We start from the raw sequence: 113,440 nt of genomic DNA, 5'->3' as shown, positions 1-113,440 counted from the left end.
GGGGTTGGCAGGCGGTGATCGTCGGCGCGCTGATCACCCTGCCGATGGGCTACACCACCACCAAGGAATACGCCGAGCTCGAGTGGCCGCTGGCGATCCTGCTGGCCATCGTCTGGGTGACCTACGGGTTGGTGTTCTTTGGCACCATCGTCAAGCGCAAGACCAAGCACATCTATGTCGGCAACTGGTTCTACGGCGCCTTCATCGTGGTGACCGCGATGCTGCACATCGTCAACCACATCTCGCTGCCGGTGAGCCTGTTCAAGTCGTACTCGGCCTACTCCGGTGCCACCGACGCGATGATCCAGTGGTGGTACGGCCACAACGCCGTGGGCTTCTTCCTCACCACCGGCTTCCTGGGGATGATGTACTACTTCGTGCCCAAGCAGGCCGAGCGACCGATCTACTCGTATCGCCTGTCGATCGTGCACTTCTGGGCGCTGATCACCCTGTACATCTGGGCCGGCCCTCACCACCTGCACTACACCGCCCTGCCTGACTGGGCACAGTCGCTGGGCATGGTGATGTCGATCATCCTGCTGGCGCCAAGCTGGGGCGGCATGATCAACGGCATGATGACCCTGTCGGGCGCCTGGCACAAACTGCGTACCGACCCGATTCTGCGCTTTTTGGTCGTTTCGCTGGCGTTCTACGGCATGTCCACCTTCGAAGGCCCGATGATGGCCATCAAGACCGTGAACTCGCTGTCGCACTACACCGACTGGACCATCGGCCACGTCCACGCCGGCGCCCTCGGCTGGGTAGCCATGATCTCGATCGGTGCCGTGTACCACATGATCCCGAAACTCTACGGCCGCGAGCAGATGCACAGCATCGGCCTGATCAACGCGCACTTCTGGCTCGCCACCATCGGTACCGTGCTGTATATCGCCTCGATGTGGGTCAACGGCATCACCCAAGGCCTGATGTGGCGCGCCATCAACGATGACGGCACCCTCACCTACTCCTTCGTCGAAGCCCTGCAGGCCAGCCACCCTGGCTATATCGTCCGTGCCCTGGGCGGTGCGTTCTTCGCCAGCGGCATGCTGCTGATGGCCTACAACGTGTTCCGTACCGTACGTGCCGCCAACCCGGCACAGGCTGAGGAAGCCGCCAAGATCGTCGTTGTGGGAGCGCACTGATGAAGCATGAAGCCGTCGAGAAGAACATAGGCCTGCTGGCCTTCTTCATGGTCATCGCCGTGAGCGTCGGTGGCCTGACCCAGATCGTCCCGCTGTTTTTCCAGGACGTCACCAACAAACCCGTTGAAGGCATGAAGCCGCGCACCGCGCTGGAAGTTGAAGGCCGCGATATCTACATCCGCGAAGGCTGCGTGGGCTGCCACTCGCAGATGATCCGCCCGTTCCGCGCCGAAACCGAGCGCTACGGCCACTACTCGGTAGCCGGCGAAAGCGTGTGGGACCACCCGTTCCTGTGGGGCTCCAAGCGCACCGGGCCGGACCTGGCCCGCGTGGGTGGCCGCTACTCCGATGACTGGCACCGTGCGCACCTGTACAACCCGCGCAACGTGGTACCGGAATCGAAGATGCCGTCCTACCCGTGGCTGGTCGAGAACAAGCTCGACGGCAAGGACACCGCGAAAAAACTGGAAGTGCTGCGCACACTCGGCACCCCGTACACCGACGCCGACATTGCCGGCGCGCGTGACGCGGTCAAGGGCAAGACCGAAATGGACGCCATCGTCGCGTACCTGCAAGGTCTTGGCACCATCATCAAAAGCAAACGGTGACGCTGATGGATATCGGGATGATTCGCGGCCTGGGCACCGTCGTGGTGATGGTGGCGTTCGTGGGCCTGGCGCTGTGGGTGTTCAACCCACGGCGTAAAAAGGACTTCGACGAAGCGACCCAACTGCCCTTCGCGGATGACCCCGAGGCCACCCGGCACGTCGAGCAAGCAAAAGCTTCTGGGAGCAAACAACAATGACAACCTTCTGGAGTCTGTACGTTACCGTCCTGACCCTGGGCACCATCTTCTCGTTGACCTGGCTGCTGCTGTCCACCCGCAAGGGCCAGCGCGAAGAGGTGACCGACGAAACCGTCGGGCATGCCTTCGATGGCATCGAGGAATATGACAACCCGCTGCCGAAATGGTGGTTCTGGCTGTTCGTCGGCACCATCATCTTCGCCCTTGGCTACCTGGTGCTGTACCCGGGCCTGGGCAACTGGAAAGGCGTGCTGCCGGGCTACTCGTACCTGGACAACGACAAGCAGACCGAGTTTTCCAACGGCCAGCCGGGCTGGACCGGCGTGCATGAGTGGGAAAAGGAAATGGCCAAGGCCGACGCCCGCTTCGGGCCGATCTTCGCCAAGTTCGCCGCCATGCCCATCGAGGACGTGGCCAAGGACCCGCAGGCGCTGAAAATGGGCGCGCGGCTGTTCGCCTCCAACTGCTCGGTGTGCCACGGCTCCGACGCCAAGGGTGCCTTCGGCTTCCCTAACCTCACCGACAACGACTGGCGCTGGGGCGGCGAGCCCGACACCATCAAGACCACCATCATGGGCGGCCGCCACGGCGTGATGCCGGCCTGGGCCGAGGTGATCGGTGATCAGGGCGTGGCCGACGTGGCAGCGTTCGTGGTCAGCAAGCTGGATGGCCGCACCCTGCCGGAAGGCGTCAAGGCCGATGCCGAGAACGGTCAGAAGATCTTCGCCGCCAACTGCGTGGCCTGCCACGGGCCGGAAGGCAAAGGCACACCGGCCATGGGTGCGCCGAACCTGACCCACCCGCAGGCGTTCATCTACGGGTCCAGCTTTGCCCAGCTGCAACAGACCATCCGTTATGGTCGCCAAGGGCAGATGCCTGCGCAGGAACAGTTGCAGGGTAATGACAAGGTGCACTTGCTGGCGGCTTATGTGTATAGCCTGTCGCACCAGGCTGAACCGGCCAAGGCCGAGTAAGGCAGGCCTGGCCTCTTCGCGGGCAAGCCCGCGAAGAGGCCGGTACAGCCAAGCATTTCTTGCAGGCTGATGACCTGGATCAATTGACACCCGCCATAACACGATTCACACCACAAACCCAACGCGACTAAAGGTCGCAGTGCGACCCCATACCGCCATCAGCGGCGTATCATGGGCCGTAGAGCGCTAGCAGATTGCGCGAGACTGCGGCCGGCACGCACTGGCCGCGGCTTTTCTCCACTGCCGTGGGACTTGATGATGAGCAAGCAAATTCCGGTACATGACGTCACCCCGCCTGCCAGCAAAGGGAAGGATTCCGTCGACCTCTACGCCTCCCGGGAAAAGATCTACACCCGCGCCTTCACCGGCCTGTTCCGCCGCCTGCGCATGGTCGGCGGTGCCGTGTTGTTCCTGCTGTACTTCGGCACCGTATGGCTGAACTGGGGTGGTCACCAGGCCGTGTGGTGGAACCTGCCCGAGCGCAAGTTCTACATTTTCGGCGCCACCATCTGGCCACAGGACTTCATCCTGCTGTCGGGCATCCTGATCGTCGCCGCCTTCGGCCTGTTCTTCATCACAGTGTTCGCCGGCCGGGTGTGGTGCGGCTACACCTGCCCGCAAAGCGTGTGGACATGGATTTTCATGTGGTGCGAAAAGGTCACCGAAGGCGACCGCAACCAGCGCATGAAGCTCGACAAAGCCCCCATGAGCGGCAACAAGTTCCTGCGCAAATTCGCCAAGCACAGCCTGTGGCTGCTGATCGGCTTCGTCACTGGCATGACCTTTGTGGGCTACTTCTCGCCCATCCGCGAACTGGTCATCGAGTTCTTCACCGGCCAGGCCGATGGCTGGGCCTACTTCTGGGTCGGGTTCTTCACCCTCGCCACCTACGGCAACGCCGGCTGGCTGCGCGAACAGGTGTGCGTTTACATGTGCCCCTACGCCCGCTTCCAGAGCGTGATGTTCGACAAGGACACGCTGATTGTTTCCTACGACCCGCGCCGCGGCGAAACCCGCGGCCCGCGTAAAAAGGATGCCGACTACAAGGCACAGGGGCTGGGTGACTGCATTGACTGCACCCTGTGCGTCCAGGTCTGCCCTACCGGCATCGACATCCGTGACGGCCTGCAGATCGAGTGCATCGGCTGCGCCGCGTGCATCGACGCCTGTGACAACATCATGGACAAGATGAACTACCCCAAAGGGCTCATCAGCTACACCACCGAACACAACCTGTCCGGGCAGAAGACCCACATGCTGCGCCCGCGCCTGATCGGCTATGCCGTGGTGCTGCTGGTGATGATCATCGGCCTGGCCACCGCCTTCGCCACCCGCTCGCTGGTCGGCTTCGACGTCAGCAAGGACCGCGTGCTGTACCGCGAGAACGCCCAGGGCAGGATCGAGAACGTGTACAGCCTGAAGGTGATGAACAAGGACCAGCGCGACCACGTCTACGTACTGGACGCCGCCGGCCTGCCAGACCTCAAGCTTGAGGGCCAGCGCGAGATCCGCGTGGCTGCCGGTGATATCGTCAGCCTGCCGGTGCAGCTGTCGGTCGCCCCCGAGAAGCTGCCCTCGACCACCAACGAAATCACCTTCATCCTCAAAAGCGCCGACGACAGTGACGCTCAGGTTGAAGCCAAGAGCCGTTTCATCGGCCCACAGATCCGCTAAGAGAGATAACGCACAATGCCTGTCGCCACCGCCGCCAGCCCCTGGTACAAGCACCTCTGGCCCTGGATCATCATCGGCATCCTCACCACCTCCGTGTGCCTGAGCCTGACCATGGTCAGTATCGCCGTGAACAACCCGGACAACCTGGTGAACGACAACTACTACGAGGCCGGCAAGGGCATCAACCGCTCGCTGGACCGCGAACTGCTGGCGCAGCAGCTGGGGCTGAAGGCCAGCGTGCACCTGGACGAGCTCACAGGCGAAGTGGACCTGCGCCTGACCGGCAACAGCGGCCCGCAGAGCCTGGAGCTGAACCTGATTTCGCCTACCCAGCCGGAGAAAGACCGCAGGGTGCTGCTGAGCCGGGTTGAAGCAGGGCGTTATATGGGGCAACTGGAGGACAAGGTGGACGGGCGGCGCTTTGTTGAGCTGCTGGGTAGCGAAGGTGGCCAGGTGTGGCGCTTGTTCGAAGAGGAAAAAGTAGAGCATGGTGTGACCTTGCAGCTGGGTGACGAAGCGCTGCAAGGTGCCGAACACCAATAGCCGCATCACCTTCATACCTGTGGGAGCGGGCTTGTCCCGCGAAGGGGCCAGACCTGCATATGATGTTGCCTGTACCGGCCCATTCGCGGGGCAAGCCCGCTCCCACAGGGTCCGCTCCTGTCAGCCAATGCGTGTTCGCCTTATGACCCAACCCACCCCCTGCTACCACTGCGCCCTGCCCGTCCCCGCTGGCAGCCGCTTCACCGCCGTGGTCCTTGGCCAGCCTCGGCAGTTCTGCTGCCCCGGTTGCCAGGCGGTGGCCGAGTCGATCGTCGCCGGTGGCCTGGAGCACTACTACCAGCACCGCAGCGACAACAGCGCCAACCCCGAAGCCTTGCCCAAACAGCTGCAAGACGAGCTGGCCCTGTACGACCGTAGCGACGTGCAGCAAAGCTTCGTGCGCCACCAGGGCGAGCTGGCCGAAACCACCCTGCTGGTCGAAGGCATCAGCTGCGCCGCCTGCGGCTGGCTGATCGAAAAGCACCTGCGCAACCTGCCCGGCGTCGCCGAAGCCCGCCTGAACCTGTCCAACCACCGCCTGCTGCTGAACTGGGACGACAAGCAACAGCCGCTCTCCCGCCTGCTGGCCGAGCTGCGCCAGATCGGCTACGCCGCCCACCCCTACCAACCCGACCAGGCGGCCGAACAGCTGGCCCGCGAGAACCGTAGCGCCCTGCGCCGCCTGGGCGTGGCCGGGTTGCTGTGGTTCCAGGCGATGATGGCAACCATGGCCACCTGGCCGGAATTCAACATCGACCTGTCGCCTGAACTGCACACCATCCTGCGCTGGGTGGCGCTGTTTCTCACCATCCCCATCGTGTTCTACAGCTGCGCGCCGTTCTTCAAAGGCGCAGCACGCGACCTGCGCACCCGCCACCTGACCATGGACGTTTCGGTGTCGCTGGCCATTGGCCTGGCCTTCGGCGCCGGCATCTGGACCGCCATCACCGGCAGTGGCGAGCTGTATTTCGACACCGTGGGTATGTTCGCCTTGTTCCTGCTCACCGGCCGCTACCTGGAGCGCCGCGCCCGCGAACGCACTGCCGCCGCCACCGCGCAACTGGTCAACCTGCTGCCAGCCTCATGCCTGCGCCTCGACGCCATCGGCCGCAGCGAACGCATCCTGCTCAGCGAACTGCAGTGTGGTGACACGGTGCAAGTACTGCCGGGCGCCGTGATCCCCGCCGACGGGCGCATTGTCGAAGGCCGCTCCAGTGTGGATGAATCGCTGCTGACCGGCGAATACCTGCCACAACCGCGCCGGGTGGGCGAACGGGTCACCGGCGGTACGCTGAACGTCGAAAGCACGCTGAACGTGGAGATTGAAGCATTGGGCCACGATTCGCGGCTGTCGGCCATCGTGCGCCTGCTGGAACGTGCGCAAACCGAAAAACCACGCCTGGCCGAAATCGCCGACCGGGCCTCGCAGTGGTTCCTGCTGTTCTCGTTGCTGGCCGCCGTGGCCATCGGCCTATGGTGGTGGTACCTGGACCCTGCGCGGGCGTTCTGGATCGTGCTGGCGATGCTGGTAGCCACCTGCCCTTGCGCGCTGTCCCTGGCCACGCCAACGGCGCTGACCGCCGCCACCGGCACCCTGCACAAGCTCGGCCTGCTGGTCACCCGTGGCCATGTGCTGGAAGGCCTGAACCAGATCGACACGGTGATTTTCGACAAGACCGGCACACTGACCGAAGGCCGCCTAACCCTGCGCAGCATCCGCCCACTCGGCAGCCTGCCCGCCGACCGCTGCCTGGCCTTGGCAGCCGCGCTGGAAAACCGCTCCGAACACCCCATCGCCCGCGCCTTTGGCCGTACCGCCACACCCGCGGATGATGTGCAGACCGTTCCCGGCCTGGGCCTGGAAGGCCTGGTGGACGGCCAGCGCCTGCGCATTGGCCAGGCCACCTTCGTCTGTGCCCTGAGCGGCGCGCAGATCCCCGGCGTGCCGGAACCGCGTGGCCAGTGGTTGCTGCTGGGTGACCGCCAGGGGCCGCTGGCCTGGTTCGGCCTGGACGACCGCCTGCGCGACGATGCCCCAGCCCTGCTCGCCGCCTGCAAGGCCCGTGGCTGGCGTACGCTGCTGCTGTCGGGCGACAGCTCGCCGATGGTCGCCGAAGTGGCCGCGCAGCTGGGTATCGACCAGGCCATTGGCGGCCTGCGCCCGGACGACAAGCTGGACCGGCTGAAAGCGTTGCAGGCAGCCGGAAGCAAGGTGCTGATGCTGGGTGACGGGGTCAACGACGTGCCAGTGCTGGCCGCCGCCGATATCAGCATCGCCATGGGCAGTGCCACGGATCTTGCCAAGACCAGCGCCGATGCCGTGCTGCTGTCCAACCGCCTTCAGGCACTGGTGCAGGCCTTCGACCTGGCCCGCCGCACCCGCCGCAATATCCTCGAAAACCTGCTGTGGGCGTCGCTGTATAATGGCCTGATGTTGCCGTTTGCCGCGCTCGGCTGGATTACCCCGGTGTGGGCCGCCATCGGCATGTCGGTCAGCTCGCTGATCGTGGTGCTCAATGCCCTGCGCCTGACCCGCATGCCCCCGGCAGCAGCCTTGCCGAAAACCGAAGCACCCCTGCCCGGGAGGAAGTCGCCATGCCCGCCCTCTATGTCATGATCCCCGCCGCTTTGCTGCTGGTCGGCGTGGCCGTGTACATCTTCTTCTGGGCGGTGGACAGCGGCCAGTACGACGACCTAGAAGGCCCCGCCCATAGCATCCTCTTCGACGACCAGGACCCGCGCCACCAGGCGGCGGTAAAGCCTGAAGACGCGCAGGCCGACACCGACAAGGAACCACCACCCCGTGCCTGACCTGCTTCCCCTGCTGGGCTCGGCACTGGTTCTTGGCCTGCTTGGCGGCGGCCATTGCCTGGGTATGTGCGGCGGCCTGATGGGCGCGCTGACCCTGGCCATCCCGCCCGAACAGCGTGGCCGGCGCTTGCGCCTGCTGCTGGCGTACAACCTCGGGCGCATTACCAGCTATGCCTGTGCCGGCCTGTTGCTGGGCCTGGCCGGCTGGGCCGTGGCCAGCAGCCCGGCAGCACTGGCACTGCGGGTGCTGGCGGCACTGCTGCTGATTGCCATGGGCCTGTACCTGGCCGGCTGGTGGAGCGGGCTGACCCGCATCGAAGCGCTGGGCCGGGGCCTGTGGCGGCACATCCAGCCGGTCGCTTCGCGCTTGCTGCCGGTATCCAGCCTGCCCCGGGCATTATTGCTGGGCGCGCTGTGGGGGTGGCTGCCGTGCGGGTTGGTGTACAGCACCCTGTTGTGGGCGGCAAGCCAAGGCAACGCCGGGTATAGCGCGGCGTTGATGCTGGCGTTCGGGGTGGGGACCTGGCCAGTGCTGCTGGCTACCGGGTTGGCGGCGGAGCGGGTAAACGCTTTGTTGAGACGGCGCAGTGTGCGGATGGCTGGCGGGGTGTTGGTGATGCTGTTTGGGGTGTGGACCCTGCCCGGGCCGCACCAGCATTGGCTGATGGGGCATTGATGGAGCTGCTTTGACGCCCCAATGCCCTTGATACAAATCAACACAGTTTCCTACAGACGGCCATAGACTCCGGTGCACTGCTGCTCTTTCCGGGGACCGCCCTCATGCTCGACGACCTACGTTGGGATACCGACCTGATCCGCCGCTACGATCTGGCCGGACCACGCTACACCTCTTACCCGACCGCCGTGCAACTGCACAGCGAGGTGGGCTCGTTCGACCTGCTCCATGCCCTGCGCGAGAGCCGTCGAGCCGTGCGCCCGCTGTCGCTGTACGTGCATGTGCCGTTCTGCGCCAACATCTGCTACTACTGCGCTTGCAACAAGGTCATCACCAAGGACCGCGCCCGCGCTGCGCCCTATTTGCAGCGCCTGGAGCAGGAAATCCAGCTGATCGCCTGCCACCTGGCCCCTAAACAACGTGTTGAACAGCTGCATTTTGGCGGCGGCACGCCGACCTTTCTCAGCCATGTGGAACTGCGCCAGCTGATGGCCACCCTGCGCCAGCACTTCCACCTGCTGGACGACGATTCTGGCGACTATGGCATCGAAATCGACCCCCGCGAAGCCGACTGGTCGACCATGGGCCTGCTGCGCGAGCTGGGTTTCAACCGCGTCAGCCTGGGCGTGCAGGACCTTGATCCGGCCGTGCAGCGTGCGGTCAACCGCCTGCAAAGCCTTGAGCAAACCCGTACCTTGATCGAAGCTGCACGCACGTTGCAGTTCCGCTCGATCAACCTCGACCTGATCTACGGCCTGCCCAAGCAAACCCCGGAAGGCTTTGCCCGCACCGTCGAAGAGGTGATCCGCTTGCAGCCCGACCGGCTGTCGGTGTTCAACTACGCCCACCTGCCCGAGCGCTTCATGCCGCAGCGGCGTATCGACAACAACGACCTGCCCAGCGCGGCGGCCAAGCTGGAGATGCTGCACGCCACCATCGACCAACTGACCGCCGCCGGTTACCGCTACATCGGCATGGACCACTTCGCCCTGCCCGACGACGAGCTGGCCATTGCCCAGGAAGAAGGCACCCTGCAGCGCAACTTCCAGGGCTACACCACCCACGGGCATTGCGACCTGATTGGCCTGGGCGTGTCGGCCATCAGCCAGATCGGCGACCTGTACTGCCAGAACAGCAGCGACCTCAACACCTACCAGGACAGCCTGTCCAACGCACAGCTGGCCACCCAGCGCGGCCTGCTGTGCAACCACGACGACCGAGTGCGGCGTGCGGTGATCCAGCAACTGATTTGCCATTTCGAGCTGGATTTCGAGCCGATCGAGCAGGCCTTCACCCTTGATTTTCGCGGTTACTTCAATGACCTCTGGCCCGAGCTGCTGACCTTGCAGCGCGACGGCCTGATCAGCCTGGACGACAAAGGCATCCGCATCTTGCCGGCGGGCCGCTTGCTGGCACGCTCGGTGTGCATGGTGTTCGACGCCTACCTGGCCATGCAAAACCGCCAGCGCTTCTCGCGGGTGATCTGAAAACCGAGGCGTTCAACCGCATGGACAAGTTTCCTTGCCGGGCACACTATGGGCGCACAAAGACTCCCGGCAGGGCACCTGCCGGGGTTTCGCCAGTGCGCACCAAAAACGCGCACACTGGCCTACACCCTGCGTCGTAGGTTACCCTTACGACTTATGTGTGCTTTCCCACAAGGATCGATTCAAATGTCCGAGCCAGTCAAACTGCGCCCACACAACCAGGCCCACTGCAAGGACTGCAGCCTGGCCCCCCTGTGCCTGCCTCTTTCGCTGAACCTGGAAGACATGGATGCACTGGATGAAATCGTCAAACGCGGCCGTCCGCTGAAAAAAGGCGAGTTTCTGTTCCGCCAGGGTGACAATTTCGGCTCGGTCTACGCGGTACGTTCCGGCGCCCTGAAAACTTTCAGCCTCAGCGACAGCGGCGAAGAGCAGATTACCGGCTTCCACCTGCCCAGCGAGCTGGTCGGGCTGTCGGGCATGGACACCGAGGCCTACCCGGTATCGGCGCAGGCTCAGGAAACCACTTCCGTGTGCGAGATTCCCTTCGAGCGCCTCGACGAGCTGTCGGTACAGCTGCCGCAGCTACGCCGCCAGCTGATGCGGGTCATGAGCCGTGAAATCCGCGACGACCAGCAAATGATGCTGCTGCTGTCGAAAAAAACCGCTGACGAGCGCATTGCCACCTTCCTGGTCAACCTGTCGGCGCGCTTCCGCGCCCGCGGCTATTCGGCCAACCAGTTCCGCCTGAGCATGTCGCGCAACGAAATCGGTAATTATCTGGGACTGGCGGTGGAAACCGTTTCGCGGGTGTTCACCCGGTTCCAGCAGAATGGCCTGATCCGCGCCGAAGGCAAGGAAGTGCACATTCTCGACCCAATCCAGCTGTGTGCGCTGGCCGGCGGTGCAATCGAGGCCTGAGGTCAGCGTTTAGCGGGTATACTTGGGCATTCGTTTTCCCAGGATACCCGCAACAATGCACAGCGACACCTTCGACCTCAAAGCCCTCATCCGCCCGGTAGTGGACTTCCCCAAGCCAGGCGTGATCTTCCGCGACATTACCCCGCTGTTCCAGTCGCCGCGCGGGCTGCGCTATGTGGCCGACCAGTTCATCGAGCGCTATGTCGAGGCCGAGTTCAGCCACATTGGTGCCATGGATGCGCGGGGCTTTCTGATTGGTTCGATCATCGCCCACCAGCTGAACAAGCCGCTGATCCTGTTCCGCAAGCAAGGCAAACTGCCGGCTGACGTGCTGAGCGAGGGCTACCAGACCGAGTACGGCGAGGCCTTCCTGGAAGTGCACGCCGACAGCCTGTGCGAAGGTGATTCGGTGCTGATCTTCGATGACTTGATCGCCACGGGCGGTACCTTGCTGGCGGCGGCCAACCTGGTACGTCGTACCGGGGCGCAGGTGTTCGAGGCGGCGGCAATCATTGACCTGCCAGAGCTGGACGGGTCACGCCGGCTGCAGGCGGCGGGTGTGCCTACCTTCTGCCTGACCGAGTTTTCCCTCAGCGAATACTGAGTCGGTTTTTGGGGCTGCTTCGCAGCCCCCTGCATTTCCAAATCAGAGCGAAATCGGCCGCCGCCCTGCGAATGCATGGGCCAAGGTCCCGCCATCCACCAGCTCCAGCTCTCCGCCCAGCGGCACCCCATGGGCAATCCGCGAAGCCACCAACCCCTTCTCGCTCAACAACTGCGCAATGTAATGCGCTGTCGCCTCCCCCTCCACCGTCGGGTTGGTCGCCAGGATCACCTCGGTAAAGGTGCCCTGCTCCTCGATACGCGCCATCAGTTGCGGAATGCCAATCGCCTCCGGCCCCAGGCCATCCAGCGGCGACAGGTGGCCCTTGAGCACGAAGTAACGACCACGGTAGCCGGTCTGCTCCACTGCATACACATCGGTCGGCCCCTCGACCACGCACAGCTGGGTGTCATCACGGCGTATGTCGGCGCATTGCGGGCACAGCTCCTGCTCGGTCAGGGTACGGCACTGACGGCAATGGCCTACACCTTCCATGGCCTGGGTCAACGCTTGAGCCAGGCGCAGCCCGCCACTGCGGTCGCGCTCGAGCAGTTGCAGGGCCATGCGCTGGGCGGTTTTCTGGCCGACACCGGGCAGAATACGCAGGCCGTCGATCAGTTGGCGGATGAGGGGGCTGAAGCTCATGAGAAAGGCCTGACAATTCAATAAGAGGCGGTTTATACCCAGCGAGGGCAGTGGCGTCAAATCAGTAGACCGCGCCGTGGGTGAAATCTTTGCAAAAAAAACCGCCGCTGGATTCAGCGGCGGTTTTCGGTATGGCAATGCCCTTAGAACGGCATCTTGAAGCCCGGCGGCAGTTGCATGCCAGCCGTCATGCCGCCCATCTTTTCCTGGCTGCTCTGCTCAACCTTGCGCACCGCATCGTTCAGCGCGGCGGCGATCAGGTCTTCCAGCACTTCCTTGTCGTCCTCGTCGGTCGACATCAGGCTCTGGTCGATGCTGACACGCTTGACGTCGTGACGACCGGTCATCACCACGCTCACCAGACCACCGCCGGACTGGCCGGTGACTTCAGCGTTGGCCAGCTCTTCCTGCATCTTCTGCATCTTTTCCTGCATCTGCTGGGCCTGCTTCATCAGGCCGGCCATGCCACCTTTCATCATGGGGGTATACCTCGATTGGGTCATGTGATGCGGCCCGGCGCAGGGCCGGCCGCATGGTTATCCGTTACTGGCCCTGATTGGCCAGGGCCTCTACAGGCTCAATAGTATCCTGCCGCACCTTGGCACCGAACAACTTGATCATCTGCTGGATCAACGGATCCTGCTCGATCGAGGTGACCGCGTCCTGCTGGCGCTCGGCGCGCTTGCGCGCGGCGGCCTGAGCCGGGGTTTCCTGCTCGGGCAGGATCAACTCGATGCGCAGGTTCAGCGTGCGCCCCAGGTGCTGGTTGAGCGCTTCGTTCAGGCGCCGCTGCTGGGTGGCGTTGAACAACGCACCTTGGCCAGGGTCCAGGTGCAACAGCCAATCGTCGCCATCGGCAGCAATCAGCGTACAGTTTGCCGCGATGTTGCCTGTCATCCCGGACACAGGCAACTGCGGGAATAATTCCAGCCATTGCAGGGCAAGGCCAGTGGCCGGTTTGGCCGCAGGCAGCGGTTCGGCCAATGGCTTGGGTGTCTCTTCCTGGATGTGCTCAGCCAGCTCGTCCAGGTAGCTGAAGCCGACCGGGTCGCTTTCGCCACCGTAATAATCTTCGTCCAGCGGCGGCTCATCGTCGCGGTCCATGCCTACTGAAGCGTAGGCGGACGGATCGAAAGGCGGCTCAAGGTCATGGGCCGGCGCGGCCTGTTGGGGCGCCACCAGGGTAACAGGTGCTGCAGCAGGCTCAGCCACGACCGGCGCGACGGCCGTTGCTGGCGCCTCCCACGGTAGGTCGAGCACCTCCTCTGCCTCAGCTTCGGTTTGAGGCTCAGGTTCGGGCTCGGGCTCTGCGACCGGAACAGGTTCGGCTACCACAACGGGCTCGACCACAGGCTGGGGTGCAGCCTCGACCGTCGCAGGTTCCTGGGCCTGCGGCGCCACAGCCGGCACAACAGGGTCTGCCGCAACCGTGACAGGCGGCGCCACGGCTACCGCTGGCGCTGCCACCGGCGTTGCAGGATCAGCTGTGGCCTGGCTGATCCCCGCTGGCTTTAGCACCGGTTTCGGCGCTTCATCGGTATCGGCCGGGCGGAACGCCAGCATGCGTAGCAGCACCATTTCGAAGCCGCCACGCGGGTCCGGGGCCAACGGCAGGTCTCGGCGGCCAATCAGGCCCATCTGGTAATAGAACTGCACGTCTTCGGCCGGCAGCGCCGAGGCCAGCGCCAGTACCCGCTCGCGATCGCCCTGGCCGTTGTCCACGGCTTCGGGCAGCGCCTGGGCAATGGCCACGCGGTGCAGCACATTGAGCATCTCGGCCAACACGCCAGCCCAGTCCGGCCCTTGCTCGGCCAGGTTGCGCACGGCCTCCAGCAACGCCCGGGCATCGCCTTCCAGCAAGGCCTGCAGCACGCCATAGACCTGACCATGATCCAGGCTGCCAAGCATCGCCCGCACATCAGCGGCCAGCACTTTGCCTTCGCCAAAGGCGATGGCCTGGTCGGTCAGGCTCATGGCGTCACGCATCGAACCATCGGCCGCGCGGCCAAGCAGCCACAGGGCATCCGGTTCGAACGGCACGTTTTCGGCAGCCAGTACGTGGCTGAGGTGCTCCACTACCCGCTCCGGGCTCATGTTTTTCAGCGAGAACTGCAGGCAGCGCGACAGGATGGTGGCCGGCAGTTTCTGCGGGTCGGTGGTGGCGAGGATGAACTTGACGTAGGGCGGCGGCTCTTCCAGCGTCTTGAGCAAGGCGTTGAACGAGTGCGTCGAGAGCATGTGCACTTCGTCGATCAGGTAGACCTTGAAGCGCCCACGGCTCGGGGCGTACTGCACGTTGTCGAGCAGTTCGCGGGTGTCCTCGACCTTGGTACGGCTGGCGGCGTCGATTTCGATCAGGTCGACGAAACGGCCTTCGTCGATCTCCCGGCACACCGAACAGGTGCCGCACGGCGTGGAGGTGATGCCGGTTTCGCAGTTAAGGCACTTGGCGATGATACGGGCGATGGTCGTCTTGCCCACGCCGCGGGTACCGGTGAACAGGTAGGCGTGGTGCAGGCGCTGGTTGTCCAAGGCATTGATCAAGGCCTTGAGCACATGGGCCTGGCCGACCATTTCGCGGAACGAGCGCGGACGCCATTTACGTGCAAGAACCTGATAACTCATCGAAAAACCATCGTAGCCTGATAGAGCGGAAGAGCGCTAATGCTAGCGGAGCGGGGGCAAAATTGCACCCTGCGCGAGTCGTCTAAGCTTTGAGGCAGGCGCGTTGTTCAGGGAGGATACGCCTTTGCGAAGTTTGCTGGCCCTGCTACTGCTCTGGCCCATGCACAGCCTGGCTGAACAGCCCGTGCTGCGCTTCTCCGTTGCAGAGAGCTGGAGCATGCCGCTAGTACGCATAGAAGGCGACCAGCCGGTGGAAGGCCTGGTGTATGACCTGATACAAGCGCTGGCCAAGGAAGTGGGCGTACGCCCCCAGTATCACGTTATGGCCCGCCTTCGCCTGCAGGAGGCCATGAACAACGGCGATATCGATGTGCGCTGCTATGTCAGCACCCAGTGGTTCAATGACCGCCCCGGGGATTTTGTCTGGAGTATCCCGCTGATACGCCAGCGTGACGTGTTGGTGGGTCGTGTCGGCGACAGCACCCCAATGCCCCCGGAGCAACTGCCACCCCAGGCTATCGGCACGGTACTGGGTTACACCTACTCGACCCTGCAGCCGCTGCTGGATCAGGGCCAGTTGCGCCGTGAAGACAGCCGCAGCCAGTTGCTGGTGCTGCAGAAACTGCATGCGGGTCGGTACCGGCATGCAGTGAGCAATCAACTGTCTTTGCAGTGGTTCAACCAGGGCTTGCCGGCAGAACAGCAACTGCAGGGCTTGGCAGTGCTGGAGGAACAGGACCTGGGGTGCATGGTGCGCAATGACCCGGCGATACCGACCCAGGGAGTGCTGCGGGCGCTGGTGCGACTGAAGCAATCGGGGGAGGTCGAGCGAATAATGCAGCGGTATGGGGGGATAGACAATCCGGCCCCCATGACTGTAGCTCACCCCTGATCTGCGTCAGCAAGCAAGCAGGCAATCTGACTACAACCGCTATTGGAAGACAGCGATACCGCTCTTGCCACGGGTGGAACATAGTCAGCGACTAACCCAAGCGCATTCGCCGTCACTTGATAAGCCAGCCCGATGCCAGCAATCCCGCACTCAAGAACATCCCCACGCCAAACACAAGATGCGTGGCCAGGCTCTTAAGACAGTTTCGCACAGGCTTCGGCGTCCTGGACGCAAAGAACCCCGCCCCCATCGCCGGCTGCATTAAACACAACGGTGCCACGACCGTACCCACGCCAACAACTGCTGCAGGTAACAAAGTAGGCGACAGCAACCAGCCCTCCCCTACGATCACAACCAGCAGCATTGCGAACAGCACACCGATGGCGTAATGAATCACCCACCCCCACGCCAACTCATATCGCACGGGTTCGGCTTTGGCAATCGCCTGATGCAGTACACGACCGTTAAGCAAATGCCCCGCCCAACGCCCAATCATGGCGAAATCAAGCGTGGCAACACCCAAGCGCCGCAGCAGCAGCCCCCACACGTCCATCACCACCGTGGCACCCATGCCAATCGGCAATGCAGCTGAAAACATCGCAGTAATCGTCATAGAACAAGCCCTCGAAGATTGACGGTCATCACCATGACGCGCAGCATAGAAGTTGAAGTCAACTTCAAGTCAAGGGCCCTAAATGGACATTGCCGACGTCGCCAAACGCACAGGCGTACCCGCCTCGACACTGCGTTACTACGAGAAGAAAGGTTTGCTCAAGTCACTCGCCGGGCACGGCCAACGGCGGCAGTTTGCAGCCGATGTGGCGGACCGGCTGGCGCTGATCGCCCTGGGGCAGGCTGCGGGGTTTTCGCTGGATGAAGTGGGGGCGATGCTGGTGGACTTGCAGGTGAACCGGCAGATGCTGATGGCCAAGGCGGACGAGCTGGATGCGCGGATCAAGCGGTTACAGGCGATGAGCAAGGGCTTGCGGCACGCAGCGCAATGTCCGGAAGAAGATCATTTGGCATGCCCGAAATTCCAAAGGCTGATGAAGCTCTCTGCGGCAGGGGCACTGAACGACAAGCAGGAAAGTAAGAAGGCGTTCGCCGCAGTTTGAGGTTTTCCGACCCCGGAAATGGAGGCGGCCCCACCAGCCACACCCCGGCACTCGATGTTCCCGCTATGGCTGCTCCCTTCCGGGCCTGACCAGGTTAACGGGTAATCAATGCGGGGGGACCGATGGGGCCACCACTACATGCCTCGCTGAGCAGCGAGTGGCGCCATTGTACCGGTCTTGGGGGCAGATACAACCTCTAGCGGGAGAAAAAGTCATCATTTCTCAATGACTTGTCAGGGCTGACGTGGCAGCCCCCTCCTTTTCGCGGGTAAACCCGCCCCCACAAGAAACGCACGCCGGCCTTTAAACCGTGCCCCCCTGCCCGGCCAGGAAGGTGACAAAGGCATCTTCGTCCAGCACCTTCACCCCCAGCTCGGCAGCCTTGGCCAGCTTGGACCCCGCCCCTGGCCCGGCCACCACGCAGTGGGTCTTGCCAGACACCGAACCCGCCACCTTGGCCCCCAGGCTTTCCAGCTTGTCCTTGGCGATGTCGCGGCTCATGCGCTCCAGGGTACCGGTGAGCACCCAGGTCTGACCTACCAGCGGCAAACCTTCGGCCACCTTCTTCTCGCTGGTCCAGTGCATGCCGAACGCCAGCAACTGCGCTTCGATGTCCCGCGCCAGCTTCTGGTTCGCTTCATCCTTGAAGAACTCACGCACGGCATCCGCCTGCTTGGCCGCAAGGGCCTGGCGCAGGTCGATGCCGTCGGCGGCGATGATCTTTTCCAGGGTGTCGAGCTTGGCCACCAGCTTCTCGGCCCCGGTCGGGCCGACCGAGGCAATATCGAGCTTGGCAATCATGCCGGCGAGGGTGGTGCTGGCGGCGAATTCGGCAGCCAGTTCGCCCTCGTCCTGCAGTTGCATGCCGCTATCGAGCAGTTGCTTGATGACCTTGCGGTTGTGCTCGTCTTCAAAGAAGTTGTGGATCTCGTGGGCAACCTCCAGGCCGATGTCCGGCAGGTAGGTGAGCACCTGCGGCAATGCCTGCTGCACGCGCGCCAGGCTGCCCAGCGAGCGGGCCAGCACCTTGGCAGTCTCTTCGCCTACATCCGGAATGCCCAAAGCGTAGATGAAGCGCGCCAAGGCCGGGCGTTTACTGGCCTCGATGGCATCCAGCAGCTTCTTGCTGGACACTTCGGCGAAACCTTCCAGGCCAACGATCTGGTCAAATTCCAGCTTGTACAAGTCTGCCGGCGAGCCGATCAGGCCTTCGTCCACCAGTTGCTCGACACTCTTCTCACCAAGCCCATCGATGTCCATGGCACGGCGCGACACGTAGTGAATGATCGCCTGCTTGAGCTGGGCGCCACAGGCCAGGCGGCCAACGCAGCGGTACACCGCGCCTTCGCTGGTGGTTTCCTTGCCCTTGCTGCGTTTGACCAATTGAGTACGCTCGACCTGCGAGCCACACACCGGGCACGCGCTCGGCACCTCGACCGGGCGGGCATCTTCCGGGCGACGCTCCAGCACCACCTGCATCACCTGCGGGATAACGTCACCGGCACGGCGGATGATTACCGTGTCACCGATGCGCAGGCCCAGGCGGGCGATTTCGTCCATGTTGTGCAAGGTGGCATTGGACACGGTCACACCCGCAACCTTGACCGGCTTCAGGCGCGCTACAGGCGTTACCGCCCCCGTGCGGCCAACCTGGAATTCGACGTCCAGCACCTCGGTCAGCTCTTCCATGGCCGGGAACTTGTGGGCAATCGCCCAGCGTGGCTCACGCGCACGGAAGCCCAACTCGCGCTGGGCGGCCAGGCTGTTGACCTTGAACACGACACCATCGATTTCATACGGCAGGCTGTTACGTCGCTCGCCGATGTCGCGGTAGTAGGCCAGGCATTCTTCGATGCCTGCCGCATGCTTGAGCTCGCGACTGATCGGCATCCCCCAGGCTTTGAGCTGTTCAAGGATGCCTATATGGCTGTCGCCGATGCTTTCAGACACCTGACCAACGCCATAGCAGCAGAACTCCAGCGGGCGGCTGGCGGTGATTTTCGAATCCAGCTGGCGCAGGCTACCGGCGGCGGCGTTGCGTGGGTTGGCGAACGTCTTGCCACCGGCTTCGGCCTGGGCTGCATTGAGCCGGTCGAAACCGGCCTTGCTCATGTACACCTCGCCGCGCACCTCCAGCACCGCCGGCCAGCCCTCACCCTGTAGCTTGAGCGGGATGTTGCGCACCGTGCGCACGTTGGCGCTGATGTCTTCGCCGGTGGTGCCATCGCCACGGGTAGCGCCCTGCACCAGCTGGCCATCGCGGTACAGCAGGCTCACGGCCAGGCCGTCGAGCTTGGGTTCACAGCTGTAGTCGACCGCGCCGGGCTGATCGAGGCCTTCTACAACGCGGCGACCGAACTCACGCAGGTCGGTTTCCTCGAAAGCGTTACCCAGGCTGAGCATCGGGACTTCATGGCGCACCTGGCTAAAGGCGGCCAGGGCAGCGCCGCCGACACGCTGGGTGGGCGAGTCGGGTGTGACAAGGTGCGGGTGCTCGGCTTCAAGCGCCTTCAGCTCGTTGAACAGGCGGTCGTATTCGGCATCCGGCACGCTGGGCTCATCGAGCACGTAGTAGCGGTAGTTGTGCTGGTCGAGCTCGGCACGCAGTTCGTGGATACGGGTTTCGGCGGTCATTTTCAGGTTCTCTTGCATAGCAAAAGAGCAGCCCTTGGCTGCTCTTGCGCTTGAAACAGGGTGGACAGAGGTCTGCCCACTTGGGCACATCAGCGCTTCTGGGTCAGCGCGCGGCGCTCGAACTCGACGATACGCTGGCGGTAGTGCTCGATCGTCTGGGCGGTCAGCACGCTGCGCTGGTCGTCCTTGAGCTCACCGTTCAGTTCGTGGGCCAGCTTGCGTGCCGCAGCCACCATCACGTCGAAGGCTTGCTTCGGATGGCGCGGGCCCGGCAAGCCGAGGAAGAAGCTGACGGCACGGGTGCTGAAGTGGTCGATGTCGTCCAGGTCGAACACGCCAGGCTTGACCGCGTTGGCCATGGAGAACAGCACTTCGCCGTGGCCGGCCATGCTCTCGTGGCGGTGGAAGATGTCCATTTCGCCGAAGCGCAAGCCGCTTTCCAGAATGTTCTGCAGCAGTGCCGGGCCCTTGAAGCCGCCCTCGTCGCGGGAGATCACGCTGATAACCAGCACTTCCTCGGCCGGCGGCAGCTCCTTCACGCTGCTGCTGGCAGGGGCCGCACCGCTATTGCGGGTGTTGTCGGCGGCGAAGTCGTCGTCGCTTTCGGCAAACAGGTCCGGCTCACGCGGCTCGGCGCTGAGGTTCAGGTCGCCCTGCTGGACGTCGGCGGCCGCACGCTTGCCGCGCTTGCCGGCCCTGACCGGCTTGGGCTCGCGCTCACGATCACGCGCAGAAGCGCTGAGCGACGGCAGGTCGCTTTCGTCCAGCTCAGGCTCCTTGTGGGTATCCAGCACCCGCGACGGGCCGAGCACTTCGGCACTGCCGCCGTCTTCGTCCGGCAAGTTGGAATAACTGCGATCCAGACGGAATTTCAATTTGCCTTTGCCGCCGCGCATGCGGCGCCAGCCGTCGAAAAGAATCCCGGCAATGACAATGATGCCGATGACGATCAGCCACTCGCGCAGACCGATTTCCATGTAATCCCGTGCCTCTATAAAAATATGCTTGAAAACAAAGGGTTCAAAGCCCTTTAACACGTGGCGCCAACTCTATGTTCTGACAGGCGTTTTACCCACGCAAAAAACGAGTGACATTAAGCTAGCACGACCAAAGACAACTTTACACCGTCTGTCGCACATGGCGGGGGCATTTCGCTACAGAATGTGCCCCCATCGTCGCGCATCACGCATCGACCATGGCCATGGCTGCCTCCACATCAACTGCAACAAGGCGTGAACACCCGGGTTCATGCATGGTTACCCCCATCAATTGATCCGCCATCTCCATGGCAATCTTGTTATGGGTGATGTAGATGAACTGCACGCTTTCACTCATTTCCTTGACCAGACGGGCGTAGCGCCCGACGTTGGCATCGTCCAGCGGCGCGTCGACTTCGTCGAGCATGCAGAACGGTGCGGGGTTCAACTTGAAAATGGCAAACACCAGCGCCAAAGCGGTCAGTGCCTTCTCGCCGCCGGACAGCAGATGGATGGTGCTGTTCTTCTTACCCGGTGGCCGTGCCATGATCGTCACCCCTGTATCGAGTAGATCTTCGCCCGTCAGTTCCAGATAAGCGCTGCCGCCCCCAAAAACTTTTGGGAAAAGTGCCTGTAATCCGGCATTTATCTGATCAAAGGTATCCTTGAAGCGGTTGCGGGTTTCCTTGTCGATCTTGCGGATGACGTTTTCCAGGGTCTCCAGGGCTTCGACCAGGTCGGCGTCTTGCGCGTCCAGGTAGCGCTTGCGCTCGGACTGCTGCTCGTATTCTTCGATGGCCGCCAGGTTGATCGCACCCAAGCGCTGGATGCGTGCTTCAAGCTGCTCCAGCTCCTGCTCGGTACCCTGCTCGCTGGCGTCGGCCTCAAGGGTGGCGAGCACACCTTGCAGGTCATAGCCATCGGCCAGCAGCTGCTCCTGCAAGGTTTTGCGCCGCACATCCAAACCTTGGCATTCTAGGCGCAACTGTTCCAGTTGGCCGCGCAACACCAGCGCTTGCTGCTCGGCCTGGGTGCGGCGTTTTTCGGCATCGCGCAGTTCGCGGTCGGCTTCGTCCATGTGCAGGCGGGCCTTGCGCATTTCCTCGTCGACGCTCATGCGCCGCTCCAGCAGCTCCTCCAGCTTCAGGCGCAGCTCTTCCTGCGGGGCCTCACCCTCCTCCAGGTTCAGGCTCAGTTGTTCCTGGCGCTCGGTCAGGCGCGCGGCCTGCTGCTCCAGGCGTTCCAGAGCCTGACGAGTGGAATCGTGCTGGGCGCGCAGCGACCCCAGGCGCACGGCCAGCTGGTGGGCGTGGTCCTTGTGCTGACGGGCTTCCTGGCGCACCCGATCGAGGCCTTCACGCAGCGTGTCGCGGCGCGCCATCAACTGTTCACGTTGCTCGGTGTCCTGGGCCATCAGCTCCAGGGCTTCTTGCAGCAGCAGGCGTGATTCGCCCAGCTGCTCATGCTCCAGGGCACGCTGCTCTTCCAGCTCAGCCAATTCTTCCTGCAGGCGCCGGCGGCGCAATTCGACCTGCTCGGCGCGGGCACGGCTGGCCGACAGGCTGGCATTGAGTTCGCCATGCAGGCGGTTTTCTTCCTGGCTGCGGCGGCGCAGCTGTTCGCGCTGCTCTTCCAGGCCCAGCTGCTGCTCGCGCAGGGTTTGCAGTTGCTGTTCCAGGTGCTCCAGCGCCGCCTCCTGCTCCAGCTGCTCCTGACCTAACCGTTCGATTTCCTGACCGCGTGCCAAAACCCCGCCTTCGGCCTCACCACCACGACGAACCCGCAGGAAATGCCGGCCAACCCAATAGCCATCACGACTGACCAGGCTTTGCCCTTCAGCAAGGGCTGCGCGCCGGGCCAGCGCCTCGGCCAGGTTTTCTACCGGTTTGACCTGGCCAAGCCACGGCGCCAGGTCGATAGGGCCTTCAACTTTTTCCAGCAGGCTGCCGGGCAAGGATGCGTTGTCGGCGCTGGCCAGAAGCAAGCGCAACTCGCCCTGCTCCAGGCCAGCAAAATCGAGCTTGCCGAAGTCGTCCACCAGTACGGCTTGCAGATCGGCGCCAAGCACCGTTTCCACAGCCAGCTCCCAACCAGGCTCCACCCGCAGGCCTTCTGCAAGGCGCGGCTGCTGCGCCAGGCTTTGGCTTTGCAGCCAGTCAGCAGCACCTGCACCCGGCTCCAGCGCGGCCTGCTGCAAAGCCTCCAGCGAAGCCAACCGGCCGCCCAGGCGCTGCAGGTCACCCTGCGCCTGTTGTTGTGCCTGGGTGGCCTGTTGCAACTGCTCGCGCCCGCCTTCCAGTCGCTCGACCACCTGCTCTTCCGACAGTTGCAGTTCTTCCAGCAGTATTTCGCTGCTGGCCAACTGCTCAGCCAGTTCAAGCATGGCGGCATCCTGCGGGTCGCTACCCAGTTGCTCACGCTCCTCGCCCAGCTTGCGCTGGCGTTCGGCCAGACGCTCCAGGCTGGCTTCCAGCTGCTGCAGGCGCGCCTGCTGCACCTCGGCCTGGCGGCGCGGCTCGGCGGAGCGGCTGTTGAAGCTGTCCCACTGCTCCTGCCAACCGTGCATGCCCAGCTCGGCCTCTTCAAGAGCGGCAGCAGCCTCTTCGGCAGAGGCAAGGGTCATTTCCTGCTCGGGCTCCAGCATGGCCAGCTCTTCGCTCAAGGTGGCCAGCAAAGTGCGGTCATGGCCCAGGTGCGACTCAGTCTCCAGGCGCGTGCGCTCGGCTTCCTTGAAGTCGTCCTGCAACTGGCGCAGGCGCTGCTGGCCGTGCTGGATACTCTGCTCGACCCGGGCGATATCACCGGCCACCGAATAGAAGCGGCCCTGCACCAGGTTGAAGCACTCGGACAATTCGTGATGACCGTCGCGCAGGCGCTCGATGCTGGCATCGGCGTTGCGCTGCTCGGCCACCAGCGCCTCATGGGACACGTCCTGGTCGCCGATCACCGACTCACGCTGACGCACTCGCTCATCCAGGTCGCGCCAGCGCAAGGCCGACAGACGCGCCTTCATCTGGCGCTCCTGGGCCTTGTACTCACGGTACTTCTCAGCTGCCTGGGCCTGGCGGTGCAGGCGTTCCAGCTGGCGTTCCAGCTCTTCGCGCAGGTCGGTCAGCCGGGCCAGGTTTTCCTGGGTGCGGCGGATGCGGTTTTCGGTTTCGCGGCGGCGTTCCTTGTACTTGGAAATGCCGGCGGCTTCCTCGATGAAGTTGCGCAGCTCCTCGGGCTTGGCCTCGATCAGCTTGGAGATCATGCCCTGCTCGATGATCGAGTAGCTGCGCGGCCCCAGGCCAGTACCCAGGAAGATATCGGTAATGTCGCGCCGGCGGCACTTGGTGCCGTTGAGGTAATAGCTGTTCTGCCCGTCGCGGGTGACCTTGCGGCGGATCGAAATCTCGGCGTAGGCGGCGTACTCGCCGACCAGGGTGGTTTCGCTGTTGTCGAACACCAGTTCGATGCTGGCCTGGCTGACCGGTTTGCGGCCACTGGAGCCGTTGAAGATGACGTCGGTCATCGACTCGCCACGCAGGTTCTTCGCCGAACTCTCGCCCATCACCCAGCGCACTGCGTCGATGATGTTGGACTTGCCGCAGCCGTTGGGGCCGACGACAGCCGCCATGTTGCTGGGGAAGTTGACCGTGGTCGGGTCGACGAACGACTTGAACCCGGCCAGGCGAATGCACTTCAGGCGCATCGGTCAGCCTCGGGCCAGCGCCGCCAGCACCAGTTCGCAGCTGCGCTGGCCGTAGGCGGTGAGCACCTCGCGAATGCGCGGCAGGTCGCGGGCGACCACGGCTTCGAGCAGGCGGGCGAACAAGTCGAGGTAGTCGATCATGTTGGCCTGGCGCTGGTCCAGCGACAGGTAGTAGGCACGGCTCATGGCTGGCTGGAGGTTTTCCACGGTTTCCTGCAGGAACGGGTTGTCGGCGAATGGATAAGCCGCACGCATGACCGCAAAGCTGTCGGCGACGAAGGCCTTGATGTCGAGCTGGTCATGGGCACGCTGCAGGCGCTGCTGGATCTCCAGAAACGGGCGCAGGTCGGCTTCGGTGCGCCATTTTTGCGCAACCGCGTTGCCCAGCAGTATGTAGAACTCGCCCATCAACGAACACAGGCTGCGCACGCTGCGCTCGTCCAGCTTGGTTACATGGGCACCTCGGCGCGGCAAAATCGCCACCAGGTGGCGGCGCTCGAGGATCAGCAGTGCTTCACGCACCGAGCCACGGCTGACGTTGAGCGCCTGGGTAACCTTCTGCTCCTGGATACGCTCGCCTGGCGCCAGCTCGCCGCGGATGATGCGTTCGGCCAAGTAATCGGCAATCTGCTCGGAGAGGCTGTCCGGGGCCTTGAACGTCATGGTTTTCCTTCAAAATCATTGAACTGGGCACAAGAGGCGGATTGTAGCGTACTTGGGCGGTAATCGCGCAGAGGGGGCAGGCGGTTTATTTGACCTGCCAGACAGCCGCGCGCCCGGCGCGATCTATGCTTGTTTCATAGGCAATGTGTTCGGCCGGGCGTAGACATACGCAATTTCTTGACCTTTGAGTCAGAAAAATATTGACCTGCTAGACAGGTCTTGCTTAGAGTCCGCCCAACAACAATAAAACCATTGCGAGGCCATCCCCGTGATCCAGTTTCTCGTCAACCAGGAGTTGCGCAGCGAGCACGCCCTGGACCCGAACATGACGGTGCTGCAGTACCTGCGCGAGCACTTGGGCAAACCCGGCACCAAGGAGGGCTGCGCCAGTGGTGACTGCGGCGCCTGCACCGTGGTGGTCGGCGAACTGACCCAGGACGACCAGGGCAACGACAGCCTTCGGTATCGCAGCCTCAACTCGTGCCTGACGTTTGTCTCGTCGCTGCACGGCAAGCAATTGATCAGCGTTGAAGGCCTCAAGCATCAGGGCCAACTGCACAGCGTGCAGCAAGCCATGGCCGATTGCCATGGTTCGCAATGCGGCTTCTGCACCCCCGGTTTCGTGATGTCGCTGTTCGCCCTGCAAAAGAACAGCAGCGGCCCCGACCTGCATCAGGCCCAGGAAGCCCTGGCTGGCAACCTGTGCCGCTGCACCGGCTATCGGCCGATTCTCGACGCTGCCGAGCAGAGCTGCCGCCAGCCCTGCCGCGACCAGTTCGATGCCCAGCAGGCGCAAACCATCAGCCGCCTCAAGGCCATTGCACCCACCCAGACCGGCGAACTGAACAGCGGCGACAAACGCTGCCTGGTGCCGCTGACGGTGGCCGACCTGGCCGACCTTTACAGCTCGCACCCCGAAGCCCGCCTGCTGGCCGGCGGTACCGACCTGGCGCTTGAAGTGACCCAGTTCCACAAGACACTGCCGGTGATGATCTACGTCGGCCACGTGGCCGAGCTCAAGCGCATCGAGAAAACCGCCAGCCACCTGGAAATCGGCGCCGCCACACCCCTCACCGACTGCTACGGCGCGCTGAACGAGGAGTACCCAGACTTCGGTGCCTTGCTGCACCGGTTTGCCTCGCTGCAGATCCGCAATCAGGGCACCCTCGGAGGCAATATCGGCAACGCCTCGCCGATCGGCGACTCGCCACCCCTGCTGATCGCCCTGGATGCGCAGGTCGTCCTGCGCCAAGGCGAGCGTCAGCGGGTAATGCCACTGGAAGACTACTTCATCGACTACCGCATTACCGCCCGCCAGGACAGCGAGTTCATCGAGAAGATCATCGTGCCGCGTGCCACCTGCGACTGGGCGTTCCGCGCCTACAAGGTGTCCAAACGCCTGGACGATGACATCTCCGCCGTGTGCGGCGCGTTCAACCTGAGCATCGAAGACGGCGTGGTCAGTGGTGTGCGCATCGCCTTCGGCGGCATGGCGGCCATCCCCAAACGCGCCCGCGCCTGCGAAGCGGCGCTGCGTGGCAAACCGTGGGACCAGGCTGCCATCGAGCGCGCCTGCCAGGCCCTGGCCGAGGACTTCACCCCGCTCAGCGACTTCCGCGCCAGCAAGGAATACCGCCTGCTGACCGCGCAGAACCTGCTGCGCAAGTACTTCATCGAACAACAAACGCCGCACATCGAAACCCGGGTGACCGCTTATGTCTAACCATCACGTAGCCAAAAGCCAGGCCGAGATGGCCGAGCTGTTCAGCCAGGACCTGACCACCGGGGTCGGCCGCAGCGTCAAGCACGACAGCGCCGACAAGCATGTGTCCGGGGAGGCGCTGTACATCGACGACCGCCTGGAATTCCCCAACCAGTTGCACGTCTATGCGCGTACCGCCGACCGTGCCCATGCGCGTATCCTGCGCATCGACACAACGCCGTGCTATGCCTTCGAAGGCGTGCGTATCGCCATCACCCACGAAGACATCCCCGGCCTGAAAGACATCGGCCCTGTGGTGGCCGGCGACCCGCTGCTGGCCATCGACAAGGTCGAGTTCTTCGGCCAGCCGGTACTCGCCGTCGCAGCCCGCGACCTGGAAACCGCGCGCCGCGCAGCCATGGCCGCCATTGTAGAATATGAAGACCTGGAGCCGGTGCTGGACGTGGTCGATGCACTGCGCAAGAAGCACTTCGTGCTCGACAGCCACACCCACCAACGCGGCGATTCCGCCGCCGCGCTGGCCAGCGCCCCACACCGCATTCAGGGCACCCTGCACATCGGTGGCCAGGAACACTTCTACCTGGAAACGCAGATTTCCTCGGTGATGCCCACCGAGGATGGCGGCATGATCGTCTACTGCTCCACGCAGAACCCCACCGAAGTGCAGAAGCTGGTGGCCGAAGTGCTCGACGTGCCGATGAACAAGGTGGTGCTGGACATGCGCCGCATGGGTGGCGGTTTTGGCGGCAAGGAAACCCAGGCTGCCAGCCCGGCGTGCCTGTGCGCGGTAGTGGCCCGCCTGACCGGCCAGCCCACCAAGATGCGCCTGCCGCGTGTCGAAGACATGACCATGACCGGCAAGCGCCACCCGTTCTATGTCGAATATGACGTGGGCTTTGACGACAACGGTCGCCTGCACGGCATCAACTTCGACCTGGCCGGCAACTGCGGTTACTCGCCCGACCTGTCCGGTTCGATCGTCGACCGCGCCATGTTCCACTCCGACAACGCCTACTACCTGGGCGATGCCACCGTGCATGGTCACCGCTGCAAGACCAACACGGCCTCCAACACCGCCTACCGTGGCTTTGGCGGCCCACAGGGCATGGTTGCCATCGAACAGGTGATGGACCACATCGCCCGCCACCTGGGCCGCGACCCGCTGGCGGTGCGCAAGGCCAACTACTACGGCAAAACCGAGCGCAACGTTACCCACTACTACCAGACCGTCGAGCACAACATGCTCGATGATATGACTGCCGACCTGGAAGCCAGCAGCGACTACGCCGAGCGCCGCGAGTCGATCCGTCGCTTCAACGCCAACAGCCCGGTACTGAAGAAGGGCCTGGCGCTGACGCCGGTCAAGTTCGGCATCTCGTTCACTGCCACCTTCCTCAACCAGGCCGGGGCGCTGATCCACATCTATACCGACGGCAGCATTCACCTGAACCACGGTGGCACCGAGATGGGCCAGGGCTTGAACACCAAGGTCGCGCAGGTGGTGGCGCAGATCTTCCAGGTAGATTTCAGCCGCATCCAGATCACCGCCACCAACACCGACAAGGTGCCCAACACCTCGCCGACCGCAGCCTCCAGTGGCGCCGACCTGAACGGCAAGGCGGCGCAGAACGCTGCCGAAATACTGAAGAAGCGCCTGACAGAGTTCGCGGCGCGGCATTACAACGTGACCGAGGAGGACGTCGAGTTCCGCAATGGCCATGTGCGTGTACGCGACCAGATCGTCAGCTTCGAGCAACTGGTGCAGCAGGCGTACTTCGCCCAGGTGTCGCTGTCCAGCACCGGTTTCTACCGCACGCCGAAGATCTTCTACGACCGCAGCCAGGCGCGCGGCCGGCCGTTCTACTACTTCGCTTTCGGCGCCGCCTGCGTGGAAGTGATCGTCGATACCCTGACCGGCGAATACAAGATGCTGCGCGCCGACATCCTGCACGACGTAGGCGACTCGCTGAACCCGGCCATCGACATCGGCCAGGTGGAAGGCGGCTTCATCCAGGGCATGGGCTGGCTGACCACCGAAGAACTGGTGTGGAACGCCAAGGGCAAGCTGATGACCAATGGCCCGGCCAGCTACAAGATCCCGGCGGTGGCCGACATGCCGCTGGACTTGCGGGTGAAGCTGGTGGAGAACCGCAAGAACCCGGAAGACACCGTGTTCCATTCAAAGGCCGTGGGCGAGCCGCCGTTCATGCTTGGTATTGCTGCCTGGTGCGCCATCAAGGATGCCGTGGCCAGCCTGGCCGATTACCGCGTGCAGCCGAACATCGACGCGCCAGCCACACCGGAGCGGGTGTTGTGGGGGTGTGAGCAGATGCGCAAGGCGGTGGCGGCGGCGAAACCTGCCAAACCGGAACTGGAAACCGTCACCCACTGACAGCGAGGAACCCTGTGGGAGCGGGCACGCCCGCTCCCACAGAGCCTGCGGCGCAACATAGAGAGGTTGCATCATGCACCAATGGATCAACGCCCTCGCCGACCACCAGTCCCGTGGCGAAGCCTGCGTACTGGTGACCATCATCGAAGAACGCGGCTCCACCCCGCGTAACGCCGGCTCGAAAATGGTCGTCAGCGCCAATGGCCTGTTCGACACCATCGGTGGTGGCCACCTGGAATACAAGGCCCTGCACATCGCCCGGCAAATGCTCGAAGAACAGCGCACCGCCCCACACCTGGAGCGCTTCAGCCTCGGGGCCAGCCTGGGCCAGTGCTGCGGCGGCGCTACCGTGCTGTTGTTCGAGCCCATGGCTGCGGTGCAAGCGCACATCGCCGTGTTCGGCGCGGGCCATGTCGGCCGTGCTCTGGTACCCTTGCTCGCCGCGCTGCCCTGCCGGGTGCGCTGGATCGACTCGCGCGAACAGGAATTCCCCGAACTCATCCCCAACGGGGTGACCAAGGTCGTCAGTGAAGAACCGGTCGACGAAGTCGCAGACCTGCCACCAGGCTGCTACTGCATCGTCATGACCCACAACCATCAGCTCGACCTGGAACTGACCGCCGCCATTCTCAAGCGTAATGACTTCACCTGGTTCGGCCTGATCGGCTCGAAGACCAAACGGGTCAAGTTTGAGCATCGCCTGCGCGAGCGCGGTTACGACGATGCCGTGCTGGCGCGCATGCGCTGCCCGATGGGCCTGCCCGAGGTAAAGGGCAAGCTGCCTATCGAGATCGCTGTGTCCATCGCCGGTGAAATCATCGCCACCTACAACGCCTGCTTCGGCCAGCACGACGCTGCCGCCAATGCCGGCCCCATTGCCCAGTTGCTGCCGCCTTCCCGGCGCAGCCAAGCCATTTGACGAGTGTGTTATGACCGTTACCCGCAAAGCCTATCGCGCCGCCATCCTGCACAGCATCGCCGACCCGGCCGAGGTGGGCCTGGAGGCTTCCCATGAGTACTTCGAGGACGGCCTGCTGGTGGTCGACGATGGCCGCATCAGCGCCCTTGGCCACGCCAGCGAGCTGCTGCCGACCCTGGATGCCGGCATCCCGGTTGAACACTACCAGGACGCACTGATTACCCCAGGCTTTATCGATACCCATATCCACTTCCCGCAAACCGGCATGATCGGCTCTTACGGCGAGCAGCTGCTGGACTGGCTGAACACCTACACCTTCCCTTGCGAAAAGCAGTTCGCCAACAAGGACCACGCCGATCAGGTGGCGAAGATTTTCCTTAAGGAACTGCTGCGAAACGGCACCACCACCGCGCTGGTGTTCGGCAGCGTGCACCCGGAATCGGTCAATGCCTTGTTCGAAGAAGCCGAGCGCCTGGACCTGCGCCTGATCGCCGGCAAGGTGATGATGGACCGCAACGCCCCGGACTACCTGACCGACACGGCAGAGTCCGGCTACACCGAAAGCAAAGCACTCATCGAGCGTTGGCACGGCAAGGGCCGCCTGCACTATGCGGTCACCCCACGCTTTGCCCCGACCAGTACGCCCGAGCAATTGACCCTGGCTGGGCAACTGCTGAAGGAGCACCCAGGCGTGTATATGCACACGCACCTGTCGGAGAACCTCAAGGAAATCGATTGGGTGAAGGCGCTGTTCCCCGAGCAGAAGGGTTACCTGGACGTCTACGACCACTTCGAGCTGTTGGGCGAGCGCTCGGTGTTCGCCCACGGCGTACACCTGTGCGATGAGGAATGCCAGCGCCTGGCCGAAACCGGCTCGGCGGTGGCCTTCTGCCCCACCTCCAACCTGTTCCTGGGCAGCGGTCTGTTCAACTTGCCCCAGGCTGAGCGCTTCAAGGTCAACGTGGGCCTGGGTACCGACGTGGGCGCTGGCACCAGCTTCTCGCTGCTCAATACCCTGAACGAAGCGTACAAGGTGATGCAGCTGCAAGGCGCGCGCCTGCACCCTTACAAGTCACTGTACCTGGCCACCCTTGGCGGCGCCCGTGCGCTGCGCCTGGACGACCGCATCGGCAGCCTGCGACCGGGCAACGATGCCGACTTCGTGGTGCTGGACTACAAGGCAACGCCGCTGCTGGACTACCGCATTCAACAGTCCAACAGCATTGAAGAGACCTTGTTCGTGCTCACCACCCTGGGCGACGACCGCACTGTGCGCGAAACCTACGCAGCAGGCCGTTGCGTGCACCAGCGCTAAGGTTCTTTCGCCAGGCCCCGGTACAGCGCGCCGCCGATTGCAGCCCCGATCAGCGGCGCAACCCAGAACAGCCACAGCTGCTGCAGGGCCCAGCCACCGACGAATAAGGCCGGCCCTGTACTGCGCGCGGGGTTGACCGAGGTGTTCGTCACGGGAATGGAAATCAGGTGGATCAGGGTGAGGGCCAGGCCGATGGCAATCGGTGCGAACCCTGCCGGTGCCCGGGAGTCGGTCGCCCCCATGATCACCACCAGGAACATCGCGGTCATCACCACTTCACTGATAAAGCCCGCCCCCAGCGTGTAGCCGCCAGGCGAGTGGTCGGCGTAGCCATTGGACGCCAGCCCCGAGGACAGCTCGAAACCGGCCTTGCCGCTGGCAATGAGATAGATCACACCTGCAGCCAGGATGGCGCCGATCACTTGTGCGATGACGTAGGGCAGCAGCTCTTTGGCCGGGAAACGCCCACCCACAACCAGCCCGAACGAGACGGCAGGGTTGAGGTGACAGCCGGAGATATGACCGATGGCGAAGGCCATGGTCAGCACAGTGAGGCCGAAGGCGAAAGCAACACCGAGAACGCCGATACCGACAGGGGAACTGGCTGCGAGTACCGCACTGCCACAGCCGCCGAGGACCAGCCAGAAGGTGCCGACCAGTTCGGCCCCCATCCGTTTACCGAGGGACATGCTCATGAATCCATTCCTCAAGAAGTTGAACGCAACGAATGCGCAAGCCCAACTGCTTGATGAAGGTTTGCTCACAAGAATTTAGCAGACCTTTGGTCAATGGCCAGAAATGACTGGGGCCGCTTCGCGCCCCTCGATCAATCAGGCAAACGATCAACCCTTGGCCGAAACCTTTGGCTTTTTCAGCAGGTGCGAGAACACTGCATGCAGATCGTCCGAGGCACTCTCCTCGTCCAGGTTCAGCTTGCTGTCGATGTGGTCCATGTGGTGCATCATCAGGCTCACAGCCTGTTCGGCATCACGCGCCTCGATGGCATCGATCAGCTGCATGTGCTCGTCATACGAGCAATGCGAGCGGTTGCCGCTTTCGTACTGGGCGATGATCAGCGAAGTCTGCGACACCAGGCTGCGCTGGAAGCTTACCAGCGGTGCATTGCCCGCTGCCTCGGCCAGCTTGAGGTGGAACTCGCCGGACAGGCGAATGCCGGCCCCCCGGTCGCCACGCGAGAAGCTGTCGCGCTCTTCACGCACCATCTGCCGCAGCTCGTTGAGCTGGTCCAGGGTGGCGTGCTGCACGGCCAGTTCGGTAATGGCCCGCTCCACCATGCGCCGCGAGAAGAACACCTGGCGCGCTTCTTCCACCGTCGGGCTGGCCACCACCGCACCGCGGTTCGGCCGCAGCAGCACCACGCTTTCGTGGGCCAGGCGCGACAGGGCGCGGCGGATGATGGTGCGGCTGACGCCAAAGATTTCGCCCAGCGCTTCCTCGCTCAACTTGGTGCCCGGCGCTAGGCGCTGCTCGAGGATCGCCTCGAAAATGTGCGCGTAGACGATGTCGTCCTGGGTACCGCTGCGGCCGGCCTTGCCGACACGTGCAGGTTTTTTCAGAGGTTGCAGCTGTTCGTTCATGGGCTCTCGAGGCACGAAGAGAAAGTATGGCGCCATTGTACACAGGCTGAGGCGATTCCGCAGGTGGCGTTTTAGCTATATAGCCGTTGTACGACGCATTGCGCACACAAAACATAAAACATTATTTGCATTCTTTGTACACAAAAGCATAATCCACCGAGCAACTTCTTGACCCATGAGTCAACAAAATGGTCAGACGTCTGCCTTCCCTCGCGGAGCCTCCAAGTGCATTGCTCAGGAAAATGGCTCCATAACAACAAGAAAGACTTGAGGAGTACTCGCTGTGGAAAGCCGCAAATCCGAAGCCCCTACGCTGGATCTCGCCCCACCGCTCGAAACGAGCTGGCTGGAGCGGATTTTCAAACTCAAGCAACACGGCACCACCGTCAAAACCGAAATGATCGCCGGGGTGACCACCTTCATCACCATGGCCTACATCATCTTCGTCAACCCCAACATCATGGCCGACGCCGGCATCGACCATGGTGCCGCCTTCGTCGCCACCTGCATCGCCGCCGCGCTGGGCTGCCTGCTGATGGGCCTGTACGCCAACTGGCCGGTGGGCCTGGCCCCGGGCATGGGGCTTAACGCCTTCTTTACCTACACCGTGGTCGGCACCATGGGCTACAACTGGGAAACGGCGCTGGGGGCGGTGTTCGTCTCGGGGGTGCTCTTCATGTTCCTGACCTTGTCGAAAGTGCGCGAATGGTTGCTGAACAGCATTCCGGTCAGCCTGCGCCATGCCATGGGGGCCGGCGTCGGATTGTTTCTCGGGCTGATCGGCCTGAAGACAGCAGGCATCATCGTCGACAGCCCCGCTACCCTGATCAAGCTGGGCTCGCTGCATGAGCCAGGGCCACTGCTGGCAGCCGTGTGCTTCCTGCTGATTGCCATCCTCAGCTACAAGCGGGTGTTTGGCGCGATCCTGATCAGCATCATTGGCGTGACCCTGGCGGGCTGGGGCCTGGGGCTGGTCAAGTTTGGCGGGGTGATGTCGATGCCGCCAAGCCTGGCACCGACCTGGATGGCGATGGATGTGGCTGGCGTGTTCAACGTCAGCATGATCAGCGTGGTGCTGGCGTTTCTGTTCGTGCACATGTTCGACACCGCCGGCACGCTGATGGGCGTGGCGCAGCGCGCCAACCTGGTGGCGCCGGACGGGCGGATCGAGAACCTTTCGAAGGCGTTGAAGGCTGACAGTGCATCAAGTGTGTTCGGTGCAGTGGTGGGTGTGCCACCGGTCACCAGTTATGTGGAAAGTGCTGCGGGGGTCGCGGCGGGTGGCCGTACTGGCCTGACTGCGGTAGTCGTCGGCCTGCTGTTCATCGCCGCGATGTTCTTCGCCCCGCTGGCCGGGATGATCCCAGCCTACGCAACTGCCGGTGCGCTGATCTACGTGGCGATGCTGATGATGGGCAGCATGGCGCACATACACTGGGACGAGGCTACCGACAGCATTCCAGCGATTGTCACGGTCATCATGATGCCGCTGACTTTCTCCGTTGCCGACGGCATTGCCTTGGGCTTCATCAGCTATGTGGCATTGAAGGCGGGGACTGGCAAATACAAGGAAATCTCGGCCAGCCTGTGGGTCTTATGCGCAATCTTCATTGCGAAGTTCGTCTTCCTCTGACGCCTAGCCTGCGCAATGGGTGCTTAGGCGCCCATTGCCAAAACTCAGTTTGCACCGATTATTGCGCGGACAAGGCACTCGAAGCGCAGCCGGCTGCCTAATGAGATGTCAAGAGCCAAAGGCTCGGATGAAATTCGCATCAACACCGAGCTTTTCCAAGACATCATTCAATTCATACAGGTTCTCGAAGCGGGGCTGAAAGTGGCCAGAATGATTATTGAAAGAAATTTGACCACCGTCACCCAGGATGATGTATCCAGCGCTCTTTACGCTCTCGCCAAGACCCTTCGTGCCAAAACCCAGCCCAGAAAATTCAGCGAGGCTGCCGTGACTTGGCATTGTGAGGTCATCCTTGCTGCTGAACACGACCAACCGGCTCTCTTTGGTGAGTACAAATTTGTGGTTCCACCCCGGCTCGAGCTGCGCGAATGCGTTTTTGGTGGTTATCTCCCTGAATAAGGTCGTGCTCTGTTTTACTTGCTTAATCGCATAGTTCATCTCTTCACCCATATTCCGGTATTGATTGTTCGTGAGCCTCTCTTCCCAGGCAAGCGCTTTATAATGACTGGCTGCCTGCTCAACAAAACCGAAAATTTTTCTGGTTATATTCCTGAAAATGCCATTTTTGCCACTGGGATCCCGTCCGTTGACAGGATCATTCAGGCAGTAGGCATAGCCGTTGATTCCGCCTTTGTTAAAAGGGCTCAAGCCATCCGGGCTGATAAATCGCATCAAGCAAGGGTTGTAGACTCGGTGGCCATTTCCGAGTGCATAGCCTTCCAGCTCAGCCTGAAACAACTGACCATTGAAGCCTAATGCGCCGATCGGCGCCGATTTGGTGCTTCGGTAACCATACGGCGAATACACATTATCTATGCTCATCGGACAAACCCTCAGGTGCCACACGAGGTCCGATCATTTCAAATGAGTCCATGAGTGGCTACTGACAAAAATGTCAGCCGCACCCTTGATTCCACCTAGAAATACAAAAGCACCAGACGAAAAAAAGCCCGCCAGTGTGAGAGCGGGCCAAAGGACCTACGAAGATTCTTCTAGCGACCAACTAGCTTCCACGATAGGTCGAATAGCTGTATGGCGAGATCAGCAGCGGCACGTGGTAGTGCTCCTGTTGCTCGTCGATGCCAAAGCGCAGCACAACAACATCCAGAAACGCCTGGGCCGGCAGTTGCACACCACGGGCGCGGTAGTAATCGCCAGCGCTGAACTGCAGTTGGTAAACGCCAGAGCGGTAATCGTCACCTTGCAGCAACGGCGCGTCGACGCGGCCATCGCTGTTGGTCAGGGCGGTGTTCACCAGCTCCAGCTGCTGGCCTTCGACACGGTACAGCTCGACCTTGATCGAGCTGCCCGGGCAGCCATGCGCGGCATCCAGTACGTGTGTGGTCAAACGTCCCATTGCGTGTCGCCTCTTGTTCAATCTGTGGGCAAGAAATACTCAGCCTATGCACCCAAACAGGGCCTGCGGTAGGCGGGAATGACGCCATTAAGACATTCCACCGAAAAATTGTACACAATTTTTTGTGCCCATCCGTCGTACCCCGCGTTTCCTGCCTATAAACGACCCATCGGTCGCAAATACAGGCACTGTAACGACCCCAATGTCATTAGCTGACCGATCAGGCAGGTTTCTTGCACTGTATTTCCAGGTCGCTGCGAAGCGACAAAAGGGAAGAAATGCGGAAAAACAGGCTTACAAAAGATTTCAGAAGTTGTATACAATCAGCCCATCCGGTGGTGCGACATCCCGACGCGGCCCGCCCACCCCCCGCACAAACGCACAAGAAGGAAGACTGCAGTGAGCGCTGACTACCCTCGCGACCTGATCGGTTACGGCAACAACCCTCCTCACCCGCAATGGCCGGGCAACGCTCGCATCGCGCTGTCTTTCGTCCTCAACTACGAAGAAGGCGGCGAACGCAACATCCTGCACGGTGACAAGGAGTCCGAGGCCTTCCTGTCCGAAATGGTAGCCGCCCAGCCACTGCAGGGCGCGCGTAACATGAGCATGGAATCGCTGTACGAATACGGCAGCCGTGCCGGGGTGTGGCGCCTGCTGAAGCTGTTCAAGGACAGCGGCGTCCCGCTCACCATCTTCGCCGTGGCCATGGCCGCCCAGCGCCACCCCGACGTGATCCGCGCCATGGTCGAGGCTGGCCACGAAATCTGCAGCCACGGCTACCGCTGGATCGACTACCAGAACATGGACGAGGCCCAGGAGCGCGAGCACATGCTCGAAGCCATCCGCATCCTCACCGAACTCACCGGCGAACGCCCGCTGGGCTGGTACACCGGCCGCACCGGCCCGAACACCCGTCGCCTGGTGATGGAGGAAGGTGGCTTCCTGTATGACAGCGACACCTACGACGACGACCTGCCCTACTGGGAGCCGAACACCCCTACCGGCAAGCCGCACCTGGTGATCCCCTACACCCTGGACACCAACGACATGCGCTTCACCCAGGTACAGGGCTTCAACTGTGGCGAGCAGTTCTTCCAGTACCTGAAGGACGCCTTCGATGTGCTGTACGCCGAAGGCGCCGAAGCACCGAAGATGCTGTCCATCGGCCTTCACTGCCGCCTGGTCGGCCGCCCGGCGCGCCTGGCCGCCCTGAAGCGCTTCGTCGATTACGCCAAAAGCCATGACCAGGTCTGGTTCGCCCGTCGCGTGGACATCGCCCGCCACTGGCACACCACCCACCCGTACAAGAAAGAGAACGCCTGATGACTGCCTTCAACACCCTCAAGCCATCCGCCCTGGGCCGTGACGCCTTCGTCAACGCCTTCGCCGACATCTACGAGCATTCGCCGTGGGTGGCCGAAAAGGCCTATGACCTGGGCCAACTGGGCGAGCTGGACGAAATCGAAGCCCTGCACCAACGCATGAGCGACATCCTGCTCAGCGCCAACCACGCCGACCAGTTGGCACTGATCAACGCTCACCCGGACCTGGCCGGCAAGGCCGCCATCCAGGGCGAGCTGACCGAATCGAGCACCAACGAACAGGCCGGTGCCGGCATTCACCAATGCACCGCCGAAGAGTTCGCCCGCTTCACCGAGCTGAACGATGCCTACAAGGCCAAGTTCCAGTTCCCGTTCATCATGGCGGTGAAGGGCAGCAACCGGCACCAGATCCTCGCCGCCTTCGAGAAGCGCATCCACAACGACGCCGATGCCGAGTTCAAGGAAGCCCTGGCGCAGATCAACCTGATCGCCCTGTTCCGCCTGCTGCAGCTGTAAGCAACAGCCGAACCTTTTTCAGTACAACGAATAGATAAGAGAGACCCGCATGCGCACCCTGATGATCGAGCCCCTGACCAAAGAAGCCTTCGCCCCCTTCGGTGACGTGATCGAAACCGACGGCAGCGACCACTTCATGATCAACAACGGCTCGACCATGCGCTTTCACAAGCTCGCCACGGTCGAAACCGCCGAGCCTGAAGACAAGGCGATCATCAGCATCTTCCGCGCCGACGCGCTGGACATGCCGCTGACCGTACGCATGCTGGAACGCCATCCGCTGGGCAGCCAGGCTTTCATTCCGCTGCTCGGCAACCCCTTTCTGATCGTGGTCGCGCCCGTTGGCGATGCACCTGTATCAGGCTTGGTCCGGGCCTTCCGCAGTAATGGCAGGCAGGGCGTTAATTACCATCGCGGCGTCTGGCACCACCCGGTGCTGACGATCGAAAAGCGGGATGATTTCCTGGTGGTTGATCGCAGCGGTTCTGGCAACAACTGCGATGAGCATTACTTCACCGAGGAACAGATGCTGATCCTCAATCCCCACCAATAAGAAAAGGTCGGTCATCGTTCACGGTGATCGGCAGAGGTACATACTGTGGAAGCACACCTTCACGAATGGCTGAACCTGAGCATTCGCTGGGTTCACATGATCACCGGTGTCGCCTGGATCGGTGCATCGTTCTACTTCGTCTGGCTGGAGAACCACCTGAATCGAAGCAACCCGCGCGATGGGTTGTCGGGTGATCTCTGGGCGATTCACGGCGGTGGTATCTACCACCTGGAGAAATACAAGCTCGCACCCCCGAAAATGCCCGAGAACCTGCACTGGTTCAAATGGGAAGCCTACTTCACCTGGATGTCCGGTATCGCCCTGCTGTGCGTGGTGTTCTACTGGAACCCGACCCTGTACCTGCTGGCCCCTGGCAGCACCCTGAGCGGTGCCGAAGGCGTGGCCATCGGGATCGGCTCACTGATCGCCGGCTGGTTCATCTACGACTTCCTGTGCGACTCGCCCCTGGGCAAGAAGCCAGCGCTGCTCGGTGCTGTACTGTTCGTGCTGATCATCGCCGCGTGCTGGGGCTTCAGCCTGGTGTTCAGCGGCCGTGGTGCGTACCTGCACACCGGCGCGATCATCGGCACCATCATGGTGGGTAACGTGTTCCGCATCATCATGCCGGCCCAGCGCCAGCTGGTGGCGGCGATCGAGAACAACCAGACGCCCGACCCGGTACTGCCGGCCAAGGGCCTGCTGCGTTCGCGTCACAACAACTACTTCACCCTACCGGTGCTGTTCATCATGATCAGCAACCACTTCCCGAGCACCTACGGTAGCCAGTACAACTGGCTGATCCTGGCCGGCATTGCAGTAGCCGCGGTTCTGATCCGCCACTACTTCAACACCCGTCACGACAGCAACAAGTACGCCTGGACCCTGCCGGTCGGCGCCCTGGCAATGATCTGCCTGGCCTACGTCACCGGCCCTAAGCCGATGGCTGTTTCGCCTGAGCAAGCCGCAGCGAAAGTCGAGTACCAGCCACTGCCTGCTACTGCCGTAGGTGGCAAGACCGCCGCCGAACTGCGTGCCGAAGAAGCAGCCAAGCCTGCCGAAGCACCGGCTCAAGCACCTGCCCAGGCGACTGCCCAGGCTGGCGGCGACAGCTTCGACAAGATCCACAACGTCATCCAGGAACGCTGCACCGTGTGCCACTCGTCCAAGCCGACCAGCCCACTGTTCAGCGCCGCCCCTGCCGGTGTGATGTTCGACACCCCGCAGCAGATCCAGGCACAGGCCGCGCGCATCCAGGCGCAAGCGGTCGCCAGCCAGATCATGCCGCTGGGCAACATCACCCAGATGACCACCGAAGAGCGCAAGCTCGTCGGTGACTGGATCGCCAAAGGTGCCCCGGTCAACTGATCGAAGCCGCAAGCTTCAAGCCTCAAGCTGTAAGTCGTAGGTAACAAGCAAGCATCGAGCGTCAGGCTCCAACGCGGATCAACAAGCTTCTACGTGAAGCTTGCCGCCTGGAGCCTGCCGCTTGGATCCGAGAATAAAAACAAAACTCGAGGTGCTGCATGTCCGAGTCACGCAAGGCGTACATCCCCATTGCGCCGCCGCGCGAGCCCTTGCCCCTGTTCCAACTGATCCTGGTTGGCCTGCAACACGTTCTGCTGATGTACGGTGGCGCCATCGCCGTGCCGCTGATCATCGGCCAGGCCGCCGGGTTGTCCCGTGAAGAAGTCGCTTTCCTGATCAACGCCGACCTGCTGGTCGCTGGTGTCGCCACCATCATCCAGTCGTTCGGTATCGGCCCGGTGGGCATCCGCATGCCGGTGATGATGGGGGCCAGCTTCGCTGCCGTCGGCAGCATGGTGGCCATGGCCGGCATGCCCGGCGTGGGCCTGCAGGGGATCTTCGGCGCGACCATCGCCGCCGGGTTCTTCGGCATGCTGATCGCGCCGTTCATGTCCAAGGTGGTGCGCTTCTTCCCGCCGCTGGTCACCGGTACGGTGATTACCTCGATTGGCCTGTCGCTGTTCCCGGTGGCGGTCAACTGGGCCGGTGGCGGCCATGAAGCAGAAACCTTCGGCTCGCCGATCTACCTGCTGGTAGCCGGCCTGGTGCTGGCGGTGATCCTGCTGATCAACCGCTTCATGCGTGGGTTCTGGGTCAACGTGTCGGTACTGGTGGGCATGGGCCTTGGCTACATCCTGGCCGGTTCCATCGGCATGGTCGACCTGTCGGGCCTGAAAGACGCACCGTGGTTGCAAGTGGTCACCCCACTGCACTTCGGCATGCCGACCTTCAGCCTGGCGCCGATCCTGTCCATGTGCCTGGTGGTGGTGATCATCTTCGTCGAGTCCACGGGCATGTTCCTGGCCCTGGGCAAGGTGACCGATCGCGAAGTCACCCCAGGGATGCTGCGGCGCGGCCTGCTGTGCGATGCCGGTGCATCGTTCATCGCCGGCTTCTTCAACACCTTCACCCACTCATCGTTCGCCCAGAACATCGGCCTGGTGCAAATGACCGGGGTGCGCTGCCGCTTTGTCACCATCGTGGCCGGTGCACTGCTGATTGTGCTCAGCCTGCTGCCGAAGGCGGCCTTCCTGATTGCCTCGATCCCGCCTGCGGTGCTGGGCGGCGCCTCCATTGCCATGTTCGGCATGGTGACCGCCACCGGGATCAAGATTCTTCAGGAAGCGGACATCGGCGACCGCCGCAACCAGCTGCTGGTGGCGGTGAGCGTCGGCTTCGGGCTGATCCCCGTGGTGCGTCCGGAGTTCTTCGCCCAGATGCCACAGTGGATGGAACCCATCACCCACAGTGGTATCGCCATGGCCACGGTCAGTGCCCTGGTGTTGAACGTACTGTTCAACATCCTCGGTGGCGCCGAACGCGCGGTGCACAACGACGCTTGTCACCAGCATTGAGCCAGACGGGGCGGCGCATGGCCGCCCCGCATTCATATAAGCAGTAAACGCAACACCGTCGGCCCGCCGGAATGGGCCGCCCGGGGCGCCTGCGCGCCAAAAAAACCGCCAACAAAAACAATAAGTCCGGGAATCACAACATGAAGCGCATCACCACGTCCCTGCTGCTGGGCAGCAGCCTGCTGGCCACCGTCCCCTCGCATGCAGGCGAATGGCTGCAATGGCACGGCGAAAGCCTGACCTACCTGTACGGCAAGGACTTCAAGGTCAACCCTGATATCCAGCAGACCATCACCTTCGAGCACGCCAACAAATGGAAGTACGGCGACACCTTCATGTTCGTCGACAAAATCTTCTACAACGGCAAAGCCGACGCCAGTAAAGGCGTGACCACCTACTACGGCGAGTTCAGCCCACGCCTGTCATTCGGCAAGATCTTTGACAAGAAGCTGGCTTTCGGCCCGATCAAGGACGTTCTGCTGGCCATGACCTACGAGCGCGGCGAAGGCGACAACGAGGCCTACCTGATCGGCCCTGGTTTCGACCTGAACATCCCCGGCTTCAACTATTTCACCCTGAATTTCTACGTGCGCAACACCGAGGGCAGCCGCCCGGGTGACAACGTCTGGCAGATCACCCCCGGCTGGTCGTACACCCTCCCCGTGGGCAGGTCCGACATTCTGATCGACGGCTACATGGACTGGGTCACCGACAACGACCAGACCCGCCGTGGCACCTACCACGCCAACCTGCACTTCAACCCGCAGGTGAAGTACGACCTGGGCAAAGCGCTGAACCTGGGCGCCAAGCAGCTGTACGTGGGCTTTGAGTACAGCTACTGGAAGGACAAGTACGGCATCGACAGCCGCGGCAACCTGGACAGCAACCAGAGTGTCGCCAGTGCGCTGATCAAAGTGCACTTCTAGAAAACTGACCAAACGCACAAGTTTGTACCACCCCGCTCCAGGACGGAGCACTTGAGACGCGGCGCGCAAGCCAGTAATCTGCGCGCCCCCTCGATCAGGGCAGAACGGATTCTGCCTGCGTTTACTGACCGCTCAGTCAATGAATACGGGCGGTTGGCCAACGTGTTGCCAGCCTGAAAGACCCTTTTCATCCGTTCAGAACGAAGTCGAGCAGGAAGGTTTTGCCAACCCAGGAAAGTTGGCCCAACCCTTGCCAAACAGCTGTGGCCTATCGAAAAAAGCTGACTCAAAAGACAAAAAGCGCCAATAACGAGCGCTGACAACAGATCAATCAAGGGAGCGACACTTTCAATGCGTACCATCAACAGCCTGATCCTCGCCGGCGGCCTGCTGGCCTGTGGCACCACCTTCGGCGGCGACCTGCTGCAATGGCAGAACAACAGCCTGACCTACCTGTGGGGCAAGAACTTCAAGGTCAACCCGGCGATCCAGCAAACCGTCACCTTCGAGCATGCCGATGGTTGGAAGTACGGCGACAACTTCATCTTCGTTGACAAGATTTTCTACCAGGGCCAGAAGGACGCCGGCAACGGCCCGAATACCTATTACGGTGAGATCAGCCCACGCCTGTCGTTCAACAAGATTTTTGACCAGAAGCTGGAGTTCGGCCCGGTCAAGGACGTGCTGCTGGCCATGACCTATGAGTTTGGCGAGGGTGACACCGAGTCGTACCTGATCGGCCCGGGCTTCGACCTGGCCATCCCGGGCTTCGACTACTTCCAGCTGAACTTCTACAACCGCACCACCGACGGCAGCCGCGCCGGCGACAACGTGTGGCAGATCACCCCGGTGTGGTCGTACACCATCCCGGTCGGCGATTCCGACGTGCTGATCGACGGCTTCATGGACTGGGTGGTGGACAACGACGAGAACCGTCGCGGCACCTACCAGGCCAACCTGCACTTCAACCCGCAGATCAAGTACGACCTGGGCAAGGCCCTGCACCTGGGCGAGAAGCAGTTGTACGTGGGTGTGGAGTACGACTACTGGAAGAACAAGTACGGCATCAAGGACAGCGATGCGTTTACCACGGACCAGAACACTATGAGTTTCCTGGTCAAGGTTCACTTCTGATTTGAGTCAGGGGCCGCTCTGCGGCCCAATGCAATGTTATGTGGCAGGCCGAACCGCCCGCCACAATTTGCCGACAACCGCTACCACCGCCAGCGCCACGGCACCGGCCACCACCCCGGCTACGCCGTTGAGCAACGCCCCGGTCAGCGCCCCACCGCGCCCCTCGCTGAACGCCTCGATGGCGTGATGCAGGGGCGCAATGCCATGCACCAGAATCCCGCCGCCCACCAGAAACATCGCCGCCGTGCCAATCACCGACAGGCTCTTCATCATGTACGGCGCCGCCCGCAGAATGCCGTTACCCACCACCTGCGCAAGCCGCGAGGTCTTCCGGGTCATCCACAGCCCCAGGTCATCCAGCTTGACGATGCCGCCTACCAGCCCGTAAACGCCGATGGTCATGACAATGGCAATGCCCGACAGCACGATGATCTGCTGGGTCAGCGGCGCATCGGCCACGGTGCCCAGGGTGATGGCGATGATCTCCGCCGAGAGAATGAAGTCGGTGCGCACCGCGCCCTTGATCTTGGTTTTCTCGAACGCCACCAGGTCGACGTTGGCATCGGCCACCGCCTCCTTACGGGCTTCGTGCTCAGCCTCATCCTCCTCTTTACTGTGCAAGAACTTGTGTGCCAGCTTCTCGAAACCCTCGAAGCACAGGTAGGCACCGCCCACCATCAGCAGCGGCGTCACCGCCCAAGGGATGAACGCGCTGATCAACAGCGCCGCCGGCACCAGGATGGCCTTGTTCACCATCGACCCCTTGGCCACCGCCCACACCACCGGGATTTCGCGTTCGGCGCGCACACCGGTGACCTGCTGGGCATTCAGCGCCAGGTCGTCGCCCAGCACGCCTGCGGTTTTTTTCGCTGCCACTTTGGTCATCACCGAGACGTCATCGAGCACCGTGGCGATGTCGTCGATCAGTACCAGTAGACTGCTTCCTGCCATGTTTGCCTGTATCCAGATGTGTATGTGCCATCGATTCTAGCCCAAAGCCGCTGCCTTGAGCCCCCGTCGAGCCCGGTGCTACCATGCCCGATCCCTCTTAGAGGTGGCCAGACACGAGGAAGATCCCTGACCATGAGCACCATTCGCGAGCGCAACAAGGAACTGATCCTGCGCGCGGCCAGCGAGGAATTCGCCGACAAGGGCTTCGCCGCCACCAAGACCAGCGATATCGCGGCCAAGGCCGGCCTGCCCAAGCCGAACGTGTATTACTACTTCAAATCCAAGGACAACCTCTACCGCGAGGTCCTGGAAAGCATCATCGCGCCAATCATGCAGGCGTCGACGCCGTTCAATGCCGACGGCGATCCGAAGGAAGTGCTGAGTTCATACATTCGTTCGAAGATCCGCATTTCGCGTGACCTGCCGCACGCCTCCAAGGTGTTCGCCAGCGAGATCATGCACGGCGCCCCGCACCTGTCGCCGAACCAGGTGGAGCAGCTGAACGAACAGGCCCGGCACAACATCGAGTGCATCCAGCGCTGGATCGACCGCGGGCAGATCGCCCATGTGGATGCGCACCACCTGATGTTCAGCATCTGGGCGGCGACACAGACTTATGCGGATTTCGATTGGCAGATTTCTGCGGTGACCGGCAAGGCCAAGCTGGCCGAAAGCGATTACGACGCGGCGGCCGAGACCATTATTCGCATGGTGCTCAAGGGCTGTGAGCCCGAGGTGGCCTGAACCTCGGCGTTGGCTTGTTCGCGGGTAAACCCGCTCCCACAGGGACTCCACAAGCTGCAGGTCAGTGGTCATCCTTGTGGGAGCGGGTTTACCCGCAATAGGCCGGAATAGGCAATAGAGCTTTAGGCAGCTACCCCTGCATCTGCCCGCAACCCCACCTCCTCGATCGCACTGATCGCGCACTGCTCGTCAATGTCCGACGTATCCCCGCTGATCCCGACAGCACCCAGCACCTTGCCAGCCTGATCACGAATCAGCACCCCACCCGGCGCCGGCACTACCGGCCGTTCACCCATCCCGTTCAGCGCCGCAAAAAACGCCGGCCGCTGCTGTGCATCCAGTGCCAGCAAACGCGACCCCTTGCCCAGCGCAATCGCACCCCAGGCTTTACCCGTGGCCACCTCAGGCCGGATCAGGCTGGCGCCATCCTCGCGCTGCAGCGCCAGCAAGTGCCCGCCGGCATCCAGCACCGCCACGGTCAGTGGCGCGGAGTTGATCTTGCGGCCCGCCGCCAGTGCGGCATTCACCAGGCTGACAGCAACGTTCAGGTTCAAAGCGTTCATGGAAAGGTCCTCTTCTTGTTGTGAGAAGCCCTGAGGGCAGTTGAAAACCGATAGGACAAATAGAACACAACGGGATGTATTTTTGTATACAATATTTTGAAACGATCGTATGCGATGGTGCAAATCGCCGTTTTCACGGGCGCTCTGGCGAAAGCCAGCTTAGCCGATGAAAACCCATTGACCTGAGGCGCCAGCCGTGAATACACTCTGTCGCAACGCAAGTTGTATACAATTACAAAATCGATGAGGCACAAACCATGAGCAAAATGAGAGCAATCGATGCAGCCGTTCTGGTCATGCGCCGTGAAGGTGTAGATACCGCGTTCGGCATCCCGGGGGCTGCCATCAACCCGTTGTACTCGGCCCTGAAGAAAGTCGGTGGCATCGATCACGTCCTCGCTCGTCACGTCGAAGGTGCCTCGCACATGGCCGAGGGCTACACCCGTGCCAACCCGGGCAACATCGGCGTGTGCATCGGCACTTCCGGCCCGGCCGGCACCGACATGGTCACCGGCCTGTACAGTGCCTCGGCCGACTCCATCCCGATTCTCTGCATCACCGGCCAGGCCCCGCGTGCCCGCCTGCACAAGGAAGACTTCCAGGCGGTAGACATCACCAACATCGTCAAGCCGGTGACCAAGTGGGCGACCACTGTTCTGGAACCAGGCCAGGTGCCTTACGCCTTCCAGAAGGCCTTCTATGAAATGCGCACCGGCCGCCCAGGCCCGGTACTGATCGACCTGCCGTTCGACGTGCAGATGGCCGAAATCGAATTCGACATCGACGCCTACGAGCCGCTGGCCATCAACAAGCCGTCCGCCACCCGCGTTCAGGCCGAAAAAGCCCTGGCCCTGCTCAATGACGCCGAGCGCCCACTGCTGGTGGCCGGTGGCGGCATCATCAACGCCGACGCCAGCGACAAGCTGGTCGAGTTCGCCGAACTGACCGGCGTGCCGGTCATCCCGACCCTGATGGGCTGGGGCACCATCCCGGACGACCACGCACAAATGGTCGGCATGGTCGGCCTGCAGACTTCGCACCGCTACGGCAACGCCACCCTGCTCAAATCCGACCTGGTGTTCGGTATCGGTAACCGCTGGGCCAACCGCCACACCGGTTCGGTCGACGTTTACACCGAAGGCCGCAAGTTCGTGCACGTCGACATCGAACCCACCCAGATCGGCCGCGTGTTCACCCCGGACCTGGGCATCGTTTCCGACGCTGGCAAAGCGCTGGACGTGTTCCTGGAAGTGGCCCGCGAGTGGAAAGCCGCCGGCAAGCTGAAGTGCCGCAAGGCCTGGCTGGAAGACTGCCAGCAGCGCAAAGCCAGCCTGCAGCGCAAGACCCACTTCGACAACGTGCCGGTCAAGCCGCAGCGCGTATACGAAGAAATGAACCAGGTGTTCGGCAAGGACACCTGCTACGTCAGCACCATCGGCCTGTCGCAGATTGCCGGCGCGCAGTTCCTGCATGTGTACAAGCCACGCCACTGGATCAACTGCGGCCAGGCCGGTCCGCTGGGCTGGACCATCCCTGCCGCGCTGGGCGTGGTCAAAGCCGACCCCAAGCGCAAGGTTGTCGCGCTGTCGGGTGACTACGACTTCCAGTTCATGATCGAAGAGCTGGCCGTGGGCGCGCAGTTCAACCTGCCGTACGTGCACGTGCTGGTGAACAACGCCTACCTGGGCCTGATCCGTCAGGCGCAGCGTGGCTTCGACATGGATTACTGTGTACAACTGGCGTTCGAGAACATCAACTCCACCGACGCTGCCACCTACGGTGTCGACCACGTCGCCGTGGTCGAAGGCCTGGGTTGCAAGGCCATTCGTGTGTTCGAGCCGGCAGAAATCGCCCCTGCCCTGATCAAGGCACAGAAAATGGCCGAAGAGTTCCGCGTGCCGGTGGTGGTCGAAGTGATTCTCGAGCGTGTAACCAACATTTCCATGGGCACCGAGATCAACGCGGTCAACGAGTTCGAAGACCTGGCCCTGGTCGGCAACGACGCGCCAACCGCCATCTCGCTGCTGGACTGATCGCCTGACGCCCCCAGGCCTACCTGGGGGCCTTCAACGCAAGGAGACAACCCATGCCTCGCTTCGCTGCCAACCTGTCCATGCTGTTCACCGAACAGGACTTCCTGGCCCGCTTCAAGGCTGCCGCCGATGCTGGTTTCAGCGGTGTCGAATACCTGTTCCCGTACGACTTCAGTGCTGCCGAAATCAAGCAGCAGCTGGAGGCCAACGGCCTGACCCAGGTGCTGTTCAACCTGCCTGCTGGTGACTGGGCCAAAGGTGAGCGTGGCATCACCTGCCACCCCGACCGCATTGAAGAATTCCGTGCCGGTGTCGACAAGGCCATCGAGTACGCCAAGGTGCTGGGCAACACCCAGGTCAACGCCCTGGCCGGCATCCGCCCCCAAGGCCCGGACTGCGCCACCGTGCGCAAGACCTTCGTGGAAAACCTGCGCTACGCCGCCGACAAGCTCAAAGCCGCCGGCATTCGCCTGGTCATGGAAATGATCAACACCCGCGACATCCCGGGTTTCTACCTGAACACCACTCAACAGGCGCTGGAAATCCAGGCCGAGGTGGGCAGCGATAACCTGTTCCTGCAGTACGACATCTATCACATGCAGATCATGGAAGGTGACCTGGCGCGCACCCTGGAAGCCAACCTGCCACTGATCAACCACGTCCAGCTGGCCGACAACCCCGGCCGTCACGAGCCAGGTACCGGCGAGATCAACTATCGCTTCCTGTTCGAGCACCTGGACCGCATTGGCTACCAGGGCTGGGTGGGCGCGGAATACAAGCCCAAGACCACCACCGAAGCAGGCCTGGGCTGGCTGAAAACGCACAACGCAATCTGAACGAGCCGGGCGCACAGCGCCTGATGTGAACAAATACAAAGAGGCACATTGTCATGGCTAAAATCGGTTTCATCGGCACCGGCATCATGGGCAAGCCCATGGCCCAGAACCTGCAAAAAGCAGGTCACAGCCTGTTCGTTTCCACCCATCACGACGCCGCGCCAGCCGAGCTGATCGCCGCCGGTGCAGTGGCCCTGGCCAATCCGAAGGAAGTGGCCCAGGAAGCCGAATTCATCATCGTCATGGTCCCGGACACCCCGCAGGTCGAAAGCGTCCTGTTCGGTGAAAACGGCGTGGCCGAAGGTGTGGGCCCGAACAAGGTGGTGATCGACATGAGCTCGATCTCCCCTACCGCCACCAAAGCCTTCGCCGAAAAAATCAAGGCTACCGGCGCCGCCTACCTGGACGCTCCGGTATCCGGCGGTGAAGTCGGTGCCAAAGCCGCGACCCTGAGCATCATGGTCGGTGGCTGCCCGAAAGCCTTCGAGCGCGCTCTGCCGCTGTTCGAAGCCATGGGCAAGAACATCACCCGCGTGGGTGGTAACGGCGACGGCCAGACTGCCAAGGTGGCCAACCAGATCATCGTTGCCCTGAACATCCAGGCTGTTGCCGAAGCCCTGCTGTTCGCTGCCAAGAACGGCGCCGACCCGGCCAAGGTGCGTGAAGCCCTGATGGGCGGCTTCGCTTCGTCGAAGATCCTCGAAGTGCATGCCGAGCGCATGATCAAAGGCACCTTCGACCCGGGCTTCCGCATCAACCTGCACCAGAAAGACCTGAACCTGGCCCTGCAAGGTGCCAAGGAGCTGGGCATCAACCTGCCCAACACCTCCAATGCCCAGCAAGTGTTCAACACCTGCCAGGCGCTGGGCGGCGGCAACTGGGACCACTCGGCGCTGATCAAAGGCCTGGAGCACATGGCCAACTTCTCGATCCGCGACGACCAATAAAACCTACCGGCCTCATCGCGAGCTGCGCTCGCTCCTACAGGATCAGCGTAAGGCCCGTAGGAGCGAGCAAAGCGCGCGATTGAAGCACACGCTGACTGACCTGCGACCACGGGTCAGCCAGTGACACCGAGCAACACCCGCCCCTGGTTCGGCCTGCACGGAGGCAGTTCCAGGGGCGTTTTTGATTCTGCAGAACAACAATAATCTGGGAGCCTGCCATGTCGGTCGATCCGCAAAAAATTCTCCGCGAGCTGTTCGACACAGCCATCGCTGCCGCCCACCCTCGTCAAGTACTCGAACCCTACCTGCCCGCCGACCGTAGCGGCCGGGTGATTGTCATCGGCGCCGGCAAGGCCGCAGCCGCCATGGCCGAAGTGGTCGAGAAAAGCTGGCAGGGCGAAGTCTCTGGCCTGGTCGTCACCCGCTACGGCCACGGCGCCAATTGCCAAAAAATCGAAGTGGTCGAAGCCGCCCACCCGGTCCCCGACGCCGCCGGCCTGGCCGTGGCCAAGCGCGTGCTGGACCTGGTCAGCAACCTCAACGAAGACGACCGCGTCATCTTCCTGCTGTCTGGCGGGGGCTCCGCCCTGCTGGCGCTGCCGGCCGAGGGCCTGACCCTGGCCGACAAGCAGCAGATCAACAAGGCACTGCTCAAATCCGGCGCCACCATCGGCGAGATGAATTGCGTACGCAAGCACCTCTCGGCGATCAAAGGCGGCCGCCTGGCCAAGGCCTGCTGGCCTGCCACCGTTTACACCTATGCGATTTCCGATGTACCGGGCGACCTGGCAACCGTCATCGCCTCCGGCCCCACCGTGGCCGACCCGAGCACCTCGGCCGATGCCCTGGCCATCCTCAAACGCTACAACATCGAAGCGCCGCAAGCGGTCATCGACTGGCTGAACAACCCAGCCTCGGAAACCGTCAAAGCCGACGACCCGGCCCTGGCCCGCAGCCACTTCCAGTTGATCGCCAAGCCCCAGCAGTCGCTTGAAGCCGCTGCGGTCAAAGCCCGCCAGGCCGGGTTCAGCCCGCTGATTCTCGGCGACCTGGAAGGCGAGTCGCGCGAAGTGGCCAAGGTCCATGCCGGCATCGCCCGGCAAATCGTCCTGCACGGCCAGCCGCTCAAGGCGCCCTGCGTGATCCTGTCCGGCGGTGAAACCACCGTGACCGTGCGCGGCAATGGCCGTGGCGGGCGCAACGCCGAGTTCCTGCTCAGCCTTACCGAAAGCCTGAAAGGCCTGCCGGGTGTGTACGCCCTGGCCGGTGATACCGACGGCATCGATGGCTCGGAAGAAAACGCCGGTGCCTTCATGACCCCAGGCAGTTACGCCCGCGCCGAGGCCCTGGGCCTGTCGGCCAGCGACGAACTGGACAACAACAACGGCTACGGCTATTTCGCCGCGCTGGATGCGCTGATCGTCACCGAACCGACCCGCACCAACGTCAACGATTTCCGCGCCATCCTGATCCTTGAGACTGCCCAATCATGACGCCTGATAAAAAAGTAAAGATCCTCGCCACCCTCGGCCCTGCGATCAAAGGCAAAGACGACATCCGCCAGCTGGTCGAGGCCGGTGTGAACATCTTCCGCCTCAACTTCAGCCACGGCGAACACGCTGACCACGCCTTGCGCTACCAGTGGATCCGCGAAGTCGAGCAGCAGCTCAACTACCCGCTGGGCATCCTCATGGACCTGCAAGGGCCCAAGCTGCGTGTTGGCCGCCTGGCCGAAGGCAAGGTGCAACTGCAGCGTGGTCAGTCATTGCGCCTGGACCTGGACACGACGCCAGGCAACAGCGAGCGGGTCAACCTGCCCCATCCGGAAATCATCGCCGCGCTGGAGCCGGGCATGGACCTGCTGGTGGACGACGGCCGCCTGCGCCTGCGGGTGACCGCCAAGCACGCCGACGCCATCGACACGACCGTGCTGAACGGCGGTGAGCTGTCCGACCGCAAGGGCGTGAACGTGCCGCAAGCGGTACTCGACCTCTCCCCGCTTACCGAAAAAGACCGCCGCGACCTGGCCTTTGGCCTGGAACTGGGCGTGGACTGGGTGGCCCTGTCGTTCGTGCAGCGCCCGGAAGACATCGTCGAAGCGCGCCAGCTGATTGGCGACCGCGCCTACCTGATGGCCAAGATCGAAAAACCATCGGCCGTCGAACAGCTGCAAGCCATCGCCGAACTGGCAGACGCCATCATGGTGGCCCGTGGTGACCTGGGCGTAGAAGTGCCGGCCGAAAGCGTGCCGCAGATCCAGAAACGCATCATCGGCACCTGCCGCCAACTGGGCAAGCCAGTAGTAGTGGCCACGCAAATGCTCGAATCCATGCGCTTCTCGCCGGCACCGACCCGCGCCGAAGTCACCGACGTGGCCAATGCCGTGGCCGAAGGTGCCGATGCGGTGATGCTGTCGGCCGAGACCGCCTCGGGTGACTACCCGCTGGAAGCCGTGCAGATGATGAGCAAGATCATCCGCCAGGTGGAGAACGGCCCGGACTACCAGGCCCAGCTCGACGTTGGCAGGCCAAAAGCCGAAGCCACGGTATCGGACGCCATCAGCTGCGCCATCCGCCGTATCAGCGGCATCCTGCCGGTGGCAGTGCTGGTCAACTACAGCGAGTCGGGCGCCTCCACCCTGCGTGCTGCACGCGAGCGGCCACGGGCACCGATCCTCAACCTGACACCGAACCTGAACACCGCTCGCCGCCTGAGCGTGGCGTGGGGCGTGCATTCGGTGGTCAACGACCGCCTGCGCCAGGTGGACGAGGTTGTGTCGACTGCGCTGGAGATTGCCCAGGCGCAAGGCATGGCCAGCCGTGGCGACACGTTGTTGATCACGGCCGGTGTGCCTTTTGGCAAGCCGGGCTCGACTAACACGCTGCGGATCGAGACCTTGATCTAAGCCACTGCACATCTCCTGTGGGAGCGGGCGTGCCCGCGAAGAGGCCAGCAGGGGCAACAATGTTGCCTGTACTGACGCATTCGCGGGCACGCCCGCTCCAACAGGGTCGGTGGTGCTTTACAGAACAGCGGAAAACCCGAGGCCCAAAGAGGCCCACCGCTTCCCTTCAACCTCACTGACTGCCCCATGTACACCAAAAATTTCGTCAACCCGTGCCCCGACTGGGCCACGGCGTTACTCAACGGTTTCAGCCAGGTGCTGCTGCTGCGCAACCCCCTGTGCGGCCTGTGCTGCCTGCTGGCCATCCTGCTGACCGCTCCCGACCTGGTCGGTGGTGCCCTGCTCGGCGCCCTGGCTGGCCTGCTCACCGCCCAAGCCCGTGGTTACGACCGCGCCGACCGCCAGGCCGGGCTGTACTGCTACAACGGTGTGCTCATCGGCCTGCTGATCAGCGCCGTGCTGCCGTGGTCGGTCATGCTGCCACCGCTGATCATTGCGGCAGGCGGCCTGTCCAGCATCATCACCTACCAGTGGCGCAAGCGCGGCGGCAAGCTGCTGATCGCCTACACGGCGCCATTCGTGTTGCTGGGCTGGGCCACGCTGCTGTTCGCCAGCCCTTCGCCCAGCGGCTTCGTCGAGGCCGATCCGCTGTATGCCCTGGCGCGAGGTGTGGGCCAGATTTTCCTGCTCGACCAACCTTTGGCCGGATTGCTGATTATGGTCGGCATGTTCATCGCCAACCCTTATGCCGCGATGTGGGCAGTAATCGGCTCGGCCATCGGGGGCGGGGTGGCACTGCTGGCGGACCACGCGCAGGCTGCGTGGCTGGGCCTGTATGGCTTCAACGCCGCGTTGGCAGCATTGGCCTTTAGCAGACAGGGTGAAAAGCCGTGGGTGACATTGCTGGCAATTGCCTTGGCCCTGCTGCTGCAACCGGTGTTCACGCTGCTGCCTGTGGCAGGTCTGACCGCGCCCTTTGTCGCCGCCTGCTGGCTGATGCATGCGGGCAACCATCTGGCCCAGCCCAGACAGCGCAATGCCAGCCGCTTGCACAGCTGAAACGCAACCCCTAGGCTCAGCTCATCGTTTTTGTGGACCGAGCCAATGAACAACCCTGCGAGCCTGCGTGAACGGCTCTTCGTTATCGTCTTCCAGACCGACACCGTGGCTGGAAGACGCTTCGACAAGATCCTCCTGCTGATCATCCTCGCCAGCCTGGTCACGGTGATCCTCGACAGCATCGACGAAATACACCAAGGCTACGCCGGCCTGCTCGCCGCCATCGAATGGGGCTTTACCGCGATCTTCCTGGCCGAGTACCTCACCCGCCTGTACTGCTCACCCAAGCCCCTGCGCTATGCCTTCAGTTTCTATGGCCTTGTCGACTTGCTGGCGATCGTGCCGGGGATCATCGCGCTGTACTACAGCGACGCCCAGTACCTGCTGATCATCCGGGTGATCCGGATGCTGCGGATCTTCCGCGTGCTCAAGCTCAGCCCGTACCTCAAGCAGGCCCATTACCTGATGGAGGCACTGCGCGGCAGCAAGCAGAAGATCATCGTGTTTCTGGTCACGGTCTCGACCTTGGTAACCGTGTTCGGCACCTTGATGTATGTGATCGAAGGGCCGGAGCATGGCTTTACCAGCATCCCCAAGGGTATCTACTGGGCCATCGTCACGCTCACTACCGTGGGGTTTGGCGATATCGTGCCGAAGACGCCCCTGGGCCAGGTGCTGTCGTCGCTGGTGATGATTACTGGTTACTCGATTATTGCCGTGCCGACCGGGATCTTTACCGCCGAGCTGGCCAATGCCATGCGCGGGGAGCAGTTGCAGCATGATTGCCCGACTTGCCGCAAGAAGACCCATGAGCATGGCGCGGCGTTCTGTTCCCGGTGTGGGAATGTGCTGTTCCCGAAAACCGAATAAGCAAAGAGCCATTTCGTCTTTAAAGCCCCAGGAACCAAACGCTATAGTCGCGGGCTTACTGCCAAACATCTGAACCATAACAAGGAAGCAACGTGAAAAAACTCTTCACCGCCTCGCTGCTCGCCGCAGGCCTGGCCCTGGGCAACCTCGCCCAGGCCGCCCCTACCCTGCTGAACGTTTCCTACGACGTGATGCGCGACTTCTACAAGGACTACAACCCGGCCTTCCAGAAACACTGGGAAGCCGAGCACAAAGAAAAGGTCAACGTGCAGATGTCCTTCGGTGGCTCCAGCAAGCAGGCGCGTGCAGTGATCGATGGCCTGCCGGCCGACGTCATCACCATGAACATGGCCACCGACATCAACGCCCTGGCCGACAACGGCAAGCTGGTACCGGACAACTGGGTAACTCGCCTGCCGAACAACAGCGCGCCGTTCACCTCGGCCACCGTGTTCATCGTGCGCAAGGGCAACCCGAAAGCCCTGAAAGACTGGCCCGACCTGCTGAAAGACGGCGTGCAAGTGATCGTGCCCAACCCGAAAACGTCGGGTAACGGCCGCTACACCTACCTGTCCGCCTGGGGCTATGTGCTCAAGCAAGGCGGTGACGAGGCCAAGGCCCGTGACTTCGTTGGCAAGCTGTTCAAGCAAGCGCCGGTGCTGGACACCGGTGGCCGTGCTGCCACCACCACGTTCATGACCAACCAGATCGGCGACGTACTGGTCACCTTCGAGAACGAAGCCGAAATGATCGCCCGCGAGTTCGGTCGCGACCAGTTCGAAGTGGTTTACCCAAGCGTGTCGGCCGAAGCCGAGCCACCTGTCAGCGTGGTCGACAAGGTCGTGGCGAAGAAAGGTACCCAGGCCGTGGCCGAGGAATACCTGAAGTACCTGTGGTCCCCAGCAGCTCAGGAGATCGCCGCCAACAACTACCTGCGCCCACGTGATGCAACGGTACTGGCCAAGTACACCGACCGTTTCCCGAAAGTGGACTTCCTGTCGGTGGAGAAAACCTTTGGTGACTGGCGCACCGTGCAGAAAACCCACTTCAATGACGGTGGCGTGTTCGACCAGATCTATAGCGGTCAATAACTGGGGTAAGCCTTACCGGCCTCATCGCGATCCCTGTGGGAGCAGCTTTAGCCGCGAAGAGGCCGGCAAGAGCAACATCAAACCTGGCGGAACACCAAAGCCTTCAAGCCCCCCGCCGGGTCCACATCGGGAAACTCCGGCGGGTTCTCCAACCGCTCGACAAACGCCAACGTCGGCGCCTGCTCAGCCATCCCCTCGATCAGAAACTCCGGCCCGATCCCCGGGTCGTTCACACACGCCAGCACTGTGCCCCCCGCATTCAGCAACTCCGGCAACCGCCGCAGGATCTTCGCGTAATCCTGGGTCAGCACAAAACTGCCGCGCTGGAAGGTGGGCGGGTCGATGATGATCAGGTCATAAGGCCCGTACCTGCGCACCTTGCCCCACGATTTGAACAGCTCATGCCCCAGGTAGGCCACCCGCGATGCATCGTGGCCATTCAGGCGGTGGTTATCACGGCCACGGGACAACGCCGACTTGGCCATGTCCAGGTTCACCACCTGCTCGGCGCCACCGGCAATCGCCGCTACCGAAAAACCGCAGGTGTAGGCGAACAGGTTCAACACCCGCTTGCCCGCTGCCTGCTCGCGCACCCAGCGCCGGCCGTAGCGCATGTCGAGGAACAGGCCATTGTTCTGCCGCACGCCCAGGTCCAGCAGGTAGGTCAGGCCATCCTCGACCACCTCACGCTGCTGGCACGGCTCGCCCAGTAGCCACTGGCCCGGGCTGTCGGGCAGGTAGCGGTGCTGAATGAGGATCGCCTGGCCAGACCACTGCGGGCGTTCGGCAAAGGCACGCAACATGGCTTCCAGTTCAGCCAGCTGACCTTCGGGTGGCTCGCGGAACAAGGCCACCGACAGCACACCCTGCAACCAGTCGACCGTCACTTGCTCCAGGCCCACCCAGCAGCGGCCACGGCCGTGAAACAGTCGGCGGGTTTCCTGCGGGGCAGGGTCGAACGCGGCGAGCAGGTGTTGCTCAAGGGTGTGGATCGGCGAAGTCATGGTGGGTCGCAAACAAATGAAAAGGCCGCCATTCTACCCCTTGACCGCCACTTGTGCAGAACGGAACCACCAGCCCTGCTGCATCCCCGCCGCCGCCACCAGGATCAAACCCACACCCAGCCACTGCAGCGGCGCCAGCCGATGCCCGAACGCCACCCAGTCCACCAGAATCGCCGCAATCGGGTAGATGAACGACAGCGCCCCGGTCAACGCCGTGGGCAGACGCTGGATGGCACTGTAAAGCAGCACATACATCAGGCCGGTGTGCACCATGCCCAGTGTCAACAAGCTGGCCAACGCCGGCACGTCTCCGGGCAACCCGCCTGGCCTGACCCAGGGTGCCAGCATCAGCACACCGGTGGTTACCTGGATCAATGCAATCAGGTGAGGCGGCGTGCCACTCAGGCGCTTGATGATCAGTGCAGCGATTGCGTACAAGAGCGCCGCCCCCAGCGCCAGGGCAATTCCCAGCAGATAATCCTCACCGCCACCCTGCCCCGCACCATGGGCACTGACGATGGCCAACATGCCGAGGAAGGCGACACTCAGCCAGGTCACCTTGGCCAAGGTGATTTTCTCGCCCAGGAACAGCGCCGCCAGCCCCACCAGCAGAAACGGCTGCACGTTGTACACCGCCGTGCCAATGGCAATCGACGCCCGTGAGTACGAGGCAAACAACAGTAACCAGTTGCCGACAATCGCCACCCCACTGGCAATCGCCAACAAGAACGCCGTGCGGTTGATCACTCCCGGCCGCAGAAAGCCAAAAACGGCGCAGATCACCAGCAAGGTCACGGCGCCGAACACGCAGCGCCAGAACACCACCTCAAGCACGGGCTGGCCGGACACCAGCACGAACCAGCCGATGGTCCCGGAAATCAGCATGGCAGCGACCATTTCCAGCGAGCCACGGCGCAATGAACTGTCCATCTCACACCTCCCGTTGACGATGGCAACAGTATGCGAAGGATACCGGTGTGCCATCCAGCGGATAACGAAGGCAGATTGGCCTACATGCCTTTACTATCAAGGCAAATAACGCGAATTACCTATTGAGGCGACCATGACTGACGCTATCGACCAACTCTTGATCAATGCACTGATGGAGGATTCGCGCCGCTCGCTGAAGGCCCTGGCGCAGGTGAGCGGGCTGTCCGCACCCAGCGTCAGCGAGCGCCTGCGCCGGCTGGAAGAGCGTGGCGTGCTGCGCGGCTACACCGTGGAGGTTGACCCACGCGCGTTTGGCTATCAGTTGCAGGCCATCGTACGCATCCGCCCGCTGCCGGGGCAGTTGCAGGAGGTGGAGCGGCAGATCATTGCCATCCCCGAGTTCACCGAGTGCGACAAGGTCACCGGCGAGGACTGCTTTATTGCCCGCCTGCATGTGCGCTCCATGGAACAGCTGGACACCCTGCTCGACCGCATCAATGTGCTGGCTGACACCAACACCGCAATCATCAAGAAGAGTCCGGTGAAGCGGCGGTTGCCGCCGATGGACTGAGAGGCGGCACAGGAAAACCTGACTATTTTTTTGTACACAAGAATGTCACCTTAAGTGCCATTTTTGTGTGCAAATTCTCCGGTAACGCCCCAATACGTTACACACTACCCTGCAACTAATTTTGACCATTTGATCAACTAATTATCAGTTAAAAAATTTAAACCTGTTTATTTGGTCAACTTATAATTACTACATTTCATGAACTTATCTTTTGAAGCCATAGATTCAAAATGATAGCCCTTTAACGCTTGCTCTTTCCTTGGCATGGAACTCGCTTTTGTGTCCTCGTGTTTTGTATACAAACCAAGCAAAACATAAAGACACAAGAACCCGCGACGCCGGACCAAAACCGGCCGCCGCGCCCAGAACCCTGTGATGCCAAGCTGCACTGACGAGATGGCGAGCCCGTGCGCATGCCCGCTCATCGCAGTCCATGTGCATCAGGAGCCCGCCGGAATGAGTAGCAGCCTCGACCTTGCCCCTGAACTATCCGTCGCCAGCACCCACCCTGCTTCCACACTTGACGGCAGCCAGCCAGCGCTGACCCTGAGCCCGCGCCTGCATAACCGCGACCTTGCGCCTACCCGTATCGAAGGCCGCCGCTGGGGTGGATACAGCATCTTCGCGTTGTGGACAAACGATGTGCACAATATCGCCAACTATTCGTTCGCCATGGGCTTGTTCGCCCTCGGTCTGGGCGGCTGGCAGATTCTGCTGTCGCTGGCCATTGGCGCAGCGCTGGTGTACTTCTTCATGAACCTGTCCGGCTACATGGGGCAGAAAACCGGGGTGCCGTTCCCGGTCATCAGCCGCATTGCCTTCGGCATCCACGGTGCGCAGATCCCGGCGCTGATTCGCGCAGTCATCGCAATCGCCTGGTTCGGCATCCAGACCTACCTCGCCTCCGTGGTGCTGCGCGTGCTACTGACAGCGGTGTGGCCGCACATGGCAGCCTACGACCATGACAGCATCCTCGGCCTTTCAAGCCTGGGCTGGGTATGCTTCGTGTCGATCTGGCTGGTGCAGCTGGTGATCCTGGCCTACGGCATGGAGATGGTGCGCCGCTACGAGGGTTTCGCCGGCCCGGTGATCCTGCTGACCGTCTCGGCCCTGGCGGTGTTCATGTACTTCCAGGCCGACACGCGCATCGCCTGGTCGGTGGCTACACCGCTGACTGGCTACGAGATGTGGCGCAACATCTTTGCTGGCGGTGCGCTGTGGTTGGCGATTTACGGCACCCTGGTGCTGAACTTCTGTGACTTCGCCCGCTCCTCGCCGTGCCGCAAGACCATTCGCGTGGGCAACTTCTGGGGCCTGCCGGTGAACATCCTGGTATTCGCCATCATCACCGTGGTGCTGAGCGGCGCGCAGTTCCAGATCAACGGCCAGATCATCGACAGCCCGACGCAGATCGTCGCTGCCATCCCGAGCACGCCCTTCCTGGTACTCGGCTGCCTGGCCTTCCTGATCGTCACGGTGGCGGTGAACATCATGGCCAACTTCGTCGCCCCGGCCTTCGTGCTCAGCAACCTCGCGCCGCGTCACCTCAACTTCCGCCGCGCCGGGTTGATCAGTGCCACCGTGGCGGTGCTGATCCTGCCGTGGAACCTGTACAACAGCCCATTGGTGATCGTGTACTTCCTGTCGGGCCTGGGCGCCCTGCTCGGCCCGCTGTACGGGGTGATCATGTCCGACTACTGGTTGCTGCGCAAAGGCTGCATCAACGTGCCGCAGCTCTACAGCGAAGACCCGGCCGGTGCCTACCACTACACCAAGGGCATCAACCTGCGCGCCGTGGCAGCCTTCGTGCCGGCCGCACTGCTGGCCATCGTCCTGGCGCTGGTCCCCCACTTCCAGCATGTGGCGCCGTTCTCCTGGCTGATCGGTGCCAGCATCGCCGCCGCCCTGTACCTGCTGATCGCGCCTCGCAACCGTCACTACCACGACGTCAGCGGCGAGTGCATCGCCGTCGACCACAGCAGCCATTGATCAAGGAAGACTGCCCATGCGTATTCTGATTGCCAACGTCAACACCACCGAAGCCATCACCGAGGCCATTGCCGAACAAGCGCGCAGTGTCGCCACCCCCGGCACCGAGATCATTGGCCTCACCCCCTGGTTTGGCGCCGAGTCGGTGGAAGGCAATTTCGAGAGTTACCTGGCTGCCATCGCCGTGATGGACCGGGTGCTGGCCTATGAAGGCCCCTACGACGCCGTGATCCAGGCCGGCTATGGTGAACACGGCCGTGAAGGCTTGCAGGAGCTGCTGAACGTACCGGTAGTGGACATTACCGATGCAGCCGCCAGCACGGCGATGTACCTGGGCCATGCTTACTCGGTGGTAACCACCCTGGACCGCACCGTGCCACTGATCGAGGACCGTTTGAAGCTCTCCGGGCTGTACGAACGCTGTGCCTCGGTAAGGGCCAGCGGGCTGGCCGTGCTGGAACTGGAAGAAGACCCGCAGCGTGCGGTGGAAGCCATCGTGGAGCAGGCAGAGCGAGCCGTGCGTGATGACAAGGCCGAGGTGATCTGCCTGGGTTGCGGCGGCATGGCCGGGCTGGACGAGCAGATCCGCCAACGCACCGGCGTGCCGGTGGTGGATGGGGTTAGCGCGGCGGTGACCATTGCCGAGTCGCTGGTGCGCATGGGCTTGAGCACCTCCAAGGTACGCACCTATGCCACCCCACGGGCGAAGAAGGTGGTGGGTTGGCCGATGCGTTTCGGGCGCTGAATCTTTAGCTGCCTTTACCGGCCTGTTCGCGGGTAAACCTGCGAACAGGCCGGTAAAGGCCAACTCATCATTCGGGCCAACGCAGCACTACAACCTCATGTCGGGCAGCTCTGCGCACCGTCATTCAAACCCTGGCGCACATTGCGGCTAAGCAGGCTGGCCTTGCCGTCGTGCCAGGTCAGGGTCAGTACATAGAGGGTATCGAAGTCATCGCCATTCCAGTCATCGGTAATCACCCGCTCTTCACCCAGCGCCTTGCCGGCCACGGTATTGATCAACTCCGGGAGGTAACCATGCGACCAGGCGGCGTAGATGGTTGCATTGCGGTACTTGTCGCTCAGCAGCTCGTCAGCCAGTTCGGCGGTGTCGTTGGCGCCATAGTCGATGTTCACCGGCAGGCCCAGACGGATGGCGCTGGGGGTAATGGTCATCAACGGGCGGATATAGCTGTAGCTTTCGTCCTTGCTGCCTTCCTCGACATGCCGCGAAGGGTTGGCAGCAAACACGTAATCGGCCTTGCCAAAGCGCTCGGGCAACACAGTGGCCAGGTCCAGCGCACGGTTCAGGCCTTGGCAGTTCAACTGGCCCAGCCCCTCGCCCGGTTTCTCGGCATGGCGCAGGAACACCAGGGTCTGGGTGCCATCCACCGGTTGCGCACGGCTTTCGACAGCCTCCAGCGCCAGCGGTACGGCAACAGCCGTAAGCACCAGGCTCAGCAGCAAGTGACGGCGACGGCGGAAGAATGTTGGCAACTTCATCAAGGCAGGCTCGTGTGGCAAAGAAAATCGCGTCAACCCGCCACATCGCCCCATCAGCTGCAGGGCGCCCTTGTAGTGAATGCCATCCTTGGCAACGAGTGAGGGTCAGAGTGCCCTGAACCCGTTTGGTTCCTCCCTGGAGGTATATGCCGTTCCCTAGGCAAGGCCCAGATTAGCGGATGGGTGTTGCGCAATTGTGTAAGCTGCAAGAACCTGGGGTTGCAATGCAGCAGCTCAATCATCCCGCGTCAGCACTTCCAGCAATTCGATCTCGAAGGTCAAATCCGAATTCGGCGGAATCGCCCCCACGCTGCGTTCGCCATAACCCAGGTGCGCCGGTACCAGCAGCTTGCGCTTGCCGCCAACGCGCATGCCCATCAGGCCTTGATCCCAGCCTTTGATCACCCGGCCGGTGCCGATCACGCACTGGAACGGCTTGCCGCGTGACCAGGACGAATCGAACTCGCTGCCGTCGGCCAGCCAGCCGGTGTACTGGGTGGTGATCAGGGCGCCTTTGACGGCGGCTTTGCCATCACCCTCCACCAGGTCGATGATCTGCAATTCTTGGCTCATGGGCACGCTCCAACGCGGGAAAACAAAGCCGCCCTTTTCTCAGGAATGCACCGGTTTTGCAAGTTTGCACGGTGTTTCATGCCGCCGATTCGAACCGGGACGCGATGAGCAATCAGCTGTTCTGCTCGAACACCTCTTGGCCAGTCAATTCCTTGGTCTGGTTGGCGAACAGGGAAAGAGCCAGCCAGTATAGATGCCTGAACGGGCCTCAGAAGTAGACGGTACCGCGCAGGTACAACGCCGCCCGTCCGCTGATGATTACCCGGCCATTGCCCGGCACTTCGCACTGCAGCTGCCCTTTGCGCGCCCCGCCCTGCTCACAGCTGAGTACCCGCTTGCCCAAGCGCTCCGCCCACACCGGTGCCAGCGAAGTGTGGGCCGAACCGGTTACCGGGTCTTCATTCACGCCAACCCGCGGGCCGAACCAGCGGGTGACGAAATCAAAACCACGCCCTGCCGCTGTCACGGCAATACCACGCACGGCGAACGTGTTCAACGCAACGAAGTCCGGCTTCAGGGTGTCGAGGATCAACGCATCATCGATCACCACCACATAGTCGTCGCTTTGGTACAACGCCTGTGCCTGGTTCAAACCCAGCGCTTGCAGCAACCCTGCCGGGATATCCACTGCAACCGGCTGCTTGGCCGGGAAGTCCATCGCCAGCAGCCCGTCAGCGCCACGGCTGACGCGCAACTCGCCGCTGCGGGTGTTGAAGCGCAGCACCTGCGCCTGCTCGCCCAGTTGCTCGAACAGCACATAGGCCGAGGCAAGCGTGGCATGGCCGCACAGGTCAACTTCTACAGTCGGGGTGAACCAGCGCAGGTCGTAGGTTTCACCATTGCGCACGAAATAGGCGGTTTCCGACAGGTTGTTCTCTTCGGCGATGCGCTGCAGCACATCGTCCGGCAACCAGCTTTGCAGCGGAATCACGGCGGCCGGGTTGCCACCGAACGGTTCGGCGGAAAAGGCATCGACCTGGAAGATGTCGAGTTGCATGCACACACTCCTTGTTGCCCGGGTGTTGCCAGGCAGATGGCTGATATAGGTTTACGGGCGAACCGGGGTCAAGACGGGCTCATCTGCAAAGAACGCCTGCAGGTTACGCAGTACCAGGGTTACCGTGTCGCGTGCGGCCTCCGGCGATTGGCCGGCCACGTGGGGCGTGAGCACGGTGTTGCCAAGCGTCTTGAGGGCGTCGGGCACGGCCGGTTCGTCATCGAACACATCCAGCGCGGCACCTGCCAGCTGGCCCTGCTGCAGTGCGACCACCAAGGCGTTGGTGTCGACCACGCTGGCCCGGGCGATATTCACCAGATAGCCCTTGCCGCCCAGCGCCTCCAGTACCTGGGCATCGACCAGATGCTGGGTATTGGCGCCACCGGGGGTGGCCACGACCAGGATGTCGACGGCCGCGGCCAGGTGCAGCGGGCTGTCGTACCAGGTGTAAGGCACACCTTTGCGCGGCGTGCGGCTGTGGTAGCTGACGGGCATGTCGAAGCCCAGGTTGGCGCGCTTGGCAATGGCCTGCCCCACCGCCCCCAGGCCAAGAATGCCCAGGCGCTTGCCACTCACCGAGGGGCTGATCACCCGGTTCCACTCGCCGCGGCGGGTGCTGGCATCCGCACGGGGAATATCGCGCAGCAGTGCCAGCACCAGGGCCAGGGTGTGGTCGGCGACCGCGCTGGCATTGGCACCCGCGCCGTTGGTGACGGTGATGCCGCGAGCGGCGGCGGCAGCCAGGTCGACTTGCTCGTAGCCGGCACCGATCACGCAGATGATCTGCAGGTTGGGCAACGCGTCGATTTCGGCGGCCGTCAGGCCCAGCGGGCCGCGCGTGAGCACGGCATCGATTCCACTGGCATGGCGCTGGATGGCGTCGGCGCGCAGTTGCGGTGAGGGGGCGCGGATCAGGTGGTAACCGGCCTGCTCCAGCAGCGGCAGGTAATCATCGACGGTTTCCACCAGCACCAGGACTGTCTTGCGCATGCCACCTCCGTTTTCTTGAAGTGGCATTATGCGGAGTCACCGTACAGTACAGTCAATCGGTAATTGCGCGGGAAACTGTACTGCATCGGTGGAGTGTGAGATGAGATTGTGTAACGGCTGGGGCGTCCGCCTTTAGAGGCGTGCCGCTTGGGAGATCGAGCGCCGCCCGCGCGGCGCATCGCGAGCTGCGCTCGCTCCTACGTTTGTTTCGGGCCAGTCAATCCTGGGGGGATTCGCGCGCGAACGCTTTGGCGCATGGCACAGTATCGAGTCGTACAAACAAGGCGGTCGCGCGCGCCTGGCACAGGCATCACTGGCCTGAAACAAACGTAGGAGCGAGCGCAGCTCGCGATGCGCCGCGCGGGCGGCGCTCGATCTCGCACACCCCAAAAAACTCACGACGAACCCAAAAAACGCATTACTGAGCGAATGCGCGCCCCAAGCCACCGGGTACACCGCTACTGTCGGTTTCCTGCCAAGGCCCATTAGGGCTCAGCGACCAGCTCCAACCGTTATCAAATCGGTAATAGGTACGCTGCCGATAGAACGTATTGGGCTGCTTCTCCAACACATATACCCCCAGCTTGGGATCCCAGTGGCTGGCCCCGCCAGGCGGTGGCGCAAAGCTGGCCGAGGTACGCGGCATCGGTTTGGGAATCGCCGCCGGCTTGCTCGGTTGGGTCGATGGCTGCCCGCCCGGCAACGGCTTGACCACCGGCCCCTGTGGCGGCACGCGTTCAATCGGGGGTTCAGGCTGCTCATACGGCTGATGCACCGTACACGCAGACAAACCCAGGGCCAGGGTAATCAGGGTCAGGCGGACGGTGCTGTGCATGGCATTGCTCTCTTACTGGTCGGGGCTGTCGATGGTCAGGCGCTGGGTAGCCTGGGTGGCGCTGGGCAGTGGCGTACCCTGGCCAATCCATTCGCCGTGGGTAGGCTGGCCAGCGCGCGATACACGTGCAACCAGTTGGACTTCGGCAAATTGCGACAGTTTCATCTGCGGCATCATCGCGTCAGCATCAGACAACTCCACCTCGATCGGCAACTGCGCCACCGTCACCCGCTTGGCCGCCAGCGGCATTGGCGGGCCATTGCTGGCGCGGGCAAAGATGAACACGGTGTCGTCCGGCTTGACCTTGTCCTTCAGCGCCGCCGCCAGCTCCACCCGCACTTTCAGGCGAGCCGCCGCAGGTGCGGGTGGAGCTTCTGCCACAGCCCCCCCCAGGCGTTCGACGGCGCGGTCGATACCGCCCTGCAGGGCGTCACGCGATGCGTCACCTTCCGGCAGCTGCGCCAGCAGGCGCTTCCAGTAGTCGATGGCTTCCTGGTAACGCTCACCTTCGAAGGCAGCAATGCCGCGCAGGCCCAGGCTGGTCACTTCGTTGGGGTCGGCTTTCAAGGCTTCGTCAGTCAGCGCCTGCAACTGCGGGCTCCACTGTTTGTCAGCAGCAAAATACAGGGCCTGAGCCCATTGTCCCAGCAGCTCGGGCTGGCGGCCGGCCAGGGCCACGGCCCGCTCGAAGGTGCGCGCCGCATCAGCCGGGCGTTGCTCGGCCATGTAGGCGCGGCCCAGGAAGTACATGGCCTCGGCCGAATCCGGCTGGGCCTGCACCACGCGCTCCAGACGCGTGGTCATTTCTTCCATCGACTTGGGCGCCTCGGCGAATTCCTGGGTCAGGGCCACCTTGTCGGCCGCACCAAAATGCAGGTACAGCCCAAGCGCCATCAGCGGTACCAGCACAGCCGCCAGCAGCGGCAGGGCCTTGCCCAAGTGGCCCTGGCGCGGTGCCTCGGCGCCTTCGGTATCGGCCAGCAATTCGCGCGCGGCCTCGTCACGGCCCTTGGTCATCTGCGCCTCGTCAAGCACGCCCGCAGCCTGCTGGGCGGCCAGTTCGGCAACGCGTTCCTGGTACAGGGCCACGTTCAGGGCGGTGCGGTCTTCTTCCTGCTGACGACGACGGCCACGCAGAATAGGGATCAGCAAAAAGCTGAGGGCAGCGAGCAGCAGCAGGCCCGCGCTAAGCCAGAATTCAATCATGGGTCTGTTCTTTTTCCAGCAGTTTGGCGAGACGCTCGCGTTCTTCGGCAGTCAATTCATTGCCGCTCTGCACAGCCGTACTGCGGCGCCGGCGCACGATCACCGCCAACACCACGAAACCGCCGGCCAGCAAAATCCCCGGGCCGAACCACAGCAGCCAGGTACGCCCGCTGAGCGCCGGCTTGTAGCGCACGAAGTCGCCATAGCGGTCGACCATGAAGTCGACGATCTGCTGGTTGCTCTTACCCTCGCCGAGCATGCGGAAGATTTCCCGGCGCAGGTCGGCGGCAATCGGTGCATTGGAATCGGCGATGTCCTGGTTCTGGCACTTGGGGCAGCGCAGCTCCTTGGTCAGTTGCTGGTAGCGCTCGCGCTCGGCCTCGTCGCGGAACTGATAGGTGTCGATGGCCGCCTTGGCCACGCCGGCCAGGCTCATGCCCAGCACGACAGCCGCCAGCCAACGCCTCATGGCTTGGCCTCATCGACCAGGCCCTGGTAAAGCGGGGCCAGCTGTTCGCGCCACACCGTGGCATCGACAATGCCCACGTGTTTGTAGCGAATGATGCCTTTGGCGTCGATCAGGAAGGTTTCCGGCGCGCCGTACACGCCCAGGTCCAGACCCAGGCTGCCCTGCTCGTCGCGGATATCCAGCTGATAAGGGTTGTGGAACTCGGCCAGCCATTTTTGCGCGACGGCATTGTCGTCCTTGTAGTTGACCCCGTGAATCACCACGCCTTGCTGTGCCAGCTGGTTAAGGTACGGGTGCTCGACCTTGCACGACGGGCACCAGGTGGCCCATACGTTGACCAGCGCCGGGCGGCCCTGCAAGTCTGCTTGGGTCAGGGTGCGGTCGCCCTGAGTCGAGGCCAGCGAAAACGCCGGGAACGGTTTGCCGATCATTGCCGAAGGCAGCTCGTCGGGCTTGAGGAACAGCCCCTTGTAGAGGAACACCGCCACCAGCAGGAACACTGCCAGGGGGACTACCATGATCCAACGCTTCATGCAACTGCTCCAGACACGCCCAGGGCATCACGCACCCGGGTCTTGACCTTGACGCGGTAACGCCGGTCGAGGGCCGCCAGCAACCCACCCAGGCCAGTCAGCAGACCGCCCAGCCAGATCCAGCGAACGTAAGGCTTGATATGTACGCGCACGGCCCACGCGCCGTTCTCCAGCGGCTCGCCCAGGGCGACGTACAGGTCGCGGGTAAAGCCTGCATCGATGCCGGCTTCGGTCATCATCGACTGCTGCACGGTGTACAGCCGCTTCTCCGGGTGCAGGGTGGTGATTTCACGGCCATCACGGCTGACCACCACGGTGCCCTTGTCGGAGATGAAGTTCGGCCCTTCGAAGTGCTTGGCGCCCTGGAAAAGGAAGTGGTAACCGCCCAGCTCCACGCTTTCGCCCGGGGCCATGCGCAGGTCGCGTTCGGCGCTGTTGTTGCTCGACAGCACCACGCCCAACGCACACACCGCCAGGCCCAGGTGGGCCAGCTGCATGCCCCAGTAGCTGCGGCCCAGGCCGGGTAGGCCCTTGAGCAGGCCTTTGTGGCGGGTCTTGTCGAGGATGTCGCGCAGCCCGCCGAGCACTACCCAGGCGGCCAGGGCAAAGGCGGTCAGGGTCGGCCAGTCGAAGTCGTCGACGATAAAGCCGGCCACAGGGGCCAGGATGGCGCTGCCGATCAGCACCGGGGTCATCATGCTGGCCAGCCATTTGCCGGGGGTGTCCTTCCAGCGCACCACCACGCCCACGCTCAGCACCACCATCAACAGCGCCATCAGCGGCAGGAACAAGGCATCGAAGTACGGCGGGCCGACCGAGAGCTTGGCCCCGGTGAGGGCATCGAGCACAAGCGGGTACAAGGTGCCCAGCAGAATCATCGACGCGGCCACCACCAGCACCAGGTTGTTGGCCAGCAGCAGCGTTTCGCGCGACCACAGGGCGAAGCCGACCTGGCTCTTGACCACCGGGGCACGCAGGGCGAACAGGGTGAGCGAACCACCGACCACGAACAGCAGGAAGATCAGGATGAAAATGCCCCGCGACGGGTCGGCGGCAAAGGCGTGCACCGAAGTCAGCACACCGGAACGCACCAGGAAGGTCCCCAGCAGGCTCAGCGAGAACGCGGCAATGGCCAGCAGCACGGTCCAGCTCTTGAACACCCCGCGTTTTTCGGTCACTGCCAGCGAGTGGATCAGCGCGGTGCCTACCAGCCAGGGCATGAACGAGGCGTTTTCCACCGGGTCCCAGAACCACCAGCCACCCCAGCCCAGCTCATAGTAGGCCCACCACGAGCCCAGGGTGATGCCCACGCCAAGGAAGGCCCAGGCAACGATGGTCCACGGCCGCGACCAGCGCGCCCAGGCAGCGTCCAGGCGTCCGCCGAGCAAGGCAGCGATGGCGAAGGCGAAGGCCACCGAGAAGCCCACGTAACCCATGTACAGCATCGGCGGGTGAACGATCAGGCCAAAGTCCTGCAGCAGCGGGTTGAGGTCACGGCCATCGGTGGGCACTTGCGGCAGCAGGCGCTGGAACGGGTTGGAGGTGATGATAAGGAAGCTCAGGAAGCCCACGCTGATCATGCCCATCACCGCCAGCACGCGGGCCAGCATTACCTGCGGCAACTGGCGCGAGAACACCGACACGGCAAAGGTCCAGCCGCCGAGAATCAGCGCCCACAGCAACAACGAACCTTCGTGGGCGCCCCATACAGCGCTGAACTTGTAGTACCAGGGCAAGGCGCTGTTGGAGTTGCTGGCTACGTAGGCAACCGAGAAATTGTCGGTCATGAAGGCATGGGTCAAACACGCGAAGGCAAACGCCAGGAAGGCGAACTGCCCCCACGCCGCCGGCCGCGCCAGGCTCATCCACAGGCTGTCGCCACGCCAGGCGCCGAGCAGCGGCACACTGGCCTGTACGGCGGCAAAGCAGATGGCCAGGATCATCGCCAGCTGGCCCAGTTCGGGGATTATCAGCGCCGCGTTCATGGCTTGGCCTCCCCGCCCGTGGCGGCCTGGCCGCTTTCCTTGAGGGCCTTGGTGACCTCGGGCGGCATGTACTTCTCATCGTGCTTGGCCAGCACTTCGTCGGCCACCACCACACCGTCGGCGTTGACCTTGCCCAAGGCGACAATGCCCTGCCCTTCGCGGAACAGGTCGGGCAGGATGCCACGGTAGGTGATCGGTACCGACTTGTTGAAGTCGGTGACCACGAAGCGCACATCCAGCGAGTCGGACGAACGCTGCACCGAGCCTTTCTCGACCATGCCGCCTGCGCGGATGCGGGTGTCCAGCGGTGCTTCGCCATTGGCGATCTGGGTGGGGGTGTAGAACAGGTTGATGTTCTGCTGCAGTGCGCTCAAGGCAAAGCCGACGGCAACCCCGACGCCGACCAGCAGGCCGACGATGAGCAACAGGCGTTTCTTGCGCTGCGGATTCACTGGTTGTTCTCCCGGCGCAAACGGCGCGCCTCTTCTTGCAGATAGCGACGGCGGGCCAACAGCGGCGCAGCAACGTTCAGCGCCAGCACGGCCAGGCAGATGCCATAGGCCGACCACACGTACAGGCCATGGTGACCCATGGCGAGAAAGTCACCAAAGGTGGCAAAGCTCATTGTGCGGCCCTCCGCCCCAGGCTGTTCAACACTTCGTCCTTGACCCAACTGGCGCGCGCCTCGCGCTTGAGCACTTCAAGGCGCATGCGCAACAGCAGCACGGCACCGAAGAAGCAGTAGAAACCCAGCGCCGTGCACAGCAACGGCAGCCACATTTCGGCGGGCATCGCCGGTTTTTCGGTCAGGGTAAAGGTGGCGCCCTGGTGCAGGGTGTTCCACCACTCCACCGAATACTTGATGATCGGGATGTTAACCACGCCGACAATCGCCAGCACCGCGCAGGCCTTGGCCGCACTGTCACGATTACTGATCGCCTGGCCCAACGCAATAATGCCGAAGTACAGGAACAGCAGGATAAGCATGGACGTAAGGCGGGCATCCCACACCCACCAGCTGCCCCAGGTCGGCTTGCCCCAGATGGCGCCAGTGACCAGCGCCACGGCAGTCATCCAGGCGCCGATCGGCGCGGCGCATTGCAAGGCGACATCGGCGATTTTCATTTTCCACACCAGCCCCACCACCCCGGCCACCGCCAGCAGCACGTAGCAGGACTGGGCCAGCATTGCCGCCGGCACATGAATGTAGATGATGCGGAAGCTGTTGCCCTGCTGGTAGTCCTGTGGGGCGAAGGCCAGACCCCAGGTGATGCCGACCAGCAGCAGGAGCACGGCAGCGCCGGCCAGCCATGGCAGCATGCGGCCGCTGATGGCATAGAACCATTTGGGGGAGCCCAGCTTGTGGAACCACGTCCAGCTTATTTTCATCAGGGTACATCCAGGGTATTGGCCGGGCTTGAAAGCCCGGGACTCGTTATTCGCCAACGCTGATTTTCAGGCCGGCCGCTATCGCAAAGGGTGCCAAGGTCACGGCCAGGGCGGTGAGGCTGGCAAGCCAGAGCAGGTGGCCGGTTGCCGGCATATTTTGCAACGCCGCTTGCAACGCACCACTGCCCAGGATCAATACAGGGATATACAACGGCAGAATCAGCAACGCCAGTAACAAACCACCGCGCTTGAGGCCAACCGTCAGCGCCGCGCCCACCGCACCCAGCAGGCTCAGTACCGGCGTACCCAGCAGCAGCGAGCCAAGCAGCACCGGCAGGCAATGGCTCGGCAGCCCCAGCATCAGCGCCAGCAACGGCGCCAACAATACCAGCGCCAGCCCGGAAAAGATCCAGTGCGCCAACACCTTGGCCAACACCAGCAGCGCCAGTGGGTGCGGCGACAACACCCACTGCTCCAGCGAGCCGTCCTCGAAATCACTGCGGAACAGGCCGTCCAGCGACAACAGCACCGCGAGCAATGCCGCCACCCAGACCAGCCCAGGCGACAAGGTTTGCAACAATTGGCTTTCCGGGCCGACCGCCAACGGGAACAACGCCACGACGATGGCGAAGAACACCAACGGGTTGGCCAGCTCGGCCGGACGGCGGAACAGCAGGCGCGCTTCGCGGCGCAACAACAAGACGAATACGCTCATGCCGCCCATTGCCCCAGGTTCAGTTCACGGTAACCGGAGGGTTTGTGTTCCAGCGTGTGGTGGGTGGTCAGCACCACCGTGCCGCCCTGTTCGCAATGGGCCGCCAGGTGTGCTTCCAACTGTGCCACGCCTTGCTTGTCCAGGGCCGTGAACGGCTCGTCAAGAATCCATAGCGGCGGGCAGGCCAGGTGCAACCGGGCCAAGGCCACGCGCCGCTGCTGGCCGGCTGAAAGGGTATGGCAGGGTACGTCTTCGAAACCACGCAGGCCGACGGCCTCCAGCGCTGCCCAGATCGCCTCGCGGCTGGCCGGCTGGTGCAAGGCGCACAGCCAGGTGAGATTCTCTTCAGCGGTGAGCAGGTCCTTGATGCCGGCGGCGTGGCCGATCCACAACAGGATGCTGGCCAGGGCATGGCGCTGCTCCGCCAATGGCTTACCGCCCAGCAGGATCTGCCCGGCCGTCGGCTGCATCAGCCCGGCCAGCAGACGCAGCAAGCTGGTCTTGCCGCTGCCGTTGGGGCCGCTGATCTGCAGCATGTCGCCGGCACCCAGCTTGAAATCGAGCTGCTCGAACAGCAGGCGCCAGTCGCGCTCGCAGGCTAGGCCTGCGGCTTGGAGGTGAAGGGTCACGGTTTCGCCTTATCTTTGTAGGGCTTCAGCGCGGCGTCGCGTGAAGCCCTGTGTCTCAAGTCGACCCCAGCGCTGCCGTTATACTGGCAACCACGGGCGCTCGGCATTATTACATGCGCCGCCGCGCTGCCAAGAGGCTGGGTTCGACAGGTTGTATACAATCATGACTGAAATCAATAGTCTCGCTGCACAAACCGCAGTCAATACCCAAGCCATGAAGGCCGGTATGACCGGCGAACTGCTGCGCCTGACGCAACCGCAGCCTGGCTTGATGGCCCCTGGCGAGACCGCACAGGCCGAAGTGGTTGCGATGCGGCAGGTGGGCAGCGACTTTCAGCTGGTGCTTCGGCTGATGCAGGCCAACGGCCTTCAGACCCAACTGCAAGCCAGCACCAGCCAGCCCCTGCCCCAAGGCAGCCAGGTCACCGTCAGCCAGACCGAAAGCAATCATCTGGCGATCATGCTGCAACAGGCCAGCGCCAGCCAGGTCGCCACCCTCACCCGCCTGGACACCAGCAAGGTACCCGTCGGCACCCTGCTGCAAGGCAAGGTCATGACCAACCAGCTACTGCCCCAGGCAGCTGGCCAGCCTGCGGCCTACCGGGCACTGATCAGCCTGCTCAACAGCGCCCAGGCCGGCGCCACCCTGACGGTGGACAGCCCACGCCCACTGGCTATCGGCAGCCTGCTCAGCGCGCTGGTGCAGGGTGACCAGTCACTGCGTTTCGTGCCACTCAGCGGCAGGCAGGACCAGCTCAACATCGCACAGCAGTTGCTAACCCAGCAGAACCGCCAGGCTTCGTTGCCCGGCCTGCTCAACGCCCTGCAACAGATCAACCGAGACCCTGGCATCAATGGCGACCTGCGCGCCAGCGCCGAACGCCTGTTGGTCAGCCTGCCAGACGCCCGCCAGCTGGGCGATGCGAAAGCGGTTGCCCAGGCCTTGAACAATAGTGGCGCTTTCCTTGAAGCGAAACTGCTGGGTGGCTTTCCTGCCAGCGTCGCCACCGATCTGAAGGCGCATTTGCTGCGGCTGGTCGCACAGGCTTCGATCTCACCGGCCGGCGCTGCCAACCTTGCGCCGGCCAGCCTGGCCGTGACCATGCCGGCGCTGGCCCGCAGTGCACTGGGCATGCTCGAACGGGTCAGCCCCAGGCCGCAGCCGGGCGCGTTCCCGCTGCCTTCGCGCCTGCTCAAGGCCCTGGAAGACGAAGGCGACCTGCAACAACTGCTGCGCCTTGCCGCTGCGGCAATTTCGCGCCTGCAAAGCCATGCCATGAGCAGCCTGCAACAGACCGGAACGCTGGAAAACGGCAACCTGCAGACCACCTGGCAAACCGAAGTGCCGATCCGCCACGGCCAGGAATTCATCCCGTTGCAGGTCAAACTGCAGCGCGAAGAAACTCCGCAGCAGCAAGCCGATCGCCAGCATGAAGCACAAGACCCGCTGCAAGCCCTGTGGCGCATCGAGCTGGCCTTCGACCTGTCGCCACTCGGCCCCGTGCAGGTACAGGCGCAACTGAGCCAAGGCCGCCTGAGCGGGCAACTGTGGGCAGAGCGTGAGCAAACCGCCAGGCTGATCGACACCCAGCTCGGCGCCCTACGCGAGCGCCTGCTGGCACGTGGCCTGGACGTCGGTGACCTGGAGTGCCACCCTGGCACGCCGCCACAAGGCCCGCGCACGCGGGTAGAACAACGTTGGGTGGATGAGAACGCATGAGCCAGAAGCACACACGCCAGGCCATTGCCCTGAGCTACGACGGCCAGCAGGCTCCCACCCTCAGCGCCAAGGGTGACGATGCGCTGGCCGAAGCCATCCTGGCCCTGGCCCGTGAACACGAGGTGCCAATCTACGAGAATGCCGAGCTGGTGCGCCTGCTGGCGCGCCTGGAGCTGGGCGAGCAGATCCCGGAGGCCTTGTACCTGACCATCGCCGAAATCATCGCGTTCGCCTGGCAACTGCGCGGCAAAGTCCCGTATGGCTTCGACGATTCACCGACAGGCGAACGTGACGTAACCGAGGTGCTACCAGGCCTGCCTGGCCCGCCCGGCTGAGCCTCAGGGCCAGCACTATTTACCACTCCCCTGCCAATCAGCCGGTCGATGCTGTGGTTTTCCCACCCCACGGAGACCGACATGGCCACCACGCACATCAATGCTGCTGGCGTGCAGTTCGTACGCAACCACCTCGCCACCCTTCCCCGACCCGACCGCGAGGCCAAGCGGGCAATTGCTGCCTGGCTTGCCACCCAAGGGGTACATCAGGACCCAGACCTGATCGATGTCGTCACGCTGCATGTTCACCCTGATGGCATCGCCAGTTACCAGGCCAAAGTCGTACAGCGCGTCAGCCTCACCCAAGCGGTGCTGATGAACTGGCAAGGCGAATCCAGCAACGACTTCTTCGGCGGGCTGTTCAGGCAACCCTGGGCCGGCACGTTGCCGGGCGATGGCCCGATCACGCTGGTCGACCACTTTCCGCCACAGCCCATTTACGACAACGGCGCCTGGTACGAGGTGTTCAATGGCCTGTTCCAGCGCACCACACCCGCCCGTTACGATCATTCGACACTGCTCGACATCCGCGCCGAAGCCTTGCAAAGCCACATAGAAGCACTGGACTTTCACACCCGCTACAAGGCGACACTCGACACCTACTGGCGCGAGCAACTTGCTGACTATCGCTTGAGCTGCAAACTCAACTTCATCGCTGCCTGCAACAAGCAAATCAACGAAGGCAGCCTGAGTGATGCCGCGCGCATGCTGGCATGGCGCGCGGCCGAACTGATTCCTCAGGGCAAGGGGCTACGCCTTAGCACGCTGAGCATCTACGGCTATGCCTCCACCGACTTGCTTTACATCAACGACGCCGACAGTGGCTTGACCCTGCTCTACGCCCCCGGCAACAGTTCACCGCTACTGGAGTTCGCCACCGAAGACCTGTTGAAAGACTGGGTTGGCCAACAGTGCAAAGGTGTCGCCACGCGCCAGGCACTCAAGCAACACTTCCGCCTGGCCGACGGTCCACAGGGCATCGACTTCAGCGGCCTGGACACCGCCCTGGAAGGCCTGGGCGTTTACCCGCACAACCACCGCTTGCCACCGGAGCATGGCTTTTTCAACGACGACGGTACATGGCCGCCGCGCACCTACGTCAATTACCGTCCCGGCAAGTACAACCCACGTATTACTGGCGATCTGTTCCAAGCAATGGCCGAGCGAATGCGCCAACGCTGCTACGACGATGCCGACTTTCTGATCACCAGCGATGCGCAAGTGACCAAGGCACGCTGGCGTGGCTACCTGGTAACCTCGCTCAACCTGCTGGCGCCCCTGGCCCTGGTCGTGCCCGAGCTCATACCCCTACTGGCTATCGGCGGTGTAGCACAGTTTGGCCTGGGGCTTGATCAGGCGATCAATGGCAAAGGCGTTGAAGACAAGGACGCTGGCGTGAGCGACATCGTTTTCGGCCTGCTCAATGCCACGCCCTTGGCCACCCTGCCAGAAACCCGCCCGCGAATGCTTTTCCCAGGTAAAAGTTCGCGCTTCGTCATGCCCACGCGATTGAATGATCAATGGGGCTACCCACTGAGCCCCAACAGCCCACCCCGGTTACCTGAAGCGTCAATAGCAGACTACTTTTCACCTCCCGAACCCTCCGTGCCGACCACGCGAATCATCAGAGGCTCGTTGAATCGCGCAACGGGCACCCATCCGCTGTTGGCGATTAACGAAGGAAAAGAAGTCAAAGTACTGTATGACATTGAACACGATGCGTTCATCCTGGAGTCGGATGCCAACGAGGTGTTGCCAACCTATTATCAAGTCACTGACAACCGTCACGGCTTAACTGCAATTGACCTGACCCGCCGCCCAGTGACAAACCAGATGCGCATGGACACGTTGCGCGGATTGGGTGTAGACATAGAACTGCCCATCATTATTCCCACGGTCAACAGCGCCGAAGTACGGCCAATCCCCAAGCAAATCCTCAGCATCTGGGTCGGCGACAAAAGCATCCCCGATGAACTGCTGGACACCGTTGCCACAAACGCAAAACGCCTGGAACACACCCGTTTCTCTTACCGGCTGTACCTGTCGAAGTCTAATCCGAAAGTATTCAAGAGCAACTACGCAAGGCTGACCGGAAAAGCCCCTCGGCTGCATGTGCTCCCACTGGAAGAGCAGCCCTTCTTTGATAACTTCAGAGCCACTGAGCACTTTCAACAATATGAACAGGCGCTTGATGCACCGGGTGCAAACTTCGCGTCGGCGTGCGACATACTCCGCTACCCACTCCTTCGATCAGAGGGTGGCGTCTATATGGACATCGACGACACCTTGCGCACCTTGGGTGACAATCCACAGGCCTATGCAGTGATCGACTCAACCCCCTTGGCCACTACCCCTGACGGCCTTGTACTGGGTGGTCCGGTGAACAATGAACTGCTGGGCATGCATTGCGCGTACAACACCAACATCATCGGCAGCCATGCGGGCAACCCGACCCTGAGCCTGATTTCTGAAGCGATGCACCGGCGCTTTCTCGACAACCTGACGTTCTACGACACCCGGCCTCTACGCGGCAGTGCCGAGTTCGAGGCGTATGCCCAGGAGTTGAGCAACATGACCGGACCTGGCGTGTTCAATGATGTGGTTGACCAGCAACTGCCCAGGCTGCGTATTCTGCGACAGATCAGCAACCTGGAATCAACGCCTCTTAACGATCCTGGCTTCGTCACAGGAGACTTGACCTTTCCCCTTTTCAACGCGAGACACAGCGATCAGGCGCTGAGTTACGTCGTGGAGATCGGCAACTACCACTCGTGGAGCAAAGCCTGACACCTGCTGGGCGACTTGCGTCGCCCGCTTGACTGAGCCATAAGGCCAGCACTATCTACCGCCCCCCCGCCGATCAACCGGTCGATGCTGTGGTTTTCCCACCCCACGGAGACCGACATGCCCACCACGCACATCAATGCTGCCGGCGTGCAATTCGTACGCAACCACCTGGCCACCCTTCCCCGACCCGACCGCGAGGCCAAGCGGGCAATTGCAGCCTGGCTTGCCACCCAAGGGGTACACCAGGACCCAGACCTGATCGATGTCGTCACGCTGCATGTTCACCCTGATGGCATCGCCAGTTACCAGGCCAAAGTCGTACAGCGCGTCAGCCTCACCCAAGCGGTGCTGATGAACTGGCAAGGCGAATCCAGCAACGACTTCTTCGGCGGGCTGTTCAGGCAACCCTGGGCCGGCACGTTGCCGGGCGATGGCCCGATCACGCTGGTCGACCACTTTCCGCCACAGCCCATTTACGACAACGGCGCCTGGTACGAGGTGTTCAATGGCCTGTTCCAGCGCACCACACCCGCCCGTTACGATCACTCGACGCTGCTCGACGTCCGCGCCGAAACCTTGCAACGCCATATAGAGGCAATGGACTTCCACCTAGGTTACAAGGCATCACTCGACACTTACTGGCATCAACACCTTTCAGACTACCGACTGTGCTGCAAACTCAACTTCATCGCTGCCTGCAACAAACAGGTCGCAGAAGGCAGCTTGAGCGACGCCGCACGCAAGCTGGCCTGGCGTGCGGCCGAACTGATTCCTCAGGGCAAGGGGCTACGCCTTAGCACGCTGAGCATCTACGGCTATGCCTCCACCGACTTGCTTTACATCAACGACGCCGGCAGTGGCCTGACCCTGCTCTACGCCCCCGGCAACAGTTCACCGCTACTGGAGTTCGCCAGCGAAGAGCTGTTGAAAGACTGGGTTGGCCAACAGTGCAAAGGCGCCGCCACGCGCCAGGCACTCAAGCAACACTTCCGCCTGGCCGACGGCCCACAGGGCATCGACTTCAGCGGCCTGGACACAGCCCTGGAAGGCCTGGGCGTTTACCCGCACAACCACCGCTTGCCACCGGAGCATGGCTTTTTCAACGACGACGGTACATGGCCGCCGCGCACCTACGTCAATTACCGTCTCGGCAAGTACAACCCACGGATTACCGGCGATCTGTTCCAGGCCATGGCCGAGCGTCAGCGCCAACGCTGTTATGACGATGCCGATTTCCTCATTACCAGCAATGCGCAAATAACAAAATCCAGATGGGCCAGCTACCTGAACAGCACCCTCACGCTTGTGGCACCGCTAACATTCGTGGTGCCGGGCCTGGCCCCACTGCTTGCGCTGGGCGGTATAGCCCAGCTTGCGCTTGGCCTTGACCAGGCCATCAACGGGAAAACCTTGCGCGAAAAACAGCAAGGGCTGGGCGATATCGCTTATGGGCTTTTGAATGCAACTCCCTTGGCCGCTGAGGCCATGATCAAAAGCACTGCACTGTTTCGCTACCAGGAAGACGGCTTCGTTCTCCCGCGCAAAATCAATGATCAATGGGGATACCCCCTGAGTCCCGTAAGCCCGCCCCATTTGCCGGAGGTGGAAGTAACGCCCTATTTTCACCGCCCGGCGCGCATAGCGCCCCTGGCGGACGCTAATGCCGTCGTGGCCAACTCGGTAAAGCGCTTTCCTCGGTACAACGGCAATCTGGACCAACTGATCGGCTACTACGAAGAAGTGCCCGACTATGCAGAAGTGCTCGACCTGGTCTACGACATGGAAGCCGATCTGTTCATCACCCAGGAAGGTGCCAATGAGGTAGAACCGGTTTACTACGAAGCCGAGCCCGGAACCGGTAACTTGCGTATCGTCAACCCCGAAGGGCGCCACGTAACAGACCAGATGCGCATGTCATCCCTGCGAGCGCTGGGTATCGATGTGCAGCTTCCCGTACATTTACCAGCGTCCGTCCCGCCAGGTGCTCACCCGATCCCCAAGCTGATTTCATCGCTTTGGGTCGGCAATAAAACGCTCAGCGACGAGCTGCTTGGCACACTGGCTGCCAACGCACTAAAACTACGCGACAGTGCGTATCGATATCGGCTTTTCCTGTCAAAAGCAAACCCCGAGGCCTTTGCGCAAAACCTGCGCACGCTAGAGGCAAGAGTGCCCGGTATGCAGGTATTAATACTGGAAGACCAGCCTTTCTTCACCGCTTTCGAACAAAGCCAGTACTTTGCCCAGTATCAAGCAGCAATCGATGGCAATGGCGGTGTTGCCACCAACTTCTCCTCAGCATCGGATGTATTGCGCTACCCGATGCTGCATGCTGAAGGCGGGATATACATGGATGTTGATGACCAACTGCTGGGTGCGGCTGCCAGTGCCGCTCATAACACTGCGGCTATCGATACCGTAGAATTGGTCGCCACCAATGACGGGCTGCTGTTACACCCACCCATGCAAAACGAGAAGCTGGGAATGAACACGCAGTTCAACACCAGCATGATCGGCAGCCACGCCGGCAACCCGACACTGCTGGCCGTTTCCGAAGAGATGCATGCCCGCTATCTGGCCAATGCGGATTTCTACCAGGTACGTCCCACGCTGGCAGATGACCCCGCTGGCTTCTATCGCTACGCCAACCGGCTAAGCGAGCTGACCGGCCCGGGAATGTTCAATGCCGTGGTAGACCGGGTGCTGCCAGACCTCTATTGCCTGCGGCAGCTTCACAACCTGTACATGATACCGCGCATCAACAGCTTCCTGTACGTTGACCTGGACGCTCTCCAGGCACTTCAGCTACAGCGCCTGCCACTGTCCCGCGTGGCCAACGTGGGCGGCACGCATTCCTGGGCCACTACCTGAAGCAGCACCTGAAAGAAAGGCGACATCATGGTCGCCTTTGTGCTTTCACCCGCTGCGGTGCAGTTTGCTCATCAGCTCCGCCTCGGCCTGGGTCAGGCCACAGCTCTCGGTCAACTCCGCCACGCTTGCCCCCATGCCCACCAGCTTGGCGGCCTGAGAGAAGGTGACGTTGTTGGGGTCACGCTGTTCCAGCTGCTGAATCTTGTCGGGCAGTGGCGCCACCGCCAAGCTCAGCTCGTGCAGCGTCTCGCCCATGCGCACGGTACCGTTCTGGTAGTCGTCCAGGCGTTTGGCCAGGTCCTTGATGCGCTGGTCACGCAGCGCATCGCCTTCGGCCTGCTGCGCAGCCAGCTCGCGCTGGCGCTTGCTGTAGTTGAGGAAAAACCACAGGCTCAGCGCCCACGCCAGCGCCAGGAAGATGACAGCAACCTGTAGGATCAACTCAGATATTCTCCAGCTCGGACCACTCTTCCTCGGTCATCATCTTGTCCAGCTCGACCAGAATCAGCAATTCGCCATTCTTGTTGCAGACGCCCTGAATGAACTTGGCCGACTCTTCATTACCCACGTTTGGCGCGGTCTCGATTTCGGATTGGCGCAAGTACACCACCTCGGCCACGCTGTCGACCAGAATACCGACCACTTGCTTGTCGGCCTCGATGATGACGATGCGGGTATTGTCAGTGACTTCGGTCGGCATCAGGCCGAAACGCTGGCGGGTGTCGATCACCGTCACCACGTTGCCGCGCAGGTTGATGATACCCAGCACGTAGCTTGGCGCACCCGGTACCGGGGCGATCTCGGTGTAGCGCAACACTTCCTGTACCTGCATCACGTTGATGCCGTAGGACTCGTTGTCCAGACGGAAGGTAACCCACTGCAGGATCGGATCTTCGGAACCTTGTGCAGACGACTTTTTCATTCCCCTAGCCCTCAAAATCCGCCATTGGCGGTGTGTTCGGTGTCATTTTTGTTTAGCGTGCATCTGCTTGACAGCACCGCTGGCGATCAGCTCGGCCAACGCGGCGACGTCGAGCAGTGCACACATGTGTTCGATTACGGTGCCGGCCAGCCACGGCCGCTGGCCGCGCTGGCTGCGCCATTTGATTTCGGACGGGTCCAAACGCAACGAGCGGCTAACCTGGTGCACGGCCAACCCCCATTCGTAGCCCTGCACGGAAATCACGTAATTCAGGCCTTGGCGAAAATCATCGCGATAACGGTCGGGCATCACCCAACGCGCAGTGTCCAGCACCTTCAGGTTACCCGCCTGGCAGGTCAGGATGCCGAGAAACCAGTCGGGCTGGCCGAACAGCGGCGTCAACTCCTGGCCGGCCAGGTTGTAGATCGAGCCCAGGCACACCAACGGCACCGCCAGGGTCAGGCCCGCCACGTCGAACAGCAGGCATTCGAACGGCTCGGCGGCCCACACCGGACGGCCGTCGACGCTGGCTGGCGGCACCGGCAGGTCCGGTGCCGGCAAGTGCACATCCACCAGCGGAACCGCCAGCTCCACGGTCTGCTCTTCAACCAGTACCGGAATACTGGCCTCGGCGACTACCGCTTGTTCGACCACCGTCACCACAGGCGCTTCCACCGGCATGACGGCAGGCAGCACCGCCAGCTTTGGCTCGGCAAAAGGCCGCGGCGGGAAGCTTGCGGCAGTTTCGGCCGGCGCCGGCACGGTCGGTTGCCGGGCATCACGCGCCTGTTCCTCACGCACCGCTTCGGCGAAATCGTCCGTTACAACCGGCGGCTCGAACAGGCCTTCGGCCTCGGTAGCCTCCTGCAGCAGGCCATCGAGGTACGACTGCAGGGCCAACTGCGGGCGGGTGCCGGTTTTCTGTATCTGGGTCATCAGGCCACCTGCGCCGCAGTCTTGTAGGTCAACAGGTGTTTGAGCAGCGCCCGGTAGGCAACCAGCCCACGGCTCTTGCTGTCGAACTGCGAGGGCGTGACACCCTTGCGGCTGGCGTCACGCAGGCGCGTATCCACCGGGATGTAGCCTTGCCACACCTGCTGGCCGTAACTGTCACGCAACTGCTTGAGCGTGCCCAGCGAGGCCTGGGTACGGCGGTCGAACAGGGTTGGCACGATCTGATACGGCAGCGCCTGCTTGCGCGAGCGGTTGACCATGGCCAAGGTGCCGACCATGCGCTCCAGGCCCTTGACCGCGAGGAACTCGGTTTGCACCGGGATCACCAGTTGCTGGCTGGCGGCCAGGGCATTGACCATCAGCACGCCGAGCAAGGGTGGGCTGTCGATCAGGGCAAAGTCGAAATCCTGCCATAGCTGCGCCAGACTCTTGGCGATTACCAGACCCAGGCCGTTCTGCCCCGGCGACTGGCGCTCCAGCACGGCCAGCGCGGTGCTCGACGGCAACAGCGAGATGCGCTCGTCACTGGTGGGCAGCAGCAGTTGCCCAGGCAAGCCCTCGGGTACCGCGCCCTTGTGCAGGAACAGGTCGTAGCAGCTGTGCTCCAGGGCATCGGGGTTGTGCCCGAAATAGCTGGTCATCGAACCGTGCGGGTCGAGGTCGACGACGACCACACGCTTGCCGGCCTCTGCCAGCAGGCCGGCCAGAGCGATGGTCGTGGTGGTCTTGCCGACGCCACCTTTTTGATTGGCTACTGCCCAGACTCTCATCGTGCGTTGCTTCCTCCCGGTATGGCCGCCTGCCCTGCCGGGAACGGTGTGAAATTCAGTGACGGAGAATTGACGAGTTACTGCCCCGCCACCGTTGCTGGCGTTGCAGGTGCACTTTGTGTGCCAGCGCGCCGTAATGCAGCATCCGGCGTGGCATTGGCACTGCCCGAGCCAGTCAGGCTACGGCGCACTTCAAGGTTGCGCGATATCACCAGCACCACACGGCGGTTGCGCGCGCGGCCGTCGGCGGTGTCGTTGCTGGCCACCGGCTGGTACTCGCCATAGCCCACCGACGCCATGCGCGCCGGATTCACCCCTTCCATCGCCAGCAGGCGTACGATGCTCGCCGCCCGCGCCGACGACAGCTCCCAGTTGGTCGGGTACTGCGCGGTGCGGATTGGCAGGTTGTCGGTAAAGCCCTCAACGTGTACCGGGTTGGCGAACGGTTTGAGAATATTGGCCACCTTCTCGATGATGGCGAACGCCTTATCACTGGGCATGGCATCGCCGCTGCCGAACAGCAGCGACGAGTTCAGCTCGATCTCGATCCACAGTTCGTTGCCGCGCACGGTCATCTGATTGCTGTTGATCAGGTCGCCAAAGGCATCCCGCACATCATCGCTGATGGTTTTCAGCGGGTCGACGTTGGTTGCCGCCAGGCCCGCCTCGGTCTGCTCGCTGTCCTTCACCAGCGGCTCTGCCGGGCGCACGCTCAACGGCTGCTCATCGCCGATGGGGATCGGCTTCATGCTGCGCTCAGGGTCATTGAAGACCCCGAGCAAAGCCTGGGAAATGACCTTGTACTTGCCCTCGTTGATCGAGGAAATCGAGTACATCACCACGAAAAAGGCGAACAGCAAGGTGATGAAGTCGGCATACGACACCAGCCAGCGTTCGTGGTTTTCGTGTTCCTCGGTATGACGGCGACGACGCATGGGTTACTCCATGAAGCCTTGCAGCTTCAGCTCGATCGAGCGCGGGTTCTCACCCTCGGCAATCGATAGCAGGCCTTCGAGCAGCATTTCGCGGTAGCGTGACTGGCGCATGACAATGGCCTTGAGCTTGTTGGCGACCGGCAACAGGATCAGGTTGGCACTGGCCACGCCGTAGATCGTGGCGACAAAGGCCACGGCAATACCATTGCCCAACTGAGACGGGTCGGCCAGGTTGCCCATGACGTGGATCAGGCCCATTACCGCACCAATGATGCCGATGGTCGGCGCATAGCCACCCATGCTTTCGAACACCTTGGCGGCCTGGATATCACGGCTTTCCTGGGTCAAAAAGTCGACTTCAAGGATGCTGCGGATGGCTTCCGGCTCGGCGCCGTCCACCAGCAGTTGCAGGCCCTTGCGCGCATACGGGTCGGGCTCGCTGTCGGCCACCCCTTCCAGGCCCAGCAGGCCTTCCTTGCGTGCGGTCAGGCTCCAGTTCACCACGCGGTCGATGCCACCCGCCAGGTCGACCCGTGGCGGGAACAGGATCCAGCGCAAAATCTGCAAGGCACGCTTGAACGACGACAGCGGCGACTGCAGCAACGCTGCCGCCAGGGTACCGCCCAGCACAATCAGCCCCGCCGGCCCATTGATCAGGGCACCGACATGGCCGCCTTCGAGGAAGTTGCCACCGACGATGGCGACAAAGGCGAGGATCAGGCCGATCAGGCTGAGGACGTCCATCAGACGCAGGCCTCCACCAGGTGTTTACCGATTTCGTCCAGGCTGTAAACCGCGTCGGCCAGGTTGGCCTTGACGATGGCCATGGGCATGCCATAGATCACGCAGCTGGCTTCATCCTGGGCCCACACCGTGCTGCCGCCCTGCTTGAGCAGGCGTGCACCTTCACGGCCATCGGCGCCCATGCCGGTGAGCACCACCGACAGCACTTTGTCGCCATACGACTTGGCCGCCGAACCGAAGGTGATGTCCACGCATGGCTTGTAGTTCAGGCGCTCGTCACCAGGCAGGATCTTCACCGTGCCACGGCCATCGATCATCATCTGCTTGCCACCCGGGGCCAGCAGGGCCAGGCCCGGGCGCAGCATGTCGCCGTCCTCGGCCTCCTTGACGCTGATGCGGCACAGTTTGTCGAGGCGCTCGGCAAAGGCCTTGGTGAACGCCGCCGGCATGTGCTGGATCAGCACGATCGGCGCCGGGAAATTGGCCGGCAACTGGGTCAGCACCCGCTGCAGGGCCACCGGGCCACCCGTGGAGGTACCGATGGCGACCAGTTTGTATGGCTTGCGCTTGGGGGCAGGCGAATGCGATGCCGCCGGGCTAGGGGCCGGGGCCGCCGCTCGGGCAGGCGCCGCAGCGCGGGCTGGCGTCGAGCTGGCAAAGCTGCTTGTCGGCACAGGGCTGCTGGCTGGCGTAGGCACAGCGACCGGCGCGGTGCGGGCATAGCTGCCCAGGCGACGGTTGCTGCGCGAGATGGTGTGCACCTTCTCGCACAGCATCTGCTTGACCTTTTCGGGGTTACGCGAGATGTCTTCGAAGTTTTTCGGCAGGTAATCCACCGCCCCGGCATCCAGGGCATCGAGGGTGACGCGGGCGCCTTCGTGGGTCAGCGAGGAGAACATCAACACTGGCGTCGGGCAGCGCTGCATGATGTGCCGCACTGCGGTAATGCCATCCATCATGGGCATTTCGTAGTCCATGGTGATGACATCGGGCTTGAGCGCCAGCGCCTGGTCGATTGCTTCCTTGCCGTTGGTCGCGGTACCCACTACCTGGATCGTCGGATCCGCCGAGAGGATTTCCGAGACGCGGCGGCGGAAGAAACCGGAATCATCCACCACCAGGACCTTGACTGCCATAAACACTCCATTAGGCGGCGCAGCCCGCCAGGGTGCGCCACCGAAATCAAATACGCCGCGCGGCGTAACGCTTGAGCATGCTCGGGACGTCGAGAATCAACGCAATGCGCCCGTCACCGGTGATGGTGGCCCCGGACATGCCCGGAGTGCCCTGCAGCATCTTGCCCAGCGGCTTGATGACCACTTCTTCCTGGCCAACCAGTTGATCGACGACAAACCCGATGCGCTGGGTACCGACCGACAGGATCACCACATGGCCCTCGTGCTGCTCTTCGTGCACCTGGCCCTGGACCAGCCAGCGCTTGAGGTAGAACAGCGGCAGCGCCTTGTCACGCACGATCACCACTTCCTGGCCGTCGACCACATTGGTGCGCGACAGGTCGAGGTGGAAGATCTCGTTGACGTTGACCAGCGGGAAGGCGAACGCCTGGTTGCCCAGCATCACCATCAGGGTGGGCATGATCGCCAGGGTCAGTGGTACCTTGATGACGATCTTCGAGCCCTGGCCCTTGGCCGAGTAGATGTTGATCGAACCGTTGAGCTGGGAGATCTTGGTCTTCACCACGTCCATGCCCACGCCACGCCCGGACACGTCGGAAATCTCGGTCTTGGTCGAGAACCCTGGCGCGAAGATCAGGTTGTAGCAGTCCGACTCGCTCAAGCGCTCGGCGGCGTCCTTGTCCATCAGGCCCTTTTCCACGGCCTTGGCACGCAGGATGTTCGGGTCCATGCCCTTGCCGTCGTCAGAAATCGACAGCAGGATGTGGTCGCCTTCCTGCTCGGCAGACAGCACCACGCGGCCCGTACGCGCCTTGCCAGACGCTTCACGCTCATCAGGCATCTCGACACCATGGTCGACAGCGTTGCGCACCAGGTGCACCAACGGGTCGGCCAGCGCCTCGACCAGGTTCTTGTCCAGGTCGGTCTCTTCGCCGACCAGCTCCAGGTTGATCTCTTTTTTCAGCTGGCGGGCCAGGTCGCGCACCAGCCGAGGGAAGCGGCCGAACACTTTCTTGATCGGCTGCATGCGGGTTTTCATCACCGCTGTCTGCAGGTCGGCAGTGACCACATCGAGGTTGGACACGGCCTTGGACATGGCCTCGTCGCCGCTGTTCAGGCCCAGGCGCACCAGGCGGTTACGCACCAGCACCAGTTCGCCCACCATGTTCATGATCTCGTCCAGGCGTGCAGTGTCCACGCGCACGGTGGTTTCCGCTTCGCTGACAGCATGCTTGTCGGCGGCCGGGGCCGGCGCACGGGGTGCCGCTGCTGGCTTGCTGGCCGGCGCTGCAGCGGCAGGCTTGGCAACCGGCTGACTGTCGGCCTTGGCTGCGGCAGGTGCTTGCACCTTGGCTGCAGCAGGCGCTTCGACTGCGGCAACGTCACCGCCGAACTTGCCCTTGCCATGCAGCTGGTCCAGCAACGCCTCGAACTCATGTTCGCTGATTTCGTCGCTGGTCGCTGCGGGATTGCCCTCCACGGCGGGCGCCTTGGCGGCTGGCAATGCATCAGCCTGGAAGGTGCCCTTGCCATGCAACTGGTCGAGCAGCGATTCAAACTCGGCATCAGTGATTTCATCACTGAGCGGTTCGGCAGACGCGGCTACCGGCGCGGCTGCCACCTCGGTGCTGAACTGGCCTTTGCCGTGCAACTGATCAAGCAGCGACTCGAACTCGGCATCGGTGATTTCGTCACCCTCGCCGCTGATGGCCTCGCCCTGCATCTGCTCGTCGGCCGCCGCTTGCGCCTTAACCGCATCGAGCGAGTCGAGCAACTGTTCAAACTCGCTGTCGGTGATGTCCTGGTCCTCGACCGAGGCTGCGGCGGGCGCCTCGGCAACCGGCTCGGGCACAGCAGCAGACGGCGCAGCCACTTCGGCGCCACCGGGCTCGGCCAGGCGTGACAACGCCGCCAGCAGCTCGGGGGTGGCCGGGGTCACTTCGGCGCGCTCGCGCACCTGGCCAAACATGCTGTTGACCGTATCCAGTGCCTCGAGCACCACGTCCATCAGTTCCGCATCGACCCGGCGCTCACCCTTGCGCAGGACGTCGAACACGTTCTCGGCAATATGGCAGCACTCCACCAGCTCATTCAGCTGAAGGAAGCCGGCGCCCCCTTTAACAGTGTGGAAACCGCGAAAGATCGCATTGAGCAGGTCGGCATCGTCGGGCCGGCTTTCCAGCTCGACCAGTTGCTCGGACAGTTGCTCAAGAATTTCGCCGGCTTCTACCAGGAAATCCTGGAGGATTTCTTCATCGGCGCCGAAGCTCATCAAACGTGCTCCTTAAAAACCCAGGCTGGACAGCAGATCATCGACATCGTCCTGACCGGACACGACGTCTTCACGCTTATCGGCATGAATCTGCGGACCTTCACCCCGAGTCGGATGTTTTTCTGCATCTTTTTCTGCGCGCAGTTGATCGTGGTCATGTTTTATGCCGGCAAACCGGTCGACCTGGCTGGCCATCAGCACCAGCTTGAGCAAGTTGCTTTCGACTTCGGTCACCAATGTGGTGACGCGTTTGATCACCTGACCGGTCAGGTCCTGATAGTCCTGAGCCAGCAGAATGTCATTGAGGTGGCCGGCGACCTTGCGGTTACCTTCGGCGCTGTGCGTCAGGAAACTGTCGACGCGCTTGACCAGATCACGGAATTCCGGCGCAGCCACTTCGCGACGCATGAAGCGCTGCCAGTCGGTGCTCAGGGCCTTGGCCTCGCTGGCCAGGTCATTGAGCACCGGGGTGCTTTCCTCGACCAGGTCCATGGTGCGGTTGGCCGCGCCCTCGGTCAGCTTGACCACGTACGACAGGCGCTCGGTGGCGTCGGTAATCTGCGACACCTCCTCGGCTTGCGGCATGGTCGGGTCGATCTGGAAGCTGACGATGGCGCTGTGCAGCTCGCGGGTCAGTTTGCCGACTTCCTGGTACAGGCCACGGTCGCGGGTCTGGTTCAGCTCGTGAATCAGCTGCACCGCCTCGCCGAAGCGGCCGCGCTCCAGGCTTTCGACCAACTCCTGGGCGTGTTTCTTCAGGGTCGATTCGAACTCGCCCAAAGAGGTTTGTGATGAATCCATGGCGCGCCCCCTGACGTGACTCAGCCGTTGACGCGTTCGAAGATCTTCTCGATCTTTTCTTTGAGCACCTGGGCGGTGAACGGCTTGACCACGTAACCATTGACGCCGGCCTGGGCCGCTTCGATGATCTGGTCGCGCTTGGCTTCAGCGGTCACCATCAGTACCGGCATGCTTTTCAGCTTGTCGCTGGCACGGACTTTACGCAGCAGGTCGATGCCGGACATGCCCGGCATGTTCCAGTCGGTCACCAGGAAGTCGTAGTGGCCGTTTTCCAGCATCGGCAGCGCCGTGGTGCCATCGTCGGCTTCTTCAGTGTTGGTGAAGCCCAGGTCACGCAACAGGTTCTTGATGATCCGCCGCATCGTCGAAAAGTCGTCAACGATGAGGATTTTCATGTCTTTGTTCAAGTAGACCTCCAAGCAGTCTCAAACGCGCTCGGCCCCGAGCGCGCATTCAATCAATTCGGTGCAACATGGAAAACGCATGTGGAAAACGGCTGCAACGACAGCGGGCTCAACGTGCCCGCCATTCCCCCAGGCGGCTGCGCAGACGTGCGGCACACTGGCTGTGCAACTGGCTGACCCGCGATTCGCTGACACCCAGCACCTCACCGATTTCCTTGAGGTTCAGCTCTTCGTCGTAGTACAGCGCCAGCACCAGGCGCTCGCGCTCCGGCAGGTTGGCAATGGCTTCGGTCAGGGCAGCCTGGAAGCGCTCGTCCTCCAGGCCACGCGCAGGTTCGACGTGGCCACTGGCACCATCCTCGTGAAGCCCTTCGTGCTCGCCGTCCTGCAACAGGTCGTCAAAGCTGAACAGTCGGCTGCCCAGGGTGTCGTTCAAGATCCCGTAGTAATCATCGAGACTCAATTGGAGTTCGGCAGCAACTTCATGATCTTTAGCGTCCCGGCCCGTTCTGGCCTCTACGGCACGCATCGCGTCACTGACCATACGGGTATTGCGGTGCACCGAACGCGGTGCCCAGTCGCCTTTGCGAACCTCATCCAGCATGGCCCCGCGAATGCGGATGCCGGCGTAGGTTTCAAAGCTGGCGCCCTTGCTGGCGTCATATTTGCTGGCCACTTCCAGCAGGCCGATCATGCCGGCCTGGATCAGATCCTCGACCTGCACATTGGCTGGCAACCGCGCCAGCAAGTGGTAGGCAATGCGCTTGACCAGCGGCGCATAACGCTCAATCAGCTCGCACTGGGCGTCTTTGGCCGCCCGGCTATACATCTTGAAGCCGCTGGCGTTCATAGCACAGGTCCCGCGCTGGTGGGCTGCACCAGGCGCTCGACGAAGAACTCCAGATGGCCGCGCGGGTTGGCCGGCAACGGCCAGCTGTCGACCTTCTGGGCAATCGCCTTGAAGGCCAGCGCGCACTTGGAGCGAGGGAAGGCTTCGTAGACGGCACGCTGCTTTTGCACCGCCTTGCGCACGCACTCGTCGTACGGCACGGCGCCTACGTACTGCAGGGCAACGTCAAGGAAGCGGTCGGTGACCTTGGTCAGCTTGGCGAACAGGTTGCGCCCTTCCTGCGGGCTCTGTGCCATGTTGGCCAGCACGCGGAAACGATTCATGCCGTAATCGCGATTCAGCAGTTTGATCAGGGCGTAAGCGTCGGTGATCGAGGTGGGTTCGTCGCACACCACCAGCAGCACTTCCTGGGCCGCGCGAACGAAGCTGACCACCGAGTCACCGATACCCGCAGCCGTGTCGATCACCAGCACGTCGAGGTTGTCGCCGATTTCGCTGAACGCCTGGATCAGGCCCGCATGCTGGGCCGGGGCCAGGTGCACCATGCTCTGGGTGCCCGAGGCCGCCGGCACGATGCGCACACCGCCAGGGCCTTGCAGCATCACGTCACGCAGCTCGCAGCGCCCTTCGATGACATCGGCCAAGGTACGTTTAGGGGTAAGGCCCAGCAACACGTCGACGTTGGCCAGGCCCAGGTCAGCGTCAAGCAGCATGACCCTGCGGCCAAGTTCGGCCAGCGCCAGGGACAAGTTCACTGAAACGTTAGTCTTGCCGACGCCACCTTTGCCACCGGTCACGGCGATCACCTGTACGGGATGCATGCTACCCATGTCTGTTCTTTACCTTGTCTCGCTGGGACTCAGGCCACACGTGGGGCAATTCTGCGTACCCCTTGGCATAGCTACTTTGCACACACTTCATGGTCAACCCGCTCGCCGTGGGTTGTGGTAGAGATCAGCGAACATGTCGGCCATGGCCTCTTCGCTGGGCTCGTCCTGCTGCTGCACGTTGACTGCGCGGGAGACCAGTTGGTGGCCACGCGGCAGGTGCAGGTCGTCAGGAATGCGCGGGCCATCGGTGAGGTAGGCCACAGGCAGTTCATGACTGATGGCAAGGCTCAACACGTCGCCAAGGCTTGCCGTTTCATCGAGCTTGGTCAGGATGCAGCCGGCCAGGCCACAGCGCTTGTAGCTGTGGTAGGCGGCGGTCAGCACCTGCTTCTGGCTGGTGGTGGCCAGCACCAGGTAGTTCTTCGCAGCAATGCCACGCCCGGCCAGGGTTTCCAGCTGCATGCGCAGCGCCGGGTCGCTGGCCTGCAGGCCGGCGGTATCGATCAGCACCACGCGCTTGCGCAGCAACGGCTCCAGTGCGGCTGCCAGCGACTGCCCCGGGTCGACGTAGGTCACCGGCACGTTGAGGATGCGGCCCAAGGTCTTGAGCTGCTCCTGGGCGCCGATGCGGAAGCTGTCCATGCTCACCAGCGCCAGGTTCTGCGCGCCGTACTTGAGTACGTAGCGGGCGGCAAGCTTGGCCAGGGTGGTGGTCTTGCCCATGCCGGCCGGGCCAACCATGGCGATCACCCCGCCCTCTTCGATCGGCTCGATTTCCGGGATTTCGATCATGCGCGCCAGGTGCGCCAGCAGCATGCGCCAGGCCTGGCGAGGCTCTTCGATCTCGGTGGTCAGGTCCAGCAGCTCACGGGCGATAGGCCCGGACAGGCCAATGCGCTGCAGGCGCCGCCACAGGTTGGCCTGCTGCGGCTTGCTGCCCTGCAACTGGGTCCAGGCCAGCGACCCGAGCTGCACTTCCAGCAACTCGCGCAGGCCTGACAGCTCGGAGCGCATGGCATCGAACAGGCGCGGGTCTACTGGCGCAGCGGCCGGGGCAGCAGTCGCCGCCTCGGGGGCATCAACGTGCGGCTCGATCAATGGCTCGGCGGCGGTCAGCGACTGCCCGGCGAACAATTGGCGGTTGTTGTCACTGCTGTCCTGGCGGTGGTCCAGCTCGGCCTGAGCCGTAGCGATGCGCGTGTGCGTCTTGCGCAGCTCTTCTTCCAGCTCAGCGTTGGGCACGCGTGGGGCCAGGGCGGACAGCTTGTAGTCCAGCGCGGCCGTCAGTTCGACACCACCGGCAATGCGGCGGTTGCCAATGATCGCGGCATCGGCGCCCAGCTCGTCACGGACCAGCTTCATGGCCTGACGCATATCGGCGGCGAAAAATCGCTTAACTTGCATTATCCACTACCTCAGCCATTAGGGCCCACGGTGGCAACGATGGTGACTTGCTTGTTGTCCGGTATTTCCTGATACGCCAGAACATGCAAATTCGGTACAGCCAGGCGACCGAAACGCGACAGCATGGCGCGGATCGGGCCGGCGACCAGAAGAATGGCCGGCTGGCCCTGCATTTCCTGGCGCTGGGCCGCTTCGATCAGCGAACGTTGCAGCTTCTCGGCCATGCTAGGCTCCAGAAGAACACCCTCTTCCTGACCCTGCCCGGCCCTTTGCAGACTATTGAGCAAAATCTGTTCCAACCTTGGCTCCAGGGTAATCACTGGCAGCTCCGACTCAACGCCGACAATGCTTTGCACGATGGCGCGACACAATCCGACGCGCACTGCCGCTACCAGCGCGGCGGTATCTTGACTCTTGCCAGCGTTGTTCGCGATGGCTTCGGCAATACTGCGAATATCGCGCACCGGCACCTGTTCCGACAACAGCGCTTGCAGCACCTTCAGCAGGCCCGACAAGGAAATGACACCCGGCACCAGCTCTTCTGCAAGTTTAGGCGATGCCTTGGACAGCACCTGCAGCAGTTGCTGAACCTCTTCGTGGCCAATCAGCTCGTGGCAGTGCTTCTGCAGGATCTGGTTGAGGTGGGTGGCCACCACGGTACTGGCGTCGACTACGGTATACCCCAGCGACTGCGCTTGCGAGCGCTGGCCGACGTCGATCCACACCGCTTCAAGGCCAAACGCCGGGTCGCGCGCTGCAATACCGTTGAGGGTGCCGAAGACCTGCCCCGGGTTGATTGCCAGCTCGCGGTCCGGGTAGATCTCCGCCTCGGCCAGGATCACCCCCATCAGGGTCAGGCGATAAGCGCTGGGTTGCAGGTCGAGGTTGTCACGAATGTGCACGGTGGGCATGAGGAAGCCCAGGTCCTGCGACAGCTTCTTGCGTACACCCTTGATCCGCGCCAGCAACTGGCCGCCCTGGTTGCGGTCGACCAGCGGAATCAGCCGGTAGCCGACTTCCAGGCCGATCATGTCGATCGGCGTGACGTCATCCCAGCCCAGCTCCTTGGTCTCCAGCGCACGCTGAGGCGAGGGCAGCAGATCCTGCTGACGCTGCACCTCTTGCTGCGCCTCCAGCTTGGTCTTTTGCTGCTTCTTCCATACCAGGTAGGCGCCACCACCGGCCAGCAGGCCGAGGCTGAGGAAGGCCACGTGCGGCATGCCCGGCACCAGGCCCATGACGATCATCAGCGCGCCGGACACCGCCAGGGCCTTGGGCGAGTCGAACATCTGCCGGTTGATCAACTTGCCCATGTCCTCGGAGCCCGAGGCACGGGTGACCATGATCGCGGCGGCGGTGGACAGCAGCAGTGATGGCAATTGCGCCACCAAACCGTCACCGATGGTCAACAGGGCGTACACTTTGCCGGCGTCACCGAAGCTCATGCCGTGCTGCAGCATGCCGATGAGCATGCCGCCGATCAGGTTGATGAACAGGATCAGCAGGCCGGCGATGGCGTCACCGCGAACGAACTTGCTGGCACCGTCCATCGAACCGTAGAACTCGGCCTCTTGCGCCACCTCGGCACGGCGGTGTTTGGCCTGGGCCTGGTCGATCAGGCCGGCATTGAGGTCGGCATCGATGGCCATCTGCTTGCCGGGCATGGCGTCGAGGGTGAAACGCGCACTCACTTCCGAGATACGCCCGGCACCCTTGGTCACCACCACGAAGTTGATGATCATGAGGATGGCGAACACCACGGCACCGACCACGTAGTTGCCGCCGATTACCACCTCACCGAAGGCCTGAATCACTTTACCGGCGGCGCCATGACCCTCCTGGCCGTGCAACATGACCACACGCGTGGAGGCCACGTTCAGGGCCAGGCGCAACAGCGTTGCCACCAGCAGGATGGTCGGGAATGCGGCGAAGTCGAGCGGGCGCAGGGCGTACACGCACACCAGCAGCACGACGATCGACAACGCGATGTTGAAGGTGAAGAACACGTCGAGCAGAAACGGCGGAATCGGCAACATCATCATTGCCAACATCACCAGCAGCAACAGCGGCACACCCAGGTTGCCCCGACCGAGCCCGGCCAGGTTGTTACGGGCGTTGCTGATTAACTGAGTGCGATCCACCGCGAGTCCTCTTGATGCAAAACTTTGACGCACAGGGGGCGCCTGGGCGTGGCTTTGCAAGAAGCTTTCCAACTTTGTATGCCTTGAGGGATTTAGCGCCTGTCAGACCGAGCGCCGCCCGCGCGGCGCATCGCGAGCTGCGCTCGCTCCTACGTTTGTTTCGGGCCAATTAATCCTGTGGGATTTGCGCGCGTACGCCTTGGCGCATGGCTCGATTTCGCGTCGTTCAGACAAGGCGGTCGCGCGCGCCTGCCACAAGCGTTACTGGCCAGAAACAAACGTAGGAGCGAGCGCAGCTCGCGATGCGCCGCGCGGGCGGCGCTCGATCTAACACCACACAAACATCACCAAACGCTTCAACTGTCGCGCCGCAGGTCTGGCGGGATCGGCAGGTCGTCTTTCAGCGGCTCTGGCCGTTTGCCCTTGCCCGCACGGTACTGGCGGATCTGGAACACATAGGCCAGCACCTGCGCTACCGCCAGGTAAAGGCCTGCGGGGATTTCCTGCTCAATTTCGGTCGAGTAATAGATCGCCCGCGCCAGTGCTGGCGATTCGAGGATCTGTACCTTGTGCTCCACGCCGATCTCGCGGATTTTCAAGGCAATGAAATCGGTACCCTTGGCCAGCAACAGGGGCGCCACTGCGCCCTTCTCCGGGTCGTATTGCAGGGCCACCGCGTAGTGCGTCGGGTTGGTGATGATCACGTCCGCATCCGGCACCGCCGCCATCATGCGCCGTTGCGAAGCCTCGCGCTGCAACTGGCGAATACGCTGTTTGACCTCGGGCTTGCCTTCGGTGTCCTTGTACTCGTCGCGCACCTCCTGCTTGGTCATCTTCAGCTTGTTGTGCGCCTGCCACAACTGGAACGGCACATCCGCCGCCGCAATCAGCAACAACCCGGCCGCCATCCACAGCGCGCTCCAGCCGACCACCTGAACACTGTGAATGATCGCTTGCTCCAAAGGCTCGTTGGCAATGGAGAGCAACGCCTGGCGGTCGTTGACCAACACCACTATCGCCACCACCAGAATCACGAAAAACTTTGCAAGCGCCTTCAACAGTTCGGTCAGGGCATTCACCGAGAACATGCGCTTGATCCCCGACAACGGGTTCATGCGGCTGAACTTCGGTTGCAACAGGCTGCCGGAAAACAGAAAACCACCCAAGGCGATGGGTGCGACAAAGGCGATCACGAACAACAGGATCAGTATCGGCTGTACCGCCCAGATGGCCATCTTGCCCGAGGCCAGAAGAAAGGCGCCCATGGCGCGCTCGTCGACGATGATGTCGCGGGTCAGGCTGAAGTTCATGTGCATCATGGCCAGCAAGGTCTCAGCCAGATGCCCACCAAACGCCAGCAAGCCACCTGCGCCAGCCAAGGTCACCGCCACGGTGTTCAACTCTTTGGAGCGCGCGATCTCGCCCTTCTCGCGGGCTGTGCGCTTGCGCTTTTCAGTGGGTTCTTCTGTCTTGTCCTGACCGCTCTCGCTTTCCGCCATGCTCAGCGCGCCCTCGCCAATTCACGCAGCCATTGCAGCGCTTCGCTGGCCAATGCCTGGTAGTGGGAGAGGATATCGGCCAGGCCGACCCAGAAAATGGCCATGCCCATGACCAAGGTCAACGGAAAGCCGATCGAGAAGATATTCAACTGCGGCGCCGCGCGGGTCATCACGCCAAAGGCGATGTTCACCACCAGCAGCGCAGCGATCACCGGCAGGATCAACAACAGACCGGCACCGAACACCCAGCCCATGCGCCCGGCCAACTCCCAGAAGTGGTTGACCACCAGCGCACTCCCCACCGGCAAGGTGGTAAAGCTCTCGGTCAGCACCTCGAACACCACCAGGTGCCCGTTCATCAACAGGAACAGCACGCTCACCAACATGGTCATGAACTGGCTGATTACCGCGACGTTGACGCCGTTGGCAGGGTCGACCATCGAGGCAAAGGCCATACCCATCTGCACCGCAACAATTTGCCCGGCAATCACGAAGGCCTGGAACAGCAGTTGCAAGGCCATGCCAAACAGAGCACCAACGATGATCTGCTCGACGCACAGCAGCAAACCACGCAGGCTCAGCGGGTCGAATTCGGGCAGCGGCGGCAATGCCGGCACGATCACCACGGTAATCGCCACCGCCACGTACAGGCGCACCCGCGCCGGCAACATGCGGGTGCCGAAAATCGGCATGGTCATCAGCACCGCAGTTACTCTGAACAACGGCAGGATGAAGGTGGCGACCCAGGTGCCGATCTGCGTATCGGTCAGTTCCAGCATCGCTGCGTCAACCAATCAGCTGCGGGATGCTGGTGTAGAGACTGGTGATGTACTCCATGAACTTCTGCACCAGCCACGGCCCGGCAATGATCAGCGTGATCAGCATTACCAGCAGGCGTGGCAGAAAGCTCAGGGTCTGCTCGTTGATCTGCGTGGCGGCCTGGAACATCGCCACCATCAGGCCCACCAACAGGCTCGGCACAACCAGCACCGCGACCAGTAAAGTGGTCAGCCACAGGGCATCACGGAACAGGTCGACAGCAACTTCAGGTGTCATCGGCGGCTCTCCTTGACGGCGTCAGACGCCGCCGAAACTGCTGGCCAAAGTGCCCATGATCAGCGCCCAGCCATCCACCAGCACGAACAGCATGATCTTAAACGGCAGCGAGATGATCAGCGGCGACAGCATCATCATACCCATGGCCATCAGCACACTGGCCACCACCATGTCGATGATCAGGAACGGGATGAAGATCATGAAGCCGATCTGAAACGCGGTCTTCAACTCGGAGGTGACGAACGCCGGCACCAGAATGGTCAGTGGCACCTGATCGGGGCCGGCGATGTCGGTGCGCTTGGACAGGCGCATGAACAGGTCGAGGTCGCTTTGCCGGGTTTGCGCCAACATGAAGTCCTTGAGCGGCCCCTGGGCTTTTTCGATGGCCTGCTGGGCGGTCATCTGCTCCTTCAGGTACGGCTGCAGCGCGTCCTGGTTCACGCGTTCGAACACCGGGGCCATGATGAACAGGGTCAGGAACAGCGCCATGCCGTTGAGCAACTGGTTCGAGGGCGTCTGCTGCAGGCCCAGGGCCTGGCGCAGGATCGAGAACACGATGATGATGCGGGTGAAGCTGGTCATCAGGATGACGAACGCCGGGATGAAGCTCAGCGCAGTCATGATCAGCAGGATTTGCAGGCTGACCGAATACTCCTGCTGCCCGTCCGGGGTATTGGACAGGGTAATGGCCGGGATCGACAGCGGGTCGGCAGCCAGGGCCAGCGGCGCAGCCAGCAGCAGCGCCAGAGTCAACAACGTACGCAGCGCGCCGCTCATCACTTGTTGTCCTTAGGGTTTTTGCCCATCAACTCCATCAGCCGCTGAGCAAACTCCGGCGTTGCCTGACGAGCGCCATCCGGCACATCCACGGGTTCGGCCATAACATGCAGGGCCTCGATGCTGCCCGGGGTATGGCCGATCAGGATCTGCTCCTTCCCCACCTGCACCAGCAACAGGCGGTCACGCGGGCCAATGGCCCGGCTGCCGACAATCTCGATCACCTGCCCGCCCTTCACTGCCGTGCTCTGCAGGCGCCGCAGCATCCAGGCCAGGAAGAAGATCAGGCCCACCACCAGCAACAGGCCGAAAACCATCTGCGCCAGCTGCCCGCCGAGGCTGCCAGGCGGTGTCGCCGGGGTAGCTGCCGGCGTGGCCGCGGCCAGGCACGCGCTACTGGCCAGCAGCACCGCCAACGCCGCAAGGGCGCGCATTGTGCCCTTCACTCAGCGCAGCTTCTTGATACGTTCGCTGGGGCTGATCACGTCGGTCAGGCGGATGCCGAACTTCTCGTTGACCACCACCACTTCGCCATGGGCGATCAGCGTACCGTTCACCAGCACGTCGAGCGGCTCGCCGGCCAGGCGATCGAGTTCGATCACCGAACCCTGGTTCAACTGCAACAGGTTACGGATATTGATCTCGGTGCTGCCCACTTCCATGGAAATGTTCACCGGGATGTCCAGGATCACGTCCAGGTTCGGGCCTTCGAGGCTGACGTTTTCGTTCGGCTTCGGCGAGCTGGCGAACTCTTCCATCGGCAGGCGGCCCGGGCCGCTGGTGCTGCCAGTGTCACCGCCCAGCAGTGCATCGATATCGGCCTGGCCGGCCGCGCCGGTTTCTTCCAGGGCCGCAGCCCACTCGTCGGCCAGCGCCTGGTCCTCTGGGGAGGTGATCTCGTTTTCGTTAGCCATGGTTTCCTCGACAGGCATTCAATTCGTTATGAGCGACCGGCACGCCGTCAGCGGCGCTCGATCGGGTCGATGATCTGCAGGGCCAGGTTGCCCTTGTGCGAACCCAGCCGCGCCTTGAACGCCGGCACGCCATTGGCGCGCAACACCAGGTGCTCGGGCAGCTCCACCGGGATCACGTCGCCAGGCTGCATGTGCAGGATGTCGCGCAGCTTCAACTGGCGCCGGGCGACCGTGGCGGTCATGGGCACCGCCACGTCCAGCACGTCTTCGCGCAGGGCCTTGACCCAGCGCTCGTCCTGGTCGTCCAGGTCGGACTGGAAACCGGCGTCGAGCATTTCGCGCACCGGCTCGATCATCGAGTACGGCATGGTTACGTGCAGGTCGCCGCCGCCGCCGTCCAGCTCGATGTGGAAAGTGGACACCACCACCGCCTCGCTGGGGCCGACAATGTTGGCCATGGCCGGGTTGACCTCGGAGTTCATGTACTCGAAGGTGACCGGCATGATGGCCTGCCAGGCTTCCTTGAGGTCGACGAAGCACTGGTCCAGCACCATGCGCACCACGCGCAGCTCGGTCGGCGTGAACTCACGGCCTTCGATCTTGGCGTGGCGGCCATCGCCGCCGAAGAAGTTGTCCACCAGCTTGAACACCAGCTTGGCGTCGAGGATGAACAGCGAGGTGCCACGCAGCGGCTTGATCTTGACCAGGTTGAGGCTGGTGGGCACGTACAGCGAGTGCACGTATTCGCCGAACTTCATCACCTGCACACCGCCCACGGCCACGTCGGCAGAACGGCGCAGCAGGTTGAACATGCTGATACGGGTGTAACGGGCGAAGCGCTCGTTGATCATTTCAAGGGTCGGCATGCGACCCCGTACGATACGGTCCTGACTGGTCAGGTCGTAGCTTTTGATACTGCCAGGCTCGGATGCACTCTCGGTCTGCACCAGCCCGTCGTCGACGCCGTGCAACAGGGCATCGATTTCATCCTGGGACAGCAGGTCCTGTACGGCCATTGCGGACTCCTACTGCAATACGAAATTGGTGAACAGCAACTGGTCAATGACCGGCTTGCCGACTTCCTTCTGGGCCACTTCCTGCACCACCGCAGTGGCCTTCTGACGCAGCATCTCCTGCCCGACCGGGCTGCTGGCCAGGGTGTCGAAGCCTTGTCCGGAGAACATCATCACCAGGTTGTTGCGAATCACCGGCATGTGCACCTTCAGCGCATCCAGGTCGGCCTGGTTGCGCGCCTGCAGGGTGATGCTCAACTGCATGTAGCGCTGGCGGCCGTTCTGGTTGAAATTGACCACGAAGGCCGGGGTCAGCGCCTCGTAGATGGCCGCAGACTTGACGTTGCTGGCCGCAGGCTCGGCGGCCGGGGCCGACTCGCTCTTGTGCATGATGAACCAGGTAGCGCCCACCGAAAGGCCGATCGCCAGCAACAGGCCGACGACAGCCAGCAGGATCAGCTTGAGTTTGCCTTTAGTGGCGGGGTCTTTGACTGCTTCGCTCTTCGCCATGCCAATAATCCGTCGTCCATCGGGGGTTCAAGGGAGGATGGCTTGGCTTGAGCAAGTGTTATGCCAGTTTTGGCTTGAGAAAGAGTGGGGCCGGCATGGGTTCGTCTTGGGAGGTGTGTCGCCTGCGAGATCGAGCGCCGCCCACGCGGCGCTCGATCTCGCAGGCACCCGAAGAACCAAGGCGTGCCCCTGCATCAGGCGTAGTAATCGACCGCACTGTCACCAATAACGACCTGTTGCTCCACAGGCCGGGCGCTGTCTGCAACCTCACCCCCACCCTGCTCCCCCCGCCGCGCGGCCACGCCGGACAGGTTACTGCCCTGCGCCTGCCCCTGCTGCTGTTGCTGCCCGCGCGACTGGTCGGCGACGTTGACATCCGGTTGGGCCAGCCCCTGCTGGGCAAACAGCTCGCGCAGGCGGTGTACCTGGCTGTCGAGGGCGTCACGCACACCGGCGTGGCCACTGATGAAGGTGACCTGGGTCGACTGGTCCGCCGCAACATTGACGCGAATGTCCAAGCGGCCCAGCTCTGCGGGCTCCAGCTGGATGTCTGCAGATTTCAGGTTCTGGCTGGACAGGTACATGACCCGGTTGACCAAACCTTCCGCCCACGCACCCTGGTTCATCGGCAACGGCTGGTGCAACGGGCTGGCGCTGGCCGGAACGGCGCTGGCGGTCTTGGCCGTGGCAGCCTGGGTCAGGCTGGCCAGGCGGTTGGCGAAATCATCGACACAGGTGTCGCTGCTGGCGCTCTTGGTGTCCTTCAGGCCATCCTCAAGCAAGGCACCAAAGGCCTTGTCGCCAGACTCTCCCGCCTCACCCTCGGCACTCTCGATCAGATTCGCCAAGGTATTGACGGCTACCTGGCCCTCCTCCCCCTGCGCCTGGGAAGGGTCAAGGGCATGCGCCGACGTAGCCCCCTTGGCTTGAGCACTCTGCTCCAGCGCCAGGCGCAAGGTCGGCAGGTTGGCCAGAGGGTCTGCATCCGGGTCGAAAGCCTCTTCGGCGGAAGGCTCCTCGGGCAGCGCGCCAACCTGCGCCGTGGCGGCCTGCAGCACCGGCGCTACCGCCTCGGCCTGGGCCTGGATCAGTTGCGCACCGGGCTGGGCGTCGGTGACCTGGCCGGCCACCAGGTTGGCATCACGCACCCCGGTATCGGCCTGGGACGCATCGTCTGCTGGCAATTTGTTGCCGTCATCGGCAACAGCCGTTTTATCAGCCGGGTCTTTCTTGCCGTGCGCTGGCGCCTCAGGTTTGTCCTTGGGCTTGGCCTGAGCGACTTTGTCGTCCTGCGAGGCTGCCTTGTCACGCCCCTGCCGTGCCATCACCTGGCCAAAGCCGTCGCCCTTGTCGCCCAGCGCCTGCAGCGGTTTGTCCGCCTGTGCGGTGGCAGAGCGCGAGGCACTGGCAATGGCGTTGGCTTGCAACAAAGGGTTGGGTGCGACAGGCATCGAGCGGTCTCCGCGCCAGAAACAAAAGAATAATCCGCTCAGAGACACGCAAGACTCGCGCCAAGTTGTGTATCAGCCTGCTGAAATACGTTGCTGCTCACCACGGTAGAAGCGCTGCACCTCGACGAACTCCTGGTCGATACGGCTGATCAAGTCTTCGATACCGTACAGCGGGGGGCGCCGTGCGCGCTCTTCCAGCTGCTGACACAGGCCGGCCAGGGCAACAGCCCCCATGTTGCTGCTGCTACCCTTGAAGCTGTGGGCGGCCGCACCCAGCTCTTCGGCGCTTTTGGCCGCGTGCAACTGGCCCAGCCGCCGCTCGGAATCGTCGAGAAACGTCTGCACCAACTGCAGGTAGCCATCCTCCATGACCTCACGTAGGTCACTGAGTACCTTGTGGTCAATATGCATGTCAGTCACTTGTTCACTCCTTGATCAAGCCAGATTATGCCCGAGCCAGCCAGTGGCTCACCATACGAACGCCACATGCGCGCAACGCCCGCCTTCACTCCAGCGCGCATCGCTGGCCAACCGCCGCACCAGGTTCAGGCCACGCCCGCTCAGCCCCTGGTCCAACGAAGGCCGCGACAGTACCCGCTGCACATCGAAACCCCCACCGCTGTCGCGGACCTCGATACTCAGACGCCCGCCATCGGCAAGCGGTTCAACCTTGAAATCGATACGCACAAAGCCGTCTGTCAGCACGCCCAGGCGCCGGGCGCGCTCCTGATAGTAGTCGGCAAAACCCTGCACATCGCGCTTGAGCTGCGAGTCCAGCCCTAGCACACCATGCTCCAGGGCATTGGAATACAACTCGCTGAGGACGCTGTGCAAGCTGCCGGTACGCGCACGAAGCCCATGAATCTCCTGCAACAACTGCACCAGGTAAGGAATCGGGTTAAAGCACTTCAGGCTCTCGCCGCGCACTTCGAAGCCCAGCGACCAGTCCTGCGGGCTGAAGCGACCGCTATCAGCGTGGATCATCGGTGCCGGCACCCGCTCTTCGGCGCCGAACATGCGGATGTCACACAAACTGATATCGTCGCGCGGGTGCCCGCCAAAGCGCGCCAGGGCCTGCATCACTTCGTCGAACAACCGCACCGGGTCGCGGTTGTCGGCCAGCACCGCCAGCAGGCGCTGCACACCGAACAGGCGCTCCTGATCGTCCGCCGTGTCGAGCACGCCGTCCGACAGCAGCAACAGGCGCTCACTCGGCGCCAAGGGAAGCACCTCGGTGCTGTCATCAAAACGCTCGGCAGCCAGAATACCCAGCGGCAGATGCCGCGAGCTCAGCGCTGACAGCACCTGGCCATCCACCGACAGCCGATAGCCATCGGGCATACCGCCATTCCACACTTCCACCGAGCCGCGCTGCACACTGAGGTTGAGCAGCATCGCGCAACAGAACATGTCCACCGGCAGGATGCGTTTGAGCTTGGCGTTCATCTCGCGCAGGATCGGCGCCATGCCGTAACCCTTGGCGGTCATGCCGTAGAACACCTCGGCCAGCGGCATGGCGCCAACCGCCGCTGGCAGGCCATGGCCGGTAAAGTCGCCCAGCAGCACGCGCATGTCACCGGCCGGGGTGAACGCAGCCAGCATCAGGTCACCGTTGAACAGCGCATAAGGCGACTGCAGGTAGCGGATGTTGGGCGCAGAAAGGCAACCGGAGTGGGCCACCTTGTCGAAAACGGCCTTGGCCACCCGCTGCTCGTTGAGCAGGTGGTGATGGTGCCGGGTGATCTGGTCACGCTGCTCCAGCACAGTGGCTTGCAACCGGCCCAACCGGTCCATGGCGCGGATCTTGGCAGCGAGGATCACCGCGCTGTAGGGCTTGGCCATGAAGTCATCGCCACCCGCCTCAAGGCAGCGCACCAAGCCTTCCTCTTCGTTCAGCGACGTCAGGAAAATGATCGGCACCAGTGCCTCGCCGGCCAGGGCCTTGATCTGCCGCGCCGCCTCGAAGCCGTCCATTACCGGCATCAGCGCGTCCAGCAACACCAGCTGTGGGCTGCGCTCCTGAAACAGCGCCACTGCCTGCTCGCCGTTTTCTGCGGTGAATACCTGGTGGCCCTGGCGACGGACAATCTGCGCCAGCAGCAAGCGGTCGGTGGCACCGTCCTCGGCGACCAGCACGGTCAACGGCTGTTCGGCCGGCATGTCGGCGCTCAACTGATATCGAAGAGTTTTTCGAAATTGGAGATGGCGAGTATCTTGCGCACGTCGGAGCTGGCATGCACCACCCGCACATCCGACTCATCGCCACCCGCGTGGTCGCGCAGCAACAGCAGCATGCCGAGCGCGGAACTGTCGAGGTAGGTGGTGTCTTTCAGGTCGACGATCACCGAATCGGGGCGATCGGGCTGGCGTTCGTAGGCGTCTCGAAATTCCTGATGTTTGCCGAAATCGAAGCGCCCCTTGATCTTGATCGTCAGCTTTTTCCCGTCCTGCGAAAAGTCAGTCTCGACTGCCATGCTAGCGATTCCTTCGATGATGGCGGATGCAACTCCATTAAGGTTTAGCAGGCGATGGTCGGGCTCGCAAGCCTACAGGCGGCGCACACCGAGCTGTGGGAGCCAATACGAATTCAAATGTGGTGCTGACGCGGCAGTCGCTGGGACAGCTCATCCAGCAAGCGCTGCTCGCGCTTGTCTTCCGCCCGGCGGGCTTCATCCATGTAACGCTGCACCAGCTTGCGCAATCCCTCCACCCGCGCATAGGCCTGCTGCCAGGTACCACGGGCGTTGTTGAGGTTGTTCTGGTGCCACACCAGGCTCTGGCGCTGCTGGGTCATGGCCGTTTCCAGCTGCCCCAGAAAACGCTGGTAGTTCACCAGCCAGCTGCCATTCACGCCTTGCCCGCCACGGTTGATCCACTGCAGCTGGTAGTCCTCGCGAAAACGCTCCAGCTCGGCCAACTTGGCCTGGGCCGTGGCCACCTGCTGCTGGAAGTGCCCAAGGCGCTGAGCGGCCTTGCGCTCGGCCTCTTCGGCCATGTCCACCACCGGCGCCAAGCGCGCGGCGCGTCCGGGCAGCGCCATGGCCTATCAGCCTGCCGGGGGCGTGAAAATCGCCCCCAGCTGTTCGCGGCTCTGTGCCATGCCCACGTTTTCACTCAGCCCTTGGCGCAAGAATTCCACCAGCTTTGATTGCAAGGCAATGGCCAGGTCGGTTTCCGGATCGCCGCCGGCCACATAGGCTCCTACGCTGATCAGGTCGCGGCTTTGCGACAGGCGCGACCACAGCTGCTTGAACTTCTGCGCCTGGCGCAAGTGGTCGGCATCGACAACCTGGGGCATCACCCGGCTGATGGACGCTTCGATGTCGATGGCTGGGTAATGGCCTTCCTCGGCCAACCGGCGCGACAGCACAAAGTGACCGTCGAGCACGCCCCGGGCCGAGTCGGCGATCGGGTCCTGCTGGTCGTCGCCCTCTGACAGCACGGTATAGAACGCCGTGATCGATCCACCGCCCGGCTCGCCATTGCCCGCCCGCTCCACCAGTTTGGGCAGCTTGGCGAACACCGATGGCGGATAACCGCGAGTGGCCGGCGGTTCGCCGATGGCCAGGGCGATTTCCCGCTGGGCCTGGGCAAAACGGGTCAAGGAGTCCATCAACAACAGCACATTCTTGCCCTTGTCGCGGAAGTACTCGGCGATGCGCGTGCAGTACATGGCCGCGCGCAGACGCATCAGCGGCGCATCGTCTGCCGGCGACGCCACCACCACCGAGCGCTTGAGGCCCTCTTCACCGAGGATATGCTCGATGAACTCCTTCACTTCGCGGCCCCGCTCACCGATCAGCCCAACCACGATGATTTCGGCTTCGGTGAAGCGGGTCATCATGCCCAGCAGCACAGATTTACCCACGCCGGTACCGGCAAACAGGCCCAGCCGCTGGCCACGGCCAACGGTAAGCAGACCATTGATGCTGCGAATACCCACGTCCAGCGGCTTGCTGATGGGGTCGCGGTTGAGCGGGTTGATCACCGGGCCGTCCATCGGCACCCAATCCTCGGCCTTCATCCCGCCCTTGCCATCCAGCGCGCGACCGGCACCGTCGAGCACGCGGCCGAGCATGCTCATGCCCATGGGCAGACGTCCGCCGTCGTCCAGCGGCACCACCCGCGCCCCCGGTGCAATACCGACGATGCTGCCCACCGGCATAAGGAACACCTTAGGCCCGGCAAAGCCCATGACTTCGGCCTCGACCTGCACCGGGTGGTAACTGTCGTCGTTGATCACCAGGCAGCGGCTGCCCACCGCAGCACGCAGGCCTTCAGCCTCCAGGGTGAGCCCGACCATGCGCAGCAGGCGGCCTTCGACGACGGGCTGGGCCGGCAGCGCGATGGCCTCGGCATAACTGCCCAGGCGCTTGCCGAAGCTGGTGCGTTCAAGGCGCATCAGGGGTATCCACCGGGCCGGCCAGATCTACCGCGATATCCGGCGCTGCCGGGTGCAGTGCATGGTCGTGCAACTGGTCGAACAGTTGTGCCACGGCTTTTTCGATGCGTGTTTCCATGGTTGCATCGATACGGCTGTGAAGCGTCTCGATACGGCAACCACCTGGCAGCAGTGCACTGTCTTCCAGCAGCCGCCAGCTTTCCTCATGGCGTTCGCGCAGGGCCTTGGCCAGCTCGAAATCCTGCGGGTTGAGGTGGATACGGATATTGTCCGCCCCCATGGGCAGCAGCTTGAGCGCTTCGCGCAGCACTTGGGTGATCTGACTGGAATCGCTGCGCAGCTCGCGGCCGATCACCTGGCGAGTCATGTGGGCCACCAGATGCACCAGTGTTTTCTCGATTTGCGTGTCCTGCTCGGCGATCGGCTCCATCAGGTTGGCCATCAGCCGCTCAAGGCTGTCCAGCTTGGTCTTCAAGGCCTCTTCGGCCTCCTGGCGGACCTTGAGCTGGGTGCTGTGAAAACCTTCACGCTCACCGGTGGCAAAACCCTCGTTGTAGGCCTCTTGCCGGATCGCTTCGAGTTCTTCCAGGGTCAGCGGCTGGACTTCTTCCAGCGGCACTTCCTCGACTTCCTCGATGACCTCGGGTTCAGGCTCAGGCTCCGGTTCGGGCTCCGGTTCCGGGTCGAAGCTGGGCAGCGCCCACACGTCCACGCCCTCAAGGTCGCGGGCGCGGATCAGGTCGCTGGGGTGATGTTCTTTGGTGGACATGTTTTCAGGTACTCAAAACCCTATTCAATAGGGAGACGGGTTTGACCCCTGTGGGAGCGGGCTTGTCCCGCGAAGCAGGCGACGCGGTGTATGGCACCGGCGTTGCCGGTGTTCGCGGGGCAAGCCCGCTCCCACAGGGCCCCTCAAGGCCCGCAAGCGACTTAGATCATTTCCTCGGCGCCTTTGCCGCCGAGCACGATCTCGCCAGCCTCGGCCATACGCCGGGCAATGGTAAGGATTTCCTTCTGTGCCGTTTCCACGTCGCTGACCCGTACCGGCCCCTTGGCCTCCAGGTCGTCGCGCAGCAGCTCCGAAGCACGCTTGGACATGTTCTTGAAGATCTTGTCCTTGACCCGCTCGTCGGCGCCCTTGAGCGACACTACCAGCACGTCGGACGACACTTCACGCAACAGCGCCTGAATACCGCGATCGTCGACGTCGGCCAGGTTGTTGAAGACGAACATCAAGTCCTCGATCTGCTCCGACAGGTCGCTGTCGATTTCGCGGATCGCGTCCATCAGTGCACCTTCCACGGAGCTATCGAGGAAGTTCATGATGTCGGCAGCACGCTTGATGCCGCCCAGGGTGGTGCGTGCTGCGTTGGAGTTGCCCGAGAACTGCTTCTCGAGGATCTGGTTCAGCTCCTTCAACGCCGCAGGCTGCACGGTGTTCAGCGACGACACGCGCAGGACGATGTCCAGGCGCACCTTGTGGTCGAAGTTGCTCAGCACTTCACCGGCCTGGTCCGGATCGAGGTAGGCCACCACGATGGCCTGGATCTGCGGGTGCTCGTAGCGGATCACGTCGGCGACAGCACGCGGCTCCATCCACTTCAGGCTGTCCAGGCCGCTGGTGTTGCCACCGAGCAGAATGCGGTCGACCAGGCCATTGGCCTTGTCCTCGCCCAATGCCTGGTTGAGCATCTTGCGGATGTAGGCATCGGAACCCACGCCCAGACTGGTCTGGTCGCCGACGATGTCGACGAACTCGCTCATCACCTGTTCCACCTGGTCACGGTGCACATTGCCCATCTGCGCCATGGCCACACCCACCCGCTGCACCTCCTTGGGCCCCATGTGCCGCAGCACCTGGGCCGCATCGGTCTCGCCCAGCGAAAGCAGAAGGATCGCCGCCTTGTCGACGCGGCTCAGCTTGGCGGTAACGGCTCGGTTATCACTCATCGGCGTTGATCCACTCTTTCACGACCTGGGCAACGCGGCCCGGGTCTTCGGCCACCAGGCCTTTGATTGCGTTGAGCTGTGCCTCGTAACCCTCGCTCGGGCTAGGCAGCAGAATGCTTGTCGGGCCACCCAGGCTGACGCGATCGTTGGCCAGTTCGCCATCCAACCCCACCATGCCGCCCAGCTCCATGTCGCTATCCGAGGCAGCCTGCTTGCCACCCCCTGTGATGTTGTTCAGCACTGGCCGCAGCACACCGAACACCAGCACCAGGATGAACACAACGCCCAGCACCTGCTTGACGATGTCCCAGAACCACGGCTGCTGATAGAAGGCGATATCGGCAATTTCTTCGCCACGGTCGGCGGCGAACGGTACGTTGATCACCGTCACGCTGTCGCCACGGCTGGCATCGAAGCCGACCGCATCCTGCACCAGGCGGGTAAAGCGCGCCAGGTCCTCGGCACCCCACGGCGCACGGGTGGTGTCGCCGGTGGCCGGGTCGATCTTGACCTGGTCGTCCACCACCACCGCCACCGACAGGCGGGTCATGCGCCCCTGCTGCTGGCGGGTGTGGCTGATGGAACGGTCCAGCTCGAAGTTCTTGGTGCTTTGCTGGCGCTTGTCCGACGGGTACGGCGCGAGCATTGGCTGACCGGTGGCCGGGTCCATGATCTGCTGGCCGTTGGCATCCACCAGCGGCTGGCCAGGCTGGATGGCCGCAGCCGGGGTAGCAGCGCCACCGGTGGTTTGCGGCGCCGAGGCTGCGCCAGGTGGCTGGTTGCTCAGTGCGCCGGGCACACCTTGCGGGCCTTGGCTGCTGGCGCGTTGCTCATCGACGGATTGCTCGCTGCGCAGCGCTGGCTGGTCTGGGTTGAACTGCTCGGAGGTGGACTCCACCGCACTGAAGTCCAGGTCCGCTGACACTTCGGCCTTGTAGCGGTCGTTGCCCAGCACTGGCTGCAGGATGTTGTGCACACGCTGGGTGAGCAGGCTTTCCACCCGGCGGCTGTAGTCGAACTGCTTGCCGGCCTGGGTGAGCGCGGAGTCCTGGATCTGTTCGGACAGCAGGTTGCCCTTCTGGTCGACCACGGTGACCTGCGATTTGTCCAGCTCTGGCACGCTGGTGGCGACCAGGTTGACGATGGCCATCACCTGCCCGGCTTCCAGGGCACGGCCCGGGTACAGCTCGACCAGTACCGAGGCGCTGGGCTTTCGTTCGTCACGCACGAACACCGAGCTTTTCGGGATGGCCAGGTGCACGCGTGCGCCCTTGACATTGTTCAGGCTGGAAACGGTACGCGCCAGCTCACCTTCCAGGCTGCGGCGATAGCGGGTGGCCTCCATGAACTGGCTTGTGCCCAAGCCCTGCTCCTTGTCGAGCAGCTCGAAACCCACGTTGCCGTCGCTCGGCGCCACCCCGGCGGCGGCCAGCTTCAGGCGCGCACGGGAGAGATCGTCGGCTTTGACCAGCAGAGCACCCGAGTTGGGCTCCACGTTGTAAGGGATGTCAGCAGCGGCCAGGGTGTCCATGACCTGCTTGGTGTCCATGCCCGACAGGCTGCCGTACAACGGACGATAATCGGGTTGTTGCGACCACAGCACCACGGCAAAGCCGATCGCCACGCTGGCCGCCAGGCCGACCATGAGGCCGATCTGCCGCAGCATGGGCATCTGTGCGATATTTTCCAGGAACGACATACCGAGCAGCGGCCGCTTGGCCGCTGGTGCGCCAGTCTTGGCAGGGGGGTTGTCGACGACTGCTTCAGCCATGGTTTACTTCCGTCCTCAAACCGGCATCTGCATGATGTCCTGGTACGCCTGGACTACCTTGTTGCGCACCTGGGTCAGGGCCTGCATCGACACGCTGGCCTTTTGCGAAGCGATCATCACGTCCGTCAGGTCGACGCCGCTCTTGCCGATTTCGAAGGCATTGGCCAGCTGGGTCGAGGCCTGCTGCGTCTCATGCACCTTGCCGATGGCCTGGCCGAGCATGTCGGCAAAGGTACTTTGCCCCGGCGCCAGCTCCGGGGCAGCAGTGACCTTCGGCAACGACATGGCATCGGCCTGCATGGCCCGCATGTCCAGCATCAGACGATTGAATTCAACACCTTGGCTCATGACCCTTCTCTCTCCTGCGGCCGCATTTTTTTGACGCTCATGCGGCGAATAGCCTACGTAAAGCAACAAAGGTGCCAGCCTTGGCAACCCAGCCCTTCTGGTCTTTGACAGGGTCGCCGTGGAGGCGGCCCGTCACCCGAACAGGCTGGCCTCTACATCGAACCCGGCATCACGCATCTGTGCCAGCTTGTAGCGCAGGGTGCGCGGGCTGATCCCAAGGCGTTCGGCCGCCTCTTTGCGCCGGCCGCGCTCGGCGCGCAAGGTGTCGATGATCATCTGGTACTCGTGGCGGCGCATGTCATCACCCAGCCCGCCGGCCTCAACAACCCCTTCAGGTGAGGGCACGGTGCCGGCCGACAATGGAATGGCGCCTTCCAGACAAAAATCCGCCGCCTCGATCACCCCACCCTGCTGCAGGATCAGCGCCCGCTGCAGGGCGTTGTCCAGTTCGCGCACGTTACCTGGCCAGGCGTGCGCCTGCAGGCAGGCCCGGGCCGCGGCCGAGAGGCGCACCGGAGCATGCTTCATCTTGGCCACATGCCGCGCCAACAGGCGCTCGGCCAGCTGCAGGATGTCGCCCGGGCGTTCACGCAGCGGGCACCAGGCCAGCGGGAACACCGACAAGCGGTAATACAGGTCTTCGCGGAAGCGCCCGGCCGCCACCTCGCCTGCCAGGTCACGGTTGGTGGTGGCCAGCACACGAATGTCGAGACTGATGGGCTTGCGCCCGCCTACCCGCTCCACCTCGCGCTCCTGCAGTACACGCAGCAGCTTGGCCTGCAAGGCCATGGGCATTTCCGAGATTTCGTCGAGCAACAAGGTGCCGCCTTCGGCCTGTTCGAACTTGCCTGCCTGGGCAGCGATAGCGCCGGTGAAGGCGCCCTTCTCGTGGCCGAACAGAGTAGCCTCGAGCATATTGTCGGGAATCGCCGCGCAGTTGATCGCGACGAAGGGCTGCGCGGCACGGGGCGACTGCTGGTGAATGTAGCGCGCCAGCACTTCCTTGCCAGTACCAGACTCGCCGGAAATCAGCACGGTCGAGTCACTGCGCGCCACACGGGCGGCCAACTCCAGCAACTGGCGGCTGGCCGGCTCGCAGGCCACCGGGCCTTCTTCGCCGCTCAAGCGCCCGGCGGCATGCCGCTCGACCAGGCTGAGCAACGCCTTGGGCTCGAAGGGCTTGACCAGGTAGTCGGCAGCGCCCTGGCGCATCGCCTCGACCGCACGCTCGACGGCGGCGTGTGCAGTCATCAGCAACACCGGCAACTGCGGTTGCTGGCGGCGCAGCTGGCTGAGCAACTGGTGCCCGTCCATGCCGGGCATGTTCACGTCACTGACCACCAGGCTGAAAGCGTCTTCCAGCACAGCCTCCAGCGCTTCTTCGGCACTGCCCACCGCCTGGTAAGCGAAACCGCCGATTTCCAGGGTATCGCCCAGCGCCTGGCGCAATACGCGGTCGTCCTCGACCAGCAGCACCTTGATTGCCATCACACCCCCTCCGCCAACTGCCCGTCGATCAAGGGCAGCTCTACCCGCACGCAAGTACCACGGCCCACTTTCGAGCGCAGGCTGATCCTGCCCTGGTGTGCGCGCACCACAGCCTTGACCACGGCCAGGCCCAAACCGGTACCGGTGGCCTTGGTGGTCAGGAACGGCTCACCCAGGCGGCCGAGCAAATCGGCATCGATACCGCTGCCAGCATCGCTGACGCACAGGTGCAAGGTGCGTTCACGGCGGTACAGGTGCACCTTCAGCCGTGCCTGCCCGTCGCCGGCCTGCAGGGCATTCTCGACCAGGTTGAGCATGGCCCCCACCAGGGTGTCGCGGTTGCACAGCAGCTCACCCAGGTGGCTGTCACACTGCCAGCGCACAGCATGCCCCTGCACATGCACCTGGGCCGCCTGCTGCAGTGCCTGGAACAAGGCTTTCGGGGTTACCCGATCACCCAGCGGCAGCTCGCCACGGGCGAACACCAGCATGTCGCGCACCTGGTGCTCCAGTTCGTGCAAGCGCTCCTTCAGGGTGCCGGCAAAGCGCTGGCGGGTTTCTGCGCTCAGCTGTTGCTCGCTATCGGCCAGATGACTGGCGTACAGCATGGCTGCCGACAGCGGCGTACGGATTTGATGCGCCAGCGAAGCAACCATGCGCCCCAACGACGACAACCGCTCATGGCGCGCCAGCTGGTCTTGCAGGCGACGGGTTTCAGTCAGGTCATTGAGCAGCACCAGTTGGCCGGGCTCGGCGTCCAGCGAACGGGTCGCGATCGACAGGCGACGGCCGTCGCGCAACGAGACTTCGTGGCCATCGTCCTTGCGCGGTGCAAAGCTGCGGGCAATCACCTGGCGCCACAGCTGGCCGATCAACGGCTCACCAAGCAACTCGCAGGCAGCCGGGTTGGCTTCACGCACCAGGCCCTGGCCGTCGATCACGATCACCCCGCCGGGCAGCAGGTCCAGCAGGTTTTGCAGGCGGTTGGCCAAGCGCTCCTTCTCGCTGAGTTCGGCGATGCGCTGGGCACTGACCACCGCCAGCTCGCCCTTGAGTTCACTGACCCGGGCTTCGAGCAGGCTGTAGGACTGGCTCAGCTGGCTGGATACCTGATTGAACAAGGCGAAGGCTTGCTCGACACCCTGGCGGCTTTCCTGTTCCACCGGGGTTTGCCCCTGCTGGTAGGGGGCTAGGGGTACGTGGGCGGCCTGGGGCATCGTGCTCTCTCGCGTGGCTGACCGTCATAAAAACGGTATGGTGCCAGCGGTGTAGCAATAGCCGTGCCGGAGATGGGGATTTAACGCATGGCTTGAGATTTGTGGCGGGGCGCAAGTCGAGCGCCGCGCGGGCGGCGCTCGATCTCACAGGCGCCAAAAAGGCCAAGGCGAACACCCCCGCCCAGCCCTCAATCCTCCGCCTGGTCCTCACCACCCTGGCGGCTCATGCCGTACTTGCGCATCTTCTCGACCAGGGTGGTCCGGCGAATGCGCAAACGCTCAGCCGCGCGCGCAACGATACCGTTGGCATCGTCCAGGGCCTGCTGGATCAGGCCCTGCTCCAGGCTGCCGAGGTAGTCTTTCAGGTCGAGCCCTTCGGGCGGCAGCATGGCATGGTTGCTGAAGTTCGGTGTATGGCCATTGATCGCCACGCGCTCTTCCAGGTCGCTGCGCAGGCTGTCGACCATCTGCTCGTCTTCATCGTCGACGTAGCGGAACTTCTTCGGCAACTCGGACACGCCAATCACCCCGTACGGGTGCATGATCGCCATGCGCTCGACCAGGTTGGCCAGCTCACGCACGTTACCCGGCCAGCCGTGACGGCACAGCGACATGATCGAGGCAGAGTTGAAGCGGATGGAGCCGCGCTTCTCATGCTCCATGCGCGAGATCAGCTCGTTCATCAGCAGCGGGATATCTTCCACCCGCTCACGCAGCGGCGCCATCTCGATGGGGAACACGTTCAGGCGGTAATACAGGTCTTCACGGAAGGTGCCGTCCTCGATCATGGTCTCGAGGTTCTTGTGCGTCGCGGCGATGATGCGCACATCGATGCTCTGGGTCTTGTTGCTACCTACACGCTCGAACGTACGCTCCTGCAGCACACGCAGCAGCTTGACCTGCATCGGCAACGGCATGTCGCCAATTTCATCAAGGAACAAGGTGCCGCCGTTGGCCAGCTCGAAACGCCCGGCACGGCTGGTGATCGCACCGGTAAAGGCCCCCTTCTCGTGGCCGAACAGCTCGCTTTCCAGCAACTCGGCCGGGATCGCGCCACAGTTGACTGGCACGAAGGGCGCTTCGCGGCGCTTGGAGTGATAGTGCAGGTTACGCGCCACCACTTCCTTGCCCGTGCCCGACTCGCCCAGGATCAACACGCTGGCATCGGTGTCGGCCACTTGCTGCATCATCTGCCGCACATGCTGGATGGCACGGCTGGTGCCGACCAGGCTGCGGAACAGATTGGGCTCGCGCTGGCGACCACGCTCACGCGCCTGGTCGTACATTTCACGGTAGACCTGGGCACGGTGCAGCGAATCCAGCAGCTGGCTGTAGCTTGGCGGCATTTCCAGGTTGGAAAGCACGCGACGGCGAAGGTCTTCCGGCAACTCGGCAGAAGAAATTTCACCTAAAAGCAGAACCGGAAGGAACTCATCCCAGGCAGCCACTGTCTTAAGTAGCCCAAGGAGATTGCCCGAGGCGTTCACGGTGCCGACAAGCACACACAACACTTCGCGACTTGAAGACAACGGCTCGACGACTTGCTGCCAGTCTTGGCTTGAGCAAGCGAGGTTTTCTTCGCCGAGAAAATTGAGCACCACCGCCAGGTCGCGGCGGCGTGCGCTGTCGTCGTCGATCA

Annotated in this window: 107 protein-coding genes and 1 other RNA gene (2 of these 108 cut by a window edge); 42 read left to right on the top strand and 66 right to left on the bottom strand. The window is 62.6% G+C overall.

The genetic code is table 11. The features are described 5' to 3' along the window. From ccoN to D8767_RS09710, 12 genes are all read left to right on the top strand, one after another. Nucleotides 1-1,142: the 3' portion of a cytochrome-c oxidase, cbb3-type subunit I gene (gene ccoN / locus D8767_RS09765; RefSeq protein WP_003254284.1), read on the top strand. Its footprint begins 301 nt before the window's first position; only the last 1,142 of its 1,443 coding nucleotides appear in the window; its start codon lies beyond the left edge, outside the window; its stop codon occupies nt 1,140-1,142. Beyond that, nucleotides 1,142-1,750 carry a cytochrome-c oxidase, cbb3-type subunit II gene (gene ccoO, locus D8767_RS09760; protein WP_016488340.1) on the top strand — a complete coding sequence of 203 codons (609 nt, stop codon included), beginning with the start codon at nt 1,142-1,144 and terminating at the stop codon, nt 1,748-1,750. Before ccoN ends, ccoO begins: the two co-directional genes overlap by 1 nt. A 5-nt stretch (nt 1,751-1,755) precedes the next feature. Further along, nucleotides 1,756-1,947 carry a CcoQ/FixQ family Cbb3-type cytochrome c oxidase assembly chaperone gene (locus tag D8767_RS09755; RefSeq protein ID WP_003254287.1) on the top strand — a complete coding sequence of 64 codons (192 nt, stop codon included), beginning with the start codon at nt 1,756-1,758 and terminating at the stop codon, nt 1,945-1,947. Continuing rightward, nucleotides 1,944-2,921: a cytochrome-c oxidase, cbb3-type subunit III gene (gene ccoP / locus D8767_RS09750; protein WP_016711702.1), complete on the top strand. Its 978-nt coding sequence runs from the start codon at nt 1,944-1,946 to the stop codon at nt 2,919-2,921. The genes D8767_RS09755 and ccoP overlap by 4 nt, the downstream gene beginning before the upstream one ends. Before the next feature lie 258 nt (nt 2,922-3,179). Further along, complete coding sequence (ccoG, locus tag D8767_RS09745; protein WP_025754789.1) at nt 3,180-4,595, top strand: cytochrome c oxidase accessory protein CcoG; 1,416 nt, start codon at nt 3,180-3,182, stop codon at nt 4,593-4,595. Nucleotides 4,596-4,610: 15 nt separating this feature from the next. Further along, a complete protein-coding gene (locus tag D8767_RS09740; protein ID WP_016711704.1) occupies nt 4,611-5,138 on the top strand; it encodes a FixH family protein in 528 nt (175 codons plus the stop codon). 142 nt (nt 5,139-5,280) lie between these two features. Further along, on the top strand, nt 5,281-7,755 hold the full coding sequence (locus D8767_RS09735) for a heavy metal translocating P-type ATPase (protein ID WP_016711705.1): 2,475 nt from the start codon (nt 5,281-5,283) through the stop codon (nt 7,753-7,755). Further along, complete coding sequence (gene ccoS, locus D8767_RS09730; RefSeq protein WP_016711706.1) at nt 7,734-7,949, top strand: cbb3-type cytochrome oxidase assembly protein CcoS; 216 nt, start codon at nt 7,734-7,736, stop codon at nt 7,947-7,949. Before D8767_RS09735 ends, ccoS begins: the two co-directional genes overlap by 22 nt. Then, a complete protein-coding gene (locus D8767_RS09725) occupies nt 7,942-8,625 on the top strand; it encodes a sulfite exporter TauE/SafE family protein (RefSeq protein WP_016711707.1) in 684 nt (227 codons plus the stop codon). Before ccoS ends, D8767_RS09725 begins: the two co-directional genes overlap by 8 nt. Nucleotides 8,626-8,729: 104 nt before the next feature. Next, entirely contained in the window at nt 8,730-10,112 is a 1,383-nt protein-coding gene (hemN, locus tag D8767_RS09720; protein ID WP_016711708.1) for an oxygen-independent coproporphyrinogen III oxidase, read from the top strand. 186 nt (nt 10,113-10,298) lie between these two features. Continuing rightward, nucleotides 10,299-11,033, top strand: a complete 735-nt coding sequence (gene fnrA / locus D8767_RS09715; protein ID WP_016711709.1) for a Crp/Fnr family transcriptional regulator FnrA — start codon at nt 10,299-10,301, stop codon at nt 11,031-11,033. A gap of 55 nt (nt 11,034-11,088) precedes the next feature. Beyond that, nucleotides 11,089-11,637, top strand: a complete 549-nt coding sequence (locus tag D8767_RS09710) for an adenine phosphoribosyltransferase (RefSeq protein WP_016711710.1) — start codon at nt 11,089-11,091, stop codon at nt 11,635-11,637. A gap of 42 nt (nt 11,638-11,679) precedes the next feature. On the opposite strand, the gene recR is transcribed toward D8767_RS09710, so the two are convergent. The 3 genes from recR to dnaX all read right to left on the bottom strand — a co-directional run bounded on the left by recR (nt 11,680) and on the right by dnaX (nt 14,907). Then, entirely contained in the window at nt 11,680-12,282 is a 603-nt protein-coding gene (recR, locus tag D8767_RS09705; RefSeq protein ID WP_016711711.1) for a recombination mediator RecR, read from the bottom strand. Between the two features lie 143 nt (nt 12,283-12,425). Continuing rightward, entirely contained in the window at nt 12,426-12,761 is a 336-nt protein-coding gene (locus D8767_RS09700; protein ID WP_003254305.1) for a YbaB/EbfC family nucleoid-associated protein, read from the bottom strand. 64 nt (nt 12,762-12,825) lie between these two features. Next, entirely contained in the window at nt 12,826-14,907 is a 2,082-nt protein-coding gene (gene dnaX / locus D8767_RS09695; protein ID WP_016711712.1) for a DNA polymerase III subunit gamma/tau, read from the bottom strand. Nucleotides 14,908-15,031: 124 nt separating this feature from the next. On the opposite strand from dnaX, the gene D8767_RS09690 reads away from it, so the two are divergent. Then, a complete protein-coding gene (locus tag D8767_RS09690; protein ID WP_029380208.1) occupies nt 15,032-15,799 on the top strand; it encodes an ABC transporter substrate-binding protein in 768 nt (255 codons plus the stop codon). A gap of 112 nt (nt 15,800-15,911) precedes the next feature. Here the strand turns inward: D8767_RS09690 and D8767_RS09685 are convergent, their stop codons facing one another. Then, a complete protein-coding gene (locus D8767_RS09685) occupies nt 15,912-16,412 on the bottom strand; it encodes a DUF2938 domain-containing protein (protein WP_016711714.1) in 501 nt (166 codons plus the stop codon). A gap of 82 nt (nt 16,413-16,494) precedes the next feature. On the opposite strand from D8767_RS09685, the gene D8767_RS09680 reads away from it, so the two are divergent. Next, the gene (locus D8767_RS09680) at nt 16,495-16,914 is read left to right on the top strand and encodes a helix-turn-helix domain-containing protein (protein WP_016711715.1); all 420 of its coding nucleotides are present in this window, start codon (nt 16,495-16,497) and stop codon (nt 16,912-16,914) included. 28 nt (nt 16,915-16,942) lie between these two features. On the opposite strand, the gene ffs is transcribed toward D8767_RS09680, so the two are convergent. The 5 genes from ffs to D8767_RS09655 all read right to left on the bottom strand — a co-directional run bounded on the left by ffs (nt 16,943) and on the right by D8767_RS09655 (nt 24,882). After that, nucleotides 16,943-17,039, bottom strand: an RNA gene (gene ffs / locus D8767_RS09675) — signal recognition particle sRNA small type. 178 nt (nt 17,040-17,217) lie between these two features. Next, nucleotides 17,218-19,548: an NAD-dependent DNA ligase LigA gene (ligA, locus tag D8767_RS09670; protein ID WP_029380209.1), complete on the bottom strand. Its 2,331-nt coding sequence runs from the start codon at nt 19,546-19,548 to the stop codon at nt 17,218-17,220. An 89-nt stretch (nt 19,549-19,637) separates the two neighbouring features. Beyond that, nucleotides 19,638-20,525 carry a cell division protein ZipA gene (gene zipA, locus D8767_RS09665; RefSeq protein ID WP_016711717.1) on the bottom strand — a complete coding sequence of 296 codons (888 nt, stop codon included), beginning with the start codon at nt 20,523-20,525 and terminating at the stop codon, nt 19,638-19,640. A gap of 205 nt (nt 20,526-20,730) precedes the next feature. Then, nucleotides 20,731-24,219 (bottom strand): chromosome segregation protein SMC, encoded by a 3,489-nt coding sequence (smc, locus tag D8767_RS09660; RefSeq protein WP_016711718.1) that lies wholly within the window; start codon nt 24,217-24,219, stop codon nt 20,731-20,733. A gap of 3 nt (nt 24,220-24,222) precedes the next feature. Then, nucleotides 24,223-24,882, bottom strand: coding sequence for a GntR family transcriptional regulator (locus D8767_RS09655; protein ID WP_016711719.1), 660 nt, complete (start codon nt 24,880-24,882; stop codon nt 24,223-24,225). Between the two features lie 268 nt (nt 24,883-25,150). Here D8767_RS09655 and xdhA point away from each other — a divergent pair, with 268 nt between their 5' ends. The 4 genes from xdhA (at nt 25,151) to guaD (ending at nt 31,231) form a co-directional block, all read left to right on the top strand. Then, nucleotides 25,151-26,605 (top strand): xanthine dehydrogenase small subunit, encoded by a 1,455-nt coding sequence (gene xdhA / locus D8767_RS09650; protein WP_016711720.1) that lies wholly within the window; start codon nt 25,151-25,153, stop codon nt 26,603-26,605. Then, the gene (xdhB, locus tag D8767_RS09645) at nt 26,598-28,997 is read left to right on the top strand and encodes a xanthine dehydrogenase molybdopterin binding subunit (RefSeq protein WP_016711721.1); all 2,400 of its coding nucleotides are present in this window, start codon (nt 26,598-26,600) and stop codon (nt 28,995-28,997) included. Before xdhA ends, xdhB begins: the two co-directional genes overlap by 8 nt. A 73-nt stretch (nt 28,998-29,070) precedes the next feature. After that, complete coding sequence (xdhC, locus tag D8767_RS09640; protein WP_016711722.1) at nt 29,071-29,916, top strand: xanthine dehydrogenase accessory protein XdhC; 846 nt, start codon at nt 29,071-29,073, stop codon at nt 29,914-29,916. Between the two features lie 10 nt (nt 29,917-29,926). After that, on the top strand, nt 29,927-31,231 hold the full coding sequence (gene guaD / locus D8767_RS09635; protein WP_016711723.1) for a guanine deaminase: 1,305 nt from the start codon (nt 29,927-29,929) through the stop codon (nt 31,229-31,231). Here guaD and aqpZ read toward each other — a convergent pair. Together aqpZ and D8767_RS09625 are read right to left on the bottom strand one after the other, a co-directional pair. Next, nucleotides 31,228-31,926, bottom strand: coding sequence for an aquaporin Z (gene aqpZ / locus D8767_RS09630; protein ID WP_016711724.1), 699 nt, complete (start codon nt 31,924-31,926; stop codon nt 31,228-31,230). The genes guaD and aqpZ overlap by 4 nt on opposite strands. Before the next feature lie 147 nt (nt 31,927-32,073). Then, complete coding sequence (locus D8767_RS09625) at nt 32,074-32,829, bottom strand: GntR family transcriptional regulator (RefSeq protein WP_012273431.1); 756 nt, start codon at nt 32,827-32,829, stop codon at nt 32,074-32,076. 283 nt (nt 32,830-33,112) lie between these two features. On the opposite strand from D8767_RS09625, the gene D8767_RS09620 reads away from it, so the two are divergent. Next, on the top strand, nt 33,113-34,462 hold the full coding sequence (locus D8767_RS09620) for an NCS2 family permease (protein ID WP_016711725.1): 1,350 nt from the start codon (nt 33,113-33,115) through the stop codon (nt 34,460-34,462). A gap of 108 nt (nt 34,463-34,570) precedes the next feature. On the opposite strand, the gene D8767_RS09615 is transcribed toward D8767_RS09620, so the two are convergent. After that, complete coding sequence (locus tag D8767_RS09615; RefSeq protein WP_016711726.1) at nt 34,571-35,344, bottom strand: RHS repeat-associated core domain-containing protein; 774 nt, start codon at nt 35,342-35,344, stop codon at nt 34,571-34,573. A 181-nt stretch (nt 35,345-35,525) separates the two neighbouring features. Next, entirely contained in the window at nt 35,526-35,879 is a 354-nt protein-coding gene (gene uraH / locus D8767_RS09610) for a hydroxyisourate hydrolase (protein WP_016711727.1), read from the bottom strand. Nucleotides 35,880-36,278: 399 nt separating this feature from the next. On the opposite strand from uraH, the gene puuE reads away from it, so the two are divergent. From puuE to D8767_RS09575, 7 genes are all read left to right on the top strand, one after another. Continuing rightward, on the top strand, nt 36,279-37,205 hold the full coding sequence (gene puuE, locus D8767_RS09605; RefSeq protein WP_016711728.1) for an allantoinase PuuE: 927 nt from the start codon (nt 36,279-36,281) through the stop codon (nt 37,203-37,205). Beyond that, nucleotides 37,205-37,720, top strand: coding sequence for a 2-oxo-4-hydroxy-4-carboxy-5-ureidoimidazoline decarboxylase (gene uraD / locus D8767_RS09600; protein WP_016711729.1), 516 nt, complete (start codon nt 37,205-37,207; stop codon nt 37,718-37,720). Before puuE ends, uraD begins: the two co-directional genes overlap by 1 nt. A 49-nt stretch (nt 37,721-37,769) precedes the next feature. Continuing rightward, nucleotides 37,770-38,273 (top strand): ureidoglycolate lyase, encoded by a 504-nt coding sequence (locus tag D8767_RS09595; protein ID WP_012315446.1) that lies wholly within the window; start codon nt 37,770-37,772, stop codon nt 38,271-38,273. Nucleotides 38,274-38,318: 45 nt separating this feature from the next. Continuing rightward, a complete protein-coding gene (locus tag D8767_RS09590) occupies nt 38,319-39,638 on the top strand; it encodes a urate hydroxylase PuuD (protein ID WP_016711730.1) in 1,320 nt (439 codons plus the stop codon). A gap of 158 nt (nt 39,639-39,796) precedes the next feature. Further along, nucleotides 39,797-41,152 (top strand): nucleobase:cation symporter-2 family protein, encoded by a 1,356-nt coding sequence (locus tag D8767_RS09585; RefSeq protein ID WP_016711731.1) that lies wholly within the window; start codon nt 39,797-39,799, stop codon nt 41,150-41,152. 140 nt (nt 41,153-41,292) lie between these two features. Then, nucleotides 41,293-42,078 (top strand): outer membrane protein OmpK, encoded by a 786-nt coding sequence (locus D8767_RS09580; RefSeq protein ID WP_026020506.1) that lies wholly within the window; start codon nt 41,293-41,295, stop codon nt 42,076-42,078. Between the two features lie 351 nt (nt 42,079-42,429). After that, a complete protein-coding gene (locus D8767_RS09575; protein ID WP_016711733.1) occupies nt 42,430-43,212 on the top strand; it encodes an outer membrane protein OmpK in 783 nt (260 codons plus the stop codon). A gap of 36 nt (nt 43,213-43,248) precedes the next feature. Here the strand turns inward: D8767_RS09575 and D8767_RS09570 are convergent, their stop codons facing one another. Further along, the gene (locus D8767_RS09570; RefSeq protein ID WP_016711734.1) at nt 43,249-44,163 is read right to left on the bottom strand and encodes a DUF808 domain-containing protein; all 915 of its coding nucleotides are present in this window, start codon (nt 44,161-44,163) and stop codon (nt 43,249-43,251) included. A 132-nt stretch (nt 44,164-44,295) separates the two neighbouring features. Here D8767_RS09570 and D8767_RS09565 point away from each other — a divergent pair, with 132 nt between their 5' ends. Next, nucleotides 44,296-44,907 (top strand): TetR/AcrR family transcriptional regulator, encoded by a 612-nt coding sequence (locus tag D8767_RS09565; RefSeq protein WP_016711735.1) that lies wholly within the window; start codon nt 44,296-44,298, stop codon nt 44,905-44,907. 122 nt (nt 44,908-45,029) lie between these two features. On the opposite strand, the gene D8767_RS09560 is transcribed toward D8767_RS09565, so the two are convergent. Further along, nucleotides 45,030-45,470 carry a heme-binding protein gene (locus D8767_RS09560; RefSeq protein ID WP_016711736.1) on the bottom strand — a complete coding sequence of 147 codons (441 nt, stop codon included), beginning with the start codon at nt 45,468-45,470 and terminating at the stop codon, nt 45,030-45,032. A 257-nt stretch (nt 45,471-45,727) separates the two neighbouring features. Between D8767_RS09560 and gcl the strand changes: the two genes are divergently transcribed. From gcl to D8767_RS09520, 8 genes are all read left to right on the top strand, one after another. Further along, nucleotides 45,728-47,503, top strand: coding sequence for a glyoxylate carboligase (gene gcl, locus D8767_RS09555; RefSeq protein ID WP_016711737.1), 1,776 nt, complete (start codon nt 45,728-45,730; stop codon nt 47,501-47,503). Between the two features lie 53 nt (nt 47,504-47,556). Beyond that, the gene (gene hyi, locus D8767_RS09550) at nt 47,557-48,339 is read left to right on the top strand and encodes a hydroxypyruvate isomerase (protein WP_016711738.1); all 783 of its coding nucleotides are present in this window, start codon (nt 47,557-47,559) and stop codon (nt 48,337-48,339) included. A gap of 53 nt (nt 48,340-48,392) precedes the next feature. Continuing rightward, nucleotides 48,393-49,286: a 2-hydroxy-3-oxopropionate reductase gene (locus tag D8767_RS09545; protein ID WP_016711739.1), complete on the top strand. Its 894-nt coding sequence runs from the start codon at nt 48,393-48,395 to the stop codon at nt 49,284-49,286. A 218-nt stretch (nt 49,287-49,504) separates the two neighbouring features. Then, nucleotides 49,505-50,779, top strand: coding sequence for a glycerate kinase (locus D8767_RS09540; RefSeq protein WP_025754769.1), 1,275 nt, complete (start codon nt 49,505-49,507; stop codon nt 50,777-50,779). Next, nucleotides 50,776-52,191 (top strand): pyruvate kinase, encoded by a 1,416-nt coding sequence (gene pyk / locus D8767_RS09535; protein WP_016711741.1) that lies wholly within the window; start codon nt 50,776-50,778, stop codon nt 52,189-52,191. Before D8767_RS09540 ends, pyk begins: the two co-directional genes overlap by 4 nt. Before the next feature lie 186 nt (nt 52,192-52,377). Further along, a complete protein-coding gene (locus tag D8767_RS09530; protein WP_016711742.1) occupies nt 52,378-53,250 on the top strand; it encodes an urea transporter in 873 nt (290 codons plus the stop codon). A 45-nt stretch (nt 53,251-53,295) separates the two neighbouring features. Beyond that, the gene (locus D8767_RS09525) at nt 53,296-54,120 is read left to right on the top strand and encodes an ion transporter (RefSeq protein ID WP_016711743.1); all 825 of its coding nucleotides are present in this window, start codon (nt 53,296-53,298) and stop codon (nt 54,118-54,120) included. A 92-nt stretch (nt 54,121-54,212) separates the two neighbouring features. After that, nucleotides 54,213-55,211: a sulfate ABC transporter substrate-binding protein gene (locus D8767_RS09520; RefSeq protein ID WP_016711744.1), complete on the top strand. Its 999-nt coding sequence runs from the start codon at nt 54,213-54,215 to the stop codon at nt 55,209-55,211. A 77-nt stretch (nt 55,212-55,288) separates the two neighbouring features. On the opposite strand, the gene D8767_RS09515 is transcribed toward D8767_RS09520, so the two are convergent. Next, nucleotides 55,289-56,215 (bottom strand): class I SAM-dependent methyltransferase, encoded by a 927-nt coding sequence (locus tag D8767_RS09515; RefSeq protein WP_016711745.1) that lies wholly within the window; start codon nt 56,213-56,215, stop codon nt 55,289-55,291. A gap of 33 nt (nt 56,216-56,248) precedes the next feature. Continuing rightward, entirely contained in the window at nt 56,249-57,145 is an 897-nt protein-coding gene (locus tag D8767_RS09510; protein ID WP_016711746.1) for a DMT family transporter, read from the bottom strand. Between the two features lie 133 nt (nt 57,146-57,278). On the opposite strand from D8767_RS09510, the gene D8767_RS09505 reads away from it, so the two are divergent. From D8767_RS09505 to D8767_RS09495, 3 genes are all read left to right on the top strand, one after another. Then, nucleotides 57,279-57,716, top strand: a complete 438-nt coding sequence (locus D8767_RS09505; RefSeq protein ID WP_016711747.1) for an Lrp/AsnC family transcriptional regulator — start codon at nt 57,279-57,281, stop codon at nt 57,714-57,716. Nucleotides 57,717-58,172: 456 nt separating this feature from the next. Beyond that, the gene (locus D8767_RS09500; protein WP_016711748.1) at nt 58,173-59,705 is read left to right on the top strand and encodes an NCS1 family nucleobase:cation symporter-1; all 1,533 of its coding nucleotides are present in this window, start codon (nt 58,173-58,175) and stop codon (nt 59,703-59,705) included. Nucleotides 59,706-59,721: 16 nt separating this feature from the next. After that, nucleotides 59,722-60,450: an aspartate/glutamate racemase family protein gene (locus D8767_RS09495; RefSeq protein ID WP_016711749.1), complete on the top strand. Its 729-nt coding sequence runs from the start codon at nt 59,722-59,724 to the stop codon at nt 60,448-60,450. 95 nt (nt 60,451-60,545) lie between these two features. Here the strand turns inward: D8767_RS09495 and D8767_RS09490 are convergent, their stop codons facing one another. The 14 genes from D8767_RS09490 to ccmA all read right to left on the bottom strand — a co-directional run bounded on the left by D8767_RS09490 (nt 60,546) and on the right by ccmA (nt 71,529). Further along, the gene (locus D8767_RS09490; protein ID WP_016711750.1) at nt 60,546-61,208 is read right to left on the bottom strand and encodes a hypothetical protein; all 663 of its coding nucleotides are present in this window, start codon (nt 61,206-61,208) and stop codon (nt 60,546-60,548) included. A gap of 234 nt (nt 61,209-61,442) precedes the next feature. Next, nucleotides 61,443-61,781 (bottom strand): FKBP-type peptidyl-prolyl cis-trans isomerase, encoded by a 339-nt coding sequence (locus D8767_RS09485; RefSeq protein WP_003254365.1) that lies wholly within the window; start codon nt 61,779-61,781, stop codon nt 61,443-61,445. 208 nt (nt 61,782-61,989) lie between these two features. Continuing rightward, complete coding sequence (locus D8767_RS09480; RefSeq protein ID WP_016711751.1) at nt 61,990-62,778, bottom strand: PhzF family phenazine biosynthesis protein; 789 nt, start codon at nt 62,776-62,778, stop codon at nt 61,990-61,992. A gap of 51 nt (nt 62,779-62,829) precedes the next feature. Continuing rightward, nucleotides 62,830-63,768, bottom strand: a complete 939-nt coding sequence (locus tag D8767_RS09475; protein ID WP_016711752.1) for a 2-hydroxyacid dehydrogenase — start codon at nt 63,766-63,768, stop codon at nt 62,830-62,832. Between the two features lie 418 nt (nt 63,769-64,186). Further along, entirely contained in the window at nt 64,187-64,603 is a 417-nt protein-coding gene (locus D8767_RS09470; protein ID WP_016711753.1) for a hypothetical protein, read from the bottom strand. 12 nt (nt 64,604-64,615) lie between these two features. Further along, a complete protein-coding gene (gene ccmI, locus D8767_RS09465) occupies nt 64,616-65,809 on the bottom strand; it encodes a c-type cytochrome biogenesis protein CcmI (RefSeq protein WP_016711754.1) in 1,194 nt (397 codons plus the stop codon). After that, nucleotides 65,802-66,278: a cytochrome c-type biogenesis protein gene (locus D8767_RS09460; RefSeq protein ID WP_016711755.1), complete on the bottom strand. Its 477-nt coding sequence runs from the start codon at nt 66,276-66,278 to the stop codon at nt 65,802-65,804. Before D8767_RS09460 ends, ccmI begins: the two co-directional genes overlap by 8 nt. Further along, the gene (locus D8767_RS09455) at nt 66,275-66,811 is read right to left on the bottom strand and encodes a DsbE family thiol:disulfide interchange protein (RefSeq protein ID WP_016711756.1); all 537 of its coding nucleotides are present in this window, start codon (nt 66,809-66,811) and stop codon (nt 66,275-66,277) included. Before D8767_RS09455 ends, D8767_RS09460 begins: the two co-directional genes overlap by 4 nt. Then, nucleotides 66,808-68,781: a heme lyase CcmF/NrfE family subunit gene (locus D8767_RS09450; protein ID WP_177412732.1), complete on the bottom strand. Its 1,974-nt coding sequence runs from the start codon at nt 68,779-68,781 to the stop codon at nt 66,808-66,810. Before D8767_RS09450 ends, D8767_RS09455 begins: the two co-directional genes overlap by 4 nt. 11 nt (nt 68,782-68,792) lie before the next feature. Beyond that, nucleotides 68,793-69,248 (bottom strand): cytochrome c maturation protein CcmE, encoded by a 456-nt coding sequence (gene ccmE / locus D8767_RS09445; protein WP_016711758.1) that lies wholly within the window; start codon nt 69,246-69,248, stop codon nt 68,793-68,795. Next, nucleotides 69,245-69,421, bottom strand: a complete 177-nt coding sequence (gene ccmD, locus D8767_RS09440; protein WP_012273475.1) for a heme exporter protein CcmD — start codon at nt 69,419-69,421, stop codon at nt 69,245-69,247. Before ccmD ends, ccmE begins: the two co-directional genes overlap by 4 nt. Beyond that, on the bottom strand, nt 69,418-70,185 hold the full coding sequence (locus D8767_RS09435; RefSeq protein ID WP_016711759.1) for a heme ABC transporter permease: 768 nt from the start codon (nt 70,183-70,185) through the stop codon (nt 69,418-69,420). Before D8767_RS09435 ends, ccmD begins: the two co-directional genes overlap by 4 nt. Nucleotides 70,186-70,231: 46 nt before the next feature. Then, a complete protein-coding gene (gene ccmB, locus D8767_RS09430; protein ID WP_016711760.1) occupies nt 70,232-70,909 on the bottom strand; it encodes a heme exporter protein CcmB in 678 nt (225 codons plus the stop codon). Beyond that, nucleotides 70,897-71,529, bottom strand: coding sequence for a cytochrome c biogenesis heme-transporting ATPase CcmA (gene ccmA / locus D8767_RS09425; protein ID WP_016711761.1), 633 nt, complete (start codon nt 71,527-71,529; stop codon nt 70,897-70,899). The genes ccmB and ccmA overlap by 13 nt, the downstream gene beginning before the upstream one ends. 163 nt (nt 71,530-71,692) lie before the next feature. Here ccmA and D8767_RS09420 point away from each other — a divergent pair, with 163 nt between their 5' ends. The 4 genes from D8767_RS09420 to D8767_RS09405 all read left to right on the top strand — a co-directional run bounded on the left by D8767_RS09420 (nt 71,693) and on the right by D8767_RS09405 (nt 79,242). Beyond that, on the top strand, nt 71,693-73,249 hold the full coding sequence (locus D8767_RS09420; RefSeq protein ID WP_016711762.1) for a flagellar hook-length control protein FliK: 1,557 nt from the start codon (nt 71,693-71,695) through the stop codon (nt 73,247-73,249). Then, nucleotides 73,246-73,584, top strand: a complete 339-nt coding sequence (locus D8767_RS09415; RefSeq protein WP_016711763.1) for an EscU/YscU/HrcU family type III secretion system export apparatus switch protein — start codon at nt 73,246-73,248, stop codon at nt 73,582-73,584. The genes D8767_RS09420 and D8767_RS09415 overlap by 4 nt, the downstream gene beginning before the upstream one ends. An 81-nt stretch (nt 73,585-73,665) precedes the next feature. Beyond that, complete coding sequence (locus tag D8767_RS09410) at nt 73,666-76,371, top strand: dermonecrotic toxin domain-containing protein (protein WP_121757736.1); 2,706 nt, start codon at nt 73,666-73,668, stop codon at nt 76,369-76,371. 117 nt (nt 76,372-76,488) lie between these two features. Then, nucleotides 76,489-79,242: a dermonecrotic toxin domain-containing protein gene (locus D8767_RS09405; protein ID WP_070087099.1), complete on the top strand. Its 2,754-nt coding sequence runs from the start codon at nt 76,489-76,491 to the stop codon at nt 79,240-79,242. A 45-nt stretch (nt 79,243-79,287) separates the two neighbouring features. Here the strand turns inward: D8767_RS09405 and D8767_RS09400 are convergent, their stop codons facing one another. From D8767_RS09400 to fleQ, 35 genes are all read right to left on the bottom strand, one after another. Beyond that, nucleotides 79,288-79,683: a DUF2802 domain-containing protein gene (locus D8767_RS09400; protein WP_016711766.1), complete on the bottom strand. Its 396-nt coding sequence runs from the start codon at nt 79,681-79,683 to the stop codon at nt 79,288-79,290. A 1-nt stretch (nt 79,684) separates the two neighbouring features. After that, nucleotides 79,685-80,164 carry a chemotaxis protein CheW gene (locus tag D8767_RS09395; RefSeq protein WP_003254393.1) on the bottom strand — a complete coding sequence of 160 codons (480 nt, stop codon included), beginning with the start codon at nt 80,162-80,164 and terminating at the stop codon, nt 79,685-79,687. Nucleotides 80,165-80,206: 42 nt separating this feature from the next. Then, complete coding sequence (locus D8767_RS09390) at nt 80,207-81,100, bottom strand: CheW domain-containing protein (protein ID WP_016711767.1); 894 nt, start codon at nt 81,098-81,100, stop codon at nt 80,207-80,209. Next, nucleotides 81,100-81,888 (bottom strand): ParA family protein, encoded by a 789-nt coding sequence (locus D8767_RS09385; RefSeq protein WP_016711768.1) that lies wholly within the window; start codon nt 81,886-81,888, stop codon nt 81,100-81,102. Before D8767_RS09385 ends, D8767_RS09390 begins: the two co-directional genes overlap by 1 nt. A 77-nt stretch (nt 81,889-81,965) precedes the next feature. Continuing rightward, nucleotides 81,966-82,823: a flagellar motor protein MotD gene (gene motD / locus D8767_RS09380; RefSeq protein WP_025753826.1), complete on the bottom strand. Its 858-nt coding sequence runs from the start codon at nt 82,821-82,823 to the stop codon at nt 81,966-81,968. A gap of 3 nt (nt 82,824-82,826) precedes the next feature. After that, nucleotides 82,827-83,567, bottom strand: a complete 741-nt coding sequence (locus D8767_RS09375; protein WP_016711770.1) for a flagellar motor protein — start codon at nt 83,565-83,567, stop codon at nt 82,827-82,829. Next, nucleotides 83,567-84,703, bottom strand: coding sequence for a chemotaxis response regulator protein-glutamate methylesterase (locus D8767_RS09370; RefSeq protein WP_016711771.1), 1,137 nt, complete (start codon nt 84,701-84,703; stop codon nt 83,567-83,569). The genes D8767_RS09375 and D8767_RS09370 overlap by 1 nt, the downstream gene beginning before the upstream one ends. Before the next feature lie 46 nt (nt 84,704-84,749). Beyond that, nucleotides 84,750-86,975: a chemotaxis protein CheA gene (locus tag D8767_RS09365; protein WP_016711772.1), complete on the bottom strand. Its 2,226-nt coding sequence runs from the start codon at nt 86,973-86,975 to the stop codon at nt 84,750-84,752. Nucleotides 86,976-86,987: 12 nt separating this feature from the next. Then, a complete protein-coding gene (locus D8767_RS09360; RefSeq protein ID WP_016711773.1) occupies nt 86,988-87,776 on the bottom strand; it encodes a protein phosphatase CheZ in 789 nt (262 codons plus the stop codon). A 20-nt stretch (nt 87,777-87,796) separates the two neighbouring features. After that, nucleotides 87,797-88,171, bottom strand: coding sequence for a chemotaxis response regulator CheY (locus D8767_RS09355; RefSeq protein ID WP_023663319.1), 375 nt, complete (start codon nt 88,169-88,171; stop codon nt 87,797-87,799). Nucleotides 88,172-88,289: 118 nt separating this feature from the next. Beyond that, a complete protein-coding gene (fliA, locus tag D8767_RS09350; protein ID WP_016711774.1) occupies nt 88,290-89,030 on the bottom strand; it encodes an RNA polymerase sigma factor FliA in 741 nt (246 codons plus the stop codon). Continuing rightward, a complete protein-coding gene (fleN, locus tag D8767_RS09345; protein ID WP_003254408.1) occupies nt 89,027-89,860 on the bottom strand; it encodes a flagellar synthesis regulator FleN in 834 nt (277 codons plus the stop codon). The genes fliA and fleN overlap by 4 nt, the downstream gene beginning before the upstream one ends. Before the next feature lie 93 nt (nt 89,861-89,953). Next, nucleotides 89,954-91,264: a flagellar biosynthesis protein FlhF gene (gene flhF, locus D8767_RS09340; protein ID WP_016711775.1), complete on the bottom strand. Its 1,311-nt coding sequence runs from the start codon at nt 91,262-91,264 to the stop codon at nt 89,954-89,956. An 11-nt stretch (nt 91,265-91,275) separates the two neighbouring features. Next, complete coding sequence (gene flhA / locus D8767_RS09335; protein ID WP_016711776.1) at nt 91,276-93,405, bottom strand: flagellar biosynthesis protein FlhA; 2,130 nt, start codon at nt 93,403-93,405, stop codon at nt 91,276-91,278. Between the two features lie 356 nt (nt 93,406-93,761). Continuing rightward, nucleotides 93,762-94,904: a flagellar biosynthesis protein FlhB gene (gene flhB / locus D8767_RS09330; RefSeq protein ID WP_028699354.1), complete on the bottom strand. Its 1,143-nt coding sequence runs from the start codon at nt 94,902-94,904 to the stop codon at nt 93,762-93,764. Between the two features lie 2 nt (nt 94,905-94,906). Beyond that, nucleotides 94,907-95,683, bottom strand: coding sequence for a flagellar biosynthetic protein FliR (fliR, locus tag D8767_RS09325; RefSeq protein WP_016711778.1), 777 nt, complete (start codon nt 95,681-95,683; stop codon nt 94,907-94,909). A 7-nt stretch (nt 95,684-95,690) separates the two neighbouring features. Beyond that, nucleotides 95,691-95,960 (bottom strand): flagellar biosynthesis protein FliQ, encoded by a 270-nt coding sequence (gene fliQ / locus D8767_RS09320; RefSeq protein WP_016711779.1) that lies wholly within the window; start codon nt 95,958-95,960, stop codon nt 95,691-95,693. A gap of 21 nt (nt 95,961-95,981) precedes the next feature. Beyond that, nucleotides 95,982-96,737: a flagellar type III secretion system pore protein FliP gene (gene fliP, locus D8767_RS09315; RefSeq protein WP_016711780.1), complete on the bottom strand. Its 756-nt coding sequence runs from the start codon at nt 96,735-96,737 to the stop codon at nt 95,982-95,984. Beyond that, the gene (fliO, locus tag D8767_RS09310; protein WP_016711781.1) at nt 96,737-97,171 is read right to left on the bottom strand and encodes a flagellar biosynthetic protein FliO; all 435 of its coding nucleotides are present in this window, start codon (nt 97,169-97,171) and stop codon (nt 96,737-96,739) included. The genes fliP and fliO overlap by 1 nt, the downstream gene beginning before the upstream one ends. A gap of 12 nt (nt 97,172-97,183) precedes the next feature. Further along, nucleotides 97,184-97,651 (bottom strand): flagellar motor switch protein FliN, encoded by a 468-nt coding sequence (gene fliN, locus D8767_RS09305; RefSeq protein ID WP_025753835.1) that lies wholly within the window; start codon nt 97,649-97,651, stop codon nt 97,184-97,186. Nucleotides 97,652-97,698: 47 nt separating this feature from the next. After that, nucleotides 97,699-98,667, bottom strand: coding sequence for a flagellar motor switch protein FliM (fliM, locus tag D8767_RS09300; RefSeq protein ID WP_012273501.1), 969 nt, complete (start codon nt 98,665-98,667; stop codon nt 97,699-97,701). A 9-nt stretch (nt 98,668-98,676) separates the two neighbouring features. After that, a complete protein-coding gene (gene fliL, locus D8767_RS09295; protein WP_016711783.1) occupies nt 98,677-99,174 on the bottom strand; it encodes a flagellar basal body-associated protein FliL in 498 nt (165 codons plus the stop codon). Between the two features lie 194 nt (nt 99,175-99,368). After that, nucleotides 99,369-100,625, bottom strand: coding sequence for a flagellar hook-length control protein FliK (locus D8767_RS09290; RefSeq protein WP_121757738.1), 1,257 nt, complete (start codon nt 100,623-100,625; stop codon nt 99,369-99,371). 72 nt (nt 100,626-100,697) lie between these two features. Continuing rightward, nucleotides 100,698-101,045: an Hpt domain-containing protein gene (locus tag D8767_RS09285; RefSeq protein WP_016711785.1), complete on the bottom strand. Its 348-nt coding sequence runs from the start codon at nt 101,043-101,045 to the stop codon at nt 100,698-100,700. 48 nt (nt 101,046-101,093) lie between these two features. Continuing rightward, the gene (locus tag D8767_RS09280) at nt 101,094-102,785 is read right to left on the bottom strand and encodes a fused response regulator/phosphatase (RefSeq protein WP_122048295.1); all 1,692 of its coding nucleotides are present in this window, start codon (nt 102,783-102,785) and stop codon (nt 101,094-101,096) included. 8 nt (nt 102,786-102,793) lie between these two features. Beyond that, a complete protein-coding gene (locus D8767_RS09275; protein WP_016711787.1) occupies nt 102,794-103,099 on the bottom strand; it encodes an STAS domain-containing protein in 306 nt (101 codons plus the stop codon). 113 nt (nt 103,100-103,212) lie between these two features. Continuing rightward, nucleotides 103,213-103,665 carry a flagellar export protein FliJ gene (fliJ, locus tag D8767_RS09270; RefSeq protein WP_016711788.1) on the bottom strand — a complete coding sequence of 151 codons (453 nt, stop codon included), beginning with the start codon at nt 103,663-103,665 and terminating at the stop codon, nt 103,213-103,215. Between the two features lie 6 nt (nt 103,666-103,671). Then, complete coding sequence (gene fliI, locus D8767_RS09265; protein WP_016711789.1) at nt 103,672-105,027, bottom strand: flagellar protein export ATPase FliI; 1,356 nt, start codon at nt 105,025-105,027, stop codon at nt 103,672-103,674. Then, entirely contained in the window at nt 105,017-105,796 is a 780-nt protein-coding gene (fliH, locus tag D8767_RS09260; RefSeq protein WP_016711790.1) for a flagellar assembly protein FliH, read from the bottom strand. The genes fliI and fliH overlap by 11 nt, the downstream gene beginning before the upstream one ends. Before the next feature lie 161 nt (nt 105,797-105,957). After that, nucleotides 105,958-106,977 (bottom strand): flagellar motor switch protein FliG, encoded by a 1,020-nt coding sequence (gene fliG / locus D8767_RS09255; RefSeq protein ID WP_003254434.1) that lies wholly within the window; start codon nt 106,975-106,977, stop codon nt 105,958-105,960. Then, on the bottom strand, nt 106,970-108,748 hold the full coding sequence (gene fliF / locus D8767_RS09250; RefSeq protein ID WP_016711791.1) for a flagellar basal-body MS-ring/collar protein FliF: 1,779 nt from the start codon (nt 108,746-108,748) through the stop codon (nt 106,970-106,972). Before fliF ends, fliG begins: the two co-directional genes overlap by 8 nt. A 15-nt stretch (nt 108,749-108,763) precedes the next feature. Beyond that, on the bottom strand, nt 108,764-109,096 hold the full coding sequence (gene fliE, locus D8767_RS09245; RefSeq protein ID WP_016711792.1) for a flagellar hook-basal body complex protein FliE: 333 nt from the start codon (nt 109,094-109,096) through the stop codon (nt 108,764-108,766). Nucleotides 109,097-109,228: 132 nt separating this feature from the next. Beyond that, complete coding sequence (locus D8767_RS09240; RefSeq protein WP_016711793.1) at nt 109,229-110,584, bottom strand: sigma-54 dependent transcriptional regulator; 1,356 nt, start codon at nt 110,582-110,584, stop codon at nt 109,229-109,231. Next, nucleotides 110,584-111,801 carry a PAS domain-containing sensor histidine kinase gene (locus tag D8767_RS09235; protein ID WP_016711794.1) on the bottom strand — a complete coding sequence of 406 codons (1,218 nt, stop codon included), beginning with the start codon at nt 111,799-111,801 and terminating at the stop codon, nt 110,584-110,586. Before D8767_RS09235 ends, D8767_RS09240 begins: the two co-directional genes overlap by 1 nt. A gap of 188 nt (nt 111,802-111,989) precedes the next feature. Beyond that, nucleotides 111,990-113,440 carry the 3' portion of a transcriptional regulator FleQ gene (gene fleQ, locus D8767_RS09230; protein WP_016711795.1) on the bottom strand. It continues 25 nt past the right edge of the window, so 1,451 of the gene's 1,476 nt are visible here — the last part of the coding sequence; its start codon lies off the right edge, out of view; its stop codon occupies nt 111,990-111,992.

Source organism: Pseudomonas sp. LTGT-11-2Z (genome assembly GCF_003691445.1).
GTDB classification, from domain to species: Bacteria; Pseudomonadota; Gammaproteobacteria; order Pseudomonadales; family Pseudomonadaceae; genus Aquipseudomonas; species Aquipseudomonas monteilii.
The sequence above is the reverse complement of the archived record's forward strand: the minus strand, read 5'-3'. Positions and strand labels throughout refer to the sequence as shown.

What these genes read in the sequence shown, in the direction of transcription:
- ccoG (WP_025754789.1), top strand. Translation starts at nt 3,180, where the DNA reads ATGAGCAAGCAAATTCCGGTACATGACGTCACCCCGCCTGCCAGCAAA.
- D8767_RS09370 (WP_016711771.1), bottom strand. Translation starts at nt 84,703, where the DNA reads ATGGCAGTCAAGGTCCTGGTGGTGGATGATTCCGGTTTCTTCCGCCGC.
- D8767_RS09405 (WP_070087099.1), top strand. Translation starts at nt 76,489, where the DNA reads ATGCCCACCACGCACATCAATGCTGCCGGCGTGCAATTCGTACGCAAC.
- fliR (WP_016711778.1), bottom strand. Translation starts at nt 95,683, where the DNA reads ATGCTGGAACTGACCGATACGCAGATCGGCACCTGGGTCGCCACCTTC.
- fliM (WP_012273501.1), bottom strand. Translation starts at nt 98,667, where the DNA reads ATGGCCGTACAGGACCTGCTGTCCCAGGATGAAATCGATGCCCTGTTG.
- D8767_RS09395 (WP_003254393.1), bottom strand. Translation starts at nt 80,164, where the DNA reads ATGAAAAAGTCGTCTGCACAAGGTTCCGAAGATCCGATCCTGCAGTGG.
- D8767_RS09460 (WP_016711755.1), bottom strand. Translation starts at nt 66,278, where the DNA reads ATGAGGCGTTGGCTGGCGGCTGTCGTGCTGGGCATGAGCCTGGCCGGC.
- ccoO (WP_016488340.1), top strand. Translation starts at nt 1,142, where the DNA reads ATGAAGCATGAAGCCGTCGAGAAGAACATAGGCCTGCTGGCCTTCTTC.
- fleN (WP_003254408.1), bottom strand. Translation starts at nt 89,860, where the DNA reads ATGGGTAGCATGCATCCCGTACAGGTGATCGCCGTGACCGGTGGCAAA.
- D8767_RS09235 (WP_016711794.1), bottom strand. Translation starts at nt 111,801, where the DNA reads ATGCCCCAGGCCGCCCACGTACCCCTAGCCCCCTACCAGCAGGGGCAA.
- D8767_RS09485 (WP_003254365.1), bottom strand. Translation starts at nt 61,781, where the DNA reads ATGAGCCAAGAATTGCAGATCATCGACCTGGTGGAGGGTGATGGCAAA.
- zipA (WP_016711717.1), bottom strand. Translation starts at nt 20,525, where the DNA reads ATGGAAATCGGTCTGCGCGAGTGGCTGATCGTCATCGGCATCATTGTC.
- recR (WP_016711711.1), bottom strand. Translation starts at nt 12,282, where the DNA reads ATGAGCTTCAGCCCCCTCATCCGCCAACTGATCGACGGCCTGCGTATT.
- D8767_RS09560 (WP_016711736.1), bottom strand. Translation starts at nt 45,470, where the DNA reads ATGAACGCTTTGAACCTGAACGTTGCTGTCAGCCTGGTGAATGCCGCA.
- D8767_RS09410 (WP_121757736.1), top strand. Translation starts at nt 73,666, where the DNA reads ATGGCCACCACGCACATCAATGCTGCTGGCGTGCAGTTCGTACGCAAC.
- aqpZ (WP_016711724.1), bottom strand. Translation starts at nt 31,926, where the DNA reads ATGAGCATGTCCCTCGGTAAACGGATGGGGGCCGAACTGGTCGGCACC.
- ccmI (WP_016711754.1), bottom strand. Translation starts at nt 65,809, where the DNA reads ATGATTGAATTCTGGCTTAGCGCGGGCCTGCTGCTGCTCGCTGCCCTC.
- D8767_RS09355 (WP_023663319.1), bottom strand. Translation starts at nt 88,171, where the DNA reads ATGAAAATCCTCATCGTTGACGACTTTTCGACGATGCGGCGGATCATC.
- ligA (WP_029380209.1), bottom strand. Translation starts at nt 19,548, where the DNA reads ATGACCGCCGAAACCCGTATCCACGAACTGCGTGCCGAGCTCGACCAG.
- D8767_RS09415 (WP_016711763.1), top strand. Translation starts at nt 73,246, where the DNA reads ATGAGCCAGAAGCACACACGCCAGGCCATTGCCCTGAGCTACGACGGC.
- ccoS (WP_016711706.1), top strand. Translation starts at nt 7,734, where the DNA reads ATGCCCGCCCTCTATGTCATGATCCCCGCCGCTTTGCTGCTGGTCGGC.
- ccmD (WP_012273475.1), bottom strand. Translation starts at nt 69,421, where the DNA reads ATGAGCTTTGCCACCTTTGGTGACTTTCTCGCCATGGGTCACCATGGC.
- fliI (WP_016711789.1), bottom strand. Translation starts at nt 105,027, where the DNA reads ATGCGCCTTGAACGCACCAGCTTCGGCAAGCGCCTGGGCAGTTATGCC.
- hemN (WP_016711708.1), top strand. Translation starts at nt 8,730, where the DNA reads ATGCTCGACGACCTACGTTGGGATACCGACCTGATCCGCCGCTACGAT.
- D8767_RS09470 (WP_016711753.1), bottom strand. Translation starts at nt 64,603, where the DNA reads ATGCACAGCACCGTCCGCCTGACCCTGATTACCCTGGCCCTGGGTTTG.
- D8767_RS09275 (WP_016711787.1), bottom strand. Translation starts at nt 103,099, where the DNA reads ATGGCAGTCGAGACTGACTTTTCGCAGGACGGGAAAAAGCTGACGATC.
- D8767_RS09505 (WP_016711747.1), top strand. Translation starts at nt 57,279, where the DNA reads ATGACTGACGCTATCGACCAACTCTTGATCAATGCACTGATGGAGGAT.
- D8767_RS09700 (WP_003254305.1), bottom strand. Translation starts at nt 12,761, where the DNA reads ATGATGAAAGGTGGCATGGCCGGCCTGATGAAGCAGGCCCAGCAGATG.
- ccmB (WP_016711760.1), bottom strand. Translation starts at nt 70,909, where the DNA reads ATGGGCGGCATGAGCGTATTCGTCTTGTTGTTGCGCCGCGAAGCGCGC.
- D8767_RS09595 (WP_012315446.1), top strand. Translation starts at nt 37,770, where the DNA reads ATGCGCACCCTGATGATCGAGCCCCTGACCAAAGAAGCCTTCGCCCCC.
- D8767_RS09475 (WP_016711752.1), bottom strand. Translation starts at nt 63,768, where the DNA reads ATGCGCAAGACAGTCCTGGTGCTGGTGGAAACCGTCGATGATTACCTG.
- flhB (WP_028699354.1), bottom strand. Translation starts at nt 94,904, where the DNA reads ATGGCGGAAAGCGAGAGCGGTCAGGACAAGACAGAAGAACCCACTGAA.
- D8767_RS09515 (WP_016711745.1), bottom strand. Translation starts at nt 56,215, where the DNA reads ATGACTTCGCCGATCCACACCCTTGAGCAACACCTGCTCGCCGCGTTC.
- fliE (WP_016711792.1), bottom strand. Translation starts at nt 109,096, where the DNA reads ATGAGCCAAGGTGTTGAATTCAATCGTCTGATGCTGGACATGCGGGCC.
- flhF (WP_016711775.1), bottom strand. Translation starts at nt 91,264, where the DNA reads ATGCAAGTTAAGCGATTTTTCGCCGCCGATATGCGTCAGGCCATGAAG.
- gcl (WP_016711737.1), top strand. Translation starts at nt 45,728, where the DNA reads ATGAGCAAAATGAGAGCAATCGATGCAGCCGTTCTGGTCATGCGCCGT.
- D8767_RS09495 (WP_016711749.1), top strand. Translation starts at nt 59,722, where the DNA reads ATGCGTATTCTGATTGCCAACGTCAACACCACCGAAGCCATCACCGAG.
- D8767_RS09740 (WP_016711704.1), top strand. Translation starts at nt 4,611, where the DNA reads ATGCCTGTCGCCACCGCCGCCAGCCCCTGGTACAAGCACCTCTGGCCC.
- D8767_RS09540 (WP_025754769.1), top strand. Translation starts at nt 49,505, where the DNA reads ATGTCGGTCGATCCGCAAAAAATTCTCCGCGAGCTGTTCGACACAGCC.
- smc (WP_016711718.1), bottom strand. Translation starts at nt 24,219, where the DNA reads ATGCGCCTGAAGTGCATTCGCCTGGCCGGGTTCAAGTCGTTCGTCGAC.
- D8767_RS09615 (WP_016711726.1), bottom strand. Translation starts at nt 35,344, where the DNA reads ATGAGCATAGATAATGTGTATTCGCCGTATGGTTACCGAAGCACCAAA.
- xdhC (WP_016711722.1), top strand. Translation starts at nt 29,071, where the DNA reads ATGCACCAATGGATCAACGCCCTCGCCGACCACCAGTCCCGTGGCGAA.
- D8767_RS09575 (WP_016711733.1), top strand. Translation starts at nt 42,430, where the DNA reads ATGCGTACCATCAACAGCCTGATCCTCGCCGGCGGCCTGCTGGCCTGT.
- D8767_RS09490 (WP_016711750.1), bottom strand. Translation starts at nt 61,208, where the DNA reads ATGAAGTTGCCAACATTCTTCCGCCGTCGCCGTCACTTGCTGCTGAGC.
- uraH (WP_016711727.1), bottom strand. Translation starts at nt 35,879, where the DNA reads ATGGGACGTTTGACCACACACGTACTGGATGCCGCGCATGGCTGCCCG.
- fliG (WP_003254434.1), bottom strand. Translation starts at nt 106,977, where the DNA reads ATGAGTGATAACCGAGCCGTTACCGCCAAGCTGAGCCGCGTCGACAAG.
- fliA (WP_016711774.1), bottom strand. Translation starts at nt 89,030, where the DNA reads ATGAACGCCAGCGGCTTCAAGATGTATAGCCGGGCGGCCAAAGACGCC.
- fliP (WP_016711780.1), bottom strand. Translation starts at nt 96,737, where the DNA reads ATGAGCGGCGCGCTGCGTACGTTGTTGACTCTGGCGCTGCTGCTGGCT.
- D8767_RS09500 (WP_016711748.1), top strand. Translation starts at nt 58,173, where the DNA reads ATGAGTAGCAGCCTCGACCTTGCCCCTGAACTATCCGTCGCCAGCACC.
- D8767_RS09435 (WP_016711759.1), bottom strand. Translation starts at nt 70,185, where the DNA reads ATGAAAATAAGCTGGACGTGGTTCCACAAGCTGGGCTCCCCCAAATGG.
- D8767_RS09685 (WP_016711714.1), bottom strand. Translation starts at nt 16,412, where the DNA reads ATGACGATTACTGCGATGTTTTCAGCTGCATTGCCGATTGGCATGGGT.
- D8767_RS09530 (WP_016711742.1), top strand. Translation starts at nt 52,378, where the DNA reads ATGTACACCAAAAATTTCGTCAACCCGTGCCCCGACTGGGCCACGGCG.
- D8767_RS09565 (WP_016711735.1), top strand. Translation starts at nt 44,296, where the DNA reads ATGAGCACCATTCGCGAGCGCAACAAGGAACTGATCCTGCGCGCGGCC.
- uraD (WP_016711729.1), top strand. Translation starts at nt 37,205, where the DNA reads ATGACTGCCTTCAACACCCTCAAGCCATCCGCCCTGGGCCGTGACGCC.
- D8767_RS09455 (WP_016711756.1), bottom strand. Translation starts at nt 66,811, where the DNA reads ATGAAGCGTTGGATCATGGTAGTCCCCCTGGCAGTGTTCCTGCTGGTG.
- motD (WP_025753826.1), bottom strand. Translation starts at nt 82,823, where the DNA reads ATGCGTCGTCGCCGTCATACCGAGGAACACGAAAACCACGAACGCTGG.
- fliQ (WP_016711779.1), bottom strand. Translation starts at nt 95,960, where the DNA reads ATGACACCTGAAGTTGCTGTCGACCTGTTCCGTGATGCCCTGTGGCTG.
- D8767_RS09390 (WP_016711767.1), bottom strand. Translation starts at nt 81,100, where the DNA reads ATGACCCAGATACAGAAAACCGGCACCCGCCCGCAGTTGGCCCTGCAG.
- dnaX (WP_016711712.1), bottom strand. Translation starts at nt 14,907, where the DNA reads ATGAGTTATCAGGTTCTTGCACGTAAATGGCGTCCGCGCTCGTTCCGC.
- D8767_RS09360 (WP_016711773.1), bottom strand. Translation starts at nt 87,776, where the DNA reads ATGGATTCATCACAAACCTCTTTGGGCGAGTTCGAATCGACCCTGAAG.
- fliJ (WP_016711788.1), bottom strand. Translation starts at nt 103,665, where the DNA reads ATGGCGCTGCCCGGACGCGCCGCGCGCTTGGCGCCGGTGGTGGACATG.
- D8767_RS09385 (WP_016711768.1), bottom strand. Translation starts at nt 81,888, where the DNA reads ATGAGAGTCTGGGCAGTAGCCAATCAAAAAGGTGGCGTCGGCAAGACC.
- fliN (WP_025753835.1), bottom strand. Translation starts at nt 97,651, where the DNA reads ATGGCTAACGAAAACGAGATCACCTCCCCAGAGGACCAGGCGCTGGCC.
- D8767_RS09585 (WP_016711731.1), top strand. Translation starts at nt 39,797, where the DNA reads ATGTCCGAGTCACGCAAGGCGTACATCCCCATTGCGCCGCCGCGCGAG.
- D8767_RS09480 (WP_016711751.1), bottom strand. Translation starts at nt 62,778, where the DNA reads ATGCAACTCGACATCTTCCAGGTCGATGCCTTTTCCGCCGAACCGTTC.
- D8767_RS09525 (WP_016711743.1), top strand. Translation starts at nt 53,296, where the DNA reads ATGAACAACCCTGCGAGCCTGCGTGAACGGCTCTTCGTTATCGTCTTC.
- D8767_RS09290 (WP_121757738.1), bottom strand. Translation starts at nt 100,625, where the DNA reads ATGCCTGTCGCACCCAACCCTTTGTTGCAAGCCAACGCCATTGCCAGT.
- D8767_RS09625 (WP_012273431.1), bottom strand. Translation starts at nt 32,829, where the DNA reads ATGAACGAACAGCTGCAACCTCTGAAAAAACCTGCACGTGTCGGCAAG.
- pyk (WP_016711741.1), top strand. Translation starts at nt 50,776, where the DNA reads ATGACGCCTGATAAAAAAGTAAAGATCCTCGCCACCCTCGGCCCTGCG.
- D8767_RS09280 (WP_122048295.1), bottom strand. Translation starts at nt 102,785, where the DNA reads ATGCCGGCCGAACAGCCGTTGACCGTGCTGGTCGCCGAGGACGGTGCC.
- D8767_RS09510 (WP_016711746.1), bottom strand. Translation starts at nt 57,145, where the DNA reads ATGGACAGTTCATTGCGCCGTGGCTCGCTGGAAATGGTCGCTGCCATG.
- fliF (WP_016711791.1), bottom strand. Translation starts at nt 108,748, where the DNA reads ATGGCTGAAGCAGTCGTCGACAACCCCCCTGCCAAGACTGGCGCACCA.
- D8767_RS09570 (WP_016711734.1), bottom strand. Translation starts at nt 44,163, where the DNA reads ATGGCAGGAAGCAGTCTACTGGTACTGATCGACGACATCGCCACGGTG.
- D8767_RS09680 (WP_016711715.1), top strand. Translation starts at nt 16,495, where the DNA reads ATGGACATTGCCGACGTCGCCAAACGCACAGGCGTACCCGCCTCGACA.
- D8767_RS09710 (WP_016711710.1), top strand. Translation starts at nt 11,089, where the DNA reads ATGCACAGCGACACCTTCGACCTCAAAGCCCTCATCCGCCCGGTAGTG.
- hyi (WP_016711738.1), top strand. Translation starts at nt 47,557, where the DNA reads ATGCCTCGCTTCGCTGCCAACCTGTCCATGCTGTTCACCGAACAGGAC.
- D8767_RS09735 (WP_016711705.1), top strand. Translation starts at nt 5,281, where the DNA reads ATGACCCAACCCACCCCCTGCTACCACTGCGCCCTGCCCGTCCCCGCT.
- guaD (WP_016711723.1), top strand. Translation starts at nt 29,927, where the DNA reads ATGACCGTTACCCGCAAAGCCTATCGCGCCGCCATCCTGCACAGCATC.
- D8767_RS09365 (WP_016711772.1), bottom strand. Translation starts at nt 86,975, where the DNA reads ATGAGCTTCGGCGCCGATGAAGAAATCCTCCAGGATTTCCTGGTAGAA.
- xdhB (WP_016711721.1), top strand. Translation starts at nt 26,598, where the DNA reads ATGTCTAACCATCACGTAGCCAAAAGCCAGGCCGAGATGGCCGAGCTG.
- D8767_RS09420 (WP_016711762.1), top strand. Translation starts at nt 71,693, where the DNA reads ATGACTGAAATCAATAGTCTCGCTGCACAAACCGCAGTCAATACCCAA.
- ccoP (WP_016711702.1), top strand. Translation starts at nt 1,944, where the DNA reads ATGACAACCTTCTGGAGTCTGTACGTTACCGTCCTGACCCTGGGCACC.
- fliH (WP_016711790.1), bottom strand. Translation starts at nt 105,796, where the DNA reads ATGTCCACCAAAGAACATCACCCCAGCGACCTGATCCGCGCCCGCGAC.
- D8767_RS09240 (WP_016711793.1), bottom strand. Translation starts at nt 110,584, where the DNA reads ATGGCAATCAAGGTGCTGCTGGTCGAGGACGACCGCGTATTGCGCCAG.
- D8767_RS09545 (WP_016711739.1), top strand. Translation starts at nt 48,393, where the DNA reads ATGGCTAAAATCGGTTTCATCGGCACCGGCATCATGGGCAAGCCCATG.
- D8767_RS09655 (WP_016711719.1), bottom strand. Translation starts at nt 24,882, where the DNA reads ATGACGTTCAAGGCCCCGGACAGCCTCTCCGAGCAGATTGCCGATTAC.
- D8767_RS09755 (WP_003254287.1), top strand. Translation starts at nt 1,756, where the DNA reads ATGGATATCGGGATGATTCGCGGCCTGGGCACCGTCGTGGTGATGGTG.
- fliO (WP_016711781.1), bottom strand. Translation starts at nt 97,171, where the DNA reads ATGCGCGCCCTTGCGGCGTTGGCGGTGCTGCTGGCCAGTAGCGCGTGC.
- D8767_RS09375 (WP_016711770.1), bottom strand. Translation starts at nt 83,567, where the DNA reads ATGGACGTCCTCAGCCTGATCGGCCTGATCCTCGCCTTTGTCGCCATC.
- fnrA (WP_016711709.1), top strand. Translation starts at nt 10,299, where the DNA reads ATGTCCGAGCCAGTCAAACTGCGCCCACACAACCAGGCCCACTGCAAG.
- D8767_RS09580 (WP_026020506.1), top strand. Translation starts at nt 41,293, where the DNA reads ATGAAGCGCATCACCACGTCCCTGCTGCTGGGCAGCAGCCTGCTGGCC.
- fliL (WP_016711783.1), bottom strand. Translation starts at nt 99,174, where the DNA reads ATGGCGAAGAGCGAAGCAGTCAAAGACCCCGCCACTAAAGGCAAACTC.